Origin of the sequence: Ensifer sp. ENS06 (assembly GCF_014852205.1) — a bacterium.
Classification (GTDB): domain Bacteria; phylum Pseudomonadota; class Alphaproteobacteria; order Rhizobiales; family Rhizobiaceae; genus Ensifer; species Ensifer adhaerens.
In genome coordinates this window covers 57,672-172,423 of record NZ_JACVBC010000003.1, presented here as the reverse complement: position 1 = coordinate 172,423, position 114,752 = coordinate 57,672, and the positions used below count along the sequence as shown (strand labels likewise).

Annotated in this window: 101 protein-coding genes, 1 tRNA gene and 1 pseudogene (2 of these 103 cut by a window edge); 54 read left to right on the top strand and 49 right to left on the bottom strand. The window is 63.5% G+C overall.

Annotated features, from left to right (window positions below):
- The 3 genes from IB279_RS14360 to IB279_RS14350 form a co-directional block, all read right to left on the bottom strand.
- Positions 1–1,218: the 5' end (the start) of an AsmA family protein gene (locus tag IB279_RS14360; protein ID WP_192339313.1), read on the bottom strand. It extends 1,839 nt beyond the left edge of the window; the window shows 1,218 of its 3,057 coding nt (coding positions 1–1,218); its start codon is at positions 1,216–1,218; the stop codon falls past the left edge of the window.
- A 99-nt stretch (positions 1,219–1,317) separates the two neighbouring features.
- Positions 1,318–2,262, bottom strand: a complete 945-nt coding sequence (locus IB279_RS14355) for a DUF817 domain-containing protein (protein ID WP_113506100.1) — start codon at positions 2,260–2,262, stop codon at positions 1,318–1,320.
- Positions 2,263–2,423: 161 nt separating this feature from the next.
- Complete coding sequence (locus IB279_RS14350) at positions 2,424–2,906, bottom strand: hypothetical protein (RefSeq protein ID WP_051659098.1); 483 nt, start codon at positions 2,904–2,906, stop codon at positions 2,424–2,426.
- A 541-nt stretch (positions 2,907–3,447) separates the two neighbouring features.
- Between IB279_RS14350 and IB279_RS14345 the strand changes: the two genes are divergently transcribed.
- From IB279_RS14345 to IB279_RS14310, 9 genes are all read left to right on the top strand, one after another.
- Entirely contained in the window at positions 3,448–5,184 is a 1,737-nt protein-coding gene (locus IB279_RS14345) for a hypothetical protein (RefSeq protein WP_113506101.1), read from the top strand.
- 130 nt (positions 5,185–5,314) lie between these two features.
- On the top strand, positions 5,315–7,351 hold the full coding sequence (locus IB279_RS14340; protein ID WP_246801948.1) for a type I secretion protein: 2,037 nt from the start codon (positions 5,315–5,317) through the stop codon (positions 7,349–7,351).
- 21 nt (positions 7,352–7,372) lie between these two features.
- Positions 7,373–9,838 (top strand): type I secretion system permease/ATPase, encoded by a 2,466-nt coding sequence (locus IB279_RS14335; protein WP_192339312.1) that lies wholly within the window; start codon positions 7,373–7,375, stop codon positions 9,836–9,838.
- A gap of 6 nt (positions 9,839–9,844) precedes the next feature.
- Positions 9,845–11,185, top strand: coding sequence for an HlyD family type I secretion periplasmic adaptor subunit (locus IB279_RS14330; protein ID WP_034787518.1), 1,341 nt, complete (start codon positions 9,845–9,847; stop codon positions 11,183–11,185).
- Positions 11,186–11,686: 501 nt separating this feature from the next.
- The gene (locus tag IB279_RS14325) at positions 11,687–12,097 is read left to right on the top strand and encodes a hypothetical protein (protein ID WP_090297111.1); all 411 of its coding nucleotides are present in this window, start codon (positions 11,687–11,689) and stop codon (positions 12,095–12,097) included.
- Between the two features lie 118 nt (positions 12,098–12,215).
- The gene (locus IB279_RS14320) at positions 12,216–13,187 is read left to right on the top strand and encodes an aldo/keto reductase (RefSeq protein ID WP_060604505.1); all 972 of its coding nucleotides are present in this window, start codon (positions 12,216–12,218) and stop codon (positions 13,185–13,187) included.
- A gap of 122 nt (positions 13,188–13,309) precedes the next feature.
- The gene (locus tag IB279_RS14315) at positions 13,310–14,458 is read left to right on the top strand and encodes an adenylate/guanylate cyclase domain-containing protein (RefSeq protein ID WP_246801947.1); all 1,149 of its coding nucleotides are present in this window, start codon (positions 13,310–13,312) and stop codon (positions 14,456–14,458) included.
- Between the two features lie 20 nt (positions 14,459–14,478).
- The gene (locus IB279_RS37110; protein WP_246801946.1) at positions 14,479–15,039 is read left to right on the top strand and encodes a tetratricopeptide repeat protein; all 561 of its coding nucleotides are present in this window, start codon (positions 14,479–14,481) and stop codon (positions 15,037–15,039) included.
- 58 nt (positions 15,040–15,097) lie between these two features.
- Positions 15,098–15,478, top strand: a complete 381-nt coding sequence (locus tag IB279_RS14310) for a VOC family protein (RefSeq protein ID WP_089042968.1) — start codon at positions 15,098–15,100, stop codon at positions 15,476–15,478.
- Between the two features lie 66 nt (positions 15,479–15,544).
- Here IB279_RS14310 and IB279_RS14305 read toward each other — a convergent pair whose 3' ends face one another.
- A complete protein-coding gene (locus tag IB279_RS14305; protein ID WP_060604512.1) occupies positions 15,545–15,970 on the bottom strand; it encodes an OsmC family protein in 426 nt (141 codons plus the stop codon).
- A gap of 173 nt (positions 15,971–16,143) precedes the next feature.
- Between IB279_RS14305 and IB279_RS14300 the strand changes: the two genes are divergently transcribed.
- Positions 16,144–16,626 carry an isoprenylcysteine carboxylmethyltransferase family protein gene (locus tag IB279_RS14300; RefSeq protein WP_089042969.1) on the top strand — a complete coding sequence of 161 codons (483 nt, stop codon included), beginning with the start codon at positions 16,144–16,146 and terminating at the stop codon, positions 16,624–16,626.
- 211 nt (positions 16,627–16,837) lie between these two features.
- Here the strand turns inward: IB279_RS14300 and IB279_RS14295 are convergent, their stop codons facing one another.
- Positions 16,838–16,984, bottom strand: coding sequence for a hypothetical protein (locus IB279_RS14295; RefSeq protein ID WP_156400696.1), 147 nt, complete (start codon positions 16,982–16,984; stop codon positions 16,838–16,840).
- Between the two features lie 282 nt (positions 16,985–17,266).
- Between IB279_RS14295 and IB279_RS14290 the strand changes: the two genes are divergently transcribed.
- Together IB279_RS14290 and IB279_RS14285 are read left to right on the top strand one after the other, a co-directional pair.
- A complete protein-coding gene (locus IB279_RS14290; protein WP_034787501.1) occupies positions 17,267–18,643 on the top strand; it encodes a GntP family permease in 1,377 nt (458 codons plus the stop codon).
- Positions 18,640–19,149 carry a gluconokinase gene (locus IB279_RS14285; RefSeq protein ID WP_034787499.1) on the top strand — a complete coding sequence of 170 codons (510 nt, stop codon included), beginning with the start codon at positions 18,640–18,642 and terminating at the stop codon, positions 19,147–19,149. The genes IB279_RS14290 and IB279_RS14285 overlap by 4 nt, the downstream gene beginning before the upstream one ends.
- 136 nt (positions 19,150–19,285) lie before the next feature.
- Here the strand turns inward: IB279_RS14285 and IB279_RS14280 are convergent.
- From IB279_RS14280 to fdnG, 7 genes are all read right to left on the bottom strand, one after another.
- Positions 19,286–19,381: transfer RNA gene (locus IB279_RS14280), tRNA-Sec, on the bottom strand.
- The gene (gene selB, locus IB279_RS14275; protein ID WP_089042970.1) at positions 19,382–21,286 is read right to left on the bottom strand and encodes a selenocysteine-specific translation elongation factor; all 1,905 of its coding nucleotides are present in this window, start codon (positions 21,284–21,286) and stop codon (positions 19,382–19,384) included.
- Positions 21,283–22,659, bottom strand: coding sequence for an L-seryl-tRNA(Sec) selenium transferase (gene selA / locus IB279_RS14270; protein ID WP_089042971.1), 1,377 nt, complete (start codon positions 22,657–22,659; stop codon positions 21,283–21,285). Before selA ends, selB begins: the two co-directional genes overlap by 4 nt.
- On the bottom strand, positions 22,659–23,570 hold the full coding sequence (gene fdhE / locus IB279_RS14265; RefSeq protein ID WP_089042972.1) for a formate dehydrogenase accessory protein FdhE: 912 nt from the start codon (positions 23,568–23,570) through the stop codon (positions 22,659–22,661). Before fdhE ends, selA begins: the two co-directional genes overlap by 1 nt.
- Before the next feature lie 102 nt (positions 23,571–23,672).
- Positions 23,673–24,362: a formate dehydrogenase subunit gamma gene (locus IB279_RS14260; protein WP_060604524.1), complete on the bottom strand. Its 690-nt coding sequence runs from the start codon at positions 24,360–24,362 to the stop codon at positions 23,673–23,675.
- Entirely contained in the window at positions 24,362–25,348 is a 987-nt protein-coding gene (gene fdxH / locus IB279_RS14255; protein ID WP_089042973.1) for a formate dehydrogenase subunit beta, read from the bottom strand. Before fdxH ends, IB279_RS14260 begins: the two co-directional genes overlap by 1 nt.
- A complete protein-coding gene (gene fdnG, locus IB279_RS14250) occupies positions 25,345–28,431 on the bottom strand; it encodes a formate dehydrogenase-N subunit alpha (protein ID WP_192339311.1) in 3,087 nt (1,028 codons plus the stop codon). Before fdnG ends, fdxH begins: the two co-directional genes overlap by 4 nt.
- Before the next feature lie 194 nt (positions 28,432–28,625).
- Between fdnG and selD the strand changes: the two genes are divergently transcribed.
- Positions 28,626–29,672 (top strand): selenide, water dikinase SelD, encoded by a 1,047-nt coding sequence (selD, locus tag IB279_RS14245; protein ID WP_309142284.1) that lies wholly within the window; start codon positions 28,626–28,628, stop codon positions 29,670–29,672.
- Positions 29,673–29,884: 212 nt separating this feature from the next.
- Here the strand turns inward: selD and IB279_RS14240 are convergent, their stop codons facing one another.
- Positions 29,885–31,579 (bottom strand): amidohydrolase, encoded by a 1,695-nt coding sequence (locus IB279_RS14240; protein WP_210207571.1) that lies wholly within the window; start codon positions 31,577–31,579, stop codon positions 29,885–29,887.
- Positions 31,580–31,999: 420 nt separating this feature from the next.
- On the opposite strand from IB279_RS14240, the gene IB279_RS14235 reads away from it, so the two are divergent.
- The 7 genes from IB279_RS14235 to IB279_RS14205 all read left to right on the top strand — a co-directional run bounded on the left by IB279_RS14235 (position 32,000) and on the right by IB279_RS14205 (position 41,319).
- Positions 32,000–33,244 carry an acyl-CoA dehydrogenase family protein gene (locus tag IB279_RS14235; protein WP_060604527.1) on the top strand — a complete coding sequence of 415 codons (1,245 nt, stop codon included), beginning with the start codon at positions 32,000–32,002 and terminating at the stop codon, positions 33,242–33,244.
- A gap of 39 nt (positions 33,245–33,283) precedes the next feature.
- A complete protein-coding gene (locus IB279_RS14230; RefSeq protein ID WP_060604530.1) occupies positions 33,284–34,036 on the top strand; it encodes an electron transfer flavoprotein subunit beta/FixA family protein in 753 nt (250 codons plus the stop codon).
- A complete protein-coding gene (locus tag IB279_RS14225) occupies positions 34,033–34,974 on the top strand; it encodes an electron transfer flavoprotein subunit alpha/FixB family protein (protein ID WP_060604533.1) in 942 nt (313 codons plus the stop codon). Before IB279_RS14230 ends, IB279_RS14225 begins: the two co-directional genes overlap by 4 nt.
- 39 nt (positions 34,975–35,013) lie before the next feature.
- Positions 35,014–36,009, top strand: a complete 996-nt coding sequence (locus tag IB279_RS14220; RefSeq protein WP_060604535.1) for a helix-turn-helix domain-containing protein — start codon at positions 35,014–35,016, stop codon at positions 36,007–36,009.
- A 129-nt stretch (positions 36,010–36,138) separates the two neighbouring features.
- Positions 36,139–37,641, top strand: coding sequence for an aldehyde dehydrogenase (locus IB279_RS14215; RefSeq protein WP_082572813.1), 1,503 nt, complete (start codon positions 36,139–36,141; stop codon positions 37,639–37,641).
- A 156-nt stretch (positions 37,642–37,797) separates the two neighbouring features.
- The gene (locus tag IB279_RS14210; protein WP_089042975.1) at positions 37,798–39,450 is read left to right on the top strand and encodes an electron transfer flavoprotein-ubiquinone oxidoreductase; all 1,653 of its coding nucleotides are present in this window, start codon (positions 37,798–37,800) and stop codon (positions 39,448–39,450) included.
- Between the two features lie 57 nt (positions 39,451–39,507).
- Positions 39,508–41,319: a phosphoenolpyruvate carboxykinase (GTP) gene (locus IB279_RS14205; RefSeq protein ID WP_192339310.1), complete on the top strand. Its 1,812-nt coding sequence runs from the start codon at positions 39,508–39,510 to the stop codon at positions 41,317–41,319.
- A 76-nt stretch (positions 41,320–41,395) separates the two neighbouring features.
- Here the strand turns inward: IB279_RS14205 and IB279_RS14200 are convergent, their stop codons facing one another.
- The 3 genes from IB279_RS14200 to IB279_RS14190 form a co-directional block, all read right to left on the bottom strand.
- Complete coding sequence (locus tag IB279_RS14200; RefSeq protein ID WP_060519204.1) at positions 41,396–41,674, bottom strand: GNAT family N-acetyltransferase; 279 nt, start codon at positions 41,672–41,674, stop codon at positions 41,396–41,398.
- Positions 41,675–41,787: 113 nt separating this feature from the next.
- Positions 41,788–42,552 carry an SDR family NAD(P)-dependent oxidoreductase gene (locus tag IB279_RS14195; RefSeq protein ID WP_060606136.1) on the bottom strand — a complete coding sequence of 255 codons (765 nt, stop codon included), beginning with the start codon at positions 42,550–42,552 and terminating at the stop codon, positions 41,788–41,790.
- 224 nt (positions 42,553–42,776) lie between these two features.
- Positions 42,777–43,817, bottom strand: coding sequence for a LacI family DNA-binding transcriptional regulator (locus IB279_RS14190; RefSeq protein WP_089042977.1), 1,041 nt, complete (start codon positions 43,815–43,817; stop codon positions 42,777–42,779).
- 251 nt (positions 43,818–44,068) lie between these two features.
- Here IB279_RS14190 and IB279_RS14185 point away from each other — a divergent pair, with 251 nt between their 5' ends.
- From IB279_RS14185 to IB279_RS14130, 12 genes are all read left to right on the top strand, one after another.
- On the top strand, positions 44,069–45,352 hold the full coding sequence (locus tag IB279_RS14185; RefSeq protein WP_192339309.1) for an amino acid ABC transporter substrate-binding protein: 1,284 nt from the start codon (positions 44,069–44,071) through the stop codon (positions 45,350–45,352).
- A 96-nt stretch (positions 45,353–45,448) separates the two neighbouring features.
- Entirely contained in the window at positions 45,449–46,195 is a 747-nt protein-coding gene (locus IB279_RS14180) for an ABC transporter ATP-binding protein (RefSeq protein WP_034789824.1), read from the top strand.
- On the top strand, positions 46,195–46,923 hold the full coding sequence (locus tag IB279_RS14175; protein ID WP_034789822.1) for an ABC transporter ATP-binding protein: 729 nt from the start codon (positions 46,195–46,197) through the stop codon (positions 46,921–46,923). Before IB279_RS14180 ends, IB279_RS14175 begins: the two co-directional genes overlap by 1 nt.
- Before the next feature lie 11 nt (positions 46,924–46,934).
- Complete coding sequence (locus IB279_RS14170) at positions 46,935–47,813, top strand: branched-chain amino acid ABC transporter permease (RefSeq protein ID WP_113505155.1); 879 nt, start codon at positions 46,935–46,937, stop codon at positions 47,811–47,813.
- On the top strand, positions 47,813–48,856 hold the full coding sequence (locus tag IB279_RS14165) for a branched-chain amino acid ABC transporter permease (RefSeq protein WP_034789818.1): 1,044 nt from the start codon (positions 47,813–47,815) through the stop codon (positions 48,854–48,856). The genes IB279_RS14170 and IB279_RS14165 overlap by 1 nt, the downstream gene beginning before the upstream one ends.
- 9 nt (positions 48,857–48,865) lie before the next feature.
- The gene (locus tag IB279_RS14160) at positions 48,866–49,651 is read left to right on the top strand and encodes a glutathione S-transferase family protein (protein ID WP_113505154.1); all 786 of its coding nucleotides are present in this window, start codon (positions 48,866–48,868) and stop codon (positions 49,649–49,651) included.
- A 19-nt stretch (positions 49,652–49,670) separates the two neighbouring features.
- Positions 49,671–50,612, top strand: coding sequence for a dioxygenase (locus tag IB279_RS14155; protein WP_113505153.1), 942 nt, complete (start codon positions 49,671–49,673; stop codon positions 50,610–50,612).
- A gap of 39 nt (positions 50,613–50,651) precedes the next feature.
- Positions 50,652–51,530, top strand: coding sequence for a 3-keto-5-aminohexanoate cleavage protein (locus IB279_RS14150; protein ID WP_113505152.1), 879 nt, complete (start codon positions 50,652–50,654; stop codon positions 51,528–51,530).
- Positions 51,531–51,557: 27 nt separating this feature from the next.
- Positions 51,558–52,562 (top strand): zinc-binding alcohol dehydrogenase family protein, encoded by a 1,005-nt coding sequence (locus IB279_RS14145; protein WP_051659175.1) that lies wholly within the window; start codon positions 51,558–51,560, stop codon positions 52,560–52,562.
- A gap of 13 nt (positions 52,563–52,575) precedes the next feature.
- Positions 52,576–52,908: a cupin domain-containing protein gene (locus IB279_RS14140; RefSeq protein ID WP_060519216.1), complete on the top strand. Its 333-nt coding sequence runs from the start codon at positions 52,576–52,578 to the stop codon at positions 52,906–52,908.
- Between the two features lie 27 nt (positions 52,909–52,935).
- Positions 52,936–53,544, top strand: coding sequence for a gamma carbonic anhydrase family protein (locus IB279_RS14135; protein WP_113505151.1), 609 nt, complete (start codon positions 52,936–52,938; stop codon positions 53,542–53,544).
- Entirely contained in the window at positions 53,531–54,583 is a 1,053-nt protein-coding gene (locus IB279_RS14130) for a S9 family peptidase (protein WP_192339308.1), read from the top strand. The genes IB279_RS14135 and IB279_RS14130 overlap by 14 nt, the downstream gene beginning before the upstream one ends.
- Positions 54,584–54,635: 52 nt before the next feature.
- On the opposite strand, the gene IB279_RS14125 is transcribed toward IB279_RS14130, so the two are convergent.
- Positions 54,636–55,694: an adenylate/guanylate cyclase domain-containing protein gene (locus IB279_RS14125; protein WP_060606113.1), complete on the bottom strand. Its 1,059-nt coding sequence runs from the start codon at positions 55,692–55,694 to the stop codon at positions 54,636–54,638.
- A 168-nt stretch (positions 55,695–55,862) separates the two neighbouring features.
- Here IB279_RS14125 and IB279_RS14120 point away from each other — a divergent pair, with 168 nt between their 5' ends.
- A complete protein-coding gene (locus IB279_RS14120) occupies positions 55,863–56,318 on the top strand; it encodes an SRPBCC domain-containing protein (protein ID WP_192339307.1) in 456 nt (151 codons plus the stop codon).
- A 196-nt stretch (positions 56,319–56,514) separates the two neighbouring features.
- Positions 56,515–56,682 (top strand): hypothetical protein, encoded by a 168-nt coding sequence (locus tag IB279_RS14115; protein ID WP_089042981.1) that lies wholly within the window; start codon positions 56,515–56,517, stop codon positions 56,680–56,682.
- 98 nt (positions 56,683–56,780) lie between these two features.
- On the opposite strand, the gene IB279_RS14110 is transcribed toward IB279_RS14115, so the two are convergent.
- Positions 56,781–58,850: an ATP-dependent helicase gene (locus tag IB279_RS14110; RefSeq protein WP_034789803.1), complete on the bottom strand. Its 2,070-nt coding sequence runs from the start codon at positions 58,848–58,850 to the stop codon at positions 56,781–56,783.
- 375 nt (positions 58,851–59,225) lie between these two features.
- Between IB279_RS14110 and IB279_RS14105 the strand changes: the two genes are divergently transcribed.
- Positions 59,226–59,405: a hypothetical protein gene (locus IB279_RS14105; RefSeq protein ID WP_034789801.1), complete on the top strand. Its 180-nt coding sequence runs from the start codon at positions 59,226–59,228 to the stop codon at positions 59,403–59,405.
- A 206-nt stretch (positions 59,406–59,611) separates the two neighbouring features.
- Here the strand turns inward: IB279_RS14105 and IB279_RS14100 are convergent, their stop codons facing one another.
- The 9 genes from IB279_RS14100 to hmpA form a co-directional block, all read right to left on the bottom strand.
- Positions 59,612–59,914 carry a hypothetical protein gene (locus tag IB279_RS14100; protein WP_246801945.1) on the bottom strand — a complete coding sequence of 101 codons (303 nt, stop codon included), beginning with the start codon at positions 59,912–59,914 and terminating at the stop codon, positions 59,612–59,614.
- Positions 59,915–59,919: 5 nt separating this feature from the next.
- Positions 59,920–61,392: a siroheme synthase CysG gene (gene cysG, locus IB279_RS14095; protein WP_192339306.1), complete on the bottom strand. Its 1,473-nt coding sequence runs from the start codon at positions 61,390–61,392 to the stop codon at positions 59,920–59,922.
- Positions 61,364–64,021 (bottom strand): nitrate reductase, encoded by a 2,658-nt coding sequence (locus tag IB279_RS14090; RefSeq protein WP_034789796.1) that lies wholly within the window; start codon positions 64,019–64,021, stop codon positions 61,364–61,366. Before IB279_RS14090 ends, cysG begins: the two co-directional genes overlap by 29 nt.
- 2 nt (positions 64,022–64,023) lie before the next feature.
- Positions 64,024–64,359: a nitrite reductase small subunit NirD gene (gene nirD, locus IB279_RS14085; protein ID WP_375292946.1), complete on the bottom strand. Its 336-nt coding sequence runs from the start codon at positions 64,357–64,359 to the stop codon at positions 64,024–64,026.
- Positions 64,360–64,363: 4 nt separating this feature from the next.
- The gene (gene nirB / locus IB279_RS14080; RefSeq protein ID WP_060643607.1) at positions 64,364–66,814 is read right to left on the bottom strand and encodes a nitrite reductase large subunit NirB; all 2,451 of its coding nucleotides are present in this window, start codon (positions 66,812–66,814) and stop codon (positions 64,364–64,366) included.
- Between the two features lie 17 nt (positions 66,815–66,831).
- A complete protein-coding gene (locus IB279_RS14075) occupies positions 66,832–68,088 on the bottom strand; it encodes a nitrate/nitrite transporter (RefSeq protein WP_034789792.1) in 1,257 nt (418 codons plus the stop codon).
- Between the two features lie 325 nt (positions 68,089–68,413).
- A complete protein-coding gene (locus IB279_RS14070) occupies positions 68,414–69,628 on the bottom strand; it encodes a CmpA/NrtA family ABC transporter substrate-binding protein (RefSeq protein WP_034789783.1) in 1,215 nt (404 codons plus the stop codon).
- Positions 69,625–70,227 carry an ANTAR domain-containing response regulator gene (locus tag IB279_RS14065; RefSeq protein WP_034789780.1) on the bottom strand — a complete coding sequence of 201 codons (603 nt, stop codon included), beginning with the start codon at positions 70,225–70,227 and terminating at the stop codon, positions 69,625–69,627. Before IB279_RS14065 ends, IB279_RS14070 begins: the two co-directional genes overlap by 4 nt.
- A 223-nt stretch (positions 70,228–70,450) precedes the next feature.
- The gene (gene hmpA, locus IB279_RS14060) at positions 70,451–71,665 is read right to left on the bottom strand and encodes an NO-inducible flavohemoprotein (protein WP_192339305.1); all 1,215 of its coding nucleotides are present in this window, start codon (positions 71,663–71,665) and stop codon (positions 70,451–70,453) included.
- Between the two features lie 318 nt (positions 71,666–71,983).
- Between hmpA and IB279_RS14055 the strand changes: the two genes are divergently transcribed.
- Positions 71,984–72,433 carry an Rrf2 family transcriptional regulator gene (locus IB279_RS14055; protein WP_060606090.1) on the top strand — a complete coding sequence of 150 codons (450 nt, stop codon included), beginning with the start codon at positions 71,984–71,986 and terminating at the stop codon, positions 72,431–72,433.
- Positions 72,434–72,594: 161 nt separating this feature from the next.
- On the opposite strand, the gene IB279_RS14050 is transcribed toward IB279_RS14055, so the two are convergent.
- Positions 72,595–73,068, bottom strand: a complete 474-nt coding sequence (locus IB279_RS14050) for an Lrp/AsnC family transcriptional regulator (protein WP_034789774.1) — start codon at positions 73,066–73,068, stop codon at positions 72,595–72,597.
- Positions 73,069–73,201: 133 nt separating this feature from the next.
- Between IB279_RS14050 and IB279_RS14045 the strand changes: the two genes are divergently transcribed.
- The gene (locus IB279_RS14045) at positions 73,202–74,098 is read left to right on the top strand and encodes a DMT family transporter (protein WP_226020735.1); all 897 of its coding nucleotides are present in this window, start codon (positions 73,202–73,204) and stop codon (positions 74,096–74,098) included.
- 18 nt (positions 74,099–74,116) lie between these two features.
- Here IB279_RS14045 and IB279_RS14040 read toward each other — a convergent pair whose 3' ends face one another.
- The 3 genes from IB279_RS14040 to IB279_RS37670 are packed head-to-tail and all read right to left on the bottom strand — an operon-like array spanning position 74,117 to position 78,558.
- The gene (locus IB279_RS14040; RefSeq protein WP_060606087.1) at positions 74,117–75,268 is read right to left on the bottom strand and encodes an efflux RND transporter periplasmic adaptor subunit; all 1,152 of its coding nucleotides are present in this window, start codon (positions 75,266–75,268) and stop codon (positions 74,117–74,119) included.
- A gap of 15 nt (positions 75,269–75,283) precedes the next feature.
- On the bottom strand, positions 75,284–78,427 hold the full coding sequence (locus IB279_RS14035) for an efflux RND transporter permease subunit (RefSeq protein ID WP_060519252.1): 3,144 nt from the start codon (positions 78,425–78,427) through the stop codon (positions 75,284–75,286).
- Complete coding sequence (locus IB279_RS37670) at positions 78,424–78,558, bottom strand: hypothetical protein (protein WP_255381203.1); 135 nt, start codon at positions 78,556–78,558, stop codon at positions 78,424–78,426. The genes IB279_RS14035 and IB279_RS37670 overlap by 4 nt, the downstream gene beginning before the upstream one ends.
- Before the next feature lie 326 nt (positions 78,559–78,884).
- Here IB279_RS37670 and IB279_RS14030 point away from each other — a divergent pair, with 326 nt between their 5' ends.
- Complete coding sequence (locus IB279_RS14030; protein WP_034789764.1) at positions 78,885–79,487, top strand: TetR/AcrR family transcriptional regulator; 603 nt, start codon at positions 78,885–78,887, stop codon at positions 79,485–79,487.
- A gap of 10 nt (positions 79,488–79,497) precedes the next feature.
- Here the strand turns inward: IB279_RS14030 and IB279_RS14025 are convergent, their stop codons facing one another.
- The 4 genes from IB279_RS14025 to IB279_RS14010 form a co-directional block, all read right to left on the bottom strand.
- On the bottom strand, positions 79,498–80,820 hold the full coding sequence (locus IB279_RS14025) for an MFS transporter (protein WP_034789762.1): 1,323 nt from the start codon (positions 80,818–80,820) through the stop codon (positions 79,498–79,500).
- 48 nt (positions 80,821–80,868) lie between these two features.
- Positions 80,869–81,144, bottom strand: a complete 276-nt coding sequence (locus IB279_RS14020) for a metal-sensing transcriptional repressor (protein ID WP_089042985.1) — start codon at positions 81,142–81,144, stop codon at positions 80,869–80,871.
- Positions 81,145–81,369: 225 nt separating this feature from the next.
- Positions 81,370–81,819, bottom strand: a complete 450-nt coding sequence (locus IB279_RS14015; RefSeq protein ID WP_089042986.1) for an SRPBCC family protein — start codon at positions 81,817–81,819, stop codon at positions 81,370–81,372.
- Between the two features lie 81 nt (positions 81,820–81,900).
- Positions 81,901–83,262 (bottom strand): dicarboxylate/amino acid:cation symporter, encoded by a 1,362-nt coding sequence (locus IB279_RS14010; protein WP_034789738.1) that lies wholly within the window; start codon positions 83,260–83,262, stop codon positions 81,901–81,903.
- A gap of 397 nt (positions 83,263–83,659) precedes the next feature.
- On the opposite strand from IB279_RS14010, the pseudogene IB279_RS14005 reads away from it, so the two are divergent.
- From IB279_RS14005 to IB279_RS13985, 5 genes and pseudogenes are all read left to right on the top strand, one after another.
- Positions 83,660–85,012: pseudogene (locus tag IB279_RS14005) on the top strand (LLM class flavin-dependent oxidoreductase).
- 9 nt (positions 85,013–85,021) lie between these two features.
- Positions 85,022–85,906, top strand: a complete 885-nt coding sequence (locus tag IB279_RS14000) for an ABC transporter permease (RefSeq protein ID WP_034789734.1) — start codon at positions 85,022–85,024, stop codon at positions 85,904–85,906.
- A 35-nt stretch (positions 85,907–85,941) separates the two neighbouring features.
- Complete coding sequence (locus tag IB279_RS13995; protein WP_089042987.1) at positions 85,942–86,925, top strand: ABC transporter substrate-binding protein; 984 nt, start codon at positions 85,942–85,944, stop codon at positions 86,923–86,925.
- A gap of 9 nt (positions 86,926–86,934) precedes the next feature.
- Positions 86,935–87,705: an ABC transporter ATP-binding protein gene (locus IB279_RS13990; protein ID WP_034789724.1), complete on the top strand. Its 771-nt coding sequence runs from the start codon at positions 86,935–86,937 to the stop codon at positions 87,703–87,705.
- 113 nt (positions 87,706–87,818) lie between these two features.
- Positions 87,819–88,205, top strand: a complete 387-nt coding sequence (locus tag IB279_RS13985; protein WP_034789721.1) for a hypothetical protein — start codon at positions 87,819–87,821, stop codon at positions 88,203–88,205.
- Positions 88,206–88,317: 112 nt separating this feature from the next.
- On the opposite strand, the gene IB279_RS13980 is transcribed toward IB279_RS13985, so the two are convergent.
- The 4 genes from IB279_RS13980 to IB279_RS13965 form a co-directional block, all read right to left on the bottom strand.
- Positions 88,318–89,340, bottom strand: coding sequence for an LLM class flavin-dependent oxidoreductase (locus IB279_RS13980; RefSeq protein WP_192339304.1), 1,023 nt, complete (start codon positions 89,338–89,340; stop codon positions 88,318–88,320).
- A gap of 133 nt (positions 89,341–89,473) precedes the next feature.
- Positions 89,474–89,785 carry a cupredoxin family copper-binding protein gene (locus IB279_RS13975; protein WP_034789875.1) on the bottom strand — a complete coding sequence of 104 codons (312 nt, stop codon included), beginning with the start codon at positions 89,783–89,785 and terminating at the stop codon, positions 89,474–89,476.
- An 11-nt stretch (positions 89,786–89,796) separates the two neighbouring features.
- Positions 89,797–90,318, bottom strand: coding sequence for a DUF4142 domain-containing protein (locus tag IB279_RS13970; RefSeq protein WP_192339303.1), 522 nt, complete (start codon positions 90,316–90,318; stop codon positions 89,797–89,799).
- An 89-nt stretch (positions 90,319–90,407) separates the two neighbouring features.
- Positions 90,408–91,109 (bottom strand): RNA polymerase sigma factor, encoded by a 702-nt coding sequence (locus tag IB279_RS13965; protein WP_082584561.1) that lies wholly within the window; start codon positions 91,107–91,109, stop codon positions 90,408–90,410.
- Positions 91,110–91,421: 312 nt separating this feature from the next.
- Between IB279_RS13965 and IB279_RS13960 the strand changes: the two genes are divergently transcribed.
- From IB279_RS13960 to IB279_RS13950, 3 genes are all read left to right on the top strand, one after another.
- Complete coding sequence (locus IB279_RS13960) at positions 91,422–91,832, top strand: hypothetical protein (RefSeq protein WP_034789708.1); 411 nt, start codon at positions 91,422–91,424, stop codon at positions 91,830–91,832.
- 325 nt (positions 91,833–92,157) lie between these two features.
- Complete coding sequence (locus IB279_RS13955) at positions 92,158–93,861, top strand: amidohydrolase (RefSeq protein ID WP_192339302.1); 1,704 nt, start codon at positions 92,158–92,160, stop codon at positions 93,859–93,861.
- 206 nt (positions 93,862–94,067) lie between these two features.
- Entirely contained in the window at positions 94,068–95,006 is a 939-nt protein-coding gene (locus IB279_RS13950) for a LysR family transcriptional regulator (protein ID WP_060519278.1), read from the top strand.
- A 57-nt stretch (positions 95,007–95,063) separates the two neighbouring features.
- On the opposite strand, the gene IB279_RS13945 is transcribed toward IB279_RS13950, so the two are convergent.
- From IB279_RS13945 to IB279_RS13935, 3 genes are read right to left on the bottom strand one after another with little or no spacing between them, the layout of a single operon-like run.
- On the bottom strand, positions 95,064–96,896 hold the full coding sequence (locus IB279_RS13945; protein ID WP_034789695.1) for a carbamoyltransferase: 1,833 nt from the start codon (positions 96,894–96,896) through the stop codon (positions 95,064–95,066).
- Positions 96,897–96,907: 11 nt separating this feature from the next.
- The gene (locus IB279_RS13940; RefSeq protein WP_089043047.1) at positions 96,908–97,057 is read right to left on the bottom strand and encodes a DUF5989 family protein; all 150 of its coding nucleotides are present in this window, start codon (positions 97,055–97,057) and stop codon (positions 96,908–96,910) included.
- Between the two features lie 46 nt (positions 97,058–97,103).
- Positions 97,104–97,535 (bottom strand): SxtJ family membrane protein, encoded by a 432-nt coding sequence (locus tag IB279_RS13935; RefSeq protein WP_034789693.1) that lies wholly within the window; start codon positions 97,533–97,535, stop codon positions 97,104–97,106.
- Positions 97,536–97,852: 317 nt separating this feature from the next.
- Here IB279_RS13935 and IB279_RS13930 point away from each other — a divergent pair, with 317 nt between their 5' ends.
- The 6 genes from IB279_RS13930 (at position 97,853) to IB279_RS13905 (ending at position 103,687) form a co-directional block, all read left to right on the top strand.
- A complete protein-coding gene (locus IB279_RS13930) occupies positions 97,853–98,020 on the top strand; it encodes a hypothetical protein (protein WP_156400694.1) in 168 nt (55 codons plus the stop codon).
- Complete coding sequence (locus IB279_RS13925) at positions 98,017–99,825, top strand: sensor histidine kinase (RefSeq protein ID WP_082566252.1); 1,809 nt, start codon at positions 98,017–98,019, stop codon at positions 99,823–99,825. Before IB279_RS13930 ends, IB279_RS13925 begins: the two co-directional genes overlap by 4 nt.
- Positions 99,786–100,469: a response regulator transcription factor gene (locus IB279_RS13920; RefSeq protein ID WP_034789687.1), complete on the top strand. Its 684-nt coding sequence runs from the start codon at positions 99,786–99,788 to the stop codon at positions 100,467–100,469. The genes IB279_RS13925 and IB279_RS13920 overlap by 40 nt, the downstream gene beginning before the upstream one ends.
- A gap of 382 nt (positions 100,470–100,851) precedes the next feature.
- On the top strand, positions 100,852–101,265 hold the full coding sequence (locus IB279_RS13915) for a hypothetical protein (RefSeq protein ID WP_060519282.1): 414 nt from the start codon (positions 100,852–100,854) through the stop codon (positions 101,263–101,265).
- A 66-nt stretch (positions 101,266–101,331) separates the two neighbouring features.
- Positions 101,332–102,579 carry an SGNH/GDSL hydrolase family protein gene (locus tag IB279_RS13910; protein WP_034789684.1) on the top strand — a complete coding sequence of 416 codons (1,248 nt, stop codon included), beginning with the start codon at positions 101,332–101,334 and terminating at the stop codon, positions 102,577–102,579.
- 25 nt (positions 102,580–102,604) lie between these two features.
- Complete coding sequence (locus IB279_RS13905; RefSeq protein WP_060519284.1) at positions 102,605–103,687, top strand: SGNH/GDSL hydrolase family protein; 1,083 nt, start codon at positions 102,605–102,607, stop codon at positions 103,685–103,687.
- A 46-nt stretch (positions 103,688–103,733) separates the two neighbouring features.
- Here IB279_RS13905 and IB279_RS13900 read toward each other — a convergent pair whose 3' ends face one another.
- The 3 genes from IB279_RS13900 to IB279_RS13890 all read right to left on the bottom strand — a co-directional run bounded on the left by IB279_RS13900 (position 103,734) and on the right by IB279_RS13890 (position 108,691).
- Positions 103,734–106,718: an autotransporter domain-containing protein gene (locus tag IB279_RS13900; RefSeq protein ID WP_192339301.1), complete on the bottom strand. Its 2,985-nt coding sequence runs from the start codon at positions 106,716–106,718 to the stop codon at positions 103,734–103,736.
- 186 nt (positions 106,719–106,904) lie between these two features.
- Complete coding sequence (locus tag IB279_RS13895; RefSeq protein WP_192339300.1) at positions 106,905–108,299, bottom strand: FAD-binding oxidoreductase; 1,395 nt, start codon at positions 108,297–108,299, stop codon at positions 106,905–106,907.
- 14 nt (positions 108,300–108,313) lie between these two features.
- Complete coding sequence (locus IB279_RS13890) at positions 108,314–108,691, bottom strand: cupin domain-containing protein (RefSeq protein WP_051659170.1); 378 nt, start codon at positions 108,689–108,691, stop codon at positions 108,314–108,316.
- A gap of 385 nt (positions 108,692–109,076) precedes the next feature.
- On the opposite strand from IB279_RS13890, the gene IB279_RS13885 reads away from it, so the two are divergent.
- Positions 109,077–109,961 carry a LuxR C-terminal-related transcriptional regulator gene (locus tag IB279_RS13885; protein ID WP_051659169.1) on the top strand — a complete coding sequence of 295 codons (885 nt, stop codon included), beginning with the start codon at positions 109,077–109,079 and terminating at the stop codon, positions 109,959–109,961.
- Positions 109,962–110,013: 52 nt separating this feature from the next.
- Here IB279_RS13885 and IB279_RS13880 read toward each other — a convergent pair whose 3' ends face one another.
- The 4 genes from IB279_RS13880 to IB279_RS13865 are packed head-to-tail and all read right to left on the bottom strand — an operon-like array spanning position 110,014 to position 113,954.
- Positions 110,014–110,811, bottom strand: a complete 798-nt coding sequence (locus tag IB279_RS13880; protein ID WP_192339299.1) for an ABC transporter permease — start codon at positions 110,809–110,811, stop codon at positions 110,014–110,016.
- Between the two features lie 10 nt (positions 110,812–110,821).
- Positions 110,822–111,739, bottom strand: a complete 918-nt coding sequence (locus IB279_RS13875; RefSeq protein WP_082566251.1) for an ABC transporter permease subunit — start codon at positions 111,737–111,739, stop codon at positions 110,822–110,824.
- Between the two features lie 11 nt (positions 111,740–111,750).
- Entirely contained in the window at positions 111,751–112,818 is a 1,068-nt protein-coding gene (locus tag IB279_RS13870; RefSeq protein WP_234798796.1) for an ABC transporter ATP-binding protein, read from the bottom strand.
- A gap of 29 nt (positions 112,819–112,847) precedes the next feature.
- The gene (locus IB279_RS13865; RefSeq protein ID WP_034789666.1) at positions 112,848–113,954 is read right to left on the bottom strand and encodes an extracellular solute-binding protein; all 1,107 of its coding nucleotides are present in this window, start codon (positions 113,952–113,954) and stop codon (positions 112,848–112,850) included.
- Between the two features lie 239 nt (positions 113,955–114,193).
- Between IB279_RS13865 and speB the strand changes: the two genes are divergently transcribed.
- Positions 114,194–114,752: the 5' portion of an agmatinase gene (speB, locus tag IB279_RS13860; protein WP_034789665.1), read on the top strand. 395 nt of this gene lie beyond the right edge of the window; only the first 559 of its 954 coding nucleotides appear in the window; the start codon lies at positions 114,194–114,196; the stop codon falls past the right edge of the window.

Genomic DNA, 114,752 nt, shown 5'->3' with positions numbered 1-114,752 from the left:
CGCGAGTTTGGAAACGTCGAGCCCGTTGCTGACGACGCGGCCCTGGAAAATCGGCTCGGCGGCGCCGACGTCGGCGGCGAGATCGGCGGCAACACTGCCGGCGTCGATGCCGAGATGCTCGAGCCGCCCGGTCAACTGCCCGTCCTTGAGGGTCGCCGCCAGCGCGACGTCGGATGCGGAAATGTCACCAACGGCAAGGGCGCCGACGTTGACGCTGATATCGGCGTCAAAACCGGCCAGCGCCTGCAGGCCTGCAGCTGCCTTGGCCTTGTCCGTCCGGCCTGCCGGTTCCTCGGGCTGCGAGGAGGGTGCGGCCGTCTCGCCGTCATCGAGAAATGCGCTCAGATCCAGCCGCTCGGCGTTGAGGTCGGCGAGGAACCGCGGACGGCTGCCCGGCACGAACAGCGCGTCGAGCCCGAGCGCTTCGTCGCCGATCGTAAGCTTGCCGCCGCGGATCTGGTATCCGCCGTTGGCATTCAGCGCCACCTGGCCGCTGGCGGTCAGTTCGGTGAGCCCGGCCGCAAGCTGGGGCTCGGCCTCCAGGGAAAGGCTGAGTTCGGCAGGCTTGTGCTCGAGCAGCGGACGCAAAGGCGAAACGGCAAGCGTGACATCGTAGCGCCGGCCATCGACGCCGGCGCTGGCCGAGAGCGACAATTCGCCATCGATATCCGGAACGGCGAGCGTAAGGTCGAGATCGCTGACGACGTCGACCGAACCGCCGGCGCCCTCCTGCCGCAGCGTTCCCTCGCTGATCGAGATCTTGTCGATGGCGCTTTTCTCGAGGAAGGCGACGAGGGCGGCGAGCGGATCGCGCGTTTCGCCCGTGCTCGCCTGTCCCGCCTCAGCTCCCCCGTCTTGCGCAGCCGCTGCGGCCTCTGCCTTCGGCCGCAGCGCCACGACAGGGCGTACAAGCCTTACTTCCCTCACGTGCAGGCGGTCGGACCATAGCGAGGAGAGCGTCACGGAGCCCGCGACTTCGCCGATCTCGGCGGTCATGCCGTCGGCATCGAGCGAGACGTTTTCGGCCACCACCGCCAGATGCGGGACGACGGAAAGTCTGACCGGGCCGTTGAGCGCGATCGCGCTGCCGGTCGCGTTCGAGAGTTGCCGTCCCAGCTCGGCGCGCATCCAGTCGCTCGAAACGAAGCTGGGCAGGATCATGACTGAAACGACAGCGAGGACGCCGAGCGCCAGCAGGCAAAGAAAGAAACGCCGCATGTTTCCCCTCGTTGCGAAAGCGATTGATTCGGTATCGTTTTCCAGCGCGCGCCGTTTTGCAACTCCTGCGGCGATCTGCCTTCTCGTCGTACGGTTGCGCTATCGCGCGCCGACACCCTTTCCGGCGACGGCTGCATCGCCCATCTCGACGGCTGTACTCTCGGCCACGGCTGCCGGAGCGGCAACCGCGCGCGGACGATGCACGAGCGTGACCAGCACGAACGACAGGATCATCAGCAGATACCAGGCGCCGAGCTTTTGCACGGAGACCAGCGTCCAGCCGGCATGCTGCGAGGGATAGATCCAGGCCCGCGACCAGGTGCCGATGTTTTCGGCGAACCAGATGAAGAGGGCGACCAGCAGGAAGCCCACGAGCAGCGGCATGCGGTGGCGAAAGCGGAAGACGCGATAATGCACCGTGGTGCGAAGGAAGAGGATCGCGGTCAATCCGAACAGCGCGTAGCGAAGGTCGATGATGTAGTGGTGGCTGAAGAAGTTGACATAGATGGCAAGGGCCAAAAGCAGGGTCGCGATGAACGGCGGATAGTTGCTGTAGCGCATGTCGAGAATGCGGGTCACGCGCGCCAGATAGGAGCCGACGGCGGCATACATGAAGCCCGAAAACAGAGGCACGCCGCCGATGCGGAAGAAGCTTGGCTCCGGATAGATCCACGAGCCGACGGAGGTCTTGAAGATTTCCATCAGCGTGCCGACGACGTGGAAGATCAGGATGACCTTGGCCTCGGCGATGGTCTCGAGTTTGAAGACGAGCAGTGAGATCTGGATGGCGATGGCGCTCAGGAACAGGAAGTCGTAGCGGGCGAGACCACTGCCTTCGGGCCAGTAGAGTTTCGTTGCCAGCATCAGGGCCAGCATCGCGCCGCCGAAGAGGCAGGCGAAGGCCTGCTTGATGCCGAACACCAGAAATTCAGTCAGGCCGCCAAGGAAGCCGCTTGCCGGAAGCCGGTCGAGCACGCCATGCGCCGCAGCGTCGATGCGCGCCTCAAGGCTCGTAAACCGCCTCTCCTCGGGTTGTCCAACCATCCGCATCGCCTCCTGCTGCCGTCGCTGCTGCGATGGCCTGACAATGCGGTTGAATTGTGGATGGCTGGAAACCGGGCCGTGTGGAGGTGGCTGCCGCGCATCCGCCACCGGCGGCGGCAGCAGGATTGCGGCATGCCGTCGTCTGCGCTCGTGGCGGGTGATCAGCGCGGGAAGGCGTAGCGGTCGACGATCGCCCAGATTTCCCGGTTGACCTCCTGCAACTGCTCGATCACCTCGTTGATCCGCGCGATCTCCGCCTCGTTGATCTGCTCGATCTTGCCGTACTTGATCGTGTCCTTGCTGTCGAAGATCGCCATCAGTTGCGTGCTCGCCTGATCGCCGGTTTCGTCGAAGGAATAGATGCAGTGGCTGTACTTGTTGCGGAGTTTTGCCTGCCGGCCAAGCTGTTGGGTAATCGAAAGAATTTCCTGCCGCTGCGCGGCAGGCGTCTTTCCCATCTTGGTCAGCCGCTCGACGAGTTCGATGCGGGCCCGCGTCGTGTTCAGCGTCAGGAAGATGACGATCGCGGTTTCCTTGTCGACCCGGGCGAGGCCGGCGATGAGGTAGATGAGCAAACTCTCCGTATTCGTCCACGTGTAGTTGAGTTGTCCGATTAAGAGGAGGATTTCGTGAAATCTTGCCATGGGCCTTCCAGTGCTCGCCGGTTGCCAAATGCCACACCACTGCTCGTCAGAATACTGCATTCCTGCGTCCAGTAAATTCGTTCTGACGATGGTCGCGCAGGCCCGGAAATGCGGCGCTCTGGCCCTCTCCGGCGCGTGGCCAGCCGTCGGTTGACGGCCATATTTTGCCTAGCCCACGGGTGAAGGTTTCTGCGTCTCGTCGCTAGCCCGCGAAGGTTAGCCCGAACTGACAACTTACAATGCGTGTCGGTTTTAGACAGAGTCTCCTCTGCAACCGGCGAGCAGGACGCACTCAGGCCCCCTTTGGGCAAGCTCTGCATCGAATGGAATACCCAGTTGGGAACCTGTTCCGGTCCTCTCGACCAAGTAAGGGGAGAGGCAACAAAAGCGATCAAAGTATCGACAGATGGGCGACTAGGCGCCCGGAGGAAAACACCGTTACTGAGTTCAACAAGTCCAACATGTAGCCCGCGCATGGCCCAAATCCGCGTAAGAGAAGAATGCGGCTCGGCTGTCGCGGCCTCAACTCGAGGTAATCGTCATGAGTAAGGACAAGAATATCCTGTGGCCATGGGATGACAGCCAGTCTCAAGATCAAGACCAGGGACAAGGACAGGGCCAAGGTCAGGGACAATTGCAGGCGGAGCTGCAAGGCCAGCTTCAGGGACAAGGCCAGGGCCAGGGGCAAGACCAGGGACAAGGCCAGGACCAAGGTCAGGGCCAGGATCAGGGACAATCGCAGTACAGCGAGTCCTACAACGGCAATCTCAACGGCAACGGCAATCTCAATGGTAACGGCAACGCCAATGCCAACGGGAACGGCAACCTGAACGGCAACGGCAATGCCAACCTGAACGGCAATGGCAATGCCAACCTGAACGGCAATGGCAACGCCAACCTCAATGCCAACCTCAACGAAAACAGCACCCATGTCGACGTCGACAGCAAGACGACCGTCGACGTGGACGTCGATCTCGATCTGAGCGGCTACAAGCCGTCCGACGACGACTTTGCCGATATCGACAACTCCTCGATCCACGGCATGGCGAACACGAGCTTCAAGGACATCCTGAACGGCTCGATGAACGGCAACAGCAACGTTGCCAACGTGTTCAGCCAGAACGCCATCATGTCGGATGACGATAGCGCCTCTGACATCAACAACAGCGGCACGCTTAACCAGAACGGCAACGCCAATGCCGGCGACGCCCGCTCGGGCGACGGCATTCAGGCCGGCGCAGACGGTGGTGAAGGCGGAAGCAAGGCCTATGCCAACGGCGGCGACGGCGGCGATGGTGGCCATAGCGTCGGTGGCTTCGCCGGCGCTGGCGACGGCGATGGCGGCGACGCAGACAACAATGCCGATGCGACCGGCGGTGCCGGCCTTGGTGGCATTGCAGCCAGTGTTGGCGTTGGCGGCGGCAGCTCCAGCGGTGACGCAAATGGCGGTACGGCGACAGCCGGTGCCGGTGGTGCAGGTGGTGCCGGCCTCGGCGTCGGCCTCGGTCTCGGTGTCGGCCTTGGTGTCGGCGCGGCAGCCGGCGGCGACGGCGGCAGCAATGGTGCCGGCAACGGTGGCACAAGTGGCGACGTCACGAGCGGCCCGGCAGGATCTTCGGATGCAGGTGACGGCGGCGATGCCGGCGGCTTCATCCTGCCAATCCTGAATCTCGGTGGCGACGGTGGCGACAGCAACGGTGGCAACAGCGTAGCGGTTGGCGATACCGGCAGTGCTGACGGTGGTGATGCCGGCGATGCTGGCGACGGCGGCGGCGCTTTGGGTGCTGGTCTTGGCGCGGGTGCTGGCTTCGGCGCCGGTGCAGGCGTCGGCGGTGCCGGCGGCGGTGGCGGCGATGCCTATGCCGGTGGCGGCTCTACGGGTGACTCGACCGGTGGTGACGGTACCGGTGGTGCAGCGACCGGTGGTCACGGCCTCGGCGGCCTCGCGCTCACGGGTTCGTGGGCAGCCGGCGGCGACGGTGGCGATGCCTACGGTGGCCATGCTCTCGGTGGTGCCGGCGGTGCCGGCGGTGCGGGTGGCTTCGCGACGAACGGTGATGGCGGTGCAGGTGGCAGCGCCGGCATGTGGGGCTCGTACAATGGTGACGACAGCTTCGTCGAAGGGCTCTCCTCGGCTTCGGCAGACGCAGTCATCGACACCAACGCATTCAACCAGCAGATCGTGCTCGGCGCGAACCTGCAGGGCAACACGATCGACATGACCGTCGTTGGTGGTGATTACACGACCACTGCCGTTGGCGACGACGACAACACCTGATCGGTGAGGGGGCGTCGATCCGCGTCTCGCGGGATCGACCCGAGAATGACTGCGCGGGAAGTCTCTCGCGCAGTCAGGCAGGACCCGCCAAGCTGGCGGGGAGTGCCGACGACAAGAGGAGGGCCTGACCTTGTATTCCGCAAAGATCACCGAGGCCATTGCCCATTTCATCGGTCTCTTCGAACTCTCTACCGAAGAGGCGCGTCTGCGTGAAATCCATGAGAAGTTCGACCCGGATCGTGACGTCCACAAGGATCCGAAGGAGCTCGTTTCTGCGCCGGTCAAGGTGCACGCACCTTACGATCTCGACGACTTCAACCCCGACGTCCCGTACAAGCCGGTCGGACCGGACATCTTCATGCCGATACCCGACGGTTATGCTGGTGTGTCCTTCCCCGAATACCCGATTTTTGGCGGCTCCTTTGGCCGCGCCAGCTCGGAAGCCTTCCTGCAGGGCGCATCGCCGAGATCGGCCACGCAGGTGGTCGAGCCGCACATCAACCCGCCGGGCTCTGTGGTGGTCTACAGCAACCAGATCGCCGAGCTTTCGGATAATGATTTCGTCAGTGTCGGCGGGCATGGCCTGGCGTCCAGCCTGCAGATCGACAATAGCGCCACGATGGCCGAACTCATCGATGCGACGCAGAATATTTCGCTGCTCGGCGAGACGGATGTCGCCGGCTCCAGTGACGCGATCGCCAGCCTCGTTGTCGGCACGGCCGAGAGGCTTGAGGCATTCTCCACCGGCGGCGAAGCGGAGGCCGGGGGGCTGAGCGTCACCCATTTTTCAGCCAGGGCCAGCACGCTCGAAGGCATCTATGTGAACGGCGTGATCGTTGAGGAAGCGCCGGTTCTCAAGGATCACCTGCCGGACCCGGACGAGGCTTCCGATGCGCCGGACGAGCCCGAACTGTCGAACGACGGGGTCGAAGTCGAGGGCGGCATCGCCTATGGCGAGGGTGCCGTCTCGGTCGACACTTCGGTTGAGCTGGAAGCGGGCAGCAACACGCTGGTCAACTCCGTCGTCATTACCAGCGACTGGCTGCAGGCCGAAGTGCTGGCGGTGGCCGGCGACCACGTCGAACTCAACGCGATCGTTCAGGTCAACACCCACTATGACAGCGACCTCGTCAGTTCCGCGCTGAGCGGCAACAATATTGAGCAGCATGCTACCCAGGCGTTCAACATCGCCATGTTCAAACATGTCGAGCCGGCGCAGACGACGCATGCCGACACCGCCGACTTCCCCAAGGTCTGGGCCATCACCGAGGTCAAGGGCGACCTGATGATGGTGAACTGGTTGCAGCAGTTTACCTTCATGTCGGACCAGGACACGGCGATCCTCGCGGCTTCGGGCTCGAAGCTTTCGATCGTCGGTGGCGACAACACGGCGGCCAACCAGATATCGCTGCTGGAGCTCGGATACCGCTTTGACCTGATCTTCGTCGGCGGCAGCGTCTTCGACGCCAACATCATCCAGCAGACGAACATCCTTCTCGACAACGATCTGATCGGTGCCGTCGGCGGCTTTCACACCAGCGGTGCCGGTTCGGTCTCGACCGGCGGAAACCTGCTTTGGAACTATGCCGGAATCGTCGAAGCTGGCAGTGCAGGCCCGGTCAATCCGATGTCGGACGGTTACCTGTCAGCGCTGCAGGATCTGTCGGAAGGCAAGAAGCCGTCGGGCGACGACTTTCTGCATGATCCTGCCTTTGCCGGGCTGAATGGCCTGAGGGTGCTCTACATTTCCGGCGACCTCATCAGCCTCAACTACATCCAGCAGACCAACATTCTCGGCGACAGCGATCAGGTGACGCTGGCGATGAACGCGCTCGAGGCGCGCCCGGATGCGGACTGGACCATTTCCACCGGCTCGAATGCTCTGCTGAACTATGGCGGGATCGTCGATGTCGATACGGGCAAGACGATCTATGCCGGCGGCGGCGCCTATTCGGACGAGGTGCTCATCCAGGCGGAGCTGGTCAAGAACGATCCCTATCTCGGTAGTCAGAACCCGGATGCGCTGGTCAGCGAAGCGGTCGTCTTTCTCGGTGACGACATGCTCACTCCGGATTTCGGCCACCAGCCGCAGGATCAGATCTCGCCGAGCCATGGGCACGGCATCGATACGGCCAGTGCCGACCCCATGCACAGCATGGTCGCCTGATGGGAGTGCGGGAGGATAGTCATGACCGACCGCACCAATCCGTCTCGGCCAGTGTCTGCCGAAACCGGCGCCGATGCCGCTTCGCGTGCGGAGGAAAACGGAACACGGCCGGAAGCATCCGGCGCCGACGCCGCGCGACGGCAGCTTCTGCGCAAGCTCAATCATCAGGAACACGTTCTGGACCGTGCTGTTAGGGAGATCGACGGGGTGGCGGACCAAATAAGAAGAGTGGCGGCAAACGGCGCCGGCGAGGATGGCAACTGGACCCCTTCACCCGTTTCGCCTCTTCCCGGATCGGGCGTTGCCGCAAGACCGGTACAGATCACCGGTCCGACACCCGGCCTCGCACCGGCGCGCGCTGCTGCACCGGCCGCACCGATCGGGGTCGCGCAGGCGTCACGCGCACAGATGGGAACGCCACGGGCGGATGCCGCTGAGACGGTCAACGTCACGTCGCGGCCGTGGCCTCCAAAGACCGAGCCCGTGGCCAGACCCGAGCCGGCTCTGCGCGGCGAGGCGACGGTCGAGCGCCGCCCGTTGCAGGAGGAACCAAAGCCGGAACCCTGCATCGAAAAGCCGGTCGGAAAACCGGTTGCCTGGCCGACCGCGGAGATGAAGGAGAGATATTCGCCTTCGGGCATGGTGGTGATCGAAGCCGACCGTGGGCCGATCAAGGCCGAGCCGCGGTCGCCCGACAAAGGTGGCGGATCGTCCGACAAGGGCGGCGGCGGAGGCGGTGGAGGGGGCGTGTTCCACAAGCGCCTTGGCCCGGTCGATTTTTCGGCGAGCCTCAGCGCTGGTCTCAAGGCGATCCGGCAGAACCTGATGATCGTCATGCTGTTTACGATCGTCACCAACATCCTCGTGCTTTCGATCCCTGTCTATCTGTTCCAGATTTCGGACCGGGTGCTGACCAGCCGCTCGGTCGACACGCTGGTGATGCTGACGGCGATCATCGTCGGCGCGGTGCTGCTGCAGTCGGTTTTCGACGCCATTCGCCGCATGATCCTGATGCGCACCGCCGTGGAGGTGGCCGCGCAACTCGGCGCGCCGATCCTGAGCGCGGCAGCGAGAGCCGCCCTGCATAGCAACGGGCGCGAGTACCAGACGCTTGGCGACCTGCAGCAGCTTCGCTCCTTCCTCGTCTCCGGCACGCTGCTTTCGTTTCTCGATGCGCCGATCGCGCCGCTCTTTCTGGTGGCGGTCTTCCTCATCCATCCGCATCTCGGGATAATCGTCGTCACCTCAGCCGTTCTCCTCCTCATCGTTACGCTGTTGAACCAGAAAGCGACGGCTGCGGCGTTCGGCGAAGCGACCAACTTCCAGACCAAGGCCAACCTTCACCTCGATTCGATGTCGCGCAACTCCCAGATCATCAACGCACTGGCGATGATCCCGGAGGCCGTGCACATCTGGGGCAAGGACATGGCCGGTTCGCTCAAGGCCCAGGTGATGGCGCAGGACCGCAACATTGCCTTTGCGTCGCTGTCCAAGGCGGTGCGCCTCCTGACGCAGGTGACGATGCTCGGTTGGGGTGCCCATCTCGCCCTCAATGGCTCGCTCACCGGTGGCATGGTGATTGCGGCCTCCATCATCGCGGGCCGCGCGCTTGGACCTATCGAGGGCGCGATCGAGGGATGGAGCCAGGTCATCCAGTCGCGTGCTGCCTACGGGCGCATTTCCGCGCTGCTGAAGACGTCACCGCTCAATTTCGAACGGTTGAAGCTGCCGCGGCCCGAAGGGCGCCTTGATGTCGAGCGCCTGCTTTTCGTTCCGCAGGGCACCAAGCGCGTGGTGCTCAACGGCATTACCTTTGCGCTGGAGCCCGGCGATTCGCTTGCCGTGATCGGGAGTTCCGGTGCCGGCAAGACGACGCTCGGCAAGATGCTGGTTGGATCCATCCTGCCGACGTCGGGCAACGTCCGGCTGGATCTCATGGACCTGAGAAACTGGGACCAGCGGCAGTTCGGCGAAAGCATCGGCTACCTGCCACAGGATGTGCAGCTGTTTCCCGGCACGATCAAGGCCAACATCGCCCGCATGCGCGAGGATGCCACCGACGCCGACATCTACGCCGCTGCCAAGCTTGCCGATGTTCACGACATGATCGCCATGCTGCCGCACGGATACGAGACCGTGGTGGCCGCGGACGGCTCGCCTCTATCGGGCGGCCAGAAGCAGCGCGTCGCCCTTGCCCGCGCCTTCTTCGGCAACCCGCGCATGGTTGTGCTCGACGAGCCCAACTCCAATCTCGATACCGCCGGCGAGGCGGCGCTGACGCGGGCGCTGACGCACGCCAAGCGCGAGAAGATCACGGTTGTCACCATCACTCAGCGACCGGCGCTTTTGAACAGCGTCGACAAGGTTCTGCTGCTCGTCAACGGCACGGTGGCGCTCTTCGGCATGCGCCAGGACGTTCTCAAGGCACTCGCTTCGCGTGGGGTGAATACCGAAGGCAACCCGCTCGAACAAAACCAGCTTCCGTAGGCGATCATGAGCGACATGGCCAAAGTGCAGGATCTGACCTGGTACGCAGAGGTTCCGCGTTCAATCTGGCAGCATACGATGATCGGCCTGGTGCTGATCGTCGTGACCTTCGGCGGCTTTGGCCTTTGGGCCTTCACCGCGCCTCTGGCGGCAGCCATCATCGCCCAGGGCAGCTTTGTCGCAACCGGGCAGAACAAGGTGGTCCAGCACTTCGAAGGCGGGATCATCAAGGATATTCTGGTGAGCGAGGGCGACCGCGTAACCGTGGATCAGCCGTTGGTGCGGCTGGACGAAACGGCCGCACAAGCGAACGAGAGGCAGTATTTTCTGCGCTGGGCGCGGCTGGAGGCGATCGTCGCCCGGCTGACCGCGCAGGCGCACGGTTTGAAGCAGATCGTGCTGCCCGCGGTTCTCACGGAGCATGTCAAGAAAGATCCTGAGATTGTCCCGATCGTGCAGAGCCAGGAGCTCAATTTCCAGACCTGGAGGAGCAAGCTCGACAGCGATATCGGACTGTTGAAGCGGAATATCGAGAGCCTGGAGTTCCGCTCGCAAGGTTTTCAGGAGCAGCTGAAATCGGTGCGCGAGCAACGAGTCCTGCTCGAGGAGGAATACATCGGCAAGAAGACGCTTTTGGCCAAGGACCTGATCCGCAAGACGGAGATCAAGACCATCCAGCGCGCGATCGCCGATGCAGAGGGCCAGATTGGCCGTCTGATGTCCGAAGTCTCGGAGACCGGGTCCCAGATCCTCAAGCAGCAGCAGCAGGTCAACCAGACCGAACAGAGCTACCAAGAGGCTGCGCTCGACGAATTGCAGAAGGCCGAGGGTGAACTGGACACAGTGCGTGAACAATTGCGCGGCGCCACCAATGTGCTCCGCCGCGCGACGATCAACGCGCCGGTGACCGGCACGGTCATCAGGATGCATTTTCATACGTCCGGCGGCGTCATCGAGAGCGGCAAGCCGATCATGGAAATCCTGCCGGCCGATGTACCGCTCATCATCGAGGCGCAGGTGCTGCGCACCGACGTCGACAATATCCGGGTCGGCGAGAAGGCGACGGTGCGGCTGACCGCGCTGAACCAGCGCACGACGCCGGTCCTCAATGGGCAGGTCTTCTACGTGTCGGCGGACGCCCTGCCGGTGCAGACGCATGAGGGCACGCGCGAGGTCTACCTGGCGCGCGTCAGCCTTCCGGCAAGCGAGCTTGCAAGAGTTCACAATTTCGTCGTGACCCCCGGCATGCCGGCGGAAATTCTGATCCAGACCGCGGAGCGGACCTTCTTCGACTATCTCACCAAGCCGATCCGCGACAGCATGGCGCGCGCCTTCATGGAAAACTGACGGTTTCGCGCGGCAGAAGCGCCTACGACGTCGGAATACGGGCGGCGTGAAACCCGTTTCCGCCTGCCCGCGTTTCGCCGGCATCACCGGCCGTTCGATCGCATTTACGGCGGCTCTGGACCGATGCGCCGGTATTGCGCTGCGCGCATAGCGCATAGCTGGCTTGCGCAAAATCCGCCTACGATTTGGGCAGAAACCCTGTATATTCACCTCATCGAAGCAATGCATCTCCTCCCGCAGAGCTTCGATGCGGTGAACGATCTCCTCCTCCCATGGATCGTTCACGAGATCAGCGCCACTCCTCCTCCCAGGCTGCTGATCGATTTTTAGAGAGCCTGCCGCTCCTCCCGCGGCGGGCTCTTTTGTTTTTCGGCAGACGCTGCCGGCAATTGCGTCCTTCAAGTGTCGAATTCGTCGACGCCACGCCCCCGTGATCAACAATGCATGCCCGCGCACGGAACCAAAGTGCCCGGTTAGCGGTTACGCCTGTGGAGGTGCGTGATGTCTATCCGGCACGTGAAATCCGATCCGCAGTCGAAACCACAGCGCTGGGCGTTTCACCATGGCGCAGGGCGCCTGCGGGCAGGAGACGCGACCCGCGACGGGTCGACGACGCAGGAACGGTTGTCTCCCGTGGTCGACGCCGGCGACGGCGGCCTGGTGGCGCCGGATCTTTCGGGATCTCTCGCCCCTCATCGCAACCGGCAGCCGCCGCCGCACGACTACAGCCGTCCGGCGGTCGGTCGCGATGCGCTGGCTTCCATCCGCGACATGCGCGACGAAGACTGCAGCGGCGGGCCGATCTGGGTCGCCTTGCTCGGCGACAATACGAGCGAGGGCATGCGGCAGTTCATGGGGCTCGTGCTCGCCTTCATCTTCCTGTCGGCCGTTTTCTTCTGGTTTCTTGCCTAGGACGTATGAGGCAACAAAGCCGCCGTGGCCGTGACATTTTCCCGGTTGACGGTCGATCGCTGAAGCCTAGATAACCGGCGGTATCCCGTCCTCCTTCCCCAATGCCAGCGAGAGCGCCATGCACTACAGAACCTTCGGCCGTACGGGCCTGCGCATTTCCGAAATCGGTTACGGTGCCTGGGGCATCGGCAAGAGCCATTGGCAGGGCGCGCGCGACGACGAGTCCGCCCGCGCCCTCAACCGCGCAGTCGACCTCGGCCTCAATTTCATCGACACCGCACTCGGCTACGGCCAGGGCCACAGCGAGAAGCTGATCGGCGCCTTGCTGCGCGAGCGGTCGGAGACGATCCATGTCGCCACCAAGATCCCACCTAAGAACATGCAATGGCCGGCGCACGCCGGCACCCCGGCCGAGCAGACCTTCCCGGCCGACCACGTGATCGCCTGCACCGAGACGAGCCTGCGCAATCTCGGTGTCGAGACGATCGACGTGCAGCAGTTCCATGTGTGGTCGGACGAGTGGGTAGGCCGCGGCGACTGGCTGGAGGCTGTCGAGCGGCTGAAGCGCGACGGCAAGATCCGCTTCTTCGGCGTTTCGATCAACGACTACGAGCCGGACAATGCGCTCCGGCTGATCGAGACCGGCGTCGTCGACAGCGTGCAGGTGATCTACAACATCTTCGAGCAGGCGCCGGAAGAAAAACTGCTGCCCGCGTGCCTGAAGCACAATGTCGGCGTCATCGTCCGCGTGGCGCTCGACGAAGGTGGTCTGACCGGCCAGATCCGCGCCGATACCGTCTTTCCCGAGGGTGACTTCCGGGAAACCTACTTCCGGGGCGAGCGCAAGCGCGAGGTCGAGGAACGAACGCAGAAGATCGTCGAGGATCTGGAAATCAAGCCCGACGCACTGGCCGAGACGGCGCTGCGCTTCGTTCTCAGCCACCCGGCCGTATCGACGGTCATTCCCGGCATGCGTTCGGTGCGCAACGTCGAGCGCAACTGCGCCATCGGCGACGGTGCCGGCCTGCCGGATGCGCAGCGGGCGAAACTGACCGCCCACCGCTGGCGGCGCAACTTCTATCGGGATTGAAGCCGCCGTTTCGCCGCCTGTCATCGACGCTCCCAGGGATCTGTCGGCTGCGTGGCCGCGTCTTCAGTGCCTCGCCCGTCCGGATATGCTATCCATAGGGGTGCTGGAGCCTGGGGGCGCCGATGGAACAAAAGCTCTCCGTCATCATGGCCGCGGACGTGGTCGGCTATAGTCGGCTGATGGAGCTCGACGAGAAGGGCACGCTTGCGACCCTCATGGCTCATCGGCAGGAGCTGTGGGACGTCGCGGTCGCCGCGCATCACGGGCGCATCGTCAAGCTCATCGGTGACGGCATGCTGATGGAGTTCCGTGCCGTGGAAGACGCAGTTCTCTGCGCGGTCGAGATCCAGCGGGGAATGCAGACGAGGAACGCGGGTACGCAGCGGGATCGCCGGATCGAATTTCGCATTGGGATCAATCTCGGCGATATCCTGTTTGAAGACGGTGACGTTTACGGTGACGGCGTCAACGTGGCGGCGCGCATCGAGAGCCTCGCCAAGCCGGGTGGCATATCCGTCTCCGCCTCGGTTCACGACACGCTGGGCGGTCGCCTGGACATCCGCTTCGAAGACACGGGCGCGCAGGCGTTGAAGAACATCGGCCGCCCCGTCCACATCTACAATATCGTCATCGACGACGGCGGATCGGAGGGGGCGGCGCTGATGGCGCCACCGACACAGGAGATACGGGAAAATCCCCCCGTCAAGTCGAGCCGGACGCATCTCTATGTGTCGCGCTTTGCGAATTTGAGCGGCAATCCCGATGAGGATTATTTCGCGGCCGGCATCACGCAGGACGTCGTCGCGGCATTGTCGCGGTTCTCCGGTTTGAACGTGATCGTTCGGTTGCCGCGTCCCGAGCCGCAACCTCAGGCACGCACAACCTACTACACGCTCGAAGGCAGCGTCAGGCGCGCTGCCGACCGGGTCAGGGTCAATGCCAGTCTGACCAATGCCACTGGCGAACACATCTGGGCGGAGAAATACGATTTCGACCTTGTCGACATGTTCGATGTCCAGGACGAGTTGTCCCGTTCCATTCCGGCTGCCTTGAATGTCAAAATCGAAGAGGCCGAACGATACCGGATTCTCGCCGAGCCGCTCAAAGGATCAAGCGCCTACGATTTCTATCTGCGTGGCCGGCACATTGAAAAAAGCCTGAAACCGGATGAGGTCAGGCGGGCAAAGGAGATGTTCCTGGCCGCGGTCGACGCTGATCCTCCTACGCCCGCGGATATCTCGGGCTGGCCTGGCTGGATATACGCAAACTGAAATGGAACGAGCGTGCCGACATGGAAGCGACGCTTGCCAGTACCTTCGCATCGGCAAGCAAGGCTTTGGAGCTCAGTCCCTGTGACGCCGATGTTCACTGGGCGCTCGGCGTCGTCCATTTGTGGAGGGGAGAGGCAGAACGCGCCATCGGTTGTTACGAGCGTGGGCGCGAACTGGCGCCGAACAATTGCGATCTTCTTGCGGAATATTGCGATGCCCTGGGGTATCTCGGTCTGTTGGAGGACGCGATCAGGATCGGGGAACTGGCCTTGCGGCTGAACCCCAGTCGTCCGGACTGGTATTTCTGGAACATCGCGGCTGCCAGGTATCTCTCCGGCCAGTACACCGAAGCGTTGGCTCTGCTGGAGAAGATGGCCGATCTTGGTTCGGCCTACCGTTTGCTGGCGGCGACCTACGCGCAACTCGGGCGCCTTGAGGATGCACGTCGCGCCGCGGCGGAGCTCCTGAAACTCAATCCGGAATTCTCGATCGAGCGATACGGTTCCCGTGCACCCTACCGGGATAAGGCCTTGCTTGCGCGTTACGTTGAAGGATTGCGGCTGGCCGGACTGCCGGAGTGAGTTCGGAACGGCGTGAGGGAGCCGCATCGGCCGGCCGGGTTTACTTGGAGGAAAAGCAATGTCGGAAACAGTCAATGTCCGCTACATGGTCGACGACGTCGAGGCGGCGATCGCCTGGTACACGACCCACCTCGGCTTTTCGCTTCTGTCGAGCTATGCACCGGCTTTCGCAGATGTGCAGCGCGGTGCGCTGCGGCTGCTGCTGAGCGGACCGACGAGTTCGGCCGGCCGGCCGATGCCGGACGGCGAGAAGCCGGGGCCGGGCGGCTGGAACCGCATCCATCTCCTCGTCGATGACCTCAACGCCGAAGTGGAGCGGCTGCGCCGTGCCGGCGTCATGTTCCGCAATGACATCGTCACCGGTCCCGGAGGGGCGCAGATCCTTTTGATCGATCCCTCCCGAAATGTTGTCGAACTGTTTCAGCCCGCGCGACGATAGCGACCCGCGCGCCCGCGGGTCGTCGATGCGCTCGCACCGCTGGGGATGCGAGCGCCAGGTCGGCTCTCAGCCGGCGCTGGTGTCGACCACTTCGAAATCGTGGGTGATCGTCGCGGTCTTGGCGAGCATGGCCGAGGCCGAGCAGTATTTCTCGATCGAGAGCGAAACGGCGCGCTCGACCTTGTTGACCGCAAGTCCGCGTCCCTTGACGATGAAGTGCATGTGGATGCGGGTAAAGACGCGCGGTTCCGTCTCGGCGCGGTCGGCGTCGAGTTCGACGACGCAGTCTTCCACCGGCTCGCGGCCCTTCTCCAGAATGTGCACGACGTCATAGGCCGAGCAGCCACCGGTGCCGATCAGCACCAGTTCCATCGGGCTCGGTCCCGGGGTGCGCCCCTCTTCGCCGAAGGCGGTTCCCAATACGACTTTGTGGCCGCTACCAGACTCTCCGACGAAGGTCCGGTCTTCCACCCATTTGACGCGTGCTTTCATGTGTCTCGTCCTGTTGTAGCCATGGCATGATCACGGACCCAGACAGAGCCGATGATCCTCCGTTCACATAGCGTCTTGGAGGGTTTTCGCAAATGGCCCGCATCCTCTAAAATGGCAGCCAGCGCCATCGGTGCGGGAACGGACGGCGCGGAAACCAGGCCAAAGGTGTTTTGATGAACGACACGACGGGAAATGCGCCTGACCGTTCCGGCGCCGTGATCCATCCGCCGATCGCCTGGGTGATGTCGGTGGGCGGTGGCCTCGTGCTCGACCGGCTCTACCCGTTGCCGTTCGTGCCCGCGACCGTGCCGGACGTCCTCGTCGGCGGCATCATTTTTCTCGCCGGTCTCGCGCTTTTGATCTGGGCGGCGGTGAGCTTCAGGCGTGCGGGAACCGAAATCCAGATCCATCGCCCGACATCGGCGATTGTCGAAGCCGGTCCCTACCGCTTCACCCGCAACCCGATCTATACTGGCATGTTTCTCGGCCTGATCGGCTTTTCCATCGTCTTCGACAGCCTGTGGCTGCTGATCTTGCTGGTGCCTTTCTACCTTATCATCCGCTATGGCGTCGTGGCACGCGAGGAGGCCTATCTCGAGCGCAAGTTCGGCGACGTCTATCGGGCCTACAAGGCGCGCGTCAGGCGCTGGCTCTGATTGCACAAATCGGCATGCTCCGCGGCGATGAAACGGGTCCGGACGCCTCGTCGCAGCACTCGCGATTTCGGGTGGATGAGTCGGCAGTCCCTCGATTGATCATAGCCGAGGCGGCTGCGGGTGTGCCTAGGGGGTATTGCCGGGATGGACTTGAACGAGCGTCCATCCCGCTGGAACACGAAAGGTGGTCTTTCGTGCAGAAGGTCGGGCCTTATCTCGGCGCTACGATCCCGTGATAATAGTCGCCGTCACCAGCTTCATAATCGGCGGCGTAGCCGCCACCGCCACCGCCGCCGCCGCCGGTCTGGGAGCATCCGGCGAGGGCGAGAACCATTGCCAACAGGATTGTAGCGCGCATTTATTCTACCTTTCAGTTGAATGATCACGACAGAGGCTGCCGAGTTGCTGCCATACCTAACACGCCCGGTGGAGTATGATCGAGCGCGTGTGGCGATGTGTGCCTATGGCAATGCGCCGCGCCTCAAGCGCGCGATCGCCTGTCGAAGGCGATCGTTAGCGCCAGGCCACAAGCCCTTCTTCATACGGCCGTATCTCCTGTGCCCACCTCTTTCAGGTAGGTTGCTGTGAAGGGCCATAGACTATATGGCCCTTGACCTCACTTCCGGAACAAGGAGGACACATGACTTCGATCGAACCCGCCTACGGAACCGCGACGCTCCTGCTGATCGCGGCGGCAGCCGTTGGCCTGCTTCTTTTTCTTATCCTCCGGTTGCGCCTGCATGCCTTCGTCGCTCTGGTTTTGGTCAGCCTCTTGACGGCGCTGGTGACCGGCATCTCCTTCGCGGACGTGGTCCCGACCCTCCTGCAGGGCTTTGGCTCGACGCTTGCCTCGGTGGCGCTGCTCGTCGGTTTTGGCGCGATGATCGGGCGGATGCTGGAGGTCTCCGGTGGCGCGCAGGTGCTCGCGGATCGGCTGATCGGCCAGTTCGGACCTGAGCGCGCGCCTCTCGCGCTCGGCGTCGCCTCGCTGCTGTTCGGCTTTCCGATCTTCTTCGACGCCGGCCTCGTGGTCATGCTGCCGATCATTTTCAGCGTCGCAAGCCGCTTCGGCGGCTCGGTTCTGCTTTATGCGCTGCCTTCGGCAGGCGCCTTTGCGGTCATGCACGCATTCCTCCCGCCCCATCCAGGCCCGGTGGCCGCCAGCGAATTGCTGGGGGCGGATATCGGCCTGCTCGTGCTCGTCGGCCTCGTCGTGGCGCTGCCCACATGGTATCTCGGCGGCTATCTCTTCGGCCTATGGGCAGGCAAACGCTTCGAACTGCCGGTGCCAACCCTTCTCGGGTCGCCGAACGAGGCGGCGCACGACGAAGTGCCCCCGTCTTTCGGCACGGTGATGCTGGTGCTGCTGCTGCCGCTCGTGCTGATCTTCCTCAATACCGGCCTATCGACGCTGGCCGCCGCCAAGATGATCGACGGCGGCGCATTGTGGGTCAGCATCCTGCGCATGGCCGGGCAGACGCCCGTCGCCCTGCTGATCACTGTGCTCGTCGGCATGTGGGTCCTCAGCGGCGAGCGTACGCTCAAGGACATGGAAAAGCTGATGGACGGGGCGCTAGGCCCGATCTGCGGCATCATTCTCGTTACCGGAGCCGGCGGCATGTTCGGCGGCGTGCTGCGAGCAAGCGGCATCGGCCAGGCGCTCGCCGGCAGCCTCGAGGCGATCGGCATGCCGCTGATCGTCGCCGCCTTCCTCATCTCCACGGCCCTGCGTGTGGCGCAGGGGTCGGCGACCGTGGCACTGACGACGACGGCGGGCCTTCTCGCTCCAACGGTCGCGGCAACGACGGGGCTTAGCCCCTTCGACCTGTGCTTCCTCGTGATCGCCATCGCTTGCGGCGCGACGGTGCTGAGCCATGTGAACGATTCCGGCTTCTGGCTCGTCGGCCGCTTCCTTCAGATGGATGAGCGGACGACGCTCAAGACCTGGACGGTGATGGAAACCCTGCTCGGGGTGATTGGTTTCGCCTTCGCGCTTGTGGGATGGTGGCTGCTATGAGTGAGGACCTTCAGCATATCGTGGTGATGGGCGTATCCGGCAGCGGGAAGACCACTGTCGGCGAGGCGCTGGCCGCAAGGCTCGGCTGGCGTTTTGTCGAGGGCGACAGCTTTCACCCGCCGGAGAACGTCGCCAAGATGTCCGCGGGCATTCCGCTCGACGACAATGACCGTGAACCCTGGCTGCGGGCGCTGGCCGCAGAAATTGCCAAGGACGAGGCGGCTGGCAGCCCTTCGGTGGTCGGGTGCTCGGCCCTGAAACGGTCCTATCGCGACATCCTGCGCACGGGCGCGCCGCGCGTCTGCTTCGTGCATGTGCACGGCGACCGCACCGTGCTGGCCGACCGGCTCTCGCATCGGGCGGGACACTTCTTCCCTGCTTCCCTGCTCGACACTCAGCTTGCGACCCTCGAGCCGCTCGGTCCGGACGAGGATGGCGTCGTCGTCGACGTGGCTCTTCCAACAGCTGAGCAGGTCGATCTTGCCATCCAGGGGCTGGGCAACTAGCCCAGCCGCGCTTGCGCTTCTCACATCGGGGGACAGTCGCTGTACGGCGGGGACGGGGCGTGCAATCGCGCATTGAAGGCGAAGCGATCCCTGAACGTCCGCGCATCCCGCAGCCTGAGCTCCAATGCGTGAGCGCTGGCGGAGGGGAGTGGGGGTCGAACCCACCCGGGACAGGCTCGCTGCCCCAACCGGATTTGAAGTCCGGCCGTCCCACCGGAGACGATTCCCTTCCTCAGCGCTGAAACAGGTCGCTGCGATGGGGATTTATGCGACGCAGATCTCCCCTGCGCAAGGTCAGGCCGAGCCGGTCGTAGAAATCGAGGACCTCGATGGCGACCTTGCGGCCGTTGTGGACCCGATCGCGAAAGGTGGGCGCGGTGAACCAGCCGTCTTCCGCCTGTGCCGCCACATCGAGCACGATGGCCGCCATCTCCTCAACGACCGCGCGGGCGAAGAAATGGTCGTGCGCGATCTCGTGGGTCTGCCCGAGCCTCTGGGCGAGCTTCAGCACGCGCCGTATGTCGCGCTCGTCGGCATTGAGAAGGGCCGCGAAATCGCGCACGCGCGGTGGCCGGAAGCGGCTATCGTCGACGAGGTGCGGATGGATCCGCTGCCACAGGTCCTCGTCCGCCGGCGACAGCCGAAGCTCGTGGCCCGGCAGGCGCAGGAAGGCGCCGTCAAGCCCGATTCGACCTGCCGCGGCTTCGTCTCGGAGGAACGCGAGGAAGCTTGTCGTCGGCAGGCGCGGTTTGAGCAGGAGCCGCAACCGTTCGCGACCGATGCCGGCAAGCTCCGGGTTTTCTGCGTGGAAGGCTGTGAGTGTGTCAGTCAGGTTCGCCCGCAATCCGTCCGCTGCTGCGGACGAGAGCGCGTGGTCGCCGATGGCCCTCGCCCCGGCGGCAATCAGCAGCCGGGAAAGCGTGTCCTCGCCCAGGCCACGGTCGCGCAGGAAGGCCGCAAGCTCGATCGGTGCCAGGTCGGACAGGTCGGAAAGGGCCGCCGCCGGGTCCTCGTGGCGGGAAGCGGTAAGGAAGGCCAGGCGCTCCGGCGTGCCACGCTTTCGCGCCGGCGGGCGCAGATCGAGAAAACGGCCACCGCCGATGGTCCGGATGGCCGAGGTGTCGCGCAGGATGAAGCGGTCGCCGATGGTCGCGGCGATGGGGCGGTCGAGGACCAGTTGCACGAGGCCTTGTGTCCCGGGATCGAGCGGGCCGGCAAGAGGCACGATCCGCGCACCGACCTCTGTCGCATGGGTGTACAAGCGTGCGGGAAACCAGATGCCGATCGGCTTGGCCTCCGAGGCAAGCACGCGGACCTCCGCGTCGATCCGGTCCGTCGGTGCATGCAGTGCCGGGGCGAGGACCACGTCGCCGCGCCGGATCGCGTCCTTCGTCACCCGTTCGCCGGCGATATTCAGCGCGCAGCGTTGGCCGGCAAGCCCCTCCGCTGCTTTCCGGTTCTGCGCATGGATCCCGCGTATACGGGCGGTCAGGCCGGACGGACTGACCGTGACGCTATCGTCGAGCTTCGCACGGCCGCCGAGCACCATGCCGGTCACGACCGTGCCGGCGCCCGCAAGCGTGAAACTGCGATCGACGGCAAAGCGCAGCAGGCCGGCATCGTTGCGTGCGGCGGTTTCCGCTTCGGCGGCGGCGAGCCCCGCGCGCAGGACCTCGATGCCTTCGCCGGTAAGGGCGGAGACGGCAAGGATGGGCGCCTTTTCCAGACCGGTGCCGGCGAGGGCGGTCTGGATCTCCGCGGTTACCTCCGCGCGCCGCTCAGGCCCGGCCAGATCGGCCTTGGTGAGCGCGACGAAACCTCTGGTGATGCCGAGCAGGTCGAGGATCGCGAGATGCTCGCGCGTCTGCGGCATGACGCCGTCGTCGGCTGCGACCACCAGCAGCGCGAAATCGATACCGCCAGCGCCGGCAAGCATCGTATGGATCAGCCGCTCATGACCCGGCACGTCAACGAAGCCGGTGACCGTCCCGCCGCCGAGGTCGGCATAGGCAAAACCGAGGTCGATGGTGATGCCGCGGGCTTTTTCCTCGGCAAGGCGGTCGGCGTCCGTGCCGGTCAGGGCCTTCACCAACGCCGTCTTGCCGTGGTCGATATGCCCTGCCGTCCCGACGATCATAGTGCTGCCAGGGCCGCGATGAGCATCTCGTCGCTTTCCAGGCAACGCAGATCGAGGACCAGCGCGCCATCACGGATATGGCCGACGACCGGGATCGGCAGGGCGCGAAGCCGTGCGGAAAGCCGTTCCGGCGCGTCGCCGCCGCTGCCTATCAGCCGCAGGCCGGCGCTCGGGATCGTATCGACCGGCAAGGCGCCGGAGCCGACCTGGCTCTGGCACGTGCAAGCTGCTGCCGAATAGCCGTGCGGCTTGAGTAGCGCATCGATTGCCGGAGCGAGACGGGCCGCCTGTGCGCCGATGTCGGCCTCCGGTCGGGAAAGAAAGCGCAGCGTCGGCAGCCGCTCCTTAAGCCGATCGGGATCGCGATAGAGCTTCAGTGTCGCTTCGAGCGCGGCAATGCGGATCTTGTCGAGACGAACGGCGCGTTTGAGCGGATTGCGGTTGATGGCGGCGATGAGATCGCGCCGACCGACCACGAAGCCCGCCTGGGGCCCGCCGAGCAGCTTGTCGCCCGAAAACGTGACGAGATCCGCGCCTTCGGCGACGGCTTCCGCCACCGTGGGCTCGCGTCGCAATCCGAAGATGGAGAGATCGATGAGTGAGCCCGAGCCGAGGTCGTTCAAGAGCGGCACACCGGCCTTGCGGGCAATCTCGGCCAGTCTTGGCGCCGGCACCTCGGCGGTAAACCCTTCGATCCGGTAGTTGGAGGTATGGACCTTGAGGATGACGCCGGTCTCAGGCCCGATCGCGCCCTCATAGTCACGCGGATGGGTGCGGTTGGTGGTGCCGACCTCCACCAGCCTGGCGCCGGCGCGGGCCATGATGTCGGGCATGCGGAAGGCGCCGCCGATTTCGATCAGTTCGCCGCGCGAGACGATCGCCTCGCGTCCGTCGGCCAGGGTATTGAGCGCAATCAGCACGGCGGCGGCATTGTTGTTGACGATTGTGGCGTCCTCGGCGCCGGTCAGTTCGCAGAGCAGGCCACGCAGATGATCGTCGCGCTGACCACGCCCGCCGCCGTCAAGGTCGAACTCCAGCGCCAGCGGGTTGGCCATCGCGGCGGTTGCGGCGCTGACGGCTTCTTCGGCCAGGATGGCGCGGCCGAGATTGGTGTGCAGCACGGTGCCCGTGAGGTTGATGAGCGGGCGAAGGGCGGAGCGGGCGGCGGCCGCCAGCTCCTCGGCGACGCGGCGCGGTAGGTCGGCCGCAAGCGTTGCCCCATCGTCGCCCGCACGGATTTTTTCCCGCGCGATCTCAAGCCCGGCGCGGACGGCGGTGACGACGGCGAGACGGCCATGTTCTTCCGTCAGCGCCAGTCCCTCTGGCGAGGTCAGCATCTGGTCGACCGAGGGAAGCACGCGAAAATCCTGCATCAATACCCCGCGAGATAGGGGTTGAAGCCACCGCGGCGAAACTCGGTCTCCTTCATCAGGATATCGAGGCCAAGGCTGCCGACGTCGTCGGCGATCGGCTCCAGGCTCGGATTTTTCACCTGGTAGAAGATCTTGACCCAGGCATGGCATTCCCGACAGGTCTCAGCCTTTACCGTCGCCTCCGAGGTCTCGACCGAACGATAGCTGATGCCCTTGGTCGAACCGCAACAGAGGCACTTCACCCGCACCTCGTTCCATTGCGTGCCGCAGCAGGCGCAGGCGGCATAGCGGACGTTCTCGACGCCCTGCGTGCCCATCACGGACGAAGTGGCAGGCCGGCCGCCGCAAGCGGGGCAGATGCCGAGGGCGACAGGGACGAGCGCTTCCGCATCGAGCGTCGCGGCGAGCCGCGCCATGTGCACCTGCACCGCGGCCGCGACGAAGAGATGGGGAGCGGCGCTGTCTTCCGGAACCCGATCCGATAGGATGTTGGCGAGCAACCAGTGCCGGTCGCCGTCCTCTGCTGCGCGTACCGCATCGAGCGCCAGGCGGGCCGGGTCGGGCATGGCGAGATCGGCAGCGCCTTCGAGAAGCGCGTCGAGGGTTGCGGAAAGGCCGGGGTCATCGACAAGCGCCATTCGGTCGAACGGCGGCATGGCGGCGCGTGCGGCCTCGGCGAGGCGCGCCGATGTGGGCGCCGCGACGGGCGGAAGGGTCACGACCAAGCGAGCCTGAAGTTTGGAGAGCGCCGCGAGGAAGCCGAGATACGGCGCAAGCGCGTTGCTTTCGGCGAGAAACGCGAAGCGGCGCGCGCGTGTCTGGAACAGTTTGACCGGCTCGGGCAGGAAAGCTAGCGGCGGTTTCGGCACGCCGCCAATGAGGGAGGGATCGGGTTGTACGTCTTCTGCCATCGCATCTCCGGCGATCCGACAGAGACGCCGGATCAAGCAGCATTCACGGTGCTACAGCGACCTTTGCGCGCCTGACAGGACGCGCGGCGCTGTAGGAGACCTTCATTTTGACGGGTCGGAGCCCTGGCGTCCAGCCAGTTCGCGCAGCCATTTGCGATGATGCCGAAAGGCCCAGCCGCCGGTGACGGTGCCGCGGGTCATGGCCCTTATCGTGCCGCGCGTCCAGATTGCCGCATAGACATGGACGATGAAGATCAGGATCGTGAAAAGCGCCGCCAGCGAATGCACCGCGACCGCGATGCGGCGAACGGGGATGGAAACGAGGTCCGGGAAGTACTGCTCCCAGATCATGATGCCGGTCGTCACGAGCACGACGATCAGACCGGACATGCCCCAGAAGACCATCTTCTGGCCGGCATTGTATTTTCCGAGTTCGGGCAAGCTCTCTTCGTTGCCCTGGAGTAGATCACCGAACTTGCGGCTCCATTCCACATCCTCGCGCCGCGGCAGATTGAGCTTCCACATCTGCGCAAACAGGAGGAGGAAGCTTGCGACGAGGATAAGTCCGACGATCGGATGCAGCCATCGCGTGGTCTGGCCGCCGCCGAAGAGGCCGGTCAAGAAAAACAGCGACGGGTGGAAGAAGGAAAGTCCGGAGATCAGAAGCACGATCATGCAGGCGGCGGTGACCCAATGGTTGAGACGGGTATAACCACGATAGCGATTGACGGTGACCGGATGCTTCGTCTCGATCCTGTCGCCGGGGGCCGAATAGATACGTTTGTCAGCCATCACGCCTCCCTGCCGCCTTGCGGGCGGTTGCGATCCTCGACGAGTTCCTCCGCCTCGCCTTCCTCATGGGCGGTCACCTCGTTCGGCCGGGCGAAGATGCCGTGCAGCACGGCGCCGGCGGCGGCAAGTCCGGCAACGGCGAGACCAACGGTTTTGGCCGGACCCTTCCAGCCGCGCACCACCGGCGAAATCTGCGGATCGTCCGGCAGCCCGGAATAAAGCGAGGGCTGGTCGGCATGGTGCAGCACATACATCACATGCGTTCCGCCGACGCCTTGCGGGTCGTAGAGGCCGGCATGGTCGTAGCCGCGCGACTTCAGGTCCTCGACGCGCTCGTTGGCAAGCGTGACCATGTCCTCCTTCGTTCCAAAGGAGATCGCCTTGGTCGGGCAGGCCTTGGCGCAGGCCGGGCCCTGGCCGACGGCCACGCGGTCGGAACAGAGCGTGCATTTCTTCGAGACATGCGCGGTCTTCGATATGCGCGGAATGTTGAAGGGGCAGCCGGCGATGCAATAGCCGCAGCCGATGCAGTTGTCGGAGATGAAATCGACGATGCCGTTGGAATATTGCACTATGGCGCCCGGTGCCGGGCAGGCCTTGAGACAGCCGGGATCGGCGCAGTGCATGCAGCCGTCCTTGCGGATCAACCACTCGAACTCGTTGGTAACCGGGTTCTCGTATTCAGTGAACCGCATCAGCGTGAACATATCAGCCGTCAGGTCATGCGGGTTCTCGTAGACGCCGACATTTTCCTCCAGGTCCGGATGGGTGTCGTTCCATTCGATGCAGGCGGACTGGCAGGCCTTGCAGCCGATGCATTTCGACACGTCGATCAGCTTGGCGACCGGGGTCAGCTGTCGTTCGGGTGCCGGCACGTTGCTTGTTGCCGAAGCCTTGACGACGTCGCTCGGCAACAGGTTCGACGCCAGCGGTTGCAGCGGCGGGTTGGCGGCGGCCGTTACCGGTTCCGGTGCGCGTTCGCTCATGCCGAAGCTCCTTCTTCCGCCGCCGGTTCGATGTTGACCAGGAAGGCCTTGAACTCCGGCGTGTCGATATTGGCGTCGCCGACGAAGGGGGTGAGGCTGTTCGGGCCGAAGCCCTTGCGGGCCGCACCCATGAAGCCCCAGTGCAAGGGAATGCCGACCACATGGACCGGCTTGCCGTTGCAGATCAGCGGACGAATTCGCTTCGTCACCACTGCCTTCGCCCAGACCTCGCCACGTGCGCTCCACACGCGCACCCGCCCGCCCTTGGTGATGCCGCGTTCAGCCGCCAGCTCCTCGCTGATCTCCACGAAGAATTCCGGCTGCAGCACGGCGTTGACCCGGCTGTGCTTGGTCCAGAAGTGGAAATGCTCGGTGAGGCGGTAGGATGTGGCAACGAAGGGGAAGTCGGTGCTCGTGCCCAGCTGTTGCAGGTCGCCTGGAAAGATGCGCGCGACGGGATTGCCGCGAAGTTTGGCGTTGAACGGATTTTCGACCGGGCTTTCGAACGGCTCCATATGTGTTGGGAACGGCCCGTCCCGCATCAGCTTGCGGGCAAAGAGGCGGGCGGTGCCCTCCGGCGTCATGATGAACGGCATCACCGCCTCGGGCTTTGCCGTCACCGCTATGTCGGGAACGTCGAAGCCGGCCCAACGCTCGCCGTTCCATTCGATCAGTTTACGCGCCGGATCCCAGGGTTTGCCCTGGAGATCGCAGGACGCGCGATTGTAGAGGATGCGGCGATTGGCCGGCCAGGCGAAGGTCCATTTGAGGAAGGTGCCGACATCGCCCGGATCGCTGTTGTCGCGCCGGGCCATCATGTTGCCTTCTTCCGTCCAGGACCCGGCATAGATCCAGCAGCCCGACATGGTGGAACCGTCGTCACGCATCACGCCGAAGTTCGGCAGGAGCTTGCCCGCCTCGACCAGCACCTTCGTCGGATCGGTCGGGTCATAGAGCGTCTGCAGCGCGCGTCCGTTCATCTCCTGGGCAAGCTCGGCCGGTTCCGGCTCGTAAGGGTCCTTGTAATCCCAGGCAAGGTTCAGGATAGGCTCGGGACAGACCCCGCCTTCCTTGCGGTAGAGTTCACGCACTCGCAGGAAGATGTTGGCCATGATCCAGGTGTCGTGCTTGGCGTCACCAGGCGGTGTCGCCCCCGGCCAGTGCCATTGCAGCCAGCGGCCCGAATTGACAGTGGCGCCCTCGTCCTCGGCAAAGCAAGTCGCCGGGAGTTGCAAGACCTCCGTCATGATCTTGGCGGAGTCCACCTGGTTGTAGATACCGTGGTTTTCCCAGAAATGCGCCGTCTCGGTCTGCAGCGGGTCGATTGTCACGAGCAGTTTCAGCTTCGACAGACCCTCGGTCAGCTTCGCCCGATTGGGGAAGGACAGAAGCGGGTTGAAGCCCTGGCAGAAGTAGAGGTTCACTTCGCCGCGGCTCATCATGTCGAACATCCTGAGGATGTCGTAATAGGGCACATCGAGCTTCGGCAACCAGTCGAAGCCCCAGTCGTTTTCCTTCGTGGCAGCGCTGCCCCACATGGCCTTCAGGAAACTGACCATGAATTTGGGGGTGTTCTGCCAATAGCTTGTCTGGCCGGGAACGAGCGGCTTGTTGCCGCGCGTCGACATGTAGGTGGTGTAGTCCGTCTCCTTTTCCGTCGCGAGGTTCATGTAACCCGGCAGGGAGTTGGAAAGCAGGCCGATGTCGGTCAATCCTTGGATGTTGGAGTGACCGCGCAGCGCGTTGACGCCACCGCCCGGCAGGCCGACATTGCCGAGGATGAGCTGCAGCATCGCCATGCCGCGGATGTTCTGGGCGCCTTTCGAATGCTGCGTCCAGCCGAGCGCGTAGAGCGAGGTCATCACCTTGTCGCGCGCCGACGTCGCGCCGATCATCTCGCAGATCTTCAGATAGCGATCCTTGGGCGTGCCGCAGATATTTTCCACGAATTCCGGTGTGTAGACCGCGACATGCTCTTTTAGGAGGTTCCAGACACAGCGCGAGTCCGTGAGAGTCGGATCGGTTTTGACCGTTCCGTCCTCGTTGAGCTGGTAGTCCCAGGCGGTACGATCGTAGTCGCGCTTCTCCTCGTCATAGCCGGTGAAGAGACCATCGGCCCAGCCGAACTCCGGGTTCACCAGGTAGGTGGCGTTGGTATAGTTCTTGACGTAGTCCCACTGCACCTTGTCGTTCTCGATGCAGTAGCGGATCGCGCCCATCAGGAAGGCGATGTCGGAGCCGGGGCGGATCGGCGCATAGACGTCGGCGACCGAGGCCGTGCGGTTGAAGCGCGGATCGACCACGATCAGCCGGGCGCCGCGATGATGCTTGGCTTCCGTCACCCATTTGAAGCCGCAGGGATGAGCTTCGGCCGCGTTGCCACCCATGACGATGACGAGGTCGGTGTTCTTGATGTCGGTCCAGGCGTTCGTCATTGCGCCGCGGCCAAATGTTGGAGCCAAACTGGCTACCGTGGGGCCGTGTCAGACGCGTGCCTGGTTGTCGAAGCCGACGACTCCCATAGACCGCACGGTCTTGTAGGTCAGCCATCCCGTCTCGTTGGTGCCGCCCGACGCCGCAAGGAAGCCCATCGTCGTCCAGCGGTTGACGGTCACGCCGGCCGCGTTCTTCTCGATGAAGTTCTTGTCGCGGTCGTCCTTGATCGCTCGGGCGATCTTGTCGAAGGCCTCTTCCCAGGAGATGTCCTGCCAGGTGTCGGCGCCCGGAGCGCGGTGACGCGGCTTCGTGGCGCGGGTCTCGGACTTCACGAAGTCCTTGAGCGCCGCGCCCTTGGGACAGAGCGTCCCGCGGTTGGTCGGATGATCGGCATCGCCCTCGATATGGATGAGCTCCGCCTTCTCGCCGGCGGAAAGATCGCCCTTCGAATACATCAGGATGCCGCAGGCGACCGAACAGTAGGTGCAGACGTTGCGGGTCTCGGTGGTGCTTGCGAGTTTGAAGGCACGCACATGGGCGGCTGTTGCGGCCTCGGCCGCTCCGAAGCCCATGGCGCCGATCGTGGTGGCCGCGGCTCCTGCGCCAGCGAGCTTCAGGAAACTGCGGCGGGAAAGATCGATGTTCATTGGAGGTCATCCTCTTCCATGCGTATCGGTCTTACCGGGATGGTCGAACCTCAAGGCCCTGGTGTCAAGAAGGAATTGAATGGCATTTGCCCCGAAAAGTCATGGTCTTGCCCGGGATCATCGGTCATGATCGCGAGCTGCGACAGGGCCGCCTTTGACGCAACCGTATGAAGGGAGTTCCAACCGTGAGCAGTATTTCCGCTTCTGCCGAACCGCGCCTGACCTCGCTTGCCCATGGCGGCGGCTGCGGCTGCAAGATCGCCCCGGGCGTGCTTCAGGACATTTTGCGCGGACGGGTACAACTGCCGGTCCCGCCGGAACTTCTGGTCGGCATTGAGACCTCGGACGATGCAGCGGTCTATCGCCTAAACGATCACCAGGCGGTGGTCGCCACCACGGACTTCTTCATGCCTGTTGTCGACGACCCCCACGATTTCGGCCGGATCGCCGCGACGAATGCCATCAGCGACATCTACGCCATGGGCGGAACGCCGATCTTCGCACTGGCGCTGGTCGGCATGCCGGTCAACGTGCTCTCGACGGAAACCATTGGCGCCATCCTCGACGGCGGGGCGGCGGCCTGTCGGGCGGCCGGCATTCCGATCGCCGGCGGCCACACGATCGATTCCGTCGAGCCGATCTACGGTCTCGTCGCGATCGGCCTCGTCGATCCGGCCCATCTCAAGCGCAACAGCGGAGCCGAGCCGGGTGACGTGCTGATCCTTGGCAAGCCGCTCGGCGTCGGCATCTTTTCTGCGGCGTTGAAAAAGGGCGCGCTCGATGAAGCCGGCTATATCAGGATGATCGAAAGCACCACGCGCCTCAACACGGCCGGACCCGATCTCGCGCGGCTTTCCGGCGTGCATGCCATGACGGACGTGACGGGTTTTGGCCTTGCCGGCCACGCGCTCGAAATGGCGCGCGGGTCGAACTGCCAGGTCCGGGTCGACTGGTCCGCCGTTCCCCTTCTGGAAGGTGCTTTCGATCTGGCTGCCGCCGGTTTTGTCACCGGCGCCTCCGGGCGGAACTGGGCAAGCTATGGGCAGGACGTGGCCTTTGCCCGCGAGATGGGTGCGATCGACAAGGCGCTGCTTTGCGATCCACAAACGAGCGGCGGCTTGCTCGTCGCCTGTGACCGGTCGACCGCGCAGGCGGCGCTCGACCTGTTCGACAAGCACGGTTTCGGCGCGGCGGTGATCGGGGAAACTGTGGCCGGGCCGGCGGGATTGGTGATCGCGTAGCCTTTGGCGCTTACCCGGCCCTGCCGAGCTTGGCTGCGTCTCTCTAAGCCAAATCTCGCGTCGACCAGAGTGGCCGCAACGTCTTTCGTCGGGACGGGTTGGTCCCGGCGATGATCGGTGTATTGCGGCCGGGCTGTGTCGGCCGCAACAAGATGGATGCGGAGGCACGATCTCGCCACGGCGTGACGGTTGGGGTGCGCTTCTGACCCCGGCTATTGCTCGGCAGACCGGAGCGCGCCGGCATCGTACACAACCTTGCCGCCAAGCAGGGTCAATACCGATCGGATGGTATCGATCTCGTCGACCGGCATCGTCATGTAGGGCTTGTCGAGCACTGCGAGATCGGCGAGCTTGCCTGCGGAAAGCGTGCCGCGATCCTCCTCGGCAAAGGCGATCCATGCTGCGTTTCGCGTGTAAAGCCGCAGCGCTTCTTCGCGCGTGAGCAACTGGTCGCTCGCCTTCTGCACCGTGCCTCCAAGCGAACGGCCCGTCAGGTGGTACTCTATCGCCTGCCAGACGCCGGCGACGCCGATGCGTGTGGAGTCGGTGCCGCCGGCGACAAGCAACCCCTTGTCGATGGCAAGGCGCGTCGGTGGCGAAACGGCTGCGACAGCCGTGCCATTGGCGTCTGCGATGGCCGCCCCCTCGAAATAGGGACCCATCTGGACGGTGTAGGCGAGACCCATCTTCTGCATCCGGTCGAGGGTGGGTTCCGATCCGGTGTTGAGGTGGGCGATCGACCACCGGAGGTCGTTGAGCGGGTGCGTCTTGTGCACCTCTTCGAAGACGTCGAGGATGGCGCTCGCGGCGTCATCGGTATAGGCGTGGATCTCGATGGGGATACGCCGTTCCGCAGCGAACTGCGCGACTTTCAAGAGTTCGTCGCGCGCTTCCTTTGGCGGAGCGAAACCCGGCCCCATCTGCACGCCGTCGTTCATCGCAAAGACCAGGGATTCGCCAAGACCCAGGAAGCTCAGCGTGCCGTCGTCGTGGACGGCGGGACGGAACGACATGATTTCGCGGAACCATTCGGCTTCTTTGCCGGGATGGGCCGCCGGAATGCGGTAGCCGGCCCTCAGTGTCAGGCCGCCTTCGTCCCGGAGGGCGAAGAACGGTTCGTAGCCGGTGGCCGGCCCAGCGGAAGGGTCGATGAAGCCGGTGACGCCGACCGCGTTGAGATGCGAGAAGAAGACCTGCAGGTTCGCCTTGCGCTCGTTCATTCCAATCGCACTGAGTTGTCCGAAGAGCACGTTGAACGAGCCGATGTTGCCGAAGAGCCTGCCCGTTGCGCGGCTTTCTTCGTTGCGCTCGATCGTGATGCCGGGCGGCAGCTTCGGCGCAGCGCTGTCGAGAGCAAGCAGTTCGATCCCCTTGGTGTTCACGAGCGCGTAGTCGTAGAGATATTGCACATAGGCCGGCGTCTGCGGGAGGGTCTTGTCGAGGTCGGCGACGTCAGGCGCTCGGCGCTCGGCGAACTGGTCCGGATGCCAGGAGCCGACGACCGCGACCCACTGGTCCCTGGCACGATCCCGCGCCGCAGTCTTCAAGGCTTCAAGCGCGCTCGCAAGGCTCGTTTCGTCATGCCAGTAGGTCTCGAACGGATAAGTCTGGCCGCCGCGGATCGCGTGGATATGCGTATCGACAAGGCCGGGAATGACCGTGCGGCCGCCAAGGTCCAGGACCTCGGTATCAGGTCGCACCAGGTTCTCGATGTCCTCGTTGCTGCCGACCGCCACGATGCGGCCATCGGAAACGGCGAGCGCTTCCGCCGCCGGTCGAGCCTCGTCCATGGTGACGATCGTCCCGTTTCTGAGCACGAGGTCGGCACTATCGTTTGCCAAGGACGATTGCGTGAAAACGGCAAGCTGTGCCGCGGCGAGGCAGAAGGTCGAAAACCGGCGGATCAAGGCACTCTCCTCAACAGGATCGGTGAAACCAAACTGGCGGAGGGCGCGGGTGGTTCGCGTTGCTTTCTCCGGCAGGTGCGGCGTCGGATGGTGGCCGAGCCTCTTCGCCACGCCTGAGATAGCGGGCCTAAAAAAGATACGGACGCTACAAACCGGCGGTAGGCGCCGAAATCGAGCCACAGCGTCTTAAAAATAGGACAAGGATTTCGGCGATTGCCGATCCAGACTGCGATCGCAGGTGGAGCCGGCGAGGCGAAGGCCGGCGATCACTTGCTTCCGATGGCGCGCAGAAAGTCCACGCCGAATTGGACGATAGTCCACCAAAAGAGCACAGTTGGACCTCATCTCCACCGGAACGGCGAGCTACCAATCTGTCGGCAGGATGAGGAACCCGCCAGATCAGAACCAAGGGAGCGAGAAATGATCCACGCCGATGACGGCTCACTGTCCCAGGAACAGCGAATGATGCGCGACAGCTGCCGCGCCTTCGTCGACGACGCGGTGACGCCTTTCATTCGATCGAACTGGCAGCGCGAATGGGACATGAGCCCGGGTGAGCGGCTGCCGCGCTCGATCCTGGAGGGCGCCGAAACGATCGGCGTCCGCACGCTCGGCGTGCCGGAAGCCTATGGCGGCGTCGACCTGGAGCGCGAGACGGAGGTTAGAACCTTCGCGCTGATCTCCGAAGAAATCGCTCGTGGCGACTCCGGCCTTGCCGACAAGCTGGTGCAGAACTGGAAGGTTTCGATCCTCCTGCGCGAATTCGCGCCAAGGCACCTGCAGGACAAGTGGTTTCCGCGCCTTCTGGCGGACCCGCAGTTCCTGCTGGCCCATTGCCTTACCGAGCCGCGCGGCGCTTCGGACCGCTGGCTACCCTACAATGTGCCCGAGGCGGCGATGCACACGAAGGCCGTGCTCAAGGACGGGCACTGGGTGATCAACGGCCGCAAACAGTTCATCTCGAACGGCTTCGATGCGAGCCTCTACGTCGTCTATGCCAATACGGACTCCTCCGTCGGCATGCTGCAGGGAACCTCGAGTTTCCTCGTGCCGCGCGACACGCCGGGCCTGACGGTGACGAAATGCAACGAGACCATGGGCTGCCGTTTCATGAACAACGGCGAGCTGGTGTTCGAAGACTGCCGGGTGCCGGCGGATCACCTTCTCGTCCAGAACACAGCCCTTGGCAGCGCCGGGCAGTATTTCCGCGCCGGCAAGATCATCCAGGCGGCCAAGAACCTCGGCGTCGGCGTCGCCTGCTTCGAGCGCACGGCCGACTATGTCCAGAACTATGTGCAGGGCGGGCGTATTCTCATCAAGCACCAGGCGGTGGCGCTCAGGCTCGCCGACATGGCGACCCGGATCGAGGCGGTGCGCGCGCTGATCGAGCGGGCGTCGAGGGCCGTCGACGAGGGGCATCCGGACATGGATGTTCTTTGCAACATGGCCAAGGTCTACGCCTCGGAGGAGATCATGAAGGTCGCGACCCACGCGCTGGAACTGCATGGCGGCAACGGCGCGATGCTGGAGTTCGGCATCGAGAAGCTGTTCCGCGATGCCGCCATCTTCCTGCACATGGATGCGACCGTCGATGTCAGCCGGATGAAGATCATCAAGACCATGTTCCCGGCAACCGCCGGCAAATACGCAGGCCCTGAAAACTAGGACCTGTCGGAGGAGTTGGCGGGCAAGGGAGGACGAAGGATGAAGATATTGGTCGCCGTGAAGCGCGTTGTCGATCCGAACGTGAAGGTGCGGCTACGGGCGGATGGCAGCGGTCTCGACCTTGCCGCCGCCAAGATGACGATGAACCCGTTCGACGAGATCGCTGTCGAAGAGGCGGTCCGTCTCAGGGAGGCGGGCATCGCCTCCGAGGTGGTCGTCGTTTCCGTCGGTCCTGAAAAGGCGACGGAGACATTACGCACCGCACTGGCGATGGGGGCCGATCGCGGCCTCCTCGTCCGGACCGAGGCGACGACCGAACCGCTGGCGGTTGCCAAAGCGCTGAGCGCCGTCGCCGGCGAAGAACAGCCGGCCCTGATCCTTCTTGGGAAGCAGGCCGTCGACGATGATTGCAATCAGACCGGACAGATGCTGGCCGCAAAACTCGGTTGGCCGCAGGCGACCTTTGCCTCGCAGCTCACCGTCGATCGCGACCGCGCCACCGTCATTCGCGAGATCGACGGCGGATCGCAGACGATCGCGCTCGCCCTGCCGGCAATCGTCACGGCGGATCTGCGCCTGAATGAGCCGCGCTACGCGTCGCTGCCGAACATCATGAAGGCCAAGAAGAAGCCGCTGGAGGAAAGGCAACCTTCGGACTACGGCCTGGTCATCGAGGAGCGCCTGGAAGTCGTCCGCCTCGAAGAGCCGCCGACAAGGGCCGCCGGCATCAAGGTGAAATCGGTGGCGGAGCTTGTAGAACGGTTGAAAACGGAAGCGGGAGTGCTGGCATGAGCGTGCTTGTCTTGGCCGAACACGGCAATGCGCAACTGGGCGAGGCAACGGCAAGGGCGGTCAGCGCCGCGCTTTGCCTCGGCGATGACGTTCACGTGCTCGTCGCGGGCAAGGGGTGTCACGACGCAGCCCTGGCTGCCGCCCGTCTCGACGGCGTCTACAGGGTCCTGGTCGCGGATGGGGAAAGCCTTGCCAACCAACTTGCCGAGCCGCTCGCCGACTTGATCGTCGCCTTGTCGGGAAACTACGATGCCATCGTCGCGGCATCCACCTCGACCGGCAAGAACGTGATGCCGCGCGTCGCGGCACTGCTCGACGTCATGCAGATCTCGGACGCGATTGCGATCGATGGTCCTGACCTGTTTCGCCGTCCGATCTACGCCGGCAACATCGTTCAGACGGTGCGCTCGAAAGACCCGAAGCGCGTTCTGACGATCCGGGCGTCGGCATTCCGACCCGTGGGTCAGGGAAAGGCGAAGCCAATCGAGGTAGTCGACGTTGCGCCGGGCTCCTGCCGTTCGACATTCGTCGCCAATGCTTTCGCGGTTTCGGAGCGGCCCGAACTGACCTCGGCGCGCATCGTCGTGTCCGGCGGGCGCGGTATGGGCTCGGCAGACAATTTCGAGACGGTGCTTGCGCCGCTCGCCGACACGCTGGGGGCGGCATTGGGTGCGAGCCGCGCGGCCGTTGACGCCGGCTATGTCTCGAACGACCTTCAGGTCGGCCAGACCGGCAAGATCGTCGCTCCCGACCTCTACATCGCCTGCGGCATTTCCGGCGCGATTCAGCATCTGGCGGGCATGAAGGATTCGAAGGTGATCGTCGCGATCAACAAAGACGCGGAGGCACCGATCTTCCAGGTTGCCGATTATGGTCTCGTCGCCGATCTCTTCGAGGCGGTTCCCGAGTTGAAAGGGACGCTCGCAAGCGCGACTTGAGCAGGTGGCATCGGCACTGAGGCAAACGGGGAGGACGAGATGGCAAGGACAGATGGGCAGCCGGGCGGCGATCCGGATCAGGACGTGGACGACACCCTGTCGGCGCCCTTTCGTTCCTACGCGCTCGAACGGGCCGATGCGCCTCGCTTCCACATTCGTCTGGTCGAAAAGACACAAAGGCTCTATCCGGCGCACAAGCACGACTACTTCCAGATCGTCTATTTCATGACCGAAGCGCCGACGGCGCGCGTCGGCCTCAGATCCTACAAACCGCAGCCGGGCTCGGTTTATTTCATCGCGCCGATGACCCCGCATCAGATGCGCTTCAGCAGCGCGTCGCGGTCCGTCGTGATCTACTTCGACCTCGATTTCCTGCGGCCGGGCATCACGCGCTCTTATCCGATACAGGAACTGGTGCGCATTGCCCCCGAACTCACGCCCTTTGCCTGGCAGGGGCACATCGACTTTAACCTGGACGAAGCCCAGGCGGCGCGCGTCGAGGAGGCCTGCCGGGTGATGATCCTTGAGCATGCCGAAGATCGGATCTGCACGGGGGAGATCATTCGCGCCGAGCTGACGCTGATGCTCGGCAGGATCTGCCGGGCCTACGAGGATCGTTTCGACGAGTTGTCACCGGTTCTGCCGGCGATCGGCCGGGACAGCGGACATATGCGCCGGATCTCAGATTTCATCGCGGAGAATTACCTGCGCTCGCCGACCCTCGATCAGGCGGCCGCCTACGCCAGGCTTTCCCGCAGCCGCCTCTGCGCGCTGTTGCGGCAGCATACGGGCACCAGCTTCAACGCGCTCATCCGCGAGATGCGCATCGATGACGCGCGCGAACGCCTGGTGCTGACCGACGAGCCGATCGGCCAGATCGCCTATGCCGTCGGTTACAACGACGAGAAGTATTTCCTGCGAGCGTTTCGAAAGTCGGTCGGAATGACGCCGACGGCCTATCGGGTGAAACGGTTGAGCGACCTGGCCGTACCCGCGACGACGCGGCGCGGTCTCGGCGCGCAGGCCCGGGCCTGATGCCAACGAGCAGGAGCTAGCGGATCACACGAAACCAGCCGGACAACGGGATTGTCCGACGGACAGAGAAAAGCCTGACCGGGATGCGGTCCGGCATGTGCGGTTGATTGCAACATGGGAGGAGTAGCAATGCTTAAGAATGTCGAGGATCAGGCGCGGGCGCCGCTCCGGATGTCCGGCCTGTTCGTGGGTGGGGAATTTCTGGACGACGGCAGCGCCACCACGTTCAGCGTCGAGGAGCCGGCAACCGGGGCGACGATCGCGCATGTGACCAATGCATCGGAGGCCGACGTCGACCAGGCAGTCAGAAGCGCCCGCGGCGCCTTCCAGGCCTGGCGCGACCGGTCCCCGCGCGAGCGCGGCCAGATCCTGCGCGAAGTCGCCGCCCATATTCGCAAGCATGTGGACGAACTTGCCGAGATCGAGGCGCGCGAAGTGGGCAAGCCACGTCGCGATGCGCTCCGCTTCGACGTATCGTTCTGCCATGCCTGCTTCGACTACTTCGGCGGTCTCGCCGACACGATCCACGGCGAGATCCTCGATCAGGGACCGATCGAGGCGCGCATCAACTACGAGCCCTATGGCGTAGTGGCCGCGATTCTGCCTTTCAACTGGCCGCCGATCCACTTTTCCAAGAAGTGCGCGCCGGCGCTCGCCGCCGGCAACACCGTCGTCATCAAGCCCGGCGAGCAGGCGCCGTTGACGGTGTTGCGCCTCGTCGAACTCGCCAATGAGATCCTGCCGCCGGGCGTTCTCAACGCGGTCGCCGGCATGGTCTCCGGCCCGGCACTTGCCGCCCATCCGCTGGTCGAGCGCATCACCTTCACGGGATCGACGATGACGGGCCGGCGCGTGCTGCAGTCGGCCGCGCAGAACCTCACCTACGCCACGATGGAGCTTGGCGGAAAGAACGCGCTGATCGTGCTTCCCGATGCCGATCTCGACGTCGCGATCAACGTTGCGCTCGAAGGCATGTTCTACAATCAGGGAGAGGCCTGCACATCGACATCGCGCATCCTCGTGCACGATAGCCTCCATGACCGGTTCCTGGAGCGGTTCGCGCGGGCGACCGAGAAGCTGGTCGTCGGCGACGGACTTGATCCGGCGACCGACATCGGCGCCATGGTCGATGCCAAGCACCGCGACAAGGTTCTGTCCTATCTCGATATCGCGCTGAAGGAGGGAGCCCGCCTCGTCACCCAGGGCAGGTTGCCGACCGACGAGAGATTGAAGGACGGCTACTGGGTCGCGCCGACGGTTCTTGCAGATGTCACGCCTGACATGACCCCGGCGCGCGAAGAGATGTTCGGTCCGATCGCCAGCATCATGCGGTTTTCGACCGAGGAAGAGGCGATCCGCATCGCCAATGACAGTGAATACGGCCTGACGGCGGCGATCTGCACGACCGACGAGGCCCATGCCGGCAAGATCGCAGCCAAGCTCGAAGCGGGCATGATCTTCGTCAACAACTACATGCGCCGCGCCTTCCTCGGCTCACCCTTCGGCGGCCAGAAGGGAAGCGGCTTCGGTCGGGAAAATGCGGCGGAAACGCTGCGCGAGTTCACGCGCTCAAAGAACGTCCGGTTTCCGTCGGGCCGGGGGAGCATCCCGACCTGGCCACCGAAGGACTGAGTTCTTCCTGAACCAGATCTATTGAACCGAACCTCCAGCACGGTGACGACGCCCCGTCTTCGGCTCGTCGCCGTGCGAACTTCTAGCGGTCCTCGGCGAGGGCGGCCGTCGCGTTCCGCGCGGCTCGCCTCATTAGGGCCGCCAACTGATAGGCGCATGCAGATGGTTGAACGCGAGAGCATGGAGTTCGACGTTGTGATCGTGGGTGCGGGGCCGGCGGGTCTTGCCGCGGCGATCCGGCTGAAGCAGGTCAATCCGGAGCTTTCGGTCGTCGTCTTGGAAAAGGGCGCCGAAGTCGGTGCGCATATCCTGTCGGGCGCCGTCGTCGATCCCATCGGCATCGACCGGCTGCTGCCGGACTGGCGCGACGACGCCGACCATCCGTTCAAGACCGAGGTGACGGACGATCACTTCCTGTTGTTGGGACCCGCCGGCTCGATCCGCCTGCCGAACTTCCTGATGCCGCCGCTGATGAACAATCACGGCAACTACATCGTATCGCTTGGGCTCGTCTGTCGCTGGCTGGCGACAAAGGCGGAGGAACTCGGCGTCGAGATCTATCCGGGCTTTGCCGCCACCGAAGTGCTCTACAACGACGAAGGTGCGGTCATCGGGGTTGCCACCGGCGACATGGGTGTCGAGCGCAACGGCGAACCGGGCCCGAACTTTGCCCGCGGCATGGCGCTCCTCGGCAAATACACGCTGATCGGCGAGGGCGTGCGCGGTTCGCTCGCCAAGCAGCTGATCGCCAAGTTCGATCTCTCCAGGGACAGCGACGTCCAGAAGTTCGGCATTGGTCTGAAGGAACTCTGGCAGGTGAAGCCGGAAAACCATCGCCCGGGTCTGGTACAGCACTCCTTCGGCTGGCCGCTCGGCATGAAGACCGGTGGCGGTTCGTTCCTCTATCATCTCGAAGACAACATGGTCGCCGTCGGCTTCGTCGTGCACCTGAATTACAAGAACCCCTATCTCTTCCCGTTCGAGGAGTTCCAGCGCTTCAAGACGCATCCGGCGATCCGCGGCACCTTCGAGGGCGGCAAGCGGCTGTCCTATGGCGCGCGTGCGATCACCGAGGGCGGCTACCAGTCAGTGCCGAAGCTGTCCTTCCCCGGCGGCGCGCTGATCGGCTGTTCGGCCGGTCTCGTCAACGTGCCGCGCATCAAGGGCAGCCACAATGCGGTGCTTTCAGGCATTCTCGCGGCCGAGAAGCTGGCGGCGGCGATCGCCTCTGGCCGCGCCAATGACGAGCCGATCGAGATCGAACGCGGCTGGCGCGACAGCGCCATCGGCCAGGACCTGAAGCGGGTGAGGAACGTCAAGCCGCTGTGGTCGAAGTTCGGCACGGCGATCGGCGTTGGGCTCGGCGGTCTCGACATGTGGACCAACCAGCTGTTCGGCTTCTCCTTCTTCGGCACGCTGAAGCACGGAAAGACCGACGCGCAGTCGCTCGAACCCGCAGCGCAGCACCAGAAGATCGACTATCCGAAGCCGGATGGGGTTCTGACCTTCGACCGGCTGTCCTCGGTGTTCCTGTCGAACACCAACCATGAGGAAGACCAGCCGGTCCATCTCCAGGTCAAGGATATGGAGCTGCAGAAGCGCTCCGAGCATGACATCTATGCCGGCCCGTCGGCGCGCTACTGTCCGGCCGGGGTCTACGAATGGGTGGAGAAGGACGGCAAGCAAGTCTTCGTCATCAACGCGCAGAACTGCGTGCACTGCAAGACCTGCGACATCAAGGACCCGAACCAGAACATCAATTGGGTGCCGCCCCAAGGCGGTGAAGGCCCGGTCTATCCGAACATGTGAGTTCGGGAGGCGGGCCGCGCGGACCGAATTCATTATTGCCAAGCGAGAGACGCATCCATGCAAGACCCGACTGTCATAACCAACCCCGTTCTCAGCCAATGGATCGACGAGGTTCGGGCCCTGTGCGAACCGGATCAGGTCCATGTCTGCGACGGCAGCGATGCGGAATACAGGCGTCTGTGCAGCACCCTTGTCGCCGCGGGCACCTTTATCCGGTTGAACGAAGCGAAGCGCCCAAACTCGTTCCTCTGCCGCTCCGATCCCGGCGATGTCGCCCGCCTCGAACATCGCACTTTCGTCTGCACCTCCAGTCGGGAGGACGCAGGGCCCACCAACAATTGGGCAGATCCGGCCAGCATGCGCGTCGAGCTTTCGCGATTGTTCAAGGGATCGATGCGCGGGCGCACCATGTATGTGATCCCGTTCTCCATGGGGGAACCCGGCTCGGACCTTGCGATGATCGGGGTTCAGATCACCGATTCCGCCTATGTCGCGGTCAGCATGAAGTTGATGGCGCATATCGGCCTGCCGGTCCTGCGCGCACTTGGCACGCGCGAATTCGTGCGCTGCCTGCACTCGGTCGGAGCCCCGCTCGCGCCCGGCGACCGCGATGTGCCGTGGCCCTGCAACGCGGAGCACAAATATATTGTGAGCCTCCAGGACGACGGCTCGATCGCATCCTTCGGTTCCGGCTACGGCGGCAATGCGCTTCTCGGGAAAAAGTGCCTGGCACTGCGCACGGCCTCGCTGAAGGGCCGACAGGAGGGGTGGCTTGCCGAGCACATGCTGATCATGGGCGTGGAGGATCCCACTGGGAAAACGACCTATGTCGCGGCCGCCTTTCCGTCCGCCTGCGGCAAGACCAATTTCGCCATGCTTCTGCCGCCCGAGGGTTTTGCGGGATGGAAGGTCAAGACGGTCGGCGACGACATCGCCTGGATCCGGCCGGATGCGGACGGCAGGCTGCGGGCCATCAATCCGGAAACGGGCTTCTTCGGGGTTGCCCCGGGCACCAACGAGAAGACCAATCCCAACATGATGGCGGCGATCGCGCGCGAGACCATCTTCACCAATTGCGCGCTGACGCCCGACGGCGACGTCTGGTGGGAGGGCTTGACGGAGGAGGCACCGCCGGCGTTGGTGGACTGGCGCGGTCTCGACTGGACGCCTCAGGCCGGTCGCCCGGCCGCGCATCCGAACGCCCGTTTCACCGTTTCGCGCGACCGCTGCCCGAGCATGGACCCAGCGGCCGCGCACCCCGCCGGCGTGCCGATCTCGGCCTTCATCTTCGGCGGGCGGCTTTCCCACACTTTTCCGCTCGTCTTTGAGGCAAGGGACTGGCGCGAGGGCATCTACTGGGCGGCAACGCTGGGGTCGGAAGCGACGGCGGCCGCGGAAAATCAGGCCGCGACCCGGCGCGATCCCTTCGCGATGCTGCCTTTCTGCGGCTACAACATGGCCGACTATTTTGCCCACTGGCTTTCGATGGGCGACCGGCTTGTGAATGCGCCGGCAATCTTCCGCGTCAACTGGTTCCGGCGTGACGAGGACGGTGCATTTCTCTGGCCGGGCTTCCGGCAAAATATGCGCGTGCTCAAATGGATCGTGCAGAGGACAGAGAGGACTGGCGGCGGAAAAGCCACGTCGATCGGCCTTGTGCCGGGCTATGACGACATCGACTGGCATGGCCTCGACTATGACCGCCAGACCTTCGACGCGCTGATGAAGCTCGATCCGGCCGAACTCGCCAAGGAGCTGCAAAGCCACGACGCCTTGCTGCAGTCCTTCGGCCAACGATTGCCTCCGGAGCTTTTCGCGATCTGCCGCGCCCTGCACGATGGGGTTGACCAGACGCCGCCTCAAGACTGAGGTGCCCGGGCACGCCGCCCCGTCATCCAGCCAGGCGGTGGTCACGGCCACCGTCTGGCTCAGCATTGCCGGGCGTTCAGCCGTCGAGAAGCGCCATATATTCGGGGTGTTTGGCCGCAAAAGCGGCCATAAACGGGCACTTGGCGATCACCCGTGCGTTTCGCGCGCGAAGAATGTCGAAGACGCCGGTCGCAAGCCGCGTGCCGATCCCCTGTCCCGACAGGGTCTGCGGCACTTCCGTGTGCGTGAGAACGACCCGGCCGTCCTCCAGCCGATAGTAGGCAACGGCGATCTCGTCGCCGATCGGCAGCTCGAATCGAGACGCCCGCGTGTTATCGATGACCTTTTCGACCATTTCGTCCCTACCTTCCTGCAACCGTTATCCGCGCCGTCGCTGTGCCCTGGACTATAGGAGGGACGAGACATCCGCGCGACCACTCTGTCGCGCGGATGCGGAGTTCTGTGGTCTCAGAGCGCCCGGCCGCCATCCACCTGGATGATGTGGCCGGTCGAAAAGCCGAGCAACGTCGCGCTCGCCAGGATGGCGGCGGCGATGTCGTCGACTTCGCCGATGCGGCCGAGCGGGGTCGAGGACGCGACCTTGTCGTTGAAGTCCGAGCCTCGCCCGGGGACGAATTGCGTGTCGACGACACCAGGAGAAACCGCAAGGACCCGGATTTCCGGGGCAAGGACGCGGGCGAGCGCCTTGGTCATCACGTCGATGCCGGCCTTGGCGGCGCAATAGGCGATATTTGAGCCAATACCGGTGAAGGCGGCGATCGACGAGATGGAGACGACGAGCCCGTCGCCGGATTTTTTCAAAAGTGGCGCGAAGGCGCGGATCGCCGCGAATTGGCTTCGCCAGTTCACCTTGAAGATGTCGTCGATCAGTTCATCCGTCAGCGCGTCGAGATCCCGGTGGGCGATAGGCTTGGTGAAGCCCGCGGCGTTGACCAGCACATCGAGCTTGCCGAATTTCTGTTCGATGGTGCGGGCAAGGTCGCCAAGAGCGCAGGAATCCGTGATGTCGACGGCATATCGGGCATGACGTTCAGCGTTCGCAAGGGAGGAAATCACCGCGTCCGCGCTTGCGGCCCCCTGTTCACGCGGCGTGTGGGTGATCAGCACGGTCGCTCCCGCATCTGCAAACAGGCGCCCTGTCGCGGCGCCGATTGCGCCGTTTCCGCCGATGACGAGAACTGTCTTTCCAACCAAGGACCGCGGATACGCCATAAGTTCCTCCCTCTTGACGTGATGTCTTTCAAGCCGACGGAAACGTCCGCCCGGCAATTTGACGGTTGATCGATGCGACCTTAGGGCAATCGATTGCATGAAACAATAGGCAATCGATTGCATAAAGGTTCGCGGCGAACGCCCGCGCAGAGGCGTTCGCAGGGGAAAAGCGGTGCGAAGGGGCCGAAACCGCCGATCCGTCGCGAACTGCCGTCTGGGTATTGTCAGCGCTTCTGCGCTGCCACCGGTCCCGTGCTTTCGCGTTCCAGGAGCTCCACCGGCAGCACGGTCTCGAGCGGAATGTCGTCGTCCGCGCCGGCATTCATCAGGCGCAGCAGGATCGATGCGGCGGTGATGCCCGCATCATACTGCTGGATGCGGACGGTGGTGAGCCTTGGACGCGCGAGTTGCAGGAACGGCATGTCGTTGAAGCCGCTGACGGAAATGTCCGATGGACAGTCGAGGCCGTTCTCCCGCAAGACGTCGATGCAGCCGAGCGCCAGGCGGTCATTTGCGCAGAGCACGGCGGTAAAGTCGTGTCCGGAGGCGAGCAGCTCGCGCGTGCAGCGGGCGCCTTCGTCCTCATCGAAGCGCATGGCGGTGACGATGAGCTGCGGGTCGATGTCGATCGACATTCTCTTGGCGGCGTTGCGGAAGGCGGCCAGGCGTAGCTGCCCGGTCGAGAGATCCTGCGGCCCGGCCAGATGCGCGATCCGCCGGTGGCCGAGTTTCGTCAGGTGGCGCAGCATTTCGCAGATGCCCATGTCCTCGTCATTGATGACATAGGGGATGTTCGAATTCTCCACGCGCCGGTTCAGCGTCACCACCGACAGGCCGTCCTGGGCGGCCTTGGCGATCGAGGGGTCGCTTCTGAGCACCGCTGCATGGATAAGTCCGTCGACACCGCGATCGCGCAACACTTCGAGAAGGCGAACCTCGCGCTCGCGCTCGCTGTCGGTGTTGACGATGATCGACGCATAGCCGAGCGGTTCCAGAACGCTTTCGATCCCGCGCAGGATCGGTGGGAAAATCGGGTTGGTGATATCCGGAATGACGACGCCGACCGTCATCGTCCGGTTGGTGCGAAGCCCGAAGGCGATGCGGTTGGGGCGATAATCCAGGCGTTCCGCCGCGGCCTGGATCTTCGCCACAACCTCTGGCGTGATGCTCTTGCGCTCGGTCGGGTCAAGGGCGCGCGATACGGTCGACACATGAACGCCGGTCGCGCGCGCAATGTCCTTCAGCGTGGTTCGTTTCTTCTGCATGTGTCACCTCTCGCCTCCATTTAAAATCTTGCCGGAGGTTTTGCAATCGTTCGCATGGATGCTTGACAAAGCGCAAACGGTGCGCATAATCGCCCATGTGCAATCGTTTGCATATTCAGTTTGCGGCAGGGCAGTTGAGGAGCTGGCCTGCCGTCGATCGAACAGTGCGCAAGTTTCGTCCGGCGTGGCCGGGCGATTTGTTTTTCGCTTCAATGCAAACGATTGCGCGCAAATGTCTGGGAGGAGACAAAATGGGACTCAATCGGCTGATCGCGGCAGCAACCGTCAGTGTGCTTTCGGCAAGCACCGTTGCGAGCGCTGCGGAAACAATACGGGTCGGCGCATCGCTGCCGATCACCGGTGGCCTTTCGGTCAGCGGCGAGAAGCATAAGCGGGGCTACGAACTCTGCAACAAGCTCATCAATGAAGCGGGCGGCATTCTCGGCAAGCAGGTGGAGCTGATCGTCAGCGACAATCGCTCCGACCCTGCGACGGCCATCAATCAGTACGAACGCTTCATCAACGTCGACAAGGTCGATGCCGTCTACGGTACGTTCTCGAGCCGCTTGACCTTTCCGGTCGGCAACGTTCTGTCCAAGTACAACATGGTCCACCCGGTTCCCTCGGGCGGTGCGCTCCGGATCTATGCCCAGGGCTACAAAAACCTCTTCTATTTCCAGGTCAATGCTGCCGAATACACAGGCAAGGACGTGATCGGCCTCCTGAAGGAGATCAAGGATCCGGCGGATGCGCCGAAGACAGTCGCCGTCGTCCATGCCGACGACTTCTTCGCCAATGCGATCGCCACCGGCCTTCTCGGCCAGAAGGTGATCGATCCCGCCAACGACAAGGAAATCGCCGACCTCGCGCCCGGTTACTTCAAGGAAGCTGGCATCGAGGTGGTGATGGAGGAGAAGTGGCCCGAGGAAGGCTTCAACGACTGGCTGAACCTTGCCAATTCGATCAAGCGCTCCGGCGCTGAAATGATCGTCGGCCTGACGGCTTCCGCGGAAGAGGCGGTCCAGCTCATGCGGGCGCTCAAGACCGTCGGCGCACCGGCAAAGCTCGTCTATCTCAGCCAGGGTGCCCAGACGGAGTTCATCGAGGGTGTGGGGAACGACGCGGCCGATGGCGTCGTCATCCACACCACCTGGCACAAGGATGTTCCGTTCAAGAGCACGCTTGCCGGAAAGCCCTTCGACAACGCCGATTTTGTGAAGGCGTTCGAAGCCGAATATGGTGTCGAGCCGGATGAAGACAGCGCCATCCCCTTCGCCGTCTGCCAGGGTATCGAGCAGGCCATGGTTGGCGCCGGCAGCACGGATAACGCCAAGATGGGCGAATGGCTGCACGCCCGCACCAAGGAACAGCCTGTCCAGACAGTGCTCGGCGATTTCAGCTGGGACGATCTCGGCCTGCCCGTCGAAAAGTCGCACATCATGACCCAGTGGCAGGATGGCAAGCTGACCTTCGTCTACCCGACCGGCCAGTTCGAGGGCATCGTGCCCTTCCGCTATCCCAAGTCCGGTTTCTGACCCTTTGCGAGGCAGAGGAGGGTGTTTCGCTCGCGAGGCGCCCTCCCGATAGGCAGGCATTTAGTACCCAATTTCTAGTACAAGGAGATCGCGCGGATGCTCGAGGTTAAGAACCTGTGCAAGCACTACGGCGGAATTCGCGCCGTGGACGGCGCAAGCTTCAAGGTCGAGAAAGGCTCGATCACGGCACTCATCGGGCCGAACGGCGCCGGCAAGACCACGGCCTTCAATTGCATCAGCCGCACCGTCGTCCCGACCTCGGGCGAGGTCTGGCTGGATGGCGAGCGGATCGACAATCTGCGTCCGCACAAGATCACGGCAAAGGGCCTGAGCCGGACCTTCCAGATCTCGCGCAACCTCGCTGACATGACGGTGCTGGAAAACGTGATCGTGCAGGCGCGCTGCCGCGGCTTTGCCGACCTGTTCCGGCCGGCGGTCTCGGCGGAAGAGCGCGACAAGGCAATGTCGATCCTCGATTTCCTCGGGATCACCCGCATTGCCTACGAGGATGGGCACAACCTGTCCTACGGCCAGAAGAAGCTGATGGATCTGGCAGCGCTGCTGATGGCCGATCCGAAAATCATCCTGCTCGACGAGCCCGCCGGCGGCGTCAACCCGACGTTGCTCGAAGAGATCGTCGGCCACATCCGGGCGCTCAACGCCAAGGGCCTGACGGTGCTGATCGTCGAACACAACATGGACCTGATCATGCGGCTCTCGCATCGCGTCGTGGTCATGGCGCACGGGCGGGTGATCTGCGACGGCACGCCCGATGTGGTGCGTCGCGATCCGCATGTGCTCGAAGCCTATCTGGGCGGCGTACTGGAAGAGGAAGCGGCCTGATGAGCGATCTCCTGCAAGTCACCAATATCACCGCCGGCTATGGCGACGGCCCGGCCATTCTCGATGGCGCGCGGCTGACGGTCGAGCCAGGCAAGGTCCACTGCATTATCGGCCCGAACGGCGCCGGCAAATCGACGCTGCTGAAAGCGATCTGCGGAATGCTGACGATCCGCAAGGGCGACGTCATCTTCAAGGGCGAGCGGCTGAACGGCCTGCGCCCCGACCAGATCCTGCGCAAGGGCATCTGTTTCGTACCGCAGGAACGGGCGCTGTTTCCGAAGATGACGGTGCGCGAAAACCTGCGCATGGGCGGATATGTGCTCAACGACGCAAAGCTTCGTGACCGCCGCATCGACGAAATCCTCGAGCGCTTTCCGGTGCTGCGCGAGCGCGCCGACCAGCATGCCGGCACCATGTCGGGCGGCCAGCAGCAGACGCTCGCGATGGCGCGCACGCTGATCGTCAAGCCCGACATCGTCATGCTCGACGAGCCCTCCCTCGGGCTGGCGCCGAAGATCGTGCAGGAGATGTTCGACATCATGAAGATGATGTCTCAGGAGGGCGTCACCGTCCTGCTCGTCGAGCAGAACGCGATGATGGGCCTCAAGAATTCCGACTGGGGCGTTGTGCTCGATCTCGGCCGCACCCTCTTCGAGGGGCCGGCCGAGGCGGTTCTGGCGGACCCGCGCATCCAGGAACTTTACCTCGGCGGCCGCAAGGTCGCGTAGCGGAGGACGTGATGACAGACATTCTTCAGATACTGATACTCGGCCTCGCGCTCGGCGGCGTAATCGCGTTGATGGGGTCCGGACTTTCGCTGGTCTTCGGCGTCATGCGCATCGTCAACCTGGCCCATCCGTCGCTGATCATCTGCGGCGCCTATGTCAGCTATTGGGCCTTCAAGCTCTGGGGCCTCGACCCGATCGCCACGCTGCCGATCGCGACACTGATCATGGCGGCGATCGGCGTGCTGCTCTATCGCCTGATGTTCGAGAGCCAGGCCAAAAGCGCCCGCTACTCGGAAATGACGGTACTTCTTACCTTCGCGCTGGCGATGATCGTTGAAGGCTTCCTCGGCGCCGCCTTCACCAACACCCAGCGCGTGACCTCGCCGGAATATGCGACGGACGCCTTCTTCATCGGCAGCCTGTTCATCCCGAAAGGGCAACTCTATGCCGGCTGTGTGTCACTCGCGATCATCGGCGCGCTGACGCTGTTCCTCAACTACTCGCGGCTCGGCTACGCCATCCGCGCCACCACGCAGAACCGCGAGGCCGCCGAACTGCTCGGCGTCAACGTCAACCTCATCAGCATGATCGCCTTTGCAATAGGCATCGGGCTTGCAGGTGCTGCCGGTTCGCTGGTGAGCTTCGTCTTCAGCTTCTTCCCCGCCAAGCAGTGGGAATGGATTGCAATGCTGATGTCGGTCGTCGTCCTTGGCGGCATGGGCAGCGTGCTCGGCACCGTCGTCGCCGCTCTTCTCCTGTCGGTCATCGCCGCATTCGTCGGCACCTGGGTGGGCGCCACCTGGTCGACCATGACCTTCTTCCTCGCACTCTTCGTCATCCTGCTGATCCGTCCCCAGGGCCTGTTCGGCGAAAAACCGGAGTTGGCATAATGGCCGTAAACCTACAACAAGCCGACGCGAGCTCGGTGCTCGAGGCCCGTCGCATTCACAACCAGAAGCTTGCGCGCCAGCATGACCAGACCCGCGCCACATGGTTCCCTCTCACCGTTCTCGGTGTGCTGCTCGCCCTGCCGCTCCTGCAACTAACCGGCAACTACAACTACCTGCTGCACCTTGTCCTGTTCACGGCTTCTTATGCGGTCATGGCCAGCGGCTGGAACATCATCGGCGGGTTCGCCGGCTATATCTCGCTCGGCCACGCGGTGTTCTTCGCGATCGGCGGCTATTTTTCAGGCGTGCTCCTGGCGCGATACGGCATCTCGTCGCTCTTGACGGCACCGCTCGCCGGGTTGGCGGCCGCGGCCTGCGGCTATCTAGTCGGCCTCATCACGCTGAAGGTTCGTGGCCCGAGCTTCATCATCTCGTCGATCGCGCTCCTGATGATCGCCCGTATTCTGTTCGACCACTGGGAGTTCATCGGCGGCGCCAACGGCCTGTCGCTGCCGGTAACCGATCTGCCCGTTCAGACGGCGAAGCTGCCCTACTACTACGCCTTCGTGCTGATGGCTGCCTTCACCGTATGGGCGACCTATCGCATCAAGCATTCCAAGTTCGGGCTTGGCCTGCGCGCGCTCTCCAAGGACGAGGTCAAAGCGGAAAGCGCCGGGATCAACACCCGCTTCTACAAGGTGCTGGCCTTCGCATTGTCCGCCTTCTTTGTCGGCATGGCCGGTGCAGTCTGGGGTGAGTATCTCACCTATCTCCGGCCGAACATCTTCCTGATCATCCTCGTTTCGGCAAACCTGGTGCTGATGTGCATTCTCGGCGGCAAGGGCACGATTGCGGGGCCGGTCGTGGGCGCAATCCTGATCGTCGCCTTCAACGAAATCTTCGTGGCGACCCTCGGCGCCTCCGAGATCAACATTCTCGCGACCGGTTTCGTCATGGTTCTCGGGCTGATGTTCTTCCCGAACGGCGTGATCGGAACGCTCGCCCGCAAGGGCAAGCTGCCCCGCGTCCTCAACTGGGATTGAGAGGCGACGATGCAGGACTTCATCCTCTACAACGCCCCTCAATCGACGTGCAGCCAACGGGTGCGATACGTTCTCAACGCCAAGGGCCTCGCCTTTAAGGAGCACAAGCTCGATCTCTTCACCGGCGACCAGCTCAAGCCCGAATATCTGGCGATCAACCCGAACGGCGTCGTGCCCTCGCTCGTCCACAAGGGCCGCGCGGTCACCGATTCCGCCGTCATCATGGAGTATCTGGAAGACATTCTCCCTGGTGGGCTCCGGCCAAGGGACGCCTTCGGCGCGGCGACGATGCGGGCGATGATGCGCTTCATCGACGAAGTGCCGACACCGGCGATCCGCGTGCCTTCCTACAACCTCGCCTTCCTGCCGCACTATCAGGCGATGACGGCGGAGGAGTTCCAGGCGGTCTGCGATGCAAAGCCGCTTCGCCGCGAGTTCCTGATGAAGATGGGGCGAAGCGGTTTTCCCGAGCCGGAAATGGAAGAAGCGCTCGGCCGCCTTGAACGCGGCGTTCAGCGCATGGCGGCGTGGCTTTCCGACAATGGCGGGCCGTGGGTCATGGGCGATCAGCTGACGCTGGCGGATATCGCGATCATGCCGGTGATCGTCCGGATGGACGATATCGGACTGTTCTCGATGTGGGCGGAGATGCCGGCGATCCAGGGCTGGCTCGATGCCATCCGCGCAACCGGCGCCTTCGCTGAAACCTATTACTACGGGTCGCTGCTGACCGAAAAATATCCGCACCTGAAGACGGCCAAGCCCGAACTTCGGCTCGCCGGGTCCGGCCTGTGACGCGGAAAGGAGAACAGGGATGAACAGCCATATCAGCCCCGAGGCAAAACTGATTTCCAAGGAGGCCGACGTCACGCCGACGGTGCTTGCCGCCATGTCGCGCGGCGACGATCCGCGGCTCAAGCAGATCATGGACACGATGGTCAGGCATTTGCACGCCTTCCTGCTGGAAGCGCGCCCGACCGAGGCGGAATTCGAGTGCGCCCTGCGCTGGATCACGGCGGTCGGCCAGGCGACTAACGAGGCGCACAACGAGACCGTGCTTGCCGCCGACGTGCTCGGCGCTTCGACGCTGATCGACCTGATCAACAATGACGGCATGCAGGGCGAGACGCTGTCAGCGCTCTTGGGGCCGTTCTATCGCGGGGGTGCGCCGAAATGCTTAAACGGCGACTGCATCGCCCGTTCGGATACGCCGGGATCGCAGCTCTACTTCACCGGGCGAGTGACCGATCCAGCCGGCCGACCCGTCGAAGGGGCGACCCTCGATGTCTGGCAGGCGTCCCCGGTCGGGCTTTACGAGAACCAGGACGAGACCCAGGACGACTTCAACTTGCGCGGCCGTTTCACCACGGATGGCGACGGTCATTTTCACTTCGTGTCGGTGAAGCCGGCAGGCTATCCGGTTCCGACTGACGGGCCGGTTGGCGACCTGCTGCGAGCGCAGAAGCGGACACCGATGCGTCCGGCCCACATCCACTTCATCGTCTCGGCGTCGGGCTACAAGACGCTCGTCACCCAGATCTTTTCCGACAGTCACGAGGCCCTGGTCAACGACGTGGTCTTCGGCGCGAAGCAGCAGATCGTCGGGAAATTCTTCCGTCACGATAGCCCGGACCCTGAATTTCCGGGTGCCGCGGCGCCCTTCTATAGCTGCAACTACCACTTCAAGCTGGTGGAGGGTCAATCGGTCCTGCCGCTGCCTCCGATCTCCGGAAAGAAGGTGGCGCACCATGGCTGAGAGATCAAACAGGTTGCGCCCTGGCGCGGGAGGCTTGTGATGCAGCAGAACGTCATCATCACCTGCGCGGTCACGGGCAATCTCACGACGCGGGAAAACCATCCCGGACTTCCCGTCACGCCCGAAGAGATCGCCAATGCCTGCCTGGAGGCGGCCGATGCCGGCGCGGCGATCGCCCATATCCACGTGCGCGATCCGGTTACGGCAAAGCCCTCCATGGAGCTAAAGTATTACCGCGAGGTCGTCGAGCGCATCCGGGCCAAGAACACGGCGCTGATCCTCAACGTCACGACCGGGCCCGGTGGCCGCTACCACCCGAGCGACGAGAACCCGGCGGTCGCTGGACCACGCACGACGCTGATGCGGCCGGAAAAGCGGGTCGAGCACATCGTCGCGCTGAAGCCTGATATCGCCACGCTCGACCTCAACACCATGACCTTCGGCTCCGAGGTCGTCATCAACACCCCGGCCAACGTCAAGATCATGGCCGACATTATCAACGAGGCGGGCTCCAAGCCGGAGCTCGAGGTCTTCGACACCGGCCACATCCAGTTGGCGCAGGATCTCTTGAAGGCGGGCGTGTTGAAGTCGCCGGCGATGTTCACGATCGTCACCGGCGTCAAATACGGCTTTCCCTCGACCACCGACGTGATGGCGACCGCGGCCCGCATGCTGCCCGGCGACGCCGTCTGGACCGGCTTCGGCGTCGGGCGGATGTCATTCCCGATGGCTGTTCAGGCCTATCTGCTCGGCGGTCACGTTCGGGTTGGCCTGGAGGACAACTCCTACATCGCCAAGGGCGTGCTCGCCAAAGGCAATGGCGAACTGGTCGAGCGGGCAAGAGACCTGATCGAGAAGCTCGGCGGCCGGATCGCCGAGCCCTCCCAGGCCCGCGAAATTCTCGGACTGCGTGCATAGGCATCGATTTCTGCAAGGAGGCATAGAATGAACATTCAGGTGGACGCGAAGATCGCCCGGGCGCTGAGGGTGACGGAAAAATCTCCCGATCTCGACAATCTCAAGATCGACGTCGTCGATGTCGCGGTGCCGCGGCCGGGTCCCGGGCAGGTGCTGGTGGAAATCGTGGCGGCGGGGGTCAATCCCAGCGACGTGAAGGCATCGCTCGGGCACATGCCGCATGCCATCTGGCCGCGCACGCCGGGCCGCGACTTCGGCGGCATCGTGCGCGAAGGACCGTCGTCGATGATCGGCATGGAAATCTGGGGCGGGGGCGGCGAACTCGGCATCACCCAGGACGGCAGCCACGCCAAATGGATGGTGCTCGACCAGAAAGCGGTGCGCGCCAAGCCTGCGAATTTCACCATGCAGGAAGCAGGCTCGATCGGCGTGCCGTTCATCACAGCTTTTGAGGGCCTGCGCGAAGCCGGCGGCGTGCAGCCGACGGATGTCGTGCTCGTCTGCGGCGGCAACGGCAAGGTCGGGCAGGCGGTGATCCAGCTCGCGACCATGGCCGGCGCCAAGGTCTTCGCGGTCGAGTACAACGAGCAGCCGCTTCTGGCGCACACCAACGCCCCGGTCGAGATGCTCAACAGCGCCAAGGATGACGTTGCGGCGATCGTGCGCGAAAAGACCGGCGGTCATGGGGCCGACATCGTCTTCAACACGGTCGGCAGTCCCTATTTCGAGATCGCCAACAACGCGATGGCGAAGCAGGCGCGCCAGGTCTTCATTTCCACCTTCGACCGCGCTGTGCCGTTCGATATCTTCAACTTCTTCCGCGGGCGTCACAAATATATCGGCATCGACACGCTGGCGCTGTCGTCGGTCGAGGGTGCCCGAATCTTCGACAAGCTCAAGCCGAAGTTCGAGGAAGGCAAGTTGAAGCCGTTCCCGATCAATCCGGCGACCGTCTATGGCTTTGCCGACGCCGCCAAGGCCTACGCCTCGGTGCTGCGCGGCACGCCCGAGCGCGTGCTGCTGGTGCCCTGAGGAGGAGCGGACGATGCAGGTGACGCGCTACGGCGATGCCAGATCCTATGAGGCGCCGGAGCACTACGGCATGCACTGCCTGCGGCTCCAGGGAAAGGAGGCGACGGCAACCGATACGATCTGGATCGGCCTGTCGCACCTCCTGCCCGGTGGTCATACGTCGCTGAAGGACGCCACGGTCGAGAAGATCTACATCGTCGTTGCCGGAGAGGTGACGGTCGAAACCGGCAGCGAGAGCGTCACGCTCGGCTTTCTCGACAGTTGCCGGCTAGCGCCCGGCGAGGCGCGTGCGCTCGCCAACCGCACCAATGCGCCGGCGTCCATCCTGCTCGCCATGCCGACCTGAGCGCCGCCGCAGAACGGAGAATATTTGATGGTTTCATCGGGTCTTTACCGGCTGGGCGCGCGCGCGCCGCGCGTTCCCGCCAATGGACGATTTTACGTCGCGCCCGGCGCCGTGGTGATCGGCGACGTGTGGCTCGAAGAGGATGTCAGTATCTGGTTCAACGCCGTCTTGCGCGGCGACAACGAGCCGATCATCCTTCGGCGCGGCTGCAACGTCCAGGACGGATGCGTCGTTCACACCGATCCCGGATACCCCGTGGAGATAAGCGAGGATGTTACCGTCGGACACAACGCCACAATTCACGGATGCCGGATCGGCAAGGGAAGCCTCGTCGGCATGGGGGCGGCGATCCTCAACGGCGCGCAGATCGGTGAGCGATGCCTGATCGGCGCCGGCGCATTGGTGCGGGAAAACATGGTCGTCCCGGACGGCTCTCTGGTCCTCGGGGTGCCCGCCCAAGTCGTGCGCGTTCTTGACGGAAAGACGGCCGAAGCTTTGTCGATCGGGGCGCAACGCTATCGCGCGAAAGCCCGGAGCTATCCCGGGGATCTCCAGCCGGTCCCCGTCGAACACGTATCGTCGGGGGCGGACCCAAGCAATTACATCATGCGGGAGAACATGCATGACGCAGAATGAGAACCGATTGGTCAGTGTCGTCGAGCATTGGCTCCCGCGCATGGAGGTCGCCGGGATCCCGTCGGCAACCGCACGTGCCGTCATCGAGCGCGCCGGCGTCTGGCAGAAGTGGCTTGCTACCTGGAGCGAGGAGGGCGAGCGTCACGCAGAGCTCGGCGCTGCGGCTCTGGTCGCCGGCCGCAACGTGACCGCCGGCGAAGCCTATGCCCGCGCCAGCCTTTTTTATCATTTCGGACAATTCATGGCCTTCGAGGATCTGGAGGCAAAGGCGAGGGCCGCCACGCGAAAGGTGGAACTCTACCGTCTCGCGGCACCCTTGCTTGATCCGCCTGGCGAGATGGTCGCTGTGCCCTTTGAGGACGGCGAACTTCGGGCCGTTCTTCGCGTGCCGAACGGAGACGGCACACACCCGCTGGCGCTGATCATCCCGGGCTCGGATTCGACCAAGGAGGAATTCCCGGCTTTCGAGCGGCATTTTCATGCCCGCGTCGTTGCGACCCTTTCGCTCGACGGTCCCGGCCAGGGTGAGGGCCGTTCGATGGGTACGCTGCGCCCGGACATCGGTCCGGCGGTTGAGGCGGCCATCCGGTCGGTAGAGGCGCACCCGCGCCTTTCGGGCAAGGTCGCGCTCGTTGGCATGGCCTTCGGCGGCTTTCTTGCCCTGCGCGCCGCCGCGTCCGTGCCAACGCTCGCCGGCGTCGTCTCCATCAACGGCTTCTTCGATCTCGGTGGGTTCTGGGACGCGCTGCCGCAGGTCTATCGCGACAACATGCGCTTCTCGCTCGGGGGCGCGGACGTTCGCGAACGTGCCGACCGTTTCACGCTGGCGCGCTGCCCGCCGCCGACCGCCCCGGCGCTCATCCTCCACGGCGGACGCGACAAGATCTTTCCACCCTCCGAAGCGGTAAAATGCGCAGATATCTGTGCGCGTGGAGCCGAACTGCACATCTTCGAGGATGGCAACCACGTCTGCAACAACATCCCCTGGCTCTACCGCCCGCTTGTCGCCGACTGGGTGGCGGAGCGCACGCGCGTGTAACCGTCGAAGACGGACGCTTCGCCGTTCACGGCATGGCCGTGGAAGGGCTGCGTCACGCGTCCGGCAAGGTGAAGACGGCGCAGGGTGCTGCGATGCCGCGCAAGGGATGCTCGCCGAGCGGCAGCAGCGGCGTCGACGCGGCCTCAGCCACGGAACCGGAGATCAGCACGGAGCAACCGAGCGGCCGGCACAGGCCCTCCAGGCGGCTGACGAGATTGACCGCCGGGCCGATGGCTGTGAAGTCGAGCCTATCGGCGGCACCTATATTGCCCCAGAGAATGTCGCCGAGGTGCAGGGCGACGCCGAAGGAGAGCGGCGGTAGCCCCTCGGCCTGCCGGGCCTGGTCGAGATGCGCCATGCCGGCGCGCGCGGCGGTGACCGCGCGCAAGGCTGCGTCGCAGGCTTCGCTCGGCGAGCCGCTCACCGGAAAGATCGCCAGAACGCCGTCGCCGATGAATTTCAGCACCTCGCCGCCAAAGGCATGGATCGCGCCGGCGAGGCGATCGAACCAGGCGTCGAGGGCCGCGATCACCACGGCGGGTTCCGATGTTTCGGACAGCGCCGTGAAGTTGCGCAAATCGGCATAGAGCAGGGCCGCGCGAATGGTTTCGCCGGTGCCGCGGGTGAGCGCTCCGGCGCGGACACGGGCGGCGCTGCGGCGGCCGAGATAGGCGTCGAGCAGAGCGGTGAGCGCGGCCCGCTCGGCAAGAACCGCCAGGGGCGCGACGGCAAAGCGCGCGACATCACCAAGCCGCGCCGTCTCTTCCGGGCCGAACGGGCGCGTCCCGGCCCAGCCGAGCGACGCGCGTTCATTCCCCGAACCGGTCGATTGTTGCAGCAGTGGCCCGAGCCCGGCCAGCCACTCCTCTCCCGCCCGGTCGGAGACGGCGTCGGCAAACCCCAGGCTCTCGATCACCACGCCGGTCTCGGCTCGCCAAAGCCAGGTGCGGCGGGCGATGATCGGATGCGGCACGGCGAGCGTAAGCGCGCCGCCCGAGAGCGGCAGACCGTCGGCGACGAGCTGGCGGCCAAGGTCGGACAGGAATCGGTCCGGCTCCTGCGAGGCGCTTGCCTCGTCCACGAGCCAGGCAAGGGGGGCGGACAAATCCATGCCGAAGAGGATAGGGTCGAGCGCCCTATGGACAAGCCCTTCCCGCCGCCGCGCTGCGCGCAAGTCAGGGGCGGACGGTGGCGCCGTCCGCCCCGGCGGTCTATGATTGCGGCAGCCTGCAGAAGGACTCTCAAGCCGCAGGCAGGCCAATCAGCAAAGGGAAGACCGATGCCAGAACCCCTCGTCGTCCGCCGCGAAGCGCATATTCCGGCGCCACCCGCCGCAGTGTTCGCTCTTTTGACCGACCCGGAAAAGATCCTGCGCTGGATGGGAACGGAGGCCGACACCAAGGCGGAGCCCGGCGGTCTCTATCTCGTCAACGTGACCGGGGCCCGTTTTGCCCGCGGGTCTTTCCGCGAGGTCGTGCCGGTGCATCGGCTCGCCTATAGCTTCGGCTGGGAAGGCAGCGACATTGTCCCGCCCGGCTCGAGCCTGATCGAGATCGACCTGATCGAGCAGCCGCCCGGAACATTGCTGCGCCTTACGCAAACGGGTCTGCCCAGCGCCGAACAATGCGCCGGCCATACGGAAGGCTGGGCACATTATCTGGAGCGGCTGGGCCAGGTTGCGTCGGGCCGCGATCCAGGCCCCGATCCCTGGCTCGGCCGCGACGGCGCGGCTTGATGCAGACGTCCCTTGCTTGCCACGACTGGGCCTGAAGGCTTGACGACGGCGTTGGAATGCCATGTTGCTTGGGATTGGCGCGAACCTGCTTTCACATCTTATTGATGCCAAATCAGGACGTTAGGCGGCACATGTCATTGCGGTGCGCTGGCTGAACGCGCCGGGACATGTATGAGTTTACTCGGGATGGGAGCGAATGGACGACAACAACATCATCAAATTTGAACGACCAAAGCCGAAAAAGGAGGCGAAGCCGGCCAGCCCTGTGCCGCGGAAGGCGTTGATTTGGCTGGCACTGATAGCCGCCTTGGTTGCGGTGTGGTCGTACTATCAGTTTATCGCGCCGCCGAGCTTGCCAGGCTAACAACGCTACAGACCGGCGGTTGGCGAGCGGCACGCGCTCCTCGCTTGGTCTGTCTGCAGACACGAGCCCACAATTCGCGAGCTCGCCACCGCCTTCGCTCACTTCCACATGGAGCGCATGCGGGCGCCGACGTCGATGCGGATCTGCTTGGCGCTTCGCTCGCTGGCGCTTGCCGAGATCTTCGGCCAGCTCGTCGTCTCGAAAAACTGAAGCAATGTCGCCGGGATGAAGCGGGTTCGCGAGGCGTAGACATGCCGGTCGCCCTGGGCGTTCTGGCCGTGGGTGAAGAAGCGCTGCGGCGTCACCAGGGAGAGATGATCGCGTGCCCGTGTCATGCCGACATAGAGCAGCCGCCGCTCCTCTTCGAGTTCGGCAGTTGTACCCACGCCGAGATCGGACGGAATGCAGCCGTCGACGACGTTGAGCATGAAGACCGAGCGCCATTCCTGGCCCTTCGCCGAATGGATGGTCGACAGGATCAGATAGTCCTCGTCGAGCAGCGGCACGCCCGCCTGGTCGCTCGTGGCATCGGGCGGGTCAAGGGTCAGCTCGGTCAGGAAACGTTCGCGGTTCTGGTAGCCGCCGGCAATCTGCTCGAGCTGCAGCAGGTCGGCCTTGCGCGTGTCGGCGTCTTCATGGATCCGGTCAAGATGGGGCTCATACCAGGCGCGCGCAGCGCCAATCTCCTGCGGCCATCCAGGCTCGGCCCGTCGCAGACCGGACACCAGGTCGACGAAGCCGGTCCAGTTCTCGCCGGTCTTGGCGGGAGGCGGGATCTCAGCAAGAGCCGCGAGCGGTTCCGGATCGGCGGCGATCGCATCGAGGATCTTTCCAGCGGTCTGTGGGCCAATACCGGGCAGCATCTGCAGCAACCGGAAACCTGCGACGCGATCACGCGGGTTCTGCGCGAAGCGCAGGACTGCGAGCAGGTCCTTCACATGGGCGCTGTCGAGAAACTTCAGGCCACCGAATTTCACGAACGGAATGTTGCGGCGGGTGAGTTCGACTTCGAGCGTTCCGCTGTGATTGGACGAGCGAAAAAGCACCGCCTGCTGCTTCAAGGCGATACCGATCTCGCGGCCAGCGAGAACCTGCTCCACGATGTAGGCGGCCTGATCCGCTTCGTCCTTGACGGCGACGAGCAACGGGCGCTGCTCCGATTGCCTGTCCGTCCAGAGGTTCTTGGTAAATCGCTCCCGCGCCAGGCCGATCACGCCGTTCGCAGCGGCGAGGATCGGCTGCGTCGAGCGGTAGTTCCGGTCGAGGGTGATGACGTCGGCAGGCTCGGGCGAAAAGGCGTTCGGGAAATCGAGAATATTGCGAACCGTCGCAGCCCTGAAAGAATAGATCGACTGGGCGTCGTCGCCAACGACAGTCAATCCGTGGCCGCCGGGTCTGAGCGACATCAGGATCGACGCCTGCAGCCTGTTGGTGTCCTGATACTCGTCGACAAGAACATGATCGAAGCGTCCGCCGATATCTTCGGCAAGCTCCGGATCGGAAACCATCTGCGCCCAGTAGAGCAGGAGATCGTCATAATCGAGCACGTTCTGCGCCTGTTTGGCATCGACGTAAGCCGCAAACAGCGCCTTGAGCTGTTCGTCCCAGCCGGTGACCCAGGGATAGGCCGACTTCAATACGTCGCCAATCGAGCTTTCGGAGTTCACGACGCGCGAATAGATCGAAAGGCACGTTCCCTTTGTCGGGAAGCGGCTTTCCGTCTTCGAGAAGCCGAGCTCGTGGCGCACGAGGTTCATCAGGTCGGCACTGTCCTCCCGGTCGTGGATCGTAAAATCCGGGCCGAGACCGATTTGTTCGGCGTAGATGCGCAGGATCCGGGCGCCGATGCCATGGAAGGTGCCGGCCCAGGAGAGCGCGTCCGTCATGACTGCAGCGTTGTCGCCAAGGACCTGGCGGCAGATGCGCGCGACCCGGCGGGTCATCTCGGCTGCTGCGCGTCGAGAAAAGGTCATCAGCAGAATGCGGCGCGGATCGGCACCGTTGACGATGAGATGCGCGACGCGGTGGGCGAGCGTATTCGTCTTGCCGGAGCCGGCACCGGCGATGATGAGAAGCGGGCCGCCGACCTGTCCTTCCGGCAAGCCGATACCGTGCTCGACCGCCTCACGCTGGCGGTCATTGAGTTTTTCGAGATAGGCGGCGCTCATGCGTTCCCGTTCGTTTTCGTCGCACTCAGTCACTGCCCGCATCGATTTGCATCCAAGAGACGGGCAGGAACAAAGAAAGAACTAGCAATTTAGCATCCAGATGAAAACCCTGACGTCGCCGAGTTTTCCCTCCTGCAACGTCGGAATGTCACTCTTCCAAGGTTTTGATGACCTGCGAGATCGCCGATGGGCTTGATTGCTGCAGGTAAGGCCAATCGGCCCTGGATCGAGATCTGTCGCGGGTGATCGCCGGCTTATCGATCGGCCTATACCTATGGCTGTGCGCCGCACGAAGAACGCGCGACGGCTTGTGGCCTTATATAGTAGATTAGAAATATGCTCCGCTCCTGCGTCCACTCGAAAGAGGAAGAGCACATGGACGAACGGAGCGTTGAAAATACCTGCGAGGCCACCGGCTCGACCGCCGAATTGCAGGAGATTGCGCGCAAGCTGGCGTCGCTCGCCCAAGAGATCAGGTCAATTGCAGCGACCCCGCTCGGCGAGACGGTCGTACTCGACGAAAGCGGCGATGGATCGGAAACGGCAGTCGACTGACTTCGGCCGCGGGGCAGCGGCTTTACTTGTTCGGTACAGGCATTCATTCCTCAATTGGGGGATGGCCGTGATCTGCCTGCGCGCTTAGAACCAGCCTACGGTGGCGACCTTGGGATATTCGGGACGTCGATACGAGGCGACGCCTTCGAATATCCCTTGGCGCGTCAGCAGACGCTGGTGTCTGTTCAGGGGCAGCATTGAGCTCGTCACGCCACGACCGTCATCGTCATTTCTATGTAGGCGGCAAGGCACACGGCTGAAGCCAAGATGCCCGGCGTTGAAGGCACGGCTTGCATTATTTTCGCGAAGAACATACCGCCGGCGATGAGCAATCCGCCGAAAAGCAGACCGTGTTCTGCAACAGCGAGGCCGATGGCGCAGAGGTTCACGGCACTCGCAACCATGGTGAGGGGCGCTGCGGCCAGCGCAGCGTTCGATTGAGCCAGGAAGATGAGCCTGAAACGCGGCCAGCTGAGGCCGATGGCGAGAACGAGGAACACCAGGGACATGCCCATCAGCATGCTCCGGCGAGCGTGCGCTCGATCGATCCGGCCCGCTTGTCTCGGGCCGAAAACACGCCGCCGACAGCGATGAGGACCGGGCTGTCGTAGCCGATCTCCCCTATGCCCTCCGGGATTGTGGCGAGCGTGCCTCGCCAGCTGCGTTCCGTCGGACGGCTGACATCGCTCATGATCACGGCCGGTGTTTCAGGTGAACGGCCTTCGCCGATAAGCTTTTCGGCAATCAGCCCCGCCGTTCGGCCACCCATGTAAAAGACCGCCGTGCTGCGCGGATCGGCAATGCCTGCCCAGTCGACATCATCGGGCAGGCCGCCGTGGCGGGAATGACCGGTCACCAGCCGAAGCGACTGGGCATAGTCGCGATGGGTCAGCGACAGACCGAGACGGGAGGCCATGGCGCTTGCGGCAGTGATGCCGGGGATAACGTCGACGGGAATGTTCTCGCGGTCGAGATGGGCGATTTCCTCGCCGGCCCGGCCGAAAACCATGGGGTCGCCGGATTTCAGCCGCACCACGCGTTTCCCAGCCTTGGCGAGCTTGACCATCATGGCGTTGATGTCTTCCTGCCGGCAGCTTTCGCGGCCGCCGCGCTTTCCGACGAGCATGCGCTTTGCCTCCCGCCGGGCGAGTTCGAGCACGTCTGAAGAAACGAGGTCGTCGAAAAGGATGACATCGGCCGCTTGCAGCGCGCGCACGGCCTTCAGCGTCAGGAGTTCGGCATCGCCCGGTCCCGCGCCGACCAAAGTCACGTGACCGATGGCGGGGGCTCCCGCGAGCCTTTCGGCATCAGCAAAAAGCACCCCGCCTACGCCCTCCTCCGGCGTATCCATGGTCGAAAAGACGCGATCGGCAAAACGTTCCCAGAAGAGGCGGCGCCGGGGACCGGGTTCGATCCGGCGGTTCACCGCTCCACGAAGAGACTGGGCCAGCGCTGCCCAGGCCTTCAGGCTTTTCGGCAGCAGCGTCTCGATCTTGCGGCGGATCGTCTGGGCGAGGATCGGGGCGGCGCCATCGGTCGAGATTGCAACGATGACGGGCGAGCGGTTGACGATCGAGCCGAACTGGAACTCGCAGAAGTCCGGCTGGTCGATGACGTTGACCGGAACGCCCGCCGCGCGGGCGGCGGCGAAGAATGCCCGCGCCTCCGCCTGGTCCTCGCAATCGCCGACGGCGAGCGCGGCACCGTCAAGATCGGCGGGCGCCCAGTGCCGGCGGTTTAGCGTGACGCTGGCGGTGGGGTGTTGCGGGGTACGGCCGGCAAATGCCGCGAGCGCCTCGTCGTTCCCTTCAGCGTAAAGGTCGACGCGGGCGCCGCAGGCGGCCAGAAGCTCGACCTTCCACATCGCTCCGTCCGTTGCACCGGCCACCACGACGCGCCGGCCCTCCAGCGCCCAGAAGACGGGCAGCTTGGCGAGCGCCTCCATGCGGGCGGGTCCGTCACTCTGCGGCTGCTGCAAGACATCCATCGATGATCCCCCTGATTTCGGCGCGGCATGAGCCGCAATTGGTTCCGGCATTGAGCGCCACGCCGACGGCCTCGACGCTGTGGCAACCGCCGCGTACGGCCGCGACGATCTGGTTGACGCCAACACCGAAGCAGGAGCAGACGGTGGCGCCGGGATCCGGCTTGTCCGCCCCCGGACGGCCCGCGACGAGCGCGAAGCGCTTGCGCAGATTGGCGTGGTCAGCGCCGAGTTGTGCGATCGCCCAGTTGCGCGCGACGGCGACCGGTTCGCGCGCTAGGAAGAAGGCCGCGAGAAGCTGCGGACCATCGAAGAAGGCGAGCCTGATGTCGCCGGTCTGTGCATCCGCATAGCCGAGCGGCTCTACGCCTTGCGGGATCGCAAGAACGCGGCGGCACCAGCCGGCCCAGTCGTCCACCGGCTCGGCAAAAGCCAGTTCCAATCGCCAGCCGCCAGCCGCCTTCGCCAGCGCCCAATAGGCAGCATCTGGATCGACCGGCTTTGCCAGCGAGACAGCGAAGGCGTAGTGCGTCGCCTTGAACTTTCGCGCGGCGACTGCAATGTTCTTCGATGCCGGCTGGCCGGAAAGACGATCGGTGATCGGCGGCACGAGGACATCGATGCGTGCCTTCGCCGCAAACTGGTCGTTCCAGTGCATCGGCGCGAAGATGCTGCCGCGCGCCTGGCGCTCGGTGATGAGCGCACGCACGAACGCCTTGCCCTCAGGGCTTTCAATCTCGATAAGGTCGGCGTTGCCGACGCCGATCTCCATCGCATCACGCGGGTGCAGTTCCGCAAACGGTTCGGCGATATGGGCCGAGAGGCGCGCGCTTTTGCCTGTGCGGGTCATCGTGTGCCACTGGTCGCGGATGCGGCCGGTGTTGAGCGTGAACGGGTAATCGGCATTGGTGCGGTCGGTCTCTGCCGGGCGAACGGCCACGAACCGGCCTCTGCCGTCAGCGTGATAGAAGTTGCCCGCCGCAAAGAAACGGCTTTCGGCGCGCTTCTGGCCTTGCCGTTGGGGCCACTGGAAGGGCGTCAGCCCGTCGTAGTCCTCAAGCGCAAGATCGGCATAGGCGCCAATGTCGAAATCGCGGCTGCCGGCATTTTCGAAGGCCGAGAGCGCGGCATGTTCGCGGAAGATCGCGGCGGGCGCTTCGTAGGCGAAAGCATCGGTATGGCCCAGGCGGCGACCGACCTCGGCCAGTTGCCACCAGTCCGCCCGGGCTTCTCCCGGTGCGGCGAGGAACGCCCGCTGGCGCGAGATGCGGCGTTCGGAATTGGTGACCGTGCCGCTCTTTTCCCCCCAACCGAGCGACGGCAGCAGCACATGCGCGTGGCGGGCGGTATCAGTTTCTTTCAGGATGTCGGAAACCACGACGAAGGGACAGGCCCTGATCGCGGCCTCGACGGCGTCGGCATCCGGCATCGAGACGACGGGGTTCGTTGCCATGATCCAGAGCGCCTTGACGCGACCGTCTGCCACCGCCCGGAAGAGATCGACGGCCTTGAGCCCCGGCTTTTCGGCAATCTTTGGCGAACGCCAGAAGCGCTGGACGCGATCGCGATCACCGGCATCTTCGATCGCCATGTGTGCTGCGAGCATGTTCGCAAGCCCGCCGACCTCGCGGCCGCCCATCGCATTCGGCTGCCCCGTCAGCGAGAACGGCCCCATGCCCGGCCGGCCGATGCGGCCGGTCGCAAGGTGACAGTTGAGGATCGCGTTGACCTTGTCGGTGCCCGAAGACGACTGGTTGACGCCTTGGCTGTAGCAGGTCACGACCTTCTCGGTTGTCGAAAACAGCCGGTAGAATTCGCGCAACTGCATCGCCGGAAGGCCGGTCCGCTCGAGCACGTCGTCGAACGAAACACCGCCTGCTGCGAGCAAGGTATCACCGAAGCCGGCCGTATGCGCCGCGACATAGTTCTGGTCGACGGCATTGCTGGAAACCAGATGTGAGAACAGCCCGACGAAGAGCGCCACATCGGCGTCGGGCCGGATCGCGAGATGCAGGTCTGCAATATCGGCCGTCATGGTGCGGCGCGGATCGATGAGAACGATTTTGAGGCCCGGCCGTTTCGCCTTGGCGGCGGCAAGGCGCTGGTAGAGGACGGGGTGGCACCAGGCAAGGTTCGATCCGGTGAGTACGACCAGATCGGCCAGCTCCAGATCCTCATAGGTCCCGGGTACCGTATCCGAACCGAAGGCACGGCGATGACCGGCAACTGACGAGGACATGCAGAGACGTGAATTGGTATCGATGTTGGCGGAACCGACAAAACCCTTCATCAGCTTGTTGGCGACGTAGTAGTCTTCGGTGAGCAGCTGGCCGGAGACGTAGAAGGCGACCGAATCCGGGCCGTGTTCGGCAATCGTTTCCGCAAAGCGTGCGGCGACGAGGTCGAGCGCTTCGTCCCAGCCAGCCTGGCATCCGTCGATCTCCGGATGCAGCAGCCGACCGTCGAGGTCGAGGGTCTCGGCGAGTGCGGACCCCTTGGAGCACAGCCTGCCGAAATTGGCGGGATGGTCGGCATCGCCGCGCACGGCGACGGCGCCGTTGTCATCGACCGTCGCGATGACCCCGCAGCCGACGCCGCAATAGGGACAGGTGGTCTTGACCTCCTTTTCCATGGTCATTCCGCCGCAATCAGCAGGCTTTCGAGCGCAATGAACAGCGCGCCGCCGTCAATACGCACCGGAATGGTGCGCACCGCGCCTACGTCGGCCCCGAGCGCCTTGCCGGTTTCGAGCGAGATCGCCCAATTGTGCAAGGGGCAGGTGACCGCCTTCGCGTGGACGATGCCTTGTGACAGCGGCCCGCCCTTGTGCGGGCAATGGTCCTCGATGGCGAAGACCTCGTTTTCGGCTGTGCGGAAGACGGCGATCTTGCCCTGAGGCGTCTTCACGCAGCGCGCGCCTCGCAGCGGAATGTCCGAGATGTCGCCGATCGGGTGCCAGGTCATGTTCATCATCTCACTCCGCAGCTTGGGGGAAGCCGACCGTCGCCATCGGCCGGAACTCGTGTTTGTCCTTGCCGGAGACGCGCTCCGACCAGGGGTCGACCTGGGCGAATTTCTGGCTGAAGACGAAGCGGTCGTAGTAGGCCTTGCGCTTGTCCGTATCCTCCATGATCTGGCGGCGGATCTCGTCCAGCCCGACTCGTTTCGCCCACTTGTAGATGCGCTCGAGATAGCGGGCCTGCTCGCGGTACATCTGCGTCAGCGCCACGATGTGTTCCAGCGCCTCGTCCTCGCTTTTCACCAGGCCAAGTACCTCGGTGCCCTTGATGTCGAGCCCGGCAGCACCGGCGAAATGGATCTCGAAGCCCGAGTCGACGCAGATGACGCCGATGTCCTTGCAGGTGGCCTCCGCGCAATTGCGCGGACAGCCGGAAACCGCCATCTTCAGCTTGGCGGGCGTCCAGGAACCCCACATGAACTTTTCGATCCGGATGCCAAGCCCGGTGGAATCCTGCGTGCCGAAGCGGCACCAGTCCGAGCCGACGCAGGTCTTCACCGTGCGCAGACCCTTGGCATAGGCCTGGCCCGAGATGAAACCGGCCTTGCCGAGATCGGCCCAGACGGCCGGTAGATCTTCCTTTTCGATCCCGAGCAGGTCGATGCGCTGGCCGCCGGTCACCTTCACCAGCGGAATTTCGAACTTGTCGACCACGTCGGCGATGGCCCGCAGCTCGCCGGAATTGGTGACCCCACCCCACATGCGCGGCACGACGGAATAGGTGCCGTCCTTCTGGATGTTGGCGTGAACGCGCTCGTTGATGAAGCGCGATTGGTAGTCGTCGGCATATTCGTCCGGGAAATCGCAGACGAGGTAGTAGTTGAGCGCCGGGCGGCACTTGGCGCAGCCGCAGGAGGTCTTCCATTCCAGCTCCTGCATGACCGCGGGAATGGTCTTCAGGCCCTTGGCCTTGATCAGCCGACGTACGTCGTCGTGGCCGAGATCGGTGCAGCCGCACATCGGCTGGACGGCGGCCGGTCTGTAGCTCTCGCCGAGCGTCAGCGTCATCAGCTGTTCGACAAGGCCGGTACAGGAGCCGCAGGAGGCCGATGCCTTGGTATGGGCGCGCACCTCGTCGAGCGACGTCAGGCCCTTGTCGGCAATCGTGGAAACGATCTTACCCTTGCAAACGCCGTTGCAGCCGCAGATTTCCGCATCATCCGGCAAGGCTGCAACGGCCGCCATAGGGTCCAGCGGAGCGCCTCCCTGGAAGGCTTGGCCGAAAATCAGGGTCTGGCGCATCTCGGAGACGTCGGTCTCCTTCTTCTTCAGATCGTTGAACCAGGCGCCGTCGGATGTTTCGCCATAGAGCACGGTGCCGATGATGCGGTTGCCCTTCAGCACCAGCCGCTTGTAGACGCCGGCCGTGGCGTCGCGCAGGACGATCTCCTCGCGGTCGTCGCCATCGGCAAAGTCGCCGAGCGAGAAAAGTTCGATGCCGGTGACCTTGAGCTTGGTCGGCGTGTCGGAATGGACAAAGGCGGCGGAGCGGTCGCCAGCCAGATGCGAGGCGGCGACACGGGCCATCTCGTAAAGCGGCGCGACGAGGCCATAGACCATGCCGCCCACTTCCGCACATTCGCCGAGCGCCCAGATGCGGCCATCCGAGGTCTGCATGCCCTGGTCGACGACGATGCCGCGGTTGATCGCAAGGCCGGCCTCCTTCGCAAGGCCGACACTCGGCCGAATGCCGACGGCCATGACGACGAGCGTCGCCGGAATGATGCGGCCGTCGTCGAGCTCGATGCCTTCGACCCTGCCGTTGCCGACGATCGCCTTGGTGTTGGCCTTGCAGATGATCTTGATGCCGCGGCCTTCCAGCTCCTTCTCAAGGAGATAGCCGGCGGCCGGGTCGAGCTGGCGGTCCATCAGCGTCGGCATCACGTGAAGAACGGTGACGTCCATGCCGCGACCGGCAAGGCCGGCGGCCGCTTCAAGGCCGAGCAGGCCGCCGCCGATGACGACGGCTTTTTCGCGCGACTGGGCGGCGAGCAGCATGGCCTGCACGTCATCGAGATCGCGATAGGTGATGACACCGGGCAGGTCCTTGCCGGGCACCGGCAGGATGAAGGGCACCGAACCGGTCGCGATCACCAGCTTGTCATAGCTTTCGGTCACGCCATGGTCGGAGGTCACGGTTTGGGCATCGCGGTCGATCGCGACGATGCGATGACCCTTGTAAAGCGTGATGCCGTGTTTGATGTACCAGCCGTCGCCGTGGATGATGATCTCTTCGTAATCCTTTTCGCCCGACAGCACCGGCGACAGCATGATGCGGTCGTAGTTGACGCGTGGTTCGGCGTTGAAAATGGTCACGTCGTAGTGCCCGGGCGCCTTTTCCAGCAGGTGCTCCAGCATGCGCCCCGGCGCCATGCCATTGCCGATGATGACGAGTTTCTCGGTCATGGTCTGTCCTTGTCTGTTTACGCGGCAGCAGCCGTCGGCAGGGTGAGCGCGCGGCGTTCCATCTGGCGGATCGAAAGATGCATCCACAGGAGCGATGCGACGACGACGGCAAAGAGAAGCAGGAAGCAGCTCGACCACAGGCCGGTCGCGTCCTTGAGCAGGCCGAAGGCGATCGGCAGCACGAAGCCCCCGAGCCCGCCGACCATGCCGACGATGCCGCCGACCGCCCCGACGTTTTCCGGGTAATAGGCCGGGATGTGCTTGTAGACGGCGGCCTTGCCAAGGCTCATGACGAAGCCGAGCACGAAGACCGTGACGATGAAGACGGCAGGCGTAATGCCGAAGCCGTGGCCCTCGCCGGCGGCCGGCAGCGACAGGATCAGTGTTGCCACCGCCGAGATGCCGAGCATCCAGTACATGACGCTACGCGCGCCCTTGCGGTCGGAAAGCACGCCGCCGAAGGCACGGAAGACGCTGCCGGGGATGGAGTAGGCGGCTGCGACCATGCCCGCCACGGCGATATCGAAGCCGTAGACGCCGACGAGATAACGCGGCAGCCAGAGCGAGAGGGCGACGAAACCGCCGAAGGCGAAGAAATAGTAGAGCGAGAAACGCCAGACCTGGGCGTTCTTCAGCGGTGCGAACTCCTGGAGCAGGCTGCGCTTTGGCAGCTGGCGCTCGCGGCGGCTGCGGAAGGCCGGATCGTCGCTTGTCGTGAACCAGAAGACGAGTGCCGTGACGACGAGTGCGGCCGCCCAGATCTCGGCAACCGTCTGCCAGCCCCAGGCAATGAGGACGAAGGGCGCCAGGAATTTCGTCACCGCCGCGCCGACATTGCCGGCGCCGAAGATGCCAAGCGCCGTGCCCTGCTTTTCCGGCGGAAAGAAGGGCGAGACATAGGCGACGCCGACCGCGAAAGAGCCGCCGGCAAGACCGATGCCGAGGCCGGCGAGCAGCATCTGCGGATAGGTGGTGGCGTAGGTGAGCAGAAAAGTCGCAAGGGCTGCGGCCAGCATCGTCAGCGTATAGACGAGGCGCCCGCCGTAGCGCCCGGTCCAGACGCCGAGCAGGATGCGCACCAGTGAACCGGTGAGGATGGGCGTGCCAACCAGCAGGCCGAACTGCGCTTCGGTGAGCGCGAGGTCCTGCTTGATGCGGATGCCGATGATGGCGAAGATCGTCCAGACGGCGAAACAGATCGTGAAGGCAAAAGTGGACATCCACAAAGCCGTGGCGGGTTCGCTGGCGGATAATGGCTGCTTGTTCTCAGACATGGCTTCTCCGAGGCCCGACAAGGTCGTGCCGCTCCATCTTGGGGGTGAAAAACAAAAAGCCGCTGGCCAGGTATGCCCGACACGGTTCGCTCCGTGTGCGCAGTCCTGATCAGCGGCTTTGCTGGTAGGGCGCCCGTCGTTGGACACCGATCTCTTGGCCCGAGGGCCTGAGAATATAAAAGCAATCAGCGTGCCAGTTTTGGCAAGCTATTGATCTAAAAGAAAAAGTGAAATCGTCGGCCTGGCGTCATCCCGGTGGGTGACATTCCTTGGTGCAGTGCGAAGCCATTTTTTGTGCAATGCGCATAAATTAGGCGTCGCGCATTCAGCCTGCAGACTGGGCAGCGATGTAGGCATCGAGGTCGTCGGGATCGAAGCGTCCGCCATCGAAGAAACCATCCGGCCCGAGCGTCAGCGCGCCCGATGAGCCGACTGGGGTTTCGACGGTCAAGGCGCCTTCCACCTTGGCGCTTGCCGACGGCATGGCGATACCAAGGTGCTTCAATGCGGCGCGGTAGATGTCCGGCCGGTAGGTTTCCGCGGCGATGCGCTGGCGCTCTGCCGCATGCTCGATCTGCCGCCAGCGCACCATCTGGGTGTAGAACCAGAGGGCATGGCTCTTCCAGGGGAAGGTCGCCGCCTTGGCATTCGGAACGAAGAAATCTCTGACCACCCGGACCTCACCGCCGCCGACCGGCAGCGTGCCTTTGAGGGCGGGAAGAAGCAGTTCGGCGTCGCGCCCCACATAGGCAGGCTTTGCCAGAAGGGTCGCGAGTGCCTCGTGGTTATCCGGGCGGGCGCACCAAATTGACGCCTGATGAAGCGCCACGAGCAGGGCGGCCATCGCCTCCGGGTTGGCCTCCCCCCACTTTGCGTTGACGCCAAGCACCTTCTCGGGGCTCGACCGCCAGATCGCCGCCTTGACGGTGGCGAGATGTGCGCCGCGGCGAAGCACGCCGAAGGTGTTCCAGGGCTCGCCGGCGCAATAGCCGTCGATCACGCCTTCGGCGAGCGCATCGCCCATGTCGGGTGGCGGCAGCACGACGATCTCGATATCACGGTCCGGATCGATGCCGCTCGCCGCCAGCCAGTAGCGCAGTTCGTAATTGTGCCCGGAATAGGGATGCACGACGGCAAAACGCAGCGGCGCGCCCGCCTGCGCATCGATCGCCTTGCGCAGGGCTGCACCGTTCGCGCGCGCATCGAGATCCGTGGTCGCGCCGTTTTCCGCCATCCTTTGCCAGAGCGCCGGAGACACCGTCACCGCATTGCCGCCGAGACCCAGCGACATCGGCACGATCATTTCAGGGGCAGGCACATTGAGGCCGAGATTGCCGGCGATCGGCATGGGCCCGAGAATATGCGCCACATCGACATGGCGAACCGCAAGTCGGTCGCGGATGCTCGCCCAGGAGCGCTCACGCAGCAGGGTCAGGTCGATCCCCTGTTCTTCGGCAAAGCCCATCTCGCGGGCGACAACGAGCAAGGCGCTGTCGAGGAGCGGCACGAAACCGGCGGTGATGGCGTGGCGCGTCGTCATTCCTTTCCTCCCGGATCGAGCAGGCTTGCCGCCGTGACGAGGCTTTGGGCGATGTCGACGATCTTGCGGTTCTGGTTCATCGCCGTGCGGCGCAGCAGCGCATAGGCCTCTTCCTCGGATAGCCCGCGCGAGCGCATCAAGAGGCCCTTGGCGCGGTCGATCACCTTGCGGTTTTCCAACTCGCCGCGGGTTTCTTCCAGCTCGCGGTTGAGGCGGGAGAAGGCGTTGAAGCGGCTGATCGCCATCTTCAGGATGGGGCGCACCCGTTCCTGCTTCAGACCGTCGACGATATAGGCCGAGACCCCGGCCTCGACAGCCGCCTCGATGGAGGCCTCGTCGGACTTGTCGACGAACATCGCGATCGGGCGCTTCACCGCGCGCGAAAGCTGGAAGATGCTTTCCAGCATGTCGCGGTTTGGGTTTTCGAGATCAATCACGATGACGTCGGGATTGAGGTCCGCGATACGCCGCGCCAGGCCGTGCATATTGTCGATGACGGTGACATGGTCATAGCCCGCGTCGCGCAGCCCGTCCTCGATGATGGCGGCGCGGATGCGATTCTCGTCGATGACCAGGACGTTTAGTCTGCTGTGCTGCATGCCACGACCGCATTCTGACCAAGCTTGACCTGCCGTGTCGGCTCTTTTTGCAATGCAGCATGGCGGGTCCGAAATCAAGGGCGATCTTTCGGATGGCGTTCACGCACAGGCGGGACTGCCAGATACTCGGCGTAGATCGACATGCCGCGGCGCGAGCGCCGCGCCGCGGCAATGAGGAGATCAAGCTCTTCCACGGTCCGTGAAAGTGCCGACCGAAGGCATTTTAGGCTGCAATGAGTTCGTCGGCCGGGCCGAAGAACTCATAGTGGACCCGCTCGCTGGAAACGCCTTCCCTGGCAAGAGCCGGGACGAGCGCACGAAGGAACGGTTTGGGGCCACAGAGATAGAATTCGGCATTGGCGATCGGCGTGTGCTTGCGAAGCCATTCCGCGGTGATGAAGCCATCGAAGTCGTGCGACAGCCCCACGGCATCCCCGTTCGCAGGCGCGCTATAGAAGCTGCTGATCGTGATCTTGCCATGTGCATCGGCGAGTTCGCGAACATGCCGATCCATGGCATGCGTGCCGCTGTTCAGCGCGCCGTGGACGAAGTGCGCCTCGAGGTTCGGATGTTCCTCGGCGATCGTCTCGAGAATACTGACCATGGGGGTCAGGCCGACGCCACCCGACAGCAGTACGACAGGTGTTTCCGGCGCTTCGGGGAGGAAGAAGTCGCCGGCCGGCGGGGTCGCGCTCAAGACCGTGCCGACGGTCGCCTGATCGTGGAGATATCGCGATCCGCCTTGCCCCTGCGCCTCGCGCTTTACCGAGATGCGGTAGAAGCTGTCGTTCGGCCCGCTGGAGATCGAGTAGTTGCGCTTCATCTCCAGGCCATTGTCCAGTTGGAAGCGAAACGTCAGATATTGGCCGGGTCTGTGGCGCGCAACGCGACCGCCGTCCTTGGGTTTCAGGATAAACGAGGTGACGACGTCGCTCTCGCGAACTTTTGAGGCGATGACGAAATCTCTCCAGCCGTTCCAACCGCCCGAGCGCTCCATCAGTTCGCCGCGTATGGCGGTCTCGCGCTCCTTGAGAATATCGGCCAGGAACCAATAGGCCTCGCCCCATGCGTTGAGGAGCTCAGGGGTCGCAGCACTTCCGAGCACATCCTCGACGGCGGCGAGAAGAGCCTTGGCTACAAAGGGATAGTGCTCTGGAAGGATATGGTAGCCGATGTGCTTGTGGGCGATCCGTTCGACCACCGGGCCAAGCACGCCGAGATTATCGATGTTCTGCGCATAGGCGAGAATGGCGGCGGCAAGCGCGTTAACCTGTGAACCGCCTTCGCCCTGATTGGCGTGGTTGAACAGCGCGCGGATATGATCGTCACGGAAGAGGCGGGCATACATGCTCTTCGTGATTTCCGTTCCGTGGGCCGCGAGCGCCGGAGCGCTGGCTTTCACGATCTGGACAGTCTCGGGGGAGAGTGGTTTCGGCATGATTTTTCCTTTCGGTGGGACGTATCAGTGGGGGCAGGTTGGTGATCCTGGAAATGCAGCCGGCAATTCACCGGGCCCGGTGATCGGGAACTGTGTCCCAATCTCTCGCGGCCGCGAATCCCGCGCTCAAAATCCCGTTAATGCGGACTTCGCCCTGGAAGCATTCGACGATCATCCTGATCTCAGCTCCGGCTACCGTTCGCGCGTTCATCGCAAATGACCCTTAAAGATGTATCTGAAATGCATCTATTCGCTTGCGATCAAAGATGCTAATCAAATGCATGTTTTTTGAACGGACTTTTTGACGCAGATCCCGCGATGAGGCTCACGAAATACACCGACTATGCGATGCGCCTGATGATCTATCTGGGCTCCCAGCCCACTGGGCTCAGCTCCATCCGGGAGATATCCGATACCTTCTCGGTCTCGCAGAACCATATGATGAAAGTGGTTCAAGACCTCGCGAATGCGGGGTTTCTGGAGGCTGTACGCGGCCGGAACGGCGGTATCAGGCTCGCAAGGGCTGCGAACGAAATCAATCTCGGCGCTCTCCTCCGGCACACGGAGGAGTTGTCCGATCTGATCGATTGCCGAGGTTGCCGCATCGCGCCGGCCTGCAGCCTGCCGTCCGTCCTTTCGGAAGCGACGGTCGCCTTCGTCGCGGTCTTCGACAAGTACACGCTTGCGGATCTCGTCGAAAAACGCTCGACGCTCGGCGTGCTCCTGGGTTTCAGGGCAGCGTTGCCGGGCGAAGATTGCACCCTGTGACGAAGGGATTGGCGGCCCGCGCGCGTTAGGTCGCCAGTCGCTCGAGGAATAATAACGCCCGGCACCCCAATGACTCGCCGCGGCCTGCTACTTCACGTCCGATTTGAGGTTGCGCCGCTTTGCTGGGGCGAACCTGGCAGTGGCCGGAGCCCGCCTGAGCATCAGATCGGTAGCAGCGCGTCCGGCTTGACGTCGCCGACCGAGGCGTAGGTGTGCGTCTCCCTGACGCCGGGCAGGGGCAAAATCACCCGTTCGAGAAAATCCTGGAACAGCGACATGTCGGCAATGCGCGCCTTCACCAGATAGTCGAACCCGCCGATCACCATGTGGCATTCCAGAACTTCCGGCGCCTTTGCAACCGCGTCAGAGAAGCGCTCGAAGATATGCGGGGCGGTATGGTCGAGGCGCACCTGGATGAAGACGACGGTGCCCCGGCCGATCTTCTTCGGATCGAGGATCGCTCGCACGGCCTTCACGTAACCCTCGCGGAAGAGGCGCTTCACGCGCTGGCTCGTGCCCGTTGGCGACAGGCCGACACGCTCTGCCAGCTCCAGTGTGGTCCGCCGGCCATCTTCCTGCAGCAATCTCAACAAGGTGCGATCGATGGTGTCGAGGCCTGCAATTTCGTTCTTCACGCTATTTGGTCCATGAAAGAGTGATAATCGCTTAGATTCATTGAAATCAGTGTATTTTGACGCGGCCGTTCGCGCAATACGGTGCTTCTGTCGAAGCCGCCGGGTAAGGCTTCCGCAATGTGGAGAGACGGGCGTGCAAAGTGTTACGATGGGGGAGGGCGACCGCAGCCGGCGGCTGGCGATATGGGCAGGGGTGGCGGTCGTCGCAATCACCACCTTACAGTTCGTGGCCGCCCGGTTCAGTCTGCGCGAGCATCTGACCGCCGCCGACATCGTCACCTTGCGGTTCTCTGGCGCCGCCCTGGCCTTCCTGCCGGTGTTCCTCAGCGTCGGCTTGCCGAAGTTGATGCAGCTTGGCTGGCGCAAGGCAACCGTGCTGGCGCTGCTGACGGGGCTGCCCTATCCGCTGATCATCAACCAGGGACTTTCGCTGGCACCGGTCGCCCATGCGGCAGCACTCTCTCCCGCCGTAATCGTCTTCTTCTCGTTCCTGTTTTCCCGTCTCGTCTTCAAGGACAAGGCCTCCGGCACGCGCCTTGCTGGCGTTGCCACGGTCATTGCCGGCCTTTTGCTGTTCGTGCTCCAATCGGGCGTCGCCGACGCCGGGACATTGCGCGGTGATCTGTTGTTCGCCGTTTCGGGGTTGATGTTTGCCACCTTTGCGGTGCTGGTGCGGCTATGGTCCGTCGACGCCGTGACGGCGACGATCGCAGTGGTGTTCTTCTCCTGTCTGCCGTTGCCCTTGCTGCACATTCTGGCGCCCAGCGGGCTCGCTGCCGCCTCTTTCACCGAAATTGCCACGCAATTCGTCATCCAAGGCTTTCTCGCCGGAGCGCTCGCGAGCGTTCTCTACACCTATGTCATCCGTCAATTGGGTCCGCAGCCTGCGTCGCTGTTCATGCCGTGCGTCCCGGTGACGACGACCGCGGCGGGGGTCGTCGTTCTCGGTGAAGTTCCGACGCTGCTTCAGGTCGTTGCCATTGCCGTCATCACGTTCGGCATGGTCTTCCCGATCCTGAAAAGGGCGTAGGCCGGGCCGGCGACCGGCCTATTTCTGCGCCTGCTCGGCCGGCATCGGTTTGACCGGTGCGCCCGGGAAAATTTTCTGCAGGTTTCCCGCGATTACCTGGTCGCCCTCCGAAACCCCTGAGGTCAGGCCGATGAGATCACCGCTCGTCGGGCCAAGAGTGACCAGCCTTTGTTCGACCGTTTCACCCTTGCCGACGACATAGATGTATTTGCCGAGCTGGCTCGAGCCGAGCGCCGTTTCCGGCACCATCAGCACGTTCGGCTCGTCGCGGATCTTCAGCCGGACGCGGACATATTGGCCGGGCAGCAGGGAAAGATCAGTATTGTCGATCGTCACGCGCGCCACCACCGTTCCGGTATTTCCCTCGACCGTGTTGTTGATGAAGGTGAGGTCGCCGCGATAGCGCGGTTCCTTGTCGCCAGGCAAAAGCACTTCCGCCTGCACTTTCCCCTTCGCCCGGGCCTTCTGGATGTCGGCGAGTTCTGTTTCGCTCGGGTTGAAGGAAACATAGATCGGCGAAAGCTGCACGAGGTTGTTGAGCGGTGTCCCGGCGGTGTTGCTGACAAGCGTTCCCTCCGGCGCCTGGTCGCGGCCGAGCCGGCCGGCAAAGGGCGCGTGGATTTCGGTGTAGTCGAAATTGATCTCGGCGGTGCGCACCGCCGCCCGCGACATCTCCAGTGCCGCTTCGGCCTGGTGCACAGCACTCTGGCGCTGATCGAAGCTGTCCTTGTCGAGGTAACCCGTCGTGGCCAGTTCATTGCCGCGGTTGAGATTGGAGCGGAGATAGGCGAGCGACGCCTGGTCGCGCTCGACCTGGGCCTTTGCCTGATCGAGCGCTGCCCGATAATCGCGCGGGTCGATCCGATAGAGCAGATCACCTTCCTTCACATCCGAACCGTCGGGCACCGCCTGCGACTCGATATAGCCCGTGATCTTGGCGCGGAGCGTCACGTTGCGGATCGCTTCGGTGCGGGCCGAATAGTCGAGATAGATCGGAATGGTTTTCTTGACGACCGAGGCGACCGGCACGGGCATGGCCTGTTGCGGCGGCCCCACCGCCGCGCCGGCGTCGCCGCCCTTCAGCTCGAATCCGCCGTTCTTGTAATGATAGGCCGCAGCAAGGGCGGCGACCACGACCGCTGCGGCAAGGACCAGTCTCGAACCACGCATGTCAGGCTCCAATTCCTATTCCGCCGCCTCCGGCTCGTGACGCTGGCCGATCGGCTGCGAGGACGTGCCCTCGCGCCATTTTTCGATGACCGCGTAGAAGACCGGGACGAAAATGAGTGTGAGGATCGTCGCCGCCAGCATGCCGCCGAAGACGGTGGTGCCGATTGACTGGCGGCTGGCAGCACCTGCGCCCCTGGCATACATCAGCGGCAGCACGCCGAGGATGAAGGCGAAGGCCGTCATCAGGATCGGCCGCAGCCGGAGACGCGCCGCTTCCGCGGCGGCTGCGACGACGTCGAGCCCTTCCTCGCGTCGGCGTCTTGCGAACTCGACGATCAGGATGGCGTTCTTGGCGGCAAGTCCGACCAGCATCACGAAACCGATCTGCGAATAGACGTCGATCTGCATACCGCGCAGCCAGAGCGCCGAAAGCGCGCCCAAAAGCGCGAGCGGCACTGACAGCAGCACCATGAAAGGCATCGACCAGCTTTCATACTGGGCGGCCAGGATCAGGAAGCAGAAGACGAGGGCGAGCGCAAAGACGAGCGCGGCGATCGAGCCTGCCCGGATCTCCTGATAAGTAATGCCGGTCCACTCGAATGTGTAGTCCCTGGGCAGCGTCGTTTTTGCCACCCGCTCCATCGCCGCCACCGCCTGGCTCGAGCTGAAGCCGGGTGCTGCCGCACCGTTGATCAGCGCCGAGGGGTAATTGTTGTAGTGGGTGATGGTCTCCGGGCCGACCGTCGGCTTGAAGGTTCCTAGCGTATTGAGCGGCACCATTTCCCCCTCAGTGTTGCGCACGTAGAGACGAGAGAGATCGGTGGCCGAGGCGCGTGCGCCTTGATCGGCCTGCAGCGTCACGCGGAAGGTGCGGCCGAAGATGTTGAAGTCGTTGACATAGAGCGAGCCGAAATAGATCTGCAGTGTGCTGAAGATATCCGGCAGGCTCAGGCCCAGCAGCTTCGCCTTGTCGCGGTCGAGGTCATAGTCGAACTGTGGGCTCGAGGTGCTGAAGGTGGTGAACAGCTGGTAGGGATTGATTTCCGGCTGCTTGCGCGCCTCAGCGATCAGCGCCTGCGTCGCGTCGTTCAGCGCCTCGGCGCTGCGGCCGGCAAGGTCCTCCACCTGGAACTCGAAGCCACCGGTAGCACCCAGCCCCTGGATCGACGGCGGGTCGAAGGCGAGCACCAGCGCGTCCGGGATCTGCAGCAGTTGCGGCATCACCTCTTCACGCAGCGCCGAGGCGCCTTGTTCGGGCGGCCGCTCGTCCCATGGCTTCAATACGGCGAATTGCACGGCCGAGTTTGACTGGGCGGCGAAGGACAGGAAGTTGAAGCCGACGACCGAACCGACGAAATCGACGCCGGCGGTGCCGCGCAGGATCTCTTCGGATCGCCGCGCGACCGCCTCGGTGCGTTCGAGCGAGGCACCATCGGGCAACTGGATGACGACGAAGAAATAGCCCTGGTCCTCGACCGGCAGGAAGGTCGAGGGGATGCGCTGCCATAGCGCATAGGTCGAGGCGATCGCGGCGAGGAAGACGGCAAACAGCGCCCAGCGCCAGCGCACGAGCCCGGCGACGCTGCGCGCATAACCGTGCGACAGGGCGTGAAAACCGCTGTTGAACCAGCGGAAGAGGGCAAAACGCGGCTCGCCGCGATAGCGCAGGAACGCGGCGCTCAGCGCCGGACTGAGGGTCAGCGAGTTGAAGGCGGAAAAAGCGACGGAGATTGCGACCGTCAGCGCAAACTGGTTGTAGAGGCTGCCGGCGACGCCCGGAATGAAGGCGACGGGGATGAAGACGGCCAGCAGCACCGCGGTCGTCGCGATGATCGGGCCGGTCACCTCCTGCATCGCCTTTTTGGTGGCCTCGAGCGGCGGCAGCCCGGCCTCCAGCTGGCGTTCGACGTTCTCGACGACGACGATCGCGTCGTCGACCACAAGCCCGATGGCAAGCACCATGCCGAGCAGGCTCAGCATGTTGAGCGAGAAGCCGAAGAGATACATGACGACCAGCGTCGCGATCAACGAAACCGGAATGGCGATCGTAGGGATGATCGTCGTGCGCAGGTTTTGCAGGAAGATGAAGACGACGAAGACGACGAGGGCGAGCGCCTCGAGCAGCGTGAACACGACATCCTTCATCGCCGCCGAGACGAAACGCGTGGTGTCGTAGAACATGTGGTAGGCGATGCCCGCGGGGAAGCGCTGCGACAGCTCGTCCATCTTCGCCTGCACGCGGGCCTGCAGGTCGAGCGCGTTGGAGCCCGGTGCCTGGAAGACGGCAAGCACGACGCTTTCCTTGCCGTTGAAGGTGACCGACGAGGAATAGAGCAGCGCGCCGAGCTCGATGCGCGCCACATCGCGCAGCCGCGTCGTTGCCCCCGTCGTCTGGTCGGCGCGCAGCACGATGTCGCCGAACTGGGACGGGTCGCTCAAGCGTCCGAGCGCGTTGATCTGCATCTCGAAGGGCGTGCCGGCCGGTGCCGGCGATTGCCCGATCTTGCCGCCGGCGACCTGGATGTTCTGCTCGGCAATGACGTTCTGGACGTCGACGGCGGTAATGCCGAGATTGGCCATGCGATCCGGATCGAGCCAGACGCGCATCGAATAGCGGCGCTCGCCGAAAAGCTGGACGTCGCCAACGCCCGGCAGGCGTTTGAGTGGATCGAGGATCTGCAGGTAGGCGTAGTTGCTGACCGCGGCGAAATCGACCGAATTGTCAGGCGAATCCAGGCTGACGAGCACGGTGAAGTTCGGGATCTGCTTGGCGATGGTCACGCCGGTCTGGTTGACGAGGGCCGGAAGCGAGGAGGCGGCCTGCGAGACGCGGTTCTGCACGTCGAGCGCGGCGACGTCGATCGGATAGCCGACCTCGAAGGAAATGATGATGCGCGACGAGCCGTCGTTCGAGCTGGTCGAGGTCATGTAGAGCATGCCGGGCACGCCGTTGATCTGCTGTTCGAGCGGCGTCGTCACCGTGTCGGCGACCACCTGGGCGCTGGCGCCCGGATAGTTGGCGGCAACGACGATCTGCGGCGGCGTGACGTCGGGAAACTGCGAAATCGGCAGCAGGAAATAGCAGATGCCGCCGGCGAGCGTCATGATGATGGCGATCGCCGATGCGAAGATCGGCCGGTGGATGAAGAAGTCAATCATGGGGCCGATCCTTTGGGAGCGCCACCATCGCAGCAGGCGGCGTGGCGGAAACTCGGCACCGGCACGCCCGCCGCGCGGACCTTGCGGTCAGCGACGGTCTCCCCAGCCTTCAGCCCATCCAGCATGCGCATCATAAGGCTCCAGCACGAGATCATGAAGGGCCGATCCGGTCCTAATCACGACGACCAAATCACGAGCGTTATCGAATCTAAAAAGTCTCTGCGGTGTGCGCTCTGGCTAAAAGACGCCTGGCGACCGCGCTCACCGACACTGCGCATGAAATTTTTCTGCAGTTACCGCCGCCGTTTCCGGAAGAGCTCTTTGCCGCAAGCGGATGCTCCTTGATTTGCCACGGTGGCGAAAATGTTACTGGTCGGTAACATCGTCGCATGTTATCGACCAATGACAGGGCGTCAAGGGGCAAGATTTTCCGCGCCGTTCACGCCGGACCACTGCGATGACAACGGATTTCTGCAAACCATCCCGTCGTTCGCCGCGCGATCGCATCGTCGAGGCTGCGCGTGATCTCTTTCGCCGCCGCGGCATTCGCGGAACCGGCGTCGATGCGATTGCCGATGCTGCCGAGAGCAACAAGATGACGCTCTACCGCCACTTCAGTTCGAAGGACGAGCTGATCGTCGAATGCCTGCGCCATGCGGGAATGGAGATGGATGGCTTCTGGCGCGAACTGGAAGACCAGCACCCGGGCGACGGTATCGGTCAGCTCAGGGCCTGGGTCCGGCGTATCGCCGAGCACCTCGGCGAGGACAAGTGCCAATGCGAAATGATGAGCGCCGCCGTGCAGCTGACCGATGAGGATCACCCCGGCCGCGAGGTGATCCGCCTCTTCAAGGATGCGCAGCGCGACCGGGTCGTCGAGCTGTGCCGCCGGGCCGGCATCGCCGACGCAGAGCTGCTCGGCGACACGCTGCTGCTGCTGATCGATGGCGCGCGCGCCGCGCAGCAGAGCAGCGGCGCCGAAGGGCCAAGTGCTCGTTTCGCCGAGATCGCCGATGCGGCGATCCTGTCTTTTGCCGGCAACAGCACCGCCTCCAAGTAGCGGCCGTTGCCTACCGCTGGGCTGGCCAGTCCGGGTGATGGCTGTCGATCACGAACACATGGGTGTGGCGGTGGCCGCTGCCGACGCGCGTCGCACCGGCAAGATGGGGGTGATCGCCCGCCAGCGCATGATGGGTGTGTTCGATTTCGTCCGGGTCGGGCGCGGGCCAGAGCCGGGCGGCCGCGGCGACAGCGCCGATGGCGATGAGGCCAAGCGCGATGAAGGTCGTGCCGAGCCCGGCGGTAGCGCCGAGCCAGCCGGCCAGCGGATAGGTGATCAGCCAGCAGGCATGCGAAAGGGCGAACTGCGCTGCAAAGAGCGCCGGCCGGTCTTCGGGCTGGGCGGAGCGGCGCAGCAACCGGCCGGACGGCGTCTGGGTCAGCGAGTAGCCGATACCGATGGCGAGCCACAGCGGCAGCAGCGAAGCGAAATTTGGAACGAGGGGCCCGATGAACAGGCCGGCGACGAGGATCGTCGCCCCGGAAAACATCGCGAAACGGTCAGGCGTCCTGTCGAGCAGGCGCGGCAGCATCAGCGCGGCAATCATCGAGCCGCAGCCAAAGGCGGCAAGCGCGATCGCCGTGTCGGTCTGGGTAAGGTCGAAGCCGGCCTGAACCAGCACCACCGTGTTGACGATGACCATCGAACCCGCCGCCGAGACCGCGAGATTGAGCGCGAGCAGGCCGCGCAGCCGTGGCGTCGAGAGATAAATGCGCAGACCCCGTGTCGTGCGGTCGTAGATACCGCGCCGTTCCGCAGCCTTCGGGCTTGGCAGCGCGACGGACACGACGAAGGCGGCCGAGGCGAGGAAGCCGATCACCGTGCCGGCAAACAGGTCATGGAAACTGACGACGGTAAGCAGTGCCGCAGCGAGCATCGGGCTTGCGACGCTTTCGAGATCATAGGCAAGCCGCGAGAGCGACAGGGCGCGGGTGTATTCCTTTTCATCCGGCAGCACGTCGGGAATGGTCGCCTGGAAGGTGGGGGTAAAGGCGGCCGAGGCCGACTGCAGCACGAAGATCAGCACATAGACCTGCCAGATCTCGGTCACGAACGGCAGGAACAGCGCGACGGCGGCGCGCACCAGATCGAGGCTGACGAGCATGGCACGGCGTGGAAGCCGTTCGGCGAAGGCGGCGGCGATCGGCGCCACGCCGACATAGGCGATCATCTTGATCGCGAGCGCCGTCCCGAGCACCGCGCCCGCTTCGGCGCCGGCCAGATCATAGGCGAGAAGGCCAAGCGCGACGGTTGCGAGGCCGGTTCCGATCAGCGCGATCACCTGCGCCAGGAACAGGTGGCGATAGGTGCGGTTTGCGAGGATCTGCAGCATGATGATTGGGCCTCGCTCGGTGGCGGTTTGTGGCAGCGGATTTGCTGCTCAGAGGTATTTCGTGATCGCCTTGAACTCGTCGATGGAGTGGCGCTGCTCGTGCGGAAGCGCCCCGATCGTGTCTTCAAGGCAATGGTCCAGGTGATCCTGGATCAGGGTTCGCTTCGCCTGGCTGATCGCCTTCTCCACTGCGTGGAGCTGCTGGGCGATGTCGAGGCAGGAGCGGCCGCCTTCGATCATGGTGATGACGCTCTTCAGGTGCCCCTCCGCGCGTTTCAGCCGCTTGACGATCTCGGGATGGGTGTCGTGTCTGTGCTCGCTCATGTCAATATCCTATCCCCCTGGATAGGATATTTCAAGGGAGTGATTTTCGATGGTTGCTGCGGTGTCCGAAGGCGGGCGTTGTGGCGCCATGTATCTGGTCTATCCGGATCCAGATGCGGCGGGACCGGGTGCCCAGCGCCTGGGCGAAATCATCAGGCACGAGGCACGCGCCTGGCGCAATAGTCGTCCGTCTGCGCGTCTTTCCGGAATGTGCCCGCCGTTGCTTTAGGCCAGCCTCTTCGAGAGGCCGCGCTCCATCACCACCCCGTGGTTCCAGCGAAAGACGGGTCTGAGGATAAAGGAAAGACGGACCATCCAGGGCTTCGTGACTGTCACGATCCAGTCATAGCGAACGCGGCAAGCGCTGCCTTCGCCTTGCAGGGTCCAGCGGCCGATGCCGTCGAGTTCGCCCAAGGCCCGGCCTTCGATGAAGAGAGGCGGCTCGACTTTGGTGGTCTCCATGTCGAAGACCAGTGCGTAGGGGAGTGCCGTCGACCAGCGCATGCGCCTGACGGCGCCGACACCATGTTCGTCCCCCTCGTTTAGCAGCGTAACCTGCTTCACCGATGGCCACCACTCGGGCCAGCGTTCCGGCGTGCTGAGTTCATGCCACACGTCTTCAAGCTGGGAGGCGATCGTCCATTCGGTGACGAGATGAAAGTTGGTCGACGACATCGCCGATCCCTCAACAGGCGGAACGCCTGAAGTATAACACGGCATGCGGACCTTGCGGCCCGCATGCGTCGTTTCACGCCGTCAGGCAGCGCGTGCAGCGGCGCCAAGCGGTTCCAGGTCGTCGAGCACCTTGTCGCCGTTGTAGACGGTCTCGTCGAGAATGCCTTCGCGCTTGGCGACGATCGTCGGCACGAGCGCCTGACCGGCGACGTTAACCGCCGTGCGGCCCATGTCGAGGATCGGGTCGATGGCGAGCAGCAGGCCGACCCCTTCGAGCGGCAGGCCGAGCGTCGAAAGCGTCAGCGTCAGCATGACAGTCGCGCCGGTGAGGCCGGCGGTTGCGGCAGAGCCGAGCACCGAGACGAAGACGATCAGCACATATTCCTGGATGCCGAGCGGCAGGCCGAAGAACTGCGCGATGAAGATCGCCGAGATGGCCGGGTAGATCGCGGCGCAGCCGTCCATCTTGGTGGTGGCGCCGAGCGGCACGGCGAAGGCGGCATATTCGCGCGGCACGCCGAGGCTCTTTTCGGTCACTGTTTCGGTAACGGGCAGGGTGCCGACGGAGGAGCGTGAAACGAAGGCGAGCTGGATCGCCGGCCAGGCGCCGGCAAAGAAGCGCGAGGGCCTCAGGCCGTGGCCGACGAGCAGCGCCGGGTAGACGACAAAGAGCACGATCGCAAGGCCGATATAGACGGCAGCGGTGTACCAGCCGAGCTGCGCCAGCGTTTCCCAGCCGTACTGGGCAACGGCGCGACCGAGCAGGCCGATCGTGCCGATCGGCGTCAGCCGGATAACCCACCAGAGGACCTTGCGCACAATCGCGAGAAGCGACTGGTTGAAGGCGAGGAACGGCTTGGCAGCATCGCCCACCTTCAGCGCCGCGGCGCCGACGGCGATCGAAACGACGAGGATCTGCAGCACGTTGAAATTGAGCGAGGTGGTGGCACCCGTGTCGGTGACCTTGGTGCTGGCTTCAAGGCCGAGCATGTTGGCGGGCACGAGGCCCTTCAGGAAATCGAGCCACGAGCCGGAATAGGAGGGGGCCTTGGCAGCTTCCTGCGAAACGGCCGAACCGATGCCCGGCTGAATGATCAGGCCGAGTGCGATGGCGATGACGACGGCGATGAGAGAGGTGATCGCGAACCAGAGCAGCGTCTGCCACACGAGCTTGGCGGCATTCTGCAGCGTCGCCAGGTTGGCGATCGAGGCGACGATGGCGGTAAAGACGAGCGGCGGTACGAGCGCACGCAGAAGCTGGACGAAGATCGAGCCGATCGTCTGCAGGGTGACCGTCAGCCAGTTGGCATTGCCGCTGGCATCGACGCCCATATTGCGGGCGATGAGGCCGAGCAGCAGGCCGATGACCATGGCCGCCAGGACTTGGAACCCGAAGGAAGCATAGATCGGCTTTGGTGAGGATTGGGTGGTTGCTTGGGACACGTCTTTCACTCTCATTGTGTGGCGGCGGCCACATTTTTAGGCAATGGCCGCCGCAAGTGCCCGAAAAATAGTCGAGTATTCTGGTCGAGATAAGAAAACCTTTGGCTCGAAAACTATTCCAAGTGGAATATTTTCCCGGATCAACCGCGCACTCTCGCTCCGGCCGGATTGCGCCTGAGGGCGGCGAAGCGGTCATCGATCTCTAAACCGGGCGAACTGACGAAAAACATTTCAATCCCGGCACGTCTCGTTGAAATCCTCTTTCTCTATAAAATTAGTATATAATGTAACCTGTCTGTCGTGGCCGGAGTTCGCCGCGTGTTGCGGAGCGCCTTGTGCGCTTCGCCCTCGGCAGGGTGATCTCCTCGAGTTTAAAGCGAGACAGGAGAGGATTGAGATGACACGCAAGATCCGGCTTGGAGCCTTTCTTCCCGGCGGCGGGCAGCATATTGCCGCCTGGCGCCACCCCGACCAGCCAGCCGACGGGGCGACCAGTTTCGAGTTTCACAAGCAGCTGGCGCTGACCGCCGAACGTGGTCTGTTCGATGCCTACTTTCTTGCCGACGGGCTGGCGATCGGCTTCGGTGGCGCGCGATAGGGCGGCAATGCCCGTGTTGCCGGCTTCGAACCGGTGACCCTGTTTTCGGCGCTGGCGCCACTCACCACCCATCTCGGTTTCATAGCCACCTCGTCGACGACCTATGAGGAACCCTATACGACAGCGCGCAAGTTCGCGTCGCTCGACCTCATTTCCGGCGGTCGCGCCGGATGGAACGTGGTGACGACCACGGGTGATCCGACCGCCCAGAATTTCAACCGCGACACGCAGCTTCCGCATGCCGAGCGTTACCGGCGCGCCGCCGAGCATGTCGATGTGGTCAAGAAGCTCTGGGACAGTTTCGAGGACGATACCTTCATCCGCGACAAGCAAACGGGCGTCTTTTTCGATCCGGCGAAGCTGCACGACACGGATCACCGCGGCGAGCATTTCAAGGTCCGCGGCCCGCTCAACATTTCGCGCTCGCCGCAGGGACATCCCGTCATCGTGCAGGCCGGCCAGTCCGATGATGGCAGGGGCCTTGCCGCCGCCACTGCGGAGGTGATCTTCACGGCGCACCAGCACATCGAAACGGCGCAGGAATTCTATCGCGATATCAAGGCCCGCGCCCGGGGCCTGGGCCGCAACCCGGACCACATCCTGGTCATGCCCGGTGTCTCGCCCTTCGTCGGCCGTACGGAAGCCGAGGCGCGGGAGAAATACGAACGGCTGACCTCGCTCATCGTCGAGGAGGACGGCATCGGCCTGCTCAACGGCCTGACCGGCGGAACGCTCGATCTCCGTGGTTACGACCTCGACGGGCCGCTGCCGCCGGCGCCGCCGACCGAGGGCATGAAGAGCCGCCAGGCGCTGATCCGCCAGATCGCCGACGAGAACAACTTCACCATTCGCCAGCTCTACCAATGGATCGCGTCGGCGCGCGGCCACTACACGATTGTCGGTACGGCGGGGCAGATCGCCGATACCCTGCAGGAATGGTTCGAGAACGAAGCCGCCGATGGCTTCAACATCCTGCCGCCATGGTTCCCGACGGCGCTCGACGACTTCGTCGAGCTGGTGATCCCGGAATTGCAGCGTCGCGGCCTGTTCCGCACTGCCTACGAGGGCAAGACGCTGCGCGAAAACCTCGGCCTGCCCGTTCCCGTCAACCGCTGGACTGCTGCCCGGTCGGCCGTTCAGGCAGCAGAGTGAGGTGTTGCCATGTCCTATGAAACCATCAACCCCTCGCTTGCGGCAGGCTTTGCAACGGCGCGCCGTGAGGCTCTTGCCAAGAGTTCCACTTCGCCCGCCGCGCATTCCCGGCCGAACTCCGTGCCGCGCTGGCGCCGCCTGCTCGGCGCAATCGTCGCCCGCTACGGCCTCGTGCTTACGTTTCTGGCCTTCTGGCAGGTTGCAAGCACCGTGGGCTGGGTCAACGCGGCGGTGTTTCCGCCGCTCGACGTGATCCTGTCGGCCCTTTGGGACGGCATCGCCGGCGGCGCGCTGCTCGACGACATCGCCATCAGCCTGCAGCGGTCGGGCATTGCCTTTGCAGCCGCCGTCGCGGTGGGAATCCCGCTCGGGCTGTTCATGGGCCAGGTCCGGCTTGTCGAACAGGCACTCGACCCCGTCCTTCAGCTTTTCCGCCAGACCTCGGCCCTGGCGCTCTACCCGGTCTTCATTCTGCTGCTCGGTCTCGGCGAAACGTCGAAGGTCTTCGTGATCTTCTGGGCGACGCTCTTTCCGATCCTCCTGTCGACGATCGGTGGGGTCAAGGAGGTCGACAGGAAGCTGATCGAGATGGCTCGCACCTACGGCGCCGGCTCGCTCGCCGTCTTCCGCCGCGTGGTTCTGCCGGCCTCCGTGCCCGCGATCTTCGTCGGCCTCAGGCTCTCGGCCACGACCGCGTTGCTGCTTCTGATCGCTGCCGAAATGATCGGAGCGAACAAGGGCATCGGCTTCCAGGTGATGAACGCCCAATACAACTTCCAGATCCCGCTGATGTTTGCATCGATCCTGCTGCTTGCCCTGCTCGGTCTCGCCGCCAATGCGCTGCTCGTTCTCATCCAACGCAATCTCTGCCGCTGGTCTGCGCCGAACGCCTGACCGCCTTACCAGTTCCCCTTCGAAAGGATATCGAGATGACCTTCCACCCCCGCAATCTTCTTCTCTCGGCAGCCGTCACACTTGGCCTTGTTTCACCGGCGGCCGCTGCCGACGCGGTCACGCTTCGCTATCTCGCCAGCCAAGGCGGTCTGTCGGCACATGAACTCGCGCAGGAACTCGGCTATTTTGATGGAACCGGCATCACGATCGAGAGTGTCGGCTACGCCACCGGCGGCCCGGCATCACTGATCGCGCTGGCCTCCGGCGACGTCGAGATCGGCAGTGCGGCGACATCGGCCGTGCTGAACTCGATTATCAGCGGCAACGATTTCGTGGCCGCCTATCCCTCCAACGGCATCAATGACGAAGTGCAGTCGATCTTCTACGTGCTGGAAGGCAGCCCGATCAAAAGCATCAAGGACATCGCCGGCAAGAGCATAGCGGTGAACACGCTCGGTGCGCACCTCGACTATACGATCCGCGAGGCCTTGCACTCTGTCGGCCTGCCGACAGATGCCGCCAACCAGGTCGTCGTGCCCGGTCCGCAACTGGAACAGGTCCTGCGCTCCGGCCAGGTGGATATCTCGGCCTTCGGCTATTGGCAGACGACCTTCGAGGGCGCGGCTCGTAAGAATGGTGGTCTGCGCGCGATCTTCGACGACACCGACGTGCTCGGCGAGATCGCCGGCGGCTTCGTCGTGCTCAGACGCGACTTCGTGAAGGAGCATCCGGAAGCGGCAAAGACCTTCGTGCTGCAGTCGGCCCGCGCGCTCGACTATGCCCGCGAACATCCGCAGGAAACGAAGGACATCCTTGCCAAGGCCCTGAAAGCCCGCGGGGAAAATCCTGAGATCGCCCAGTACTTCCGCGGCTATGGGGTGCGGGCCGGTGGCCTGCCGGTCGAGCGTGACCTCCAATTCTGGATCGACGTGCTGGTGCGCGAAGGCAAGCTCAAGCAGGGCCAACTGGCGCCAAGGGACGTGCTCTTGGCCGTCGACGGCGCAACGGCCAGCAACTGAGGACGTTCCATGAGCGTTACCCAGAACCCTCGCCGGGGAGAGGTGACGATCCGTCACCTCTCCAAGTCCTACCGCCTGAACGGCACGCCCTTGCCTGTGCTTCGGGATATCAACCTTAATATCCGCTCCGGCGAGACGCTCGCTATCGTCGGCGCCAGCGGTTCGGGCAAGACGACCCTGCTTCGGGTGCTGGCGGGTCTTGAGGATCCGGATGCCGGAGAGGTGCTGATCGACGGAAAGCTGACGAGAGGTGTCGGCACCGACCGTGCCGTGATCTTCCAGGAGCCGCGGCTCCTGCCCTGGCTGACGGTGCTCGACAATGTCGGCTTCGGGCTGGAGACGCGTGGTCTTTCCCGTGGGCAGGCACGAGACCGGGCGCGGCGCTACGTGCAACTGGTCGGCCTGCAACAGTTCGAAGACGCCTATCCGCGGCAATTGTCGGGCGGTATGGCGCAACGCGTCGGCATTGCCCGGGCGCTTGCGGTCCAGCCGGAAATCCTGCTGCTCGACGAGCCGCTGGGCGCGCTGGACGCCATGACCAAGATCAGCATGCAGCAGGAGTTGGCGCGGATCTGGCGCGACGAGGACGTGACAACCGTGCTCGTCACCCATGATCTCGAGGAGGCGATCTATCTCGCCGACCGTATCCTCATCCTGCCGCGCGAAAAGGGCGGCGAACCTCGGCTGATCGAGATCGACCTGCCGCGGCCGCGCGACCGCAGCGCCAGCGCCTTCGTGCGCCAGCGCGAGGAACTGCTCGGCATCTTCGGACTGCACTAAGGTCGCGTGCGGAACGGTTGCAGCGATTACGCGTTATTCTCTCTCGACGTTCGCATCCACCGGGGGCGATGCTGCCAGATGGTCGGATGCTCAGCCGAGACAGGAGCAACGCCATGAAGCTTTCGAACGGAATGTCATTCGCCGCAATCGTTTTTGCCCTTGGCACGGCAACACCGGCGCTCGCCAACGGCTTCTACACCGGCATCGATCCGCACAATCCGCCGGGCACCCAGAACCGGGTGCTCTACGGGCAACCCTACTATGTCGAACCCGCGCCCGGCCCGGTCTATGTCGAGCCTGTAGAGCCGCAAGTCTATGTCGATCCGATGCCAACTGGCAGCATCTATGTCGATCCGTATGTCGATCCGGCGCCGGGTTATGTCTACCGCCCGCCGGCCCGCACGCTGGGTGATGCCCGCCAGCGCTACACGGGCGAGTATCAGAGCGGCGGACAGGGCGACTACTATCTGGGCGTCGCGCATCCGCCGCAGGTTCCCTGAAGAACCGGCTAAGCGAAGGGGCGCGGCAGTACCGCCGCGCTCCCTGATTCGGCCGGGTGCCTGAATTCAGATGCCTATTTCAGATGCCTGGAGTTTGAGGCGTCGCCTGTCGCTAGCGCCAACCAAGTGCCGGCGCGACATGCTTGAGGATCGCCTCGATCACATGGGCGTTGTACTCGACGCCAAGCTGGTTCGGGACCGTCAGGAGCAGCGTGTCGGCCTCGGCAATCGCCTCGTCCTTTGCCAGTTGCTCGACCAGCACGTCGGGTGCTGCGGCGTAGCTGCGCCCGAAAATCGCCCGCGTCTTGTCGTCGATGAAACCGATCTGGTCTTCCTGCTTGTTTCCGCCGCCGAAATACATGCGGTCGCGATCGTCCACCAACGCAAAGATGCTGCGGCTGACCGAGACGTGCGGCTCGCGCATGTGCCCCGCCGCCTTCCAGGCTTCCCGGTAGGCGCGGATCTGGTCGGCCTGCTGGACATGGAACGGCAGCCCGGTCTCGTCATCCTTCAGCGTCGAGCTCTGCAAGTTCATGCCGAGCTTGGCGGCCCAGACGGCCGTGGCGTTCGAGCTTGCGCCCCACCAGATGCGTTCTCTGAGGCCCGCGGAATGCGGCTCGAGGCGCAGCAGGCCGGGAGGATTGGGGAACATCGGCCGCGGATTGGGTTCGGCGAAGCCTTCGCCGCGCAGGACGTCGAGCAGCACTTCCGCGTGCCTTCTTGCCATGTCGCTCTCAGTCTCGCCCTCGGACGGCTGGTAGCCGAAGTGGCGCCAGCCATCGATCACCTGTTCCGGCGAGCCGCGGCTGATGCCGAGCTGCAGCCGTCCGCCGGCGATGAGATCGGCCGCACCCGCATCCTCGGCCATGTAGAGCGGGTTCTCGTAGCGCATGTCGATGACGGCGGTGCCGATCTCGATCCGGCTCGTCTTTGCACCGACCGCCGCCAAAAGCGGAAACGGCGAGGCGAGCTGGCGGGCGAAGTGATGAACGCGGAAATAGGCGCCGTCTACGCCGAGTTCTTCGGCCGCAACGGCGAGATCGATCGACTGCAGCAGGGCGTCGCCCGCCGATCGCGTCTGCGACTGCGGCGAGGGCGTCCAGTGTCCGAAGGAAAGAAAACCGATCTTCTTCATGGCCGTGCCGCCTCCTCGATGGAACCAGCCGCTTCCATGGCATAATTCGGTTCCCGGATACAGCCGGTGTCTGGTGACTTCGCCGTGAACGGCGGCGCGTGGGGATGCGCTCGCACCGCCGCCCTCAAGTCTTTCATCGCACCTGCAGGCGCGCTTTCATATTTGGGTGAAAGCGGCAGGTATAGTCGAAGGTTCCGGCCTTGGTGACGGTGAGTGTCGCCATCTTTTTCGGTGGTATCACCACGTCGAAATCACCCTTGGCCGTTGCCGTGTGCGCCATGACGTCCTTGTTGTCCCACTCGATCACGTCGCCGACGGCGGCGCTGATTTCGGCGGGCGAAAACACGAGCTTTTCGATCGTCACCCGGATGGTCTCCGCCCACGCCGATGGCGCAGCCAGCATCAGAGCCAGGCCGGAAATGGCGCCAAGGCTTCGCTTCCGCATCATGTCGCGGCCTACTTCATCATCCCGGCGACATGCTCGGCATGTTGCTGGTGCCCCTGGAACAGCTTGAGCCCGGTCTCCAGCAGGTCCTTGAGCTCGGCATTCTTCGCGGAGGGAATAAGCAGGGTTTCAAGCGCGCCATTGACCTGCTTGTGGTAGGCCACCTCGTTGGCGACATAGGCCTTGTCGAAGTCGGCGCCGCTCAGCTTCGCCAGCTTTTCACGCTCTTGCGTAGCCGCTTTCGTCAGCGCGCGGCTGGTGTCGTTGTCTTCGGGCGTCACCTTGAGCTTCTTGACGAGATCGAGGGCCTGCTTGTTCACGGCCTCGTGGTGGCGCAGCATGTCGTTGGCAAAGCCGATGACCTCCTTGTCCTTCGAGATTTTCAGGGCCTGCTTGGCGGCCTCGATATCGATGACGCCGGCGGTATAGGCGATATGGGCGATTTGCGGATCTGTGACCTTCGTGTCGGCTGCATGGGTAGCGCCACCGATGAGACAGGCGACGGCGAGGGCTGAAGTGAAACGGGCATACATCGGGAACTCCTTTTCCGGCCGCAAGTGGCACCGGTCTTGATGGATGACACCCGTTGGATGCGCGCCGCAGTCAAAGGTTCCCGAAAATGTCAGCCTGATAGCCCGAGCCGGTGCATGACCGCCTCCGTCAATCGCGCGCAGCGACGTCCAGCGAAGGGAAAGGCATTCAGGAGCACCGGCCCGACCTGGCGATCGATCTGCTGACGGACGAGCTGACGAGCCCGGTAGAGGCGGCTCCTGACCGTCTTTGGGTTGATGCTGAGGAGGGCGGCGGTTTCTTCGACGCTCATCGCTTCGATGACGCGGGCGGTAAAGACCAGACGGAAGGCTTCCGGCAAAGCGTCGGCGGCCTCTTCCACCAGCCGCAGGATCTGACGCTGCGCGAGGCTGCGTTCCGGATCGTCGGCGTTCGCAGCATTGGGAAAGGGTACGATCTCGGCGCCGGCGTTGTCCGTCGGAAGCGGAACCTCCCGTCGCGTCGCCGACCGGCGCAGGCGTCCGAGCGCCTCGTTCAACACGACCCGATGCAGCCAGGTGGCGAGGCTGGCATCGCCACGAAACGTTTCGAGGTGTTCGAACGCGCGCAGATAGGCTTCCTGCACCACATCCTCGGCGATGCTGTCGTTGCGCACGACGGCGCGCGCGATGCGAAAAAGCCGCTGGTTATGCCTTGTCATGATGATCCGGAAGGCTTCCGGATCCCTCGCAAGCGCACGCTCGACGAGAGTCTCGTCCGTCAAATGGTCCGCTTCCGCCGTGGCGGGTTTTGTCTGCACGGCATCCTTCATCATCCACCTCCAAACCACCGTTTGATGCGGATCGGGCAAAAACGTTCCCGAGAAAACATACGCCGCGTTAGCGGCAACCGAAATAGGGGCAGGGGCGTGCTTCCAGTCGCGAGGGTGTCTCTACGAAGCGGCATTTCGCGTGTTTTCGCCAGCGGAAGTTGGGTCTTGGGGCGCTGTTCGCGCAGCGGTATTGGCAAGCCCTCTTTTTTTCTCTGGCCAGGGAACTGGGGTTCCCTCTGGCGAGTTTGAGGATCGGCGACCCCGGTGTGCAGGGGCGCGTATCGCGGTCGCATCTTCGCACTAGGAGAGACGACGATGAAGCATCAAACAATAGAACAGTTGCAGGCGCTCGCCGAAATTCGTCCCGATCCCGTCATGACGAGAACGGAACGGCTTCAGCGTTGGGCCGAACTCTTGGAAAGCAATCCCGATCGCCGGCTTGGCACGCTTTCCGGTACTGAACGTGCGACTGCTGCCGTGCGTCAGGCCATGCAGGTCAACGGTTCGCCCATGACCGTCGCCTTCGAGGATACGCAATTGCGCCTCGCGGGGCTCGCAGACGACAGCTACGGCGAAGCAAAACGCTTTTTCGAAATATCGGATCATCAGCTGCACGACATCGTCTGCGACTGCAATTTCGGTAGTTCGGTGCGGGCTGCCTATGCCGCCCGTCGGGTTCGCGCGGCCATTGGTCTCTGGCCGCGTCTGAAGGCGCTCTTTAGCTGAGGGCTGAGCCCATCGGCCAGCCTCGGGGGAAGCCAGGGCGCCAGCCGGAAGCTTCCCTAACCTCCTGTTTCTCGTAAGCGGCGCGGCCTCGCTTTCGCGCCCGGTAAGGATATTGCGCCCGACTGGGTGGCAAACCTGGTTTTGGTCAGCCCGAGCCGATGCGCACCGCGTTGCAACGGACACAGTGTGGTCGTCGCGCGGCATGGCGCAAACCTAGCCCGAGGGAGTATATCGCGATCCTCCCCTCTTGCAGCATCATCCCCTCAACGCCGGTGCCGCGCGGCTCGCCGGGGGTGGAGGGATGTAGCCGCGGGAGGAGGATTTCATGACATTGGCAGCAGTAACCCGGGCTCTGGGTGCAACGTCCGCGCTGGCGATCCTGGTCGGCACGGCGCAGCCGGTTTGGGCCGCACCCGATCTGATCGTGCTCAACGGCGACGTGCGCACGGTGGACCAGGGCAAGCCGAAGGCACAGGCCTTCGCAATCGAGAACGGCAAGTTCACCGCAGTCGGCAGCAACGACGAGATCAAGGCACTGGCGGATGCCGAGACCAAGGTGATCGACGCCGGCGGCAAGACCGTGACCCCTGGCTTCATCGACGGGCATACGCACCTCACATCTGGCATGGACATGGTGACCGGCGTCGACCTCTCCTACATCCCGGACAAGAAGACCTGGCTCGAAAAGATCAAGGAAGCCGATCAGCGCCTGCCGAAGGGCGTCTGGCTGATGGGCGGCGGCTGGGACTACACGCTCGGCGAGGGCAAGCTGCCGACAAAGGAAGACCTCGACGCCGTGGTGCCGGATCGCGTGGTGGTCCTGCGAGATATCGATTTCCATTCCGTCTGGGTCAATTCCAAGGCGCTCGAAGTGGGCGGCGTTACCGCGAAGTCGGAAGTCGAAGAGGGCGGGCAGGTGCTCTTGAACGACAAGGGCGAGCCGAGCGGCATCCTGCTCGAAAAGGCCGGCGACCTCGTCGAGAAGCATCGTCCGGTGGCGACCGACAGCGAGCGGCGGGCAGCGCTGCTTGAGACAATGAAGTTTGCCAACAGCCTGGGGATCACCGGCGTCAACGACATGTCGGATCTCGCCGCCGTGCACGACTATGCCGCGATCCTCTCGGAAAAGAAGATGCCGCTTCGCGTCTGGTACGGCTTCTTCGAAGGAGATCCGAAGAAGATTGCCGCAGCGGTCAAGGATCGCGACGAGGTCGACAAAGCGGCCGCCGATTCCGGCGAGCAGGAGGTAAAGGGGCCGATGCTCAAGCTCGGCTACACCAAGTCGGTGATCGACGGGGTGCTCTCGACCCGCACCGCCTATATGCATGAGGACTATTCCGACCAGCACGGCTGGAAGGGCAAGCCCTTCGAGACCAAGGAGCAGCTGGCGGCGGCAATCAAGGCCTCCAACGAAAACGGCTTCCCGACGGCGGTGCATGCGATCGGCGATGGCGGCGTCAGCCTCGTTCTCGACGCTTTCGCCGAAGCGTCCGTGCCGCGGCCGCAGCCGAACCGTATCGAGCATATCGAGGTGGTCGAGACCAAGGACATCCAGCGCTTCAAGGATCTCGGTGTCGTCGCCTCGATGCAGCCGAACCATGCGACCGGCACGATCGGTAAGTACATCACCGAACGCATCGGTACCGATCGCGAGCCGCGGGCCTATGTCTGGCATTCGATGCTCGACGCCGGCGTACCGCTGGTGTTCGGTTCGGACTGGCCGACATCGCCGCTGAGCCCGCTGACTCAGATCAACGATGCCGTCTTCCGCGAGAGCCCCTTTGGCTTGGGTGATGGTCCCTGGCACCCCGAGCAAGCGGTCACCTTCGACCAGGCCCTGCATGGTCTCACCCAGGGGGGTGCCGACATGACACCTTGGGGCGGTGAGATCGGCTCGATCAGCGTCGGAAAGTGGGCGGATTTCGTCGTGATCGACGGCACTCTGTCCGATCCACTCGACCGTTCGATCCGCGAGCGCAAGGTGGAGGCGACCTATCTCGCCGGAAACGAGGTCTATCGCCGGCCCTGATCGGGGGCGGCAGCGTCCGTCTCCTACCGGTCGCCGTGCGAGGACACGTCGATCGGCAGCCTTCCCACCGATCCAGATCACGCTCGGCCGGCGCTACCAGCGCCGGCCGATTTGCCGTTCAGGGCCATGGTGCACTAGCTTGGTGCCTGAAAATTCATAATAATTGCTCTTCACTTTGGAGCTTATCAAGCTAAGGACGCGATGGAATGGCGTTGGACTCGTTGGATGTGCGGCTGCTGCGGATCTTCGTGACGATCGTGGAGGCGGGTGGTTTTGCGGCTGCACAGGGCGAGCTCAACCTGTCGCTCTCGACGATCTCCAACCATATCTCGGCGCTGGAAAGTCGCCTGGGTCTAATCCTTTGCCAGCGGGGCCGGTCCGGTTTCCGTCTTACCGAGGAGGGGCGTGCAGTCTACGAGGAGGCCAAGCGCCTGTTCGGCACGATCGACCAGTTCGATATCCGCATGAAGGGGCTGCAACACCGGCTGAACGGCACGCTTTCCGTTGGTCTGATCGACAACACCCTGTCCGACCCGGCCTCCCGTCTGACCCGCGTCTTTGCGCGGATGACGGATGAAGCGCCCGAGGTGGCGCTTTCGATCGTCACCCGACCGCCGCATGAACTGTTGCGCGACGTGATAACGGGCGAGCTCCACATCGCGATCGCGAGCTTCCCGCGCACGACGCTGGGGCTCGAATATGTCGATCTTTACGAGGAGACGCAGCGCTTCTATTGCGGGGCCGAGCACCCGCTGTTTTCCCGCGATGACAGCACGATCGAAATCGACGACATCCGGTCCTACAATCTGATCGGTCGCTCCTACTGGAATGCGCGCGACCTCAAGATCTTCTCGATCGCCAATCCGCGCGCGACGGTCAGCGACATGGAAGCGGAGGCGCGGCTGATCCTTTCCGGGCGCTATCTCGGCTATCTGCCCGATCACTTCGCCAGCCGTTATGTCAGCGAAGGGTTGCTGCGGCCGATCCGCCCGGACCTCTTCAGCTACAGGGCGCCATTCCAGGCAGCCTTCGACAAATCGCGGGCGAAATCGGGGCTGGTGCCGTTTTTCGTCAAGCTGCTGACGAGCGAGTTCGGCGTCGCGCCCTCCGGCCGAAGCGCCTCGCGGCTGCGTGCCGGACGTTAGAACGCCGGGTCGCTGCTGCGGCCCGGCGTTCTGAAGGAACAGATTACGTGGCCGGTTCTAGTCGAGCTCGAAGTTCTCTTTGTAGTCCTGCTTCAGGTGCTCCGGCTGGTTTTCCTTCTTCAGGATGCAATTGCCGACGACGAGGCGCTCGATCTCCGTTCCCATGAAGCAGCGATAGGCGTCTTCGGGATTGCAGACGATCGGCTCGCCACGCACGTTGAAGCTGGTGTTGACGAGCACCGGGCAGCCGGTGCGCGCCTTGAACCGGGTCAACAGCTCCCAGTAACGCGGGTTGGTCTCGCGGTGCACCGTCTGGATACGGGCGGAGTAATCGACATGGGTCACCGCCGGTATTTCCGAGCGCGGCACGTTGAGCAGATCGATGCCGAACAGATTTTCCTGCGGGTGATTGGCGTGCAGGCGGCGGCTTTCCAGGACGTCGCCGACAAGCAGCATGTAAGGGCTGTCGGTGTCGATATCGAACCAGTCCGACAGGTCTTCACGCCGGATCGACGGAGCGAAGGGACGGAAGCTCTCGCGATACTTGACCTTGAGATTGAGCATCTTCTGCATCGTCGGCGAACGGGCGTCGCCGAGGATCGACCGTCCGCCGAGAGCCCGCGGTCCGAATTCCATCCGCCCCTGCATCCAGCCGACCGCTTTTTCCTCGGTCAGCGCCGAGACGGTGGAGGAGGTGATCTCTTCGTCCGAGAGGACCTCGAAGTTCGCCCCGGCGTTGGCAAGCCGCTGCTCGACTTCACCTTGCGCGAAGGCCGGTCCCAGATAGCCGCCCGACATGGAATCGCTGTCCTTCACGACACGCGCGCTTCCAAGATATTCGTGCCAGACCGAGAGGGCCGCCCCGAGGGCGCCGCCCGCATCGCCTGCGGCGGGCTGGATCCAGATATCGTCGAAGATCCCGGCCTTCAGCAACTTGCCGTTCGCCACGCAGTTGAGCGCGACGCCACCGGCAAGGCAGAGGTTCTTTTCGCCTGTCTGGCGCCGGGCATAGCGGGCGAGCCGCATGACCGCCTCTTCGGTCACGACCTGCACGGAGGCCGCAAGGTCCATCTCGCGTTGGGTCAGCGGCGATTCCGGCTTGCGGGGTTCGCCTCCGAAGAGGTCGTGAAAGGCCGGCGAGGTCATCTTCAGGCCCGTGCAATAACCGAAATAGTGCTGGTCCAGACGGAAGGAGCCGTCGTCCTTGAGATCGATCAGGTTGTCGAGGATCGTCTGCGCAAAACGCGGCCGCCCGTAGGGCGCAAGCCCCATCACCTTGTACTCGCCCGAATTGACCTTGAAGCCCGTGTAATAGGTAAAGGCCGAATAAAGCAGGCCAAGGGAGTGCGGGAAATGCAGCTCCTTCAGGAAGTCGAGGCGATTGTCATGGCCATGGGCAAGCGATGTGGTGCACCACTCGCCGACGCCGTCCATGGTGAGGACTGCGGCTGAGGCGAAGGGCGAGGGAAAGAAGGCGCTCGCTGCATGGGACTGGTGGTGCTCGGTGAAAAGCAGCGAGCCATCCCATTCCTTCTTGCCGACAAGCTTGCCGAGATCCTTGCGCAGCATCTTCTTCTGGAAGAGCTTTTCCTTGATCCAGACCGGCATCGCCACGCGAAACGAACTGAAGCCGTGCGGCACTGTCGCAAGATAGGTCTCGACAAGCCGCTCGAACTTCAGGAACGGCTTTTCGTAGAAGACGACATGGTCGATGTCGTTCATGGTGCAGCCTGCTTCCGACAAGCAGTACTCTATTGCCCGCGCCGGAAAATCGGGGTCGTGTTTCCGGCGCGTAAAGCGCTCTTCCTGTGCAGCGGCTACGATGCGCCCGTCTTCGACGAGCGCGGCCGCGCTATCGTGGTAAAAGGCCGAGATACCGAGGATACGCACGATGGTGCCGCCTAGAACAGCGTATAGATGAAGGGGGCGACGGCCGTTCCCTGCGTCAGTACCACCAGGGTTCCGAAGATGGTCGTCATGACCAGGATCGGCAGCAACCAGTATTTCTTCCGGTTGCCCATGTAAGACAGGAGTTCCCTAGCAAGGTCCATTTTCGTGTCCTCTGTCCGATACAATAAGGGATAGGTTCTTCAAATTTCAGAACTGGTTTTTCATCGTTGCCTGGGCTGCTTCGCCCTGTGGCTTGTCGATCCAGTAGGTCTTGGCGTTCTTGTCGAACTGTTCGGTCAGCGCGTCATTGCCGCGAAGCCTGAGATAAATGCCGATCGGCACGAAGGTCGTGACGTAGATCAGGAACATCACGACCGGATTGACGATCTTGAACAGCACAAGGCCGAGCCGCATCCAGAGATGGTTGGCGCGTGTCAGGGTCGAAGGCGCGATCAGGGCCAGCACGACCAGAACCACGCCGATCAGGGCGAGCACAGCCGTTACGGTCGTAATCTCGGAAGCCCGCCACCATTTCACGAGCGCGATCAGGGTAAGGATGCCACCGACGGTGTAGCCGAAACTTCTGTTCGACGGTCCTTCCGGGGGCTTCTCGTTCAGTGGTCCGTGAGAAATGCTCATTGCTATCCACCTCAAAGCGGTTAGCTAAAAAACGCACAATTTTCATTGTGCCGACGAATGAAAAACTCTTTAGTCATTTATATTGGGAGAATATGAGCGGCAAATACTGGGGTAGGTCAATATGCCAATGGATATAGAGGGTCATATCCGGCTTACGATTCTTGGCGCGATCTTCTGATACTCGGGTTGATGTCCGCCGGTCGGCCCTGTTCCAGGGCTTGCCTGCAGCAGTGCAAGGTTCGTGTGGTCCGGGCGCGCGCGCGTAACCTTGGCTATACTGGTGGCGAATGCATTTGAGCGCTGGAAGAGACGAGCGTATGCTGACGACACTTGAATATGCTGATTGCAGCGGCTGCCAGGGCCGTGCCGTCCTCGTCGTCGAAGATGCGGTCGGCGACGGTCGGTGGCCGCGATTTGATTTATTCTCGCTCGTCACGCGCAGGGTTGTTTTCAAAGGGGCGGCGCAGAGCGGAGACTTGGCATGAAGCTAGAGCCGTCAAACCGTTTCAGCGCCCGCCGCGTGAGCCCGACGGCGGCCGCTCCACCACACGGTGCCGGCGCGCCGATGGATCTGGACCAGGCGTCCGGCCGCAAGGTCTGGACGAACACCTTCCGAGCTCGTTCCGACAAGGTGATCGCCGTCGGGCGCATTCTGCTGGCGCTCGGCAGCGTCTGGATCGCCTGGCTCGATTCCGTTCACGTGCCGCTGCCGCCAGAGCCCATCTACTTCCTGCTGATCGGCTATCTCTTCTATGCCATCGCGGCCGCCTTCCTCGTCTGGCGCACGGAGATTTCGCGCGTGCGCGGCACGCTGGTGCGTCACATCATCGATGTCGCGGCGTTTGCGATCTTCATGTCGATGACCGACGGCCCGGCAAGCCCGTTCTTCATGCTGATGCCGTTCACTTTGCTGTCCGCGACGCTGCACTGGCGCTGGCGCGGGGCGCTCTACACCGGTCTCGTCTGCCTGGCGGCCCTGCTCTACCTCGGTTACTTCGATGCCGGCGATATGCTCGATCCGGATGCCGATACGACGACGAACGCCTCGCGGATCCTCTTCATCTTCGTTGCGGCTGCGCTGCTCGTCTGGCTGGGCGCACACCAGGAGGCGGTCCGGGCCGAGCTTCTTCGGCTGGTGCAGCGAACACCGAGCCAGCCGCGGGGACGCGAGTGGCCGGCGCGCGCGGCCCTCGATTATGCCGCCCATGTCATGCTGGTTCCGCGGGCCCTCTTGTTGTGGACCGATGCGGAGGAGCCCTGGACCTATGCGGCCCTGTGGAACGAAGGCGAACTCGAGGTCATGCAGATGCCGCCTGATGCCTTCGGTACCTGGACGGACGAAAAATTGCTGCGCAGCAGCCTGCTTGTCACCGAGGCCGCGCGTGGTCGCGTTCTCGTGCATATCGGCGAGGGGCGGTTTCATCAATGGTCGGATCCCGATCCCCCGATCTCGCCAGCGCTTGTGGAAGCTTTCAACATCAACGCCGCGGTCTCGACCTTCTTCCAGGTCGACGATCTGCAGGCGCGCCTCTTCGTTCTGGAGCCGCCTGCGCTCACGCTCGATGACGTGGCGATCGCGGAGATCATCGCCGACAGGATCAAGGCGCTGTTCGAACAGGCGATCCTGGTTAGACGCCTGAGTGACGAGGCGGCCGTCGACGAGCGCATCCGCATCGGCCGCGACCTGCACGACGGGGTGCTTCAGGCGCTTGCGGGCACAGCACTGCAGCTTCAGTCGCTGCGCAAGCTCAAGGATGCGGGGCCGGATGTGCTTGCTGAACGCCTCGAGGCCATCCAGGCGATGCTGCTCGAAGAACAGCGGGAGCTTCGCGGCTTCATCCGCGCGCTCGAGCCGGGTGGCAATCTCCAGGCTACCGGCGAAATGCAGCTCGAGCGTCAACTGGAAGCGGTGGCCGCACGGCTGCGGCAGCAATGGCAGATCGACGTCTCGATCGCCTTCGACCCGCCGTCCGGCATCGACCTGCCGCTGGCGCTGACCTACGAGCTTGCGCGCATGACGTCCGAAGCGACCGCCAACGCGGTCAGGCACGGCGGCGCGCAGAAGGTCAGGATCACGCTCAGCATCGACAACGGATCGATCGTGCTGACGATCGACGACGACGGGGTCGGCTTCGGTTATGGTGAGCGTCTTGACCATGCCGAGCTTGAACGAGAAAAAATCGGACCGCGGAGCCTGCGTGAACGGGCGGCAGCGCGTGGCGGAAAACTTGCGATCGAAAGGATAGCGGAATGGACTCGAGTGGTCGTCATGCTGCCAATGCCGCAATAGCGTTGCGCGCGGTCGTCGTCGACGATCATCTGATCGTGCTCGACGGGCTTCGCCGGCTGATCGAGACCGTGCCCGGCTGGGAGGTGGTGGCGACCTGCGAGCGTGCGACCGATGCGCTGCAGGTTCTGTCCGAGCGGGGCGCCGATATCGTCGTCGCAGATCTTCGCATGCCGCATATGGACGGGCTCGAATTCATACGCCGGGTGCGCAGCGCCCACCGACAGCAGATCGCGATCGTCATCCTGACGGCTGATATCGGTGACGATCAGGTTGCCGAAGCGATCCGGCTCGGAGTGAACGGCATCGTCCTCAAGGAACAGGCCCCGGACACCCTGCTCGACTGCATGAATGTCGTGGCCAGCGGCAAGACCTATTTCCAGGATCAGGCGCTGAAGTCCGCGATCGAGCGGATACGCGCGCAGGAGGCCGTTGAGACCCGGGGCGTCGACCTCCTGACACAGCGCGAGATCGAGGTCTCGCGGCTGGCGGCCTCGGGGATCCGCAGCAAGGAGATCGGTGCCCGGCTCGGCATATCGCCGGGCACGGTCAAGCTGCATCTCCACAGCATCTACAGCAAGCTCGGAATCTCGACGCGCGTCGAGCTGGCCAATCTGGCGAACCGGCTCCCGAAGAGCCCACTATGACGGCGTCGCCCGCGCTTGCAGGCCCCCTGCTTCTGGCCTGAGCCTCCCCTTTCGAAAACATCCAGCCAGCGACGAGACGCCGCTACCGGCGCTTTCTGCCGCAAGCGAACTGTAAGAAACAGGGCCGGAGTATATCCATCTGGATATATTCAGAACGAAAATCCTAGGATAGAGTTCGGAATTGTAAGGCGTCTCCGGCAGAGAAGTGAAACCTCCGAAGCTCATGTCGCTATATAACGAATAAGTTCATGTTTTCGTATTCTGAAGATATTGACGGTGTTCTTCTCTGTTCCGGAGAGCCACTATGCATGTTCAAAGTGTTATTGAAATAGCTGAAACAGACGGTCGGCTTCCGGTCGAGATAATCATAAAGGGTTATCGTTTGAGCCAGAAGCGGCTTACCGTCTTCGTTTTAAACGAGGTGACGCCGGCCGCGGTCAACCGGATCCTGGATCCCGTGGTGCCGACGTTGCCTCTTTTCATTCCTGGCGTGCTTTACGTCAAGATTTCGGATGATGCCCGCGTGCGGGAAGCGGTCGAGACGGCGGATGTCGTCTATGCCGCGACCAGCCTGTTTCGCGATCAGTTGACCGGCTACGGGACTTTGCCCGGGCTGCTTCGACCGATCGAGCTCCTGCGGCCGGATTCCTCCAAGCGCATCCGGCTCGCAGATACTGGCGAACACGCAGGCTCCGACGAACCGAAGCGTCCCTCCGTCGCAAAGACATCGAGGCGCACGACCACCTATCTCGCCAGCCTGGCACGGTCCTATTGGCGCGAGGCCGGAAGCGCGTGAACCGGGCGATGCGGCAATCATCCGAAATGCTTCAACACAGATCGCACAATCAAGGTGTCAGCTGACATGCCCCGAAAAGCCGAACGTCAGGATGCGCTCAACAACAACAATCCGACGGCGACGCCTGCGGATTTCATCGATCAGAACAAGCCTCAATCGAGCGGAATCCTGCAACGCATGCGCCGTTCGCGCAATTTCGGCGGTGTCATGGATGGGCTGATCATTCTCGTTTCGGGACTTGTCGCCATTCTGCTGTGCGAACTGCTGCTGCGTCTGGTGCCGAGCCTGCAGCTTCCGGTCGGCGAGGGCGAATATGTCTATTGCGGCGTGCCGCGGGGGCGGCATCAGTCGCACGCGCTCTACGGCTATACGGAAATACCGGGCAACAGCTACTTCGAGCGCTTCAGCCCGCTCGATCCTTGGAACCGCGTCCAGATCAACCGCGACGGTTTCCGCGACAATGCGACGGGCACGGGTTCGCCGGTGTTCGTCCTCGGCGATTCCATGGTGCGCGGCTCGCTCGTCAAGGAAAGCGAAACCTTCAGCTCGCTCCTGAACGCATGGCACCCGCAACTGCTGCTCAAGAACTACGGCACCGGCGGCTACGGCCAGCCGAACGAGATCCGGGTCTATGAGGACAAGGGCCACAGCATCCCTCATAACCTCGTCGTCGTCGGGCTCTCGCTGAGCACCGACCTTGAGGACAATGCCGAGCGTGCGGTTCTGACGCCCTCGTCCATCGATATCACGGTCGAGCCGGCCGGTAGCGGAACCAAGAAGCCCAGCCTCGCTTTGCAGGCACATCTGTACCTGTGGCAGAACAGCAAGCTCTACAACTGGTTCTACTCGACCCTGCTCAGACCCTATGTTGGCGACCGGGCGTCCCGGCGTGACATCGGCCATGCGATCGAGCTGACGCGGCGCCTGTTCGTCCGGCTTGCCGACGATGCCCGCGCCAACGGCGCCGAGCTGCTCGTCGTCATCCTCCCGGGCTGGGCGGAACTGGTTGGTCGCGACGACGGCCTGCAGCCGGAAAAGCAGCGCGAAATGATCAAGGCGCTCGCCGCTGCGACGCCCGGAGTGTACGTGGTCGATCCGACCGAAAAGCTCTCCGCCAACGATCCGATGAAAACCTATGGCATCGGCGACAAGCACCTTTCTCCGCTCGGACATTTTCTTGTGGCCGAGGCGATCGACCAGTGGCTGGTCAATGATTGGAGCGGCGGCAAGGGCCTGACGGTCGGCGAGCACCAGTTCGTAAAAACCGCTCCGGTGGAGCCAGATTGCCTGAAGTTTTCTCAGGTCGGACAGTAATCGGCGGACCTGAAAGGAAGATCCGATGAATTCCAATGTAACACGCGTCGTTCAAATGGAACAAAACAGCGTCCGGAAATCCTCCATTCTCAAGCGAGCCCTGCTTGCGGTTCTCGCGACGGCTTTCAGCCTCGCCCTTTGCGGCCTCATGATCGAAGGCATGGCGCGCACCGTCTTCGACAACGGCATGGATTTCGACCTCGAGATGTGGAAATACGCCCGCGACCTGAAACGGGTCAGCGCCGAGCCGGCGATCGGCCACGAGCATATTCCCAATTCGAGCGGCGTCTTCATGGGTGTGCCGGTCAGCATCAACTCGATCGGCCTGCGCAACCGCGAAATCGGCCCGGTTGCCGCCGGGACGACGCGGGTGATGATGCTCGGGGATTCGCTGACCTTCGGCTGGGGCGTCAAAGAGGAAGATACGCCCTCCAGGCTGCTGGAAACGGTCCTCAACGGCGGCAGCCAGGGGGCGCCGAAATACGAGGTGATCAACACCGGTGTCGGCAACTACAACACCCAGATGGAAGTCGCCTATTTCATGACCAAGGGCGTCGAGCTCAAGCCGGACGTGGTCGTCCTCAACTATTTCATCAACGATGCCGAGCCGACGCCGCGCCGTCACGAGGTCGGCTGGGGCGAGTATTCGCAGGCCTATGTCGTACTCGCCTCGGCGGTCGACAAAATCTCGCGCATCTTCCTCGGTCGGGCGGACTGGAAGGCCTATTACCGGGGCCTCTATGAAGACGACCAGCCCGGCTGGACGGAAGGGCAGGATGCCATGCGGCGGCTGATCAGCTTCTGCCGCGAACGTGGCATCAAGCTCGTGCTCGTCAACTATCCCGAACTGCATGAAGTCAAGCAGTATCCGTTCCCGGAAGTCACCGGCGCGGTCGAGAAGATCGCCGAAAGCGAGGGGGTTCCCTTCCTCGATCTTCGCCCCTCGGTCGAGGATCTCGTTCCCGAAACGCTGTGGGTATCGCCATCGGATGCGCACCCGAACCGGATCGCCAACGAGCGCTTCGCCGCCGCGATCGCCGGAACGCTGGAACGCTCCTATCCGGACCTCTTCGCCGGAGCCGGATCGGTCGCCAAGGTCCAGCCGTGAGGCTAGCGCGACCGGCTGCTGAACGTCCTGGTCGGAGACATGCGCGTCAAAAATCGACGATCAGGTTTGCGCGGCCGGCACTCGACCGCGCGCCGTCGCCGAATTCGCCGAGATAGGTGATTGCCAGCCGCGCGGATTTGGAGAGCCGGGCGGAAATGCCCGCTTCCACCACCAGCGCATCGCGCGCGATGGGCACGCCTGCGATGGTGAAGGGGCTGGCACCGGCAAAGGCAAGGCGCGCGGACGGCGAAAGGTCGCCTTCCGCATGGCGCCAGCCGAGCATGCCGGAGGCTGAGATCGGCATTTGGTCTATCGGCAGATTCGCCCACCAGCGCACGCCGATGGTCGTAAGCATGGCGTCGTCAGTGGCACCTTCTGCCGAGAGCGCCGCCGAACTACCGTTTTCCTTGAACGCATCGGTATCGAGATAGACATAGGCCAGGTTTGCGAACGGCTGAAGCCTGATGTCGTCTGCGCTGAGCGTGAAGGAAAGGTCGGCGAACACCTGGGCAACAGTGCTGTCGTAGTCGGCGGTCAGGCGGTCTGTGAACGAGCCGAAGGCGAGGTCACGCTCCGACGAAACCTCGTTGTGGCTATAGATCGCGCCGCCTGCAAGGTTCAGCGCCCCGATGTTCCCATATCCGTAGAGGCCCGCATGGTAAGCATCGACACGCGCCTGCGGCTGAACGGTGAGATGGCTGTAGCCGAGGATCCCACCGAGGCGCCAATCGTCGGAAACCGCCGTATCAGCGCCGACGAGGACACCCGCCGTGCGGTTACCGATAGCGGCTGCGTTGCCGTCACCGGACAAATGGCCCGCGCCTGCAAAACCCGACGTCCAGAAGACGGCGTCCTCGGTTTCCTGAAGGGTCGAGACGGCCGAGCCCGCGCGCTCCAGAATGGCGTCCCGCGGAAAACGGCTGTCCCACATCAGCGCGCTCTTGACTGAGGCGTGTACCTCGCCGCTCAGCTGGGAAAAGGCGCTTGCGGCCGTTGCATCATCCAGCGAGAGCACGGCCAGCGTGAGCGGGCTCGTGACGCCCAGCGCTTCGACAGCGCTTGCTGCTGCGCGCCCATTGGCGGTTTCTGCGAGGTCCGCGAACGCAACGTCGTTCCGGTCGAGCCTCAGATCGATGCCGGTGGCGCCATAGGTCAGCGTCGGCGACAGGAACGCAAGATTGCTTGTCACCGCATGGAACCGGCCGCTGACAGTGCCGGCGGAAGCGATCGTGTAGCTCGTCGACGGGTCATAGACGCCGCTGCCGGCGAGGACCGCTAGCCTGCCGCCCTCAAGCGAAAGCGCGCCCGAAACGGCCAGGCGGTCGGATTGCCCCGCCGCATCCACATCCACCTGATAGATCGAGCCCGAACGGAACGTCAGGTCGCCGTTGACGGTGGCAACCGCGATGCCCGGGCCGGGAGAGACCACGCCGCCGGCATTGACCGTCAGGCTGCCGACGATGCCGCTGCCGGACAAGAGACCGCCGTCGAAGATTTCGACCGTCCCGGCGACTGTGCCCTGGTTGACGAGCGCGCCGCCCGTGATGCTCGCCGCGCCGCTGATCGTGCCGGTGTTTTGGAAGAGGCCGCCGCTGTTTGCGAGCGAAGCGATGGTTCCGTCGTTCGACCCGGTGCCGGCGTTGGAAACTGCCCCGGCAGTCGCGCCGCTGTTATTGGTGAAAGTGCCGTTGGCACCGATCTCGACGTCGGCGAGCGCCGCATTGTTGACGACGCTGCCGCCGGCGACGGTTGTCTTTCCGGTCACCGTGCCGTTGCCGTTGTTGGTGAAGGATCCGCCATCGTTGCGCACGGAAGCGATGGTTCCGGCATTGGACAGGGTGCCGGCGTTGGTGACGTTGGCGGCCACGGCGCCGCTGTTGTTGACGAAGGCTGCCGCGGCCGCGACGTCGGCGTCGCTAACGACGAAATTGTTCGTCACGGTGCCGCCTGTAACCGTCGTCTTGCCGGTGACTGTGCCACCGGCATTGTTGGCGAAGTTTCCGGCTGTGTTGGTAAGTCCGGCGATCGTGCCGGCATTCGACGCGGCGCCGCTGTTGGTGACCGCGCCGGCGCTTGCCCCCGACGTGTTCGTGAAGGTGCCGCCCGCGCCGACGGTGACCGTACCGAGGGTCGCGTTGTTGGTGACGGCGCCGCCAGAGACCGTGGTTTCGCCGGTCACTTCGCCGCCGAAATTGTTCGTGAAGCTTCCGGCGTCGTTGCGCACCGATGCGATGGTGCCAGCGTTCGAGACCGTGCCGGCGTTGGTAATCGCGCCCGCAGTTGCGCCATTGTTGTTGACGAAGGCGGCCGCTGCCGCGACATCCGCGTCGGTGACGACGAAGTTGTTGGTGACGGTTCCGCCCGCCACCGTCGTTTTCCCGGTGATCGTGCCGCCGGTATTGTTGGTGAAGTTCCCCTGGGTGTTCGTCAGCGAGCCCATGGTTCCGGCGTTGGAGGCGGTGCCGGCATTCACCGTCGCGCCGGCGACGGCGCCGGTGTTGTTCACGAAAGTGCCCCCAGCCGAGACTTTGACGTCACCAACCTCGCCGTTGTTGGAAAGCGACGTGGCGCTGCCGACGCTGGCGCTGTCCAGCGTTCCGTTCACCGACACGTTGCCGTTGTTCAGCGTCAGCCTTCCGTTGAGGTCCCCATCGATCGACAGGCTGCCGCCGTTCAGCTCGACATTGGAGGTGAGTGCGCCGCCCGCGTTGATGCTGACGCTCCCGGAATTGATCGTGCTACCGTTGGTGACGGTCAGCGCGCCGGTGTTGGAGATGGTGACATTGCCGCCGTCGACGCCAAGCTGGCGGATCGTACGGCCGTCGTTGACCTGCGGAGAGCCGGTGTTGACCTCCGCTGCGTCGCTCGCGCCGGGCAGGGCGGGCGCCCAGTTCGCGCCGTTGCCGAATTCGTTGTCGGCTCCCCCGGTCCAAACGGACTGGGCAAGCGCCGGTGTCGAGACGGCAAGAGAGGCTAGTGCCGTGAAAAGGCCGAGGCGTTTGGAAAGGACCGCGAGCGGTGTTTGTCGCATGGGTGCCGCCGGTGCTACGAACGCTCGCGAATCAGCCAGCGGAATGGGTAGCTTTGGCTATCTAATCATGGTTAACGATTTACTACCACCGTTGCTCCCGGGCCGGATGGGCCACCGCCATCGCCCGGTGGCAGAGCCGAAAGTCTCGGCTCCGCTTGCCCTTTGAAGCCGCCGGGAAACGCATGATCAACTGAGCGGGAAGCCCATGGCCGAGACCATCTTGAGCCACGGCCTGCGCCAGCCACCGGACTTGTCGGCGGTGTCGAGCGCATACATGGTGATCTGGGCGCCGAGCCAGCGGAACGGCTCGGGTGGGATCGTATTCGGAAGGCTGGTGGCGAAATCCAGCCGGCTCTCCGGGGTCTTCGAGCCGTCGAGGATATCGAGCGCTATGCGCGCGCCGAAACGTGAGGCCGAGACGCCGAAGCCAGAATAGCCGCCGGCATAAACGACCTTTTCGTCATGGTAACGCTGGAAGTGTACGGCCATGCGGGTGCTGAGGTCGATCGGCCCGCTCCAGGCATGGCTGAAGCGCAGGCCTTCGAGCTGTGGAAAGGTGTCGAAGAAAGCGGCGGCAAGGGGCTCATAGGTATCGAGTTCCCGGTCGATCGACGGAAACGGATCGCCGGCGAAGGCATAGGCGAGGCGGCCGCCGAAGATGATCCGGTTGTCCTTGGTGAGCCGCATGTAGTTCATCTGGGTGCGAGTGTCGTAAACGCCCTGACGATGGCTCCAGCCGATCGCTGCCATCTGCTCCGCTGCCAGGGGCTCTGTCGCCAGCACCCGATCGCGCACGGCGACGACCCTGTTTTTGATCTTCCTGTGGCCGGCGGCAAAGGCGTTGGTGGCGAGCAGCACCTTCGGCGCGGTCACGCTGCCGGAAGCCGCGTGTGCCTTCATCCGGTCGCCGAGGTCTTCAAGGCCTGTCAGTTCGGTGTTTTCGAAGATCCGTACGCCGAGCGTGAGCGCGACCCGTTTCAGTCCGAACGCCAGCAGCGCCGGATGCACCGTGCCGCAGATATGCTTCGACCAGACGCCGGCCTTGTAGCGCGGCGAATTGATTTCGGCGCGGACGGCGCTCTGATCGAGGAAGACCGCCTGGTGGCCGTACTTCAGGTGAAGCTCGTGCTCCTCGTGCAGCGCTTCGATATGGGCGTCGTCGACCGCGACCGTTAGCTCCCCGCCCCACTCGGCATGACAGTCGATCGCATGCTCCTCAAGCGTCTTGAGAAAGCCGTGCATGTTCTCCTGGCCGAGCTTCTCGAGCGCTGCGATGTCTTTCGGGAAAATGCGCACGGCGTTCGACAGCCCGTGCATGACCGAGGTTGAGACGACACCGCCCGGCCGACCCGAGGCGCCGTTGGCGACCGAGCCTTTCTCGATCAGAATGACGTCGATCTCGGGCTGGCGCTGCTTTGCCTGGATGGCGCCCCACAACCCGGTAAAGCCGCCACCCACAACGAGAAGGTCGGCCTTCAGATGACGCGTCAGTCGCTCTCGCGGCTCGGGCGCATCCGGCCGGTCGAGCCAGAAGGGCGTCATCGTCACGTCTGCAAGGGCTTTGTTTCTTACCTGGGTCATGAGGACGGCTCACATCACTTCGCGGCAGGGGCGGTGTAGAGGACGTAGACCTTGCGCATCGTCTCCAGCACTTCGAAACGCACTTCGACGCCGGCTGGAAGCACGTAGCTTTCGCCCGCCGAAAAGGTCTCGACCGAGCCATCCGGGTTGGTGATCGCGACCTTGCCAGAGAGGATGACGCTGTATTCATTGCCATCGGGATAGGAGAGCATTTCCGCATAGGGCGTCGACTGCCACGTGCCGATGACGACGGCCTTATCGGGGCTTTCGAAATGAACGTCGCCGAGCTCGTCCGCAAAGCCCGAAAGGATCGCCTCCGGCGGCACGACGCTGCATTTTTCAAGCGCGTTGAGGCCGACACCATCGCGCCCGAGTTTGATGACCTTCGACATGTTCACTCCAGTTCAGAAAGACGAGCGCCAAGTCGATCGGCCGCGCGCCAGGGTTTCGTTGTTTCATTCTTCTACGGAACGATGGGATGTCCGAGATCAATATGCCGTCTCGACAGTCACGTGCCGCCTTGCCTGCCGCGGATCTACTGTGCGGCTTGCATCATTTTTCTAGGCGTCGGTATCGCTGCTCGGAATACGCCAAAGGGCTAGGTTCGCTCCGAGGCGGGCCATCCGTGCCGCGCCGCAAGGCCTTGCCCCGCCGGATGTCGGCCACCTATGCCGTTGTTTTGGTTCGCCAAAAGATAGTTTTGGAAATCCCGTAGTGAAATTCCGTTACTTGCGACCAACCCAACCTTCGCCTAGTCTGCGCTTGGAGGAGAACAATATGAACGACGATACGATCATCAAAGTCTGCGCGCCGGCGCAGCAGGTGTCCGGTGTAGGCGATCTGGCGCTGTCGCTGATGGAGGGGGTGGGCCGTTCGGATTTCCAGGACCGGCTGACACATTCGCTCAAGCGGCACATTGCGATCGATGCCGGTCTGATGCTCCTCTATCGACGCGACGCCGCGCCGAAGATCCTGTTTAACGACTGGCGCACGGACAGGGGGCTGTCGGATATTCGCGCCTATCTGCAGGGGCCGTACCGGATGGATCCGTTCTACCGGCTGGCGCTCGACAATGGCGACGACGGGCTTTATCGCCTGCGGCAAATCGATCCGTCCTTCGACCGGTCGCAGTACTACCGCGACTACTACCGGCATTCGGGCCTGCACGACGAATTCAACGTCTTCATCGGCATCGATGCCGACACGAAGATCGCAATCTCTCTGGCGCGCCGCCATGCGCACGCGGCCTTCAGCGGCGAAGATCAGGATTTCCTGCAGAATGCGGCGCCGCTCATCAGCATGGCCGTGCTTCGGCATTATCGCGACCTCAGACCCGAAGGCCTGGGCGACGACGGCTCGCCGCTTCAAAGCGCCCTGGCGCAGGCGGTGCGCAATTTTGGCCGCAGCCTGCTGACCGATCGCGAGTGCCAGGTGGCGCAGATGATCCTGCGCGGTTACTCGGTCAAGGGTGCTGCCGAAAAGCTCGGCATCTCGCCGGCGACCGTCAAGCTGCATCGCCGCAACCTCTACGCCAAGCTCGACATCACTTCGCAGACGGCATTGTTCTCGCTGTTTATCGATGCCGTGTCTTCGGCAAGCAATGCCTTCGAGGATCCGCTGGCCACGTATCTTTCGCCGGCTGGCGCGCTGAGGCCGCACTGACCCGGCGCATTTGTCGGGAATTCCGGGGAAGTCTATCTTCCTCAGAGTTACCTCAAGCCGCGGCGCTCACCCGTTGTTCGGAGCGCCGCGAGACCAGTTGAGCGGCCACCAATCCAAACACGACGATGCCGAGGATAATCGTCGAGATCGCGTTGATCTCCGGCGTCACGCCGAACTTGATCTGTGAATAGATCTTCATCGGCAGGGTCGATGCACCCGGCCCGGTCGTGAAGCTCGAGATGACCAGGTCGTCCAGCGACAGGGTGAAGGACAGCAGCCAGGCGGAGACGAGCGCCGGGATCATGTTCGGTAAGGCGACGCTGACGAACGCCTTTGCCGGAGGGCAGCCGAGATCGCGCGCCGCCTCCTCCAATGACGGGTCGAGTTCGACCAGCCGCGATTGCAGCACGACAGTCGCAAAACAGAGCGTGAAGGTGGTGTGCGCCAGCGTGATGGTGAGCGGCCCGCGGTCGATCCCGAGCGTCACGAACATCAGAAGCATCGACACGGCCATCACCACCTCGGGCATCACCATCGGGGCGAGCAGCATGCCGTTCAGCAGTGCCCGGCCACGGAAGCGACGCAGCCGCACCATGACGACGGCGGCAAGCGTGCCGAGAAGGGTGGCGGCGGTGGCCGAGACCGCCGCGACCAGGAAGCTGACTTTCGCGCCCTCGATGATCGAGGGATTGTTGAGAACAGTCGCATACCATTGGGTGGAGAAGCCGCCCCAGACCGTCACGACCTTCGAGCCGTTGAAGCTGTAGACGACGAGCACGACGATAGGCAGATAGAGGAAGGCAAGACCGAACAGGATCGACAGCCGATTGAACCAGCTTGGTTTTGTCATGGCTTGCTCCTCAGCCTTGTTCACGCGATTGGCGCGACTGGAAATAGACGATCGGTACGACCAGCAGAGCGAGCAAGACGATGGTCACGGCAGCGGCCATCGGCCAGTCGCGGTTGTTGAAGAATTCGAGCCAGATGGCGCGGCCGATCATCTGCGTGTCGGCGCCACCCAAGAGATCCGGGATCACGAATTCACCGACCACCGGGATGAAGACCAGCGCGCAGCCCGCGAGCACGCCGGGCAGGCTCAACGGGAAGGTGACCCGCCAGAAGGCGGAGATGCGCGAGCAGCCGAGATCGCGCGCCGCCTCGATCAAAGTCCGATCGGCGCTGCTCAAGGTCGAATAGATCGGCAGCACCATGAAGGGCAGGTAGGTGTAGACGATGCCGATATAGATCGCCGTCTCGGTGTTGAGGATTCGCAGCGGCTCGCTGATCAGCCCGATCTTTAAAAGCAGCGCGTTCAAAAGACCGTCGTTCCTGAGAATGCTCATCCAGGAATAGACGCGGATCAGCATCGAGCTCCAGAACGGCACGATCACCAGAAAGACCAGCAGGGACCTGGAGGAGGGCGAGCAGGACGCGATGCCATAGGCGAGGGGATAGGCGATGAAGAGCATGGCAGCCGTGGAGATCGCCGCGATCTTGAGGCTCGTCAGATACGCCAGAAGATAGGTGTCGTCGGTCAGCACATAGAGGAAATTCTCGAAATTGAGCCTAAGGTTCAGGATCGAGCCGTCCCAGGCGGTCAGCGGCTCGAATGGCGGCATGCCGAGGCGGACGGTCGAAAGGCTGATACCGGCAACCAGCGCGAAGGGCGCGAGGAACAACACGAGCAGCCAGGCATAGGGGATGGCGATCAGCAGGCGCTTGCCCCAGTTCGCCTTTGCGGAGGGGGCGGCTGCGGAAGAATGGGCGATGGAAGACAAGGGTCGACCTCCTATTCGGCCAGCAGCCGGCTTGCCTGCGGCGGCCAGTTTGCGAACACGCGGTCGCCGACGCGAAGATCGCTCTCGGCGCCGAGATTGACCCGGCGCGCGTCGAGCGTCGCGCCCGACTTCAGCCGCACGCGGTAGTGTCTCTCGACACCGGTATAGGTGAGCTGTTCCACGGTGCCTTCGAGGCCGCTGCCCGAAGTTGTAAGCTCTACCCGTTCAGGGCGGACCGAAACCCAGAACGGCCGGTCGAGCGCCACCCGGTCGGTGAAGGCGGCGCGGACACCGCCGCCGGCCTCATCGCTTTCGATCCGCAGTTCTTCGCCATCGCGTTCCGATCGTCCGCCGGCAAAGACATTGGTTTCGCCAAGGAATTTCGCGACGTAGCGCGACCGCGGCGCCTCGTAGACGTCTGACGGCGAGCCGACCTGCAGCACCTGTCCCTGCTTCATGATGGCGATGCGGGTGGAAACGGTCATCGCCTCGTGCTGATCATGGGTGACGATGATGAAGGTGAGGCCGAGTTCGCGTTGCAGGCGGACGAGTTCGAGTTGGGTTTCGGTGCGCAGGTTCTTGTCGAGCGCGCCCAAGGGCTCGTCAAGCAGCAACACCTTCGGCCGCTTGACCAGTGCGCGGGCGAGCGCCACGCGCTGGCGCTGGCCACCGGAAAGCTGCGCCGGCTTGCGATCGAGCAGTGCGGTCAGCTGCAGCTTTTCCGAGACCTCGTCGATCCGCTTCCTGATCTCGCTCTTGTCGAGACCGTCCTGGTGCAATCCGAAGGCGATGTTCTTGCCGACCGTCAGATGCGGAAAGAGCGCGTAGGATTGGAACATCATGTTGGTCGGACGCCGATGCGCCGGAACGTCGGTGACGTCGGCGCCTTCCAGCCTGATCGCGCCCGAGGTCGGCGTCTCGAAGCCGGCGATCATCCGCAGCAGCGTCGACTTTCCGCAGCCGGAGGGCCCAAGGAGCGAGAAGAATTCGCCCCTCTCGATGCCGAGGTTGATGTTGTTGACGGCCGTGACGACGCCATAGGACTTCGCCAGGTTTTCGATCGAAATATAGGATGGCACGGGATCTGGTCCTGCTGTTGACGGTTGGCCTATTGGCCGGCCCGGAATGCTGACCAGACGCGGGTGCGCTCGCGCGTCTGGCGCGGTGGCAGCGACTTGTCGACGAAGAGCTTGGAACGGACCTCGGCAGGCGGATAGATGTTCGGGTTGTCTCGGATGCCGGCGTCGACCTCTGCCGTCGCCGCGGCATTGGCGTTGGCGTAAAAGACGCGATTGCTGATCGCGGCGACTGTCTTCGGCTCGAGGATATAGTCGATGAAAGCCAGCGCCTGTTCCGGATCCGGTGCGTCGGCCGGGATCGCCATCGTGTCGAAGGAAATGATCGTGCCTTCCTTCGGGATCGAGTAGGCGACCGCAACACCGGTCTCCGCCTCTTCGGCGCGGGCCGCTGCAATGCCGGCGTCGCCGCTCCACATCAGCGCCAGGCAGAGCTGGCCGGAGGCCATGTCGGCCACGAGCTGGCCGCTTTGCATGTGCCGGATAAAGGGGCGCAGCTTCAGCAGCAGTTCCTTGGCTTTGTCGAGATCCTCCGCCTGTGTGGAATAGGGATCGAGGCCGAGATAGTTGAGCGCGATCGGGATCACCTCGTTCGGCGCATCGACGATGCCGATGCCGCAGTCCTGGAATTTCTGGGCGATCTCGGGCTTGAAGAACATGTCGAGGCTATTGACCGGTGCCTCGGGCAGGCGCTCGTTGACCAGCTTGGCGTTGTAGGCAACGCCCGTCGTCAGCCACATGTAGGGAACGAGATACTTGTTCTCCGGGTCGTGCTCGGCGACAAGCTTCAACAGGTCCTTGTCGAGATTGCCGTAGTTCTTGAGCGCTGTGACATCGATCGGCTTCAGTGCGCCGGACTGGATCAGGCGCTCGCCGACCGTGGCGCTCGGGAAGGCGACGTCGAAACCGCTGCCGCCGGCAAGCAGCCGGGTTTCAAGCACTTCAAGGGAATCGTAGAAGTCCACCCGAGTTTCAACGCTGGTCTTCGCCTGGAAATTCGAAACGGTGTCTTCGGCGAAGTAGTCGGAGAAATTGTAGATGAACAGCTTGTCCTGCGCCTGGGCGGTCGTTGAGGCCGCAATGGCGGCGAGCGACGCGGCGAACATGGAGCGCAGGGCGGTGCGGGTTAACTTTTGCATGGTTCCTCCCAAGAACAGCGTATTTTTGTTTTCGCCAAAGTGATTGGCGGGTCCTTTGAGGGCAACACTCCCTTTGGCTAGGTGTGGGAGACGCGGCGGCGTCGTAAACGGCAATCGACGCCGGCCTTTGCCGCATCGGGCATGTTTGTTTGACCGCGATCGAAGTAACGTTCGATCGAAGGGCATTTCTCGGGTGGCAATGGCTGCTAGGGTTCCGGCGACAGAAAGGGAGAACTTCCATGGACGAAAAATTCAACCAGCCGCTGGGCGGCAACGATATGCCCCGCTTCGGCGGCCCCGGCACGATGATGCGTCTTCCCACCGCGACCTCGGCTGAAGGCCTCGACGCCTGCTTCGTTGGCATCCCCATGGATATCGGCGCGTCCAACCGGTCTGGTACGCGCTACGGACCGCGCCAGATCCGCGCGGAATCCGTGATGATCCGTCCCTACAACATGGCGACCGGCGCCGCCCCGTTCGAAAGCCTGCAGGTCGCCGATATCGGCGACATCGCCATCAACACCTTCAACCTGCCGGCCAATATGGAGATCATCACCCGCGGCATCCGCGAGATCCTTAAGCATGACTGTATCCCGCTGACCCTCGGCGGCGATCACACGATCAGCTACCCGATCCTGAAGGCGATTGCCGAAAAACACGGGCCGGTCGCCCTCATCCATGTCGATGCGCATGCGGATATCAACGACACGATGTTCGGCGAGAAGATCGCGCACGGCACGCCGTTCCGTCGCGCCTATGAGGACGGCTGCCTCAATCCCAATCTCGTCTTCCAGATCG

Coding starts and splice junctions, on each gene's coding strand:
- IB279_RS14105 (WP_034789801.1), top strand. CDS start 59,226: ATGGACGAACGGAGCGTTGAAAATACCTGCGAGGCCACCGGCTCGACC.
- IB279_RS14210 (WP_089042975.1), top strand. CDS start 37,798: ATGCAGATGGTTGAACGCGAGAGCATGGAGTTCGACGTTGTGATCGTG.
- IB279_RS14295 (WP_156400696.1), bottom strand. CDS start 16,984: ATGCGCGCTACAATCCTGTTGGCAATGGTTCTCGCCCTCGCCGGATGC.
- IB279_RS14075 (WP_034789792.1), bottom strand. CDS start 68,088: ATGTCTGAGAACAAGCAGCCATTATCCGCCAGCGAACCCGCCACGGCT.
- IB279_RS13935 (WP_034789693.1), bottom strand. CDS start 97,535: ATGAGCATTTCTCACGGACCACTGAACGAGAAGCCCCCGGAAGGACCG.
- IB279_RS14310 (WP_089042968.1), top strand. CDS start 15,098: ATGTCGGAAACAGTCAATGTCCGCTACATGGTCGACGACGTCGAGGCG.
- IB279_RS14350 (WP_051659098.1), bottom strand. CDS start 2,906: ATGGCAAGATTTCACGAAATCCTCCTCTTAATCGGACAACTCAACTAC.
- IB279_RS13960 (WP_034789708.1), top strand. CDS start 91,422: ATGAAGCATCAAACAATAGAACAGTTGCAGGCGCTCGCCGAAATTCGT.
- IB279_RS13890 (WP_051659170.1), bottom strand. CDS start 108,691: ATGTCGAAGGTCATCAAACTCGGGCGCGATGGTGTCGGCCTCAACGCG.
- IB279_RS13965 (WP_082584561.1), bottom strand. CDS start 91,109: ATGATGAAGGATGCCGTGCAGACAAAACCCGCCACGGCGGAAGCGGAC.
- IB279_RS14180 (WP_034789824.1), top strand. CDS start 45,449: ATGCTCGAGGTTAAGAACCTGTGCAAGCACTACGGCGGAATTCGCGCC.
- IB279_RS13925 (WP_082566252.1), top strand. CDS start 98,017: ATGAAGCTAGAGCCGTCAAACCGTTTCAGCGCCCGCCGCGTGAGCCCG.
- nirD (WP_375292946.1), bottom strand. CDS start 64,359: ATGAACATGACCTGGCACCCGATCGGCGACATCTCGGACATTCCGCTG.
- IB279_RS13975 (WP_034789875.1), bottom strand. CDS start 89,785: ATGCGGAAGCGAAGCCTTGGCGCCATTTCCGGCCTGGCTCTGATGCTG.
- IB279_RS14020 (WP_089042985.1), bottom strand. CDS start 81,144: ATGAGCGAGCACAGACACGACACCCATCCCGAGATCGTCAAGCGGCTG.
- IB279_RS13955 (WP_192339302.1), top strand. CDS start 92,158: ATGACATTGGCAGCAGTAACCCGGGCTCTGGGTGCAACGTCCGCGCTG.
- IB279_RS14110 (WP_034789803.1), bottom strand. CDS start 58,850: ATGAGCGCCGCCTATCTCGAAAAACTCAATGACCGCCAGCGTGAGGCG.
- IB279_RS14235 (WP_060604527.1), top strand. CDS start 32,000: ATGATCCACGCCGATGACGGCTCACTGTCCCAGGAACAGCGAATGATG.
- IB279_RS14065 (WP_034789780.1), bottom strand. CDS start 70,227: ATGCAGCACAGCAGACTAAACGTCCTGGTCATCGACGAGAATCGCATC.
- IB279_RS14335 (WP_192339312.1), top strand. CDS start 7,373: ATGACCGACCGCACCAATCCGTCTCGGCCAGTGTCTGCCGAAACCGGC.
- IB279_RS14230 (WP_060604530.1), top strand. CDS start 33,284: ATGAAGATATTGGTCGCCGTGAAGCGCGTTGTCGATCCGAACGTGAAG.
- IB279_RS14070 (WP_034789783.1), bottom strand. CDS start 69,628: ATGACGACGCGCCACGCCATCACCGCCGGTTTCGTGCCGCTCCTCGAC.
- IB279_RS14200 (WP_060519204.1), bottom strand. CDS start 41,674: ATGGTCGAAAAGGTCATCGATAACACGCGGGCGTCTCGATTCGAGCTG.
- IB279_RS14150 (WP_113505152.1), top strand. CDS start 50,652: ATGCAGCAGAACGTCATCATCACCTGCGCGGTCACGGGCAATCTCACG.
- IB279_RS13920 (WP_034789687.1), top strand. CDS start 99,786: ATGGACTCGAGTGGTCGTCATGCTGCCAATGCCGCAATAGCGTTGCGC.
- IB279_RS14125 (WP_060606113.1), bottom strand. CDS start 55,694: ATGGATTTGTCCGCCCCCCTTGCCTGGCTCGTGGACGAGGCAAGCGCC.
- IB279_RS14325 (WP_090297111.1), top strand. CDS start 11,687: ATGTCTATCCGGCACGTGAAATCCGATCCGCAGTCGAAACCACAGCGC.
- IB279_RS13865 (WP_034789666.1), bottom strand. CDS start 113,954: ATGCAAAAGTTAACCCGCACCGCCCTGCGCTCCATGTTCGCCGCGTCG.
- IB279_RS13950 (WP_060519278.1), top strand. CDS start 94,068: ATGGCGTTGGACTCGTTGGATGTGCGGCTGCTGCGGATCTTCGTGACG.
- IB279_RS14035 (WP_060519252.1), bottom strand. CDS start 78,427: ATGATTGACTTCTTCATCCACCGGCCGATCTTCGCATCGGCGATCGCC.
- IB279_RS14040 (WP_060606087.1), bottom strand. CDS start 75,268: ATGCGTGGTTCGAGACTGGTCCTTGCCGCAGCGGTCGTGGTCGCCGCC.
- IB279_RS13880 (WP_192339299.1), bottom strand. CDS start 110,811: ATGACAAAACCAAGCTGGTTCAATCGGCTGTCGATCCTGTTCGGTCTT.
- IB279_RS14290 (WP_034787501.1), top strand. CDS start 17,267: ATGACTTCGATCGAACCCGCCTACGGAACCGCGACGCTCCTGCTGATC.
- IB279_RS14055 (WP_060606090.1), top strand. CDS start 71,984: ATGAGGCTCACGAAATACACCGACTATGCGATGCGCCTGATGATCTAT.
- IB279_RS14140 (WP_060519216.1), top strand. CDS start 52,576: ATGCAGGTGACGCGCTACGGCGATGCCAGATCCTATGAGGCGCCGGAG.
- IB279_RS14135 (WP_113505151.1), top strand. CDS start 52,936: ATGGTTTCATCGGGTCTTTACCGGCTGGGCGCGCGCGCGCCGCGCGTT.
- IB279_RS14025 (WP_034789762.1), bottom strand. CDS start 80,820: ATGCTGCAGATCCTCGCAAACCGCACCTATCGCCACCTGTTCCTGGCG.
- IB279_RS13985 (WP_034789721.1), top strand. CDS start 87,819: ATGAAGCTTTCGAACGGAATGTCATTCGCCGCAATCGTTTTTGCCCTT.
- IB279_RS14160 (WP_113505154.1), top strand. CDS start 48,866: ATGCAGGACTTCATCCTCTACAACGCCCCTCAATCGACGTGCAGCCAA.
- IB279_RS14130 (WP_192339308.1), top strand. CDS start 53,531: ATGACGCAGAATGAGAACCGATTGGTCAGTGTCGTCGAGCATTGGCTC.
- IB279_RS14100 (WP_246801945.1), bottom strand. CDS start 59,914: ATGTCCCTGGTGTTCCTCGTTCTCGCCATCGGCCTCAGCTGGCCGCGT.
- IB279_RS14345 (WP_113506101.1), top strand. CDS start 3,448: ATGAGTAAGGACAAGAATATCCTGTGGCCATGGGATGACAGCCAGTCT.
- IB279_RS14220 (WP_060604535.1), top strand. CDS start 35,014: ATGGCAAGGACAGATGGGCAGCCGGGCGGCGATCCGGATCAGGACGTG.
- IB279_RS14145 (WP_051659175.1), top strand. CDS start 51,558: ATGAACATTCAGGTGGACGCGAAGATCGCCCGGGCGCTGAGGGTGACG.
- cysG (WP_192339306.1), bottom strand. CDS start 61,392: ATGGATGTCTTGCAGCAGCCGCAGAGTGACGGACCCGCCCGCATGGAG.
- IB279_RS14015 (WP_089042986.1), bottom strand. CDS start 81,819: ATGTCGTCGACCAACTTTCATCTCGTCACCGAATGGACGATCGCCTCC.
- IB279_RS14170 (WP_113505155.1), top strand. CDS start 46,935: ATGACAGACATTCTTCAGATACTGATACTCGGCCTCGCGCTCGGCGGC.
- IB279_RS14260 (WP_060604524.1), bottom strand. CDS start 24,362: ATGGCTGACAAACGTATCTATTCGGCCCCCGGCGACAGGATCGAGACG.
- IB279_RS14355 (WP_113506100.1), bottom strand. CDS start 2,262: ATGGTTGGACAACCCGAGGAGAGGCGGTTTACGAGCCTTGAGGCGCGC.
- IB279_RS14205 (WP_192339310.1), top strand. CDS start 39,508: ATGCAAGACCCGACTGTCATAACCAACCCCGTTCTCAGCCAATGGATC.
- IB279_RS13910 (WP_034789684.1), top strand. CDS start 101,332: ATGCCCCGAAAAGCCGAACGTCAGGATGCGCTCAACAACAACAATCCG.
- hmpA (WP_192339305.1), bottom strand. CDS start 71,665: ATGCCGAAACCACTCTCCCCCGAGACTGTCCAGATCGTGAAAGCCAGC.
- IB279_RS14195 (WP_060606136.1), bottom strand. CDS start 42,552: ATGGCGTATCCGCGGTCCTTGGTTGGAAAGACAGTTCTCGTCATCGGC.
- IB279_RS13900 (WP_192339301.1), bottom strand. CDS start 106,718: ATGCGACAAACACCGCTCGCGGTCCTTTCCAAACGCCTCGGCCTTTTC.
- IB279_RS13995 (WP_089042987.1), top strand. CDS start 85,942: ATGACCTTCCACCCCCGCAATCTTCTTCTCTCGGCAGCCGTCACACTT.
- IB279_RS13990 (WP_034789724.1), top strand. CDS start 86,935: ATGAGCGTTACCCAGAACCCTCGCCGGGGAGAGGTGACGATCCGTCAC.
- selB (WP_089042970.1), bottom strand. CDS start 21,286: ATGATCGTCGGGACGGCAGGGCATATCGACCACGGCAAGACGGCGTTG.
- IB279_RS14285 (WP_034787499.1), top strand. CDS start 18,640: ATGAGTGAGGACCTTCAGCATATCGTGGTGATGGGCGTATCCGGCAGC.
- IB279_RS14090 (WP_034789796.1), bottom strand. CDS start 64,021: ATGGAAAAGGAGGTCAAGACCACCTGTCCCTATTGCGGCGTCGGCTGC.
- IB279_RS14215 (WP_082572813.1), top strand. CDS start 36,139: ATGCTTAAGAATGTCGAGGATCAGGCGCGGGCGCCGCTCCGGATGTCC.
- IB279_RS13970 (WP_192339303.1), bottom strand. CDS start 90,318: ATGTATGCCCGTTTCACTTCAGCCCTCGCCGTCGCCTGTCTCATCGGT.
- IB279_RS14330 (WP_034787518.1), top strand. CDS start 9,845: ATGAGCGACATGGCCAAAGTGCAGGATCTGACCTGGTACGCAGAGGTT.
- IB279_RS14175 (WP_034789822.1), top strand. CDS start 46,195: ATGAGCGATCTCCTGCAAGTCACCAATATCACCGCCGGCTATGGCGAC.
- IB279_RS14305 (WP_060604512.1), bottom strand. CDS start 15,970: ATGAAAGCACGCGTCAAATGGGTGGAAGACCGGACCTTCGTCGGAGAG.
- IB279_RS13895 (WP_192339300.1), bottom strand. CDS start 108,299: ATGACCCAGGTAAGAAACAAAGCCCTTGCAGACGTGACGATGACGCCC.
- IB279_RS14315 (WP_246801947.1), top strand. CDS start 13,310: ATGGAACAAAAGCTCTCCGTCATCATGGCCGCGGACGTGGTCGGCTAT.
- IB279_RS13930 (WP_156400694.1), top strand. CDS start 97,853: ATGCTGACGACACTTGAATATGCTGATTGCAGCGGCTGCCAGGGCCGT.
- nirB (WP_060643607.1), bottom strand. CDS start 66,814: ATGACCGAGAAACTCGTCATCATCGGCAATGGCATGGCGCCGGGGCGC.
- IB279_RS13905 (WP_060519284.1), top strand. CDS start 102,605: ATGAATTCCAATGTAACACGCGTCGTTCAAATGGAACAAAACAGCGTC.
- IB279_RS13980 (WP_192339304.1), bottom strand. CDS start 89,340: ATGAAGAAGATCGGTTTTCTTTCCTTCGGACACTGGACGCCCTCGCCG.
- IB279_RS14165 (WP_034789818.1), top strand. CDS start 47,813: ATGGCCGTAAACCTACAACAAGCCGACGCGAGCTCGGTGCTCGAGGCC.
- IB279_RS14300 (WP_089042969.1), top strand. CDS start 16,144: ATGAACGACACGACGGGAAATGCGCCTGACCGTTCCGGCGCCGTGATC.
- IB279_RS14185 (WP_192339309.1), top strand. CDS start 44,069: ATGGGACTCAATCGGCTGATCGCGGCAGCAACCGTCAGTGTGCTTTCG.
- IB279_RS14030 (WP_034789764.1), top strand. CDS start 78,885: ATGACAACGGATTTCTGCAAACCATCCCGTCGTTCGCCGCGCGATCGC.
- IB279_RS14120 (WP_192339307.1), top strand. CDS start 55,863: ATGCCAGAACCCCTCGTCGTCCGCCGCGAAGCGCATATTCCGGCGCCA.
- IB279_RS14155 (WP_113505153.1), top strand. CDS start 49,671: ATGAACAGCCATATCAGCCCCGAGGCAAAACTGATTTCCAAGGAGGCC.
- IB279_RS14115 (WP_089042981.1), top strand. CDS start 56,515: ATGGACGACAACAACATCATCAAATTTGAACGACCAAAGCCGAAAAAG.
- IB279_RS14320 (WP_060604505.1), top strand. CDS start 12,216: ATGCACTACAGAACCTTCGGCCGTACGGGCCTGCGCATTTCCGAAATC.
- IB279_RS13885 (WP_051659169.1), top strand. CDS start 109,077: ATGAACGACGATACGATCATCAAAGTCTGCGCGCCGGCGCAGCAGGTG.
- IB279_RS37110 (WP_246801946.1), top strand. CDS start 14,479: ATGGAAGCGACGCTTGCCAGTACCTTCGCATCGGCAAGCAAGGCTTTG.
- IB279_RS13940 (WP_089043047.1), bottom strand. CDS start 97,057: ATGGACCTTGCTAGGGAACTCCTGTCTTACATGGGCAACCGGAAGAAA.
- selA (WP_089042971.1), bottom strand. CDS start 22,659: ATGCAGGATTTTCGCGTGCTTCCCTCGGTCGACCAGATGCTGACCTCG.
- fdhE (WP_089042972.1), bottom strand. CDS start 23,570: ATGGCAGAAGACGTACAACCCGATCCCTCCCTCATTGGCGGCGTGCCG.
- IB279_RS14000 (WP_034789734.1), top strand. CDS start 85,022: ATGTCCTATGAAACCATCAACCCCTCGCTTGCGGCAGGCTTTGCAACG.
- IB279_RS14225 (WP_060604533.1), top strand. CDS start 34,033: ATGAGCGTGCTTGTCTTGGCCGAACACGGCAATGCGCAACTGGGCGAG.
- IB279_RS14190 (WP_089042977.1), bottom strand. CDS start 43,817: ATGCAGAAGAAACGAACCACGCTGAAGGACATTGCGCGCGCGACCGGC.
- fdxH (WP_089042973.1), bottom strand. CDS start 25,348: ATGAGCGAACGCGCACCGGAACCGGTAACGGCCGCCGCCAACCCGCCG.
- IB279_RS37670 (WP_255381203.1), bottom strand. CDS start 78,558: ATGCGCATGCTGGATGGGCTGAAGGCTGGGGAGACCGTCGCTGACCGC.